At 55.8% G+C, this 81529-nt stretch carries 79 protein-coding genes, 1 pseudogene and 1 riboswitch (1 of these 81 only partly in view); of the genes and pseudogenes, 27 read left to right on the plus strand and 53 right to left on the minus strand.

The window, feature by feature from the left end:
• The 4 genes from BR83_RS0101600 to BR83_RS0101615 all read right to left on the minus strand — a co-directional run.
• On the minus strand, positions 1–229 hold the 5' portion of the coding sequence (locus BR83_RS0101600; protein ID WP_027355609.1) for a 4Fe-4S dicluster domain-containing protein. 275 nt of this gene lie to the left of the window's left edge; the window shows 229 of its 504 coding nt (coding positions 1–229); it begins with the start codon at positions 227–229; the stop codon falls past the left edge of the window.
• Positions 230–266: 37 nt separating this feature from the next.
• The gene (locus BR83_RS0101605; RefSeq protein WP_027355610.1) at positions 267–2351 is read right to left on the minus strand and encodes a molybdopterin-dependent oxidoreductase; all 2085 of its coding nucleotides are present in this window, start codon (positions 2349–2351) and stop codon (positions 267–269) included.
• Positions 2352–2429: 78 nt separating this feature from the next.
• Positions 2430–2975 (minus strand): hypothetical protein, encoded by a 546-nt coding sequence (locus tag BR83_RS0101610; protein WP_027355611.1) that lies wholly within the window; start codon positions 2973–2975, stop codon positions 2430–2432.
• Between the two features lie 75 nt (positions 2976–3050).
• Positions 3051–4247, minus strand: a complete 1197-nt coding sequence (locus BR83_RS0101615; RefSeq protein WP_027355612.1) for a sulfite exporter TauE/SafE family protein — start codon at positions 4245–4247, stop codon at positions 3051–3053.
• 527 nt (positions 4248–4774) lie between these two features.
• Between BR83_RS0101615 and BR83_RS0101620 the strand changes: the two genes are divergently transcribed.
• On the plus strand, positions 4775–5443 hold the full coding sequence (locus BR83_RS0101620) for a Crp/Fnr family transcriptional regulator (RefSeq protein WP_027355613.1): 669 nt from the start codon (positions 4775–4777) through the stop codon (positions 5441–5443).
• Positions 5444–5684: 241 nt separating this feature from the next.
• On the plus strand, positions 5685–6206 hold the full coding sequence (locus BR83_RS0101630) for a 4Fe-4S dicluster domain-containing protein (protein WP_027355614.1): 522 nt from the start codon (positions 5685–5687) through the stop codon (positions 6204–6206).
• An 8-nt stretch (positions 6207–6214) separates the two neighbouring features.
• On the opposite strand, the gene BR83_RS0101635 is transcribed toward BR83_RS0101630, so the two are convergent.
• Positions 6215–6736, minus strand: a complete 522-nt coding sequence (locus BR83_RS0101635) for a nitroreductase family protein (RefSeq protein ID WP_027355615.1) — start codon at positions 6734–6736, stop codon at positions 6215–6217.
• 99 nt (positions 6737–6835) lie between these two features.
• Complete coding sequence (locus tag BR83_RS0101640; protein WP_027355616.1) at positions 6836–7270, minus strand: universal stress protein; 435 nt, start codon at positions 7268–7270, stop codon at positions 6836–6838.
• Positions 7271–7443: 173 nt separating this feature from the next.
• Positions 7444–7533, plus strand: a riboswitch (cyclic di-GMP riboswitch).
• 152 nt (positions 7534–7685) lie between these two features.
• Between BR83_RS0101640 and BR83_RS0101645 the strand changes: the two genes are divergently transcribed.
• The 5 genes from BR83_RS0101645 (at position 7686) to BR83_RS0101665 (ending at position 12933) form a co-directional block, all read left to right on the plus strand.
• Positions 7686–9083, plus strand: a complete 1398-nt coding sequence (locus BR83_RS0101645; RefSeq protein ID WP_027355617.1) for an ArsB/NhaD family transporter — start codon at positions 7686–7688, stop codon at positions 9081–9083.
• A 57-nt stretch (positions 9084–9140) separates the two neighbouring features.
• A complete protein-coding gene (deoC, locus tag BR83_RS0101650) occupies positions 9141–9815 on the plus strand; it encodes a deoxyribose-phosphate aldolase (protein ID WP_027355618.1) in 675 nt (224 codons plus the stop codon).
• Between the two features lie 110 nt (positions 9816–9925).
• Positions 9926–11134: a glycosyltransferase gene (locus BR83_RS0101655; RefSeq protein ID WP_027355619.1), complete on the plus strand. Its 1209-nt coding sequence runs from the start codon at positions 9926–9928 to the stop codon at positions 11132–11134.
• A gap of 117 nt (positions 11135–11251) precedes the next feature.
• Positions 11252–11545 (plus strand): ACT domain-containing protein, encoded by a 294-nt coding sequence (locus tag BR83_RS0101660; RefSeq protein ID WP_027355620.1) that lies wholly within the window; start codon positions 11252–11254, stop codon positions 11543–11545.
• Positions 11546–11574: 29 nt separating this feature from the next.
• Positions 11575–12933 carry a PFL family protein gene (locus tag BR83_RS0101665; protein WP_027355621.1) on the plus strand — a complete coding sequence of 453 codons (1359 nt, stop codon included), beginning with the start codon at positions 11575–11577 and terminating at the stop codon, positions 12931–12933.
• Positions 12934–12997: 64 nt separating this feature from the next.
• Here the strand turns inward: BR83_RS0101665 and ccsB are convergent, their stop codons facing one another.
• From ccsB to BR83_RS17370, 10 genes and pseudogenes are all read right to left on the minus strand, one after another.
• Positions 12998–15586, minus strand: a complete 2589-nt coding sequence (gene ccsB / locus BR83_RS17485) for a c-type cytochrome biogenesis protein CcsB (protein WP_278244187.1) — start codon at positions 15584–15586, stop codon at positions 12998–13000.
• Complete coding sequence (locus BR83_RS17815) at positions 15534–15830, minus strand: ATP-binding protein (RefSeq protein WP_084327028.1); 297 nt, start codon at positions 15828–15830, stop codon at positions 15534–15536. Before BR83_RS17815 ends, ccsB begins: the two co-directional genes overlap by 53 nt.
• Positions 15782–16051: pseudogene (locus BR83_RS17820) on the minus strand (HAMP domain-containing protein); the annotation flags it as partial. The pseudogene BR83_RS17820 and the gene BR83_RS17815, both read right to left, overlap by 49 nt.
• Positions 15942–16538 carry a Tll0287-like domain-containing protein gene (locus BR83_RS17500; protein WP_027355623.1) on the minus strand — a complete coding sequence of 199 codons (597 nt, stop codon included), beginning with the start codon at positions 16536–16538 and terminating at the stop codon, positions 15942–15944. The pseudogene BR83_RS17820 and the gene BR83_RS17500, both read right to left, overlap by 110 nt.
• Positions 16539–16554: 16 nt before the next feature.
• On the minus strand, positions 16555–17121 hold the full coding sequence (locus BR83_RS0101690; protein WP_027355624.1) for a CBS domain-containing protein: 567 nt from the start codon (positions 17119–17121) through the stop codon (positions 16555–16557).
• Between the two features lie 37 nt (positions 17122–17158).
• Positions 17159–17737, minus strand: coding sequence for an HPP family protein (locus BR83_RS0101695; RefSeq protein WP_051617723.1), 579 nt, complete (start codon positions 17735–17737; stop codon positions 17159–17161).
• A gap of 182 nt (positions 17738–17919) precedes the next feature.
• Positions 17920–18474 carry an HAD-IC family P-type ATPase gene (locus tag BR83_RS0101700; RefSeq protein ID WP_027355626.1) on the minus strand — a complete coding sequence of 185 codons (555 nt, stop codon included), beginning with the start codon at positions 18472–18474 and terminating at the stop codon, positions 17920–17922.
• Complete coding sequence (locus BR83_RS17070) at positions 18471–18653, minus strand: hypothetical protein (protein WP_157832943.1); 183 nt, start codon at positions 18651–18653, stop codon at positions 18471–18473. Before BR83_RS17070 ends, BR83_RS0101700 begins: the two co-directional genes overlap by 4 nt.
• Positions 18631–19086 carry an efflux RND transporter periplasmic adaptor subunit gene (locus BR83_RS17365; RefSeq protein WP_027355627.1) on the minus strand — a complete coding sequence of 152 codons (456 nt, stop codon included), beginning with the start codon at positions 19084–19086 and terminating at the stop codon, positions 18631–18633. The genes BR83_RS17070 and BR83_RS17365 overlap by 23 nt, the downstream gene beginning before the upstream one ends.
• A 41-nt stretch (positions 19087–19127) precedes the next feature.
• Complete coding sequence (locus tag BR83_RS17370; RefSeq protein ID WP_027355628.1) at positions 19128–19388, minus strand: hypothetical protein; 261 nt, start codon at positions 19386–19388, stop codon at positions 19128–19130.
• Positions 19389–19648: 260 nt separating this feature from the next.
• Between BR83_RS17370 and BR83_RS14755 the strand changes: the two genes are divergently transcribed.
• Positions 19649–21799 carry a cell division FtsA domain-containing protein gene (locus tag BR83_RS14755; protein ID WP_051617724.1) on the plus strand — a complete coding sequence of 717 codons (2151 nt, stop codon included), beginning with the start codon at positions 19649–19651 and terminating at the stop codon, positions 21797–21799.
• Here the strand turns inward: BR83_RS14755 and BR83_RS14760 are convergent.
• From BR83_RS14760 to thrC, 10 genes are all read right to left on the minus strand, one after another.
• On the minus strand, positions 21767–22633 hold the full coding sequence (locus BR83_RS14760; protein WP_051617725.1) for a methyl-accepting chemotaxis protein: 867 nt from the start codon (positions 22631–22633) through the stop codon (positions 21767–21769). The two genes, BR83_RS14755 and BR83_RS14760, sit on opposite strands and share 33 nt — an antisense overlap.
• 15 nt (positions 22634–22648) lie before the next feature.
• Positions 22649–22972, minus strand: coding sequence for a hypothetical protein (locus BR83_RS16290; RefSeq protein WP_051617726.1), 324 nt, complete (start codon positions 22970–22972; stop codon positions 22649–22651).
• 169 nt (positions 22973–23141) lie between these two features.
• A complete protein-coding gene (locus BR83_RS0101730; protein WP_027355629.1) occupies positions 23142–23594 on the minus strand; it encodes a hypothetical protein in 453 nt (150 codons plus the stop codon).
• Between the two features lie 3 nt (positions 23595–23597).
• Positions 23598–24320, minus strand: a complete 723-nt coding sequence (locus BR83_RS0101735; protein WP_027355630.1) for an NAD(P)/FAD-dependent oxidoreductase — start codon at positions 24318–24320, stop codon at positions 23598–23600.
• 262 nt (positions 24321–24582) lie between these two features.
• On the minus strand, positions 24583–25086 hold the full coding sequence (locus BR83_RS0101745; protein ID WP_027355631.1) for a 4Fe-4S dicluster domain-containing protein: 504 nt from the start codon (positions 25084–25086) through the stop codon (positions 24583–24585).
• A gap of 12 nt (positions 25087–25098) precedes the next feature.
• Complete coding sequence (cooS, locus tag BR83_RS0101750; protein ID WP_027355632.1) at positions 25099–26961, minus strand: anaerobic carbon-monoxide dehydrogenase catalytic subunit; 1863 nt, start codon at positions 26959–26961, stop codon at positions 25099–25101.
• Positions 26962–27015: 54 nt separating this feature from the next.
• A complete protein-coding gene (locus BR83_RS14765; protein ID WP_242655795.1) occupies positions 27016–28275 on the minus strand; it encodes an NAD(P)/FAD-dependent oxidoreductase in 1260 nt (419 codons plus the stop codon).
• A gap of 88 nt (positions 28276–28363) precedes the next feature.
• Positions 28364–29593 carry a M24 family metallopeptidase gene (locus BR83_RS0101760; RefSeq protein WP_456072963.1) on the minus strand — a complete coding sequence of 410 codons (1230 nt, stop codon included), beginning with the start codon at positions 29591–29593 and terminating at the stop codon, positions 28364–28366.
• A 46-nt stretch (positions 29594–29639) separates the two neighbouring features.
• Positions 29640–30878, minus strand: coding sequence for an HD-GYP domain-containing protein (locus BR83_RS0101765; RefSeq protein ID WP_027355634.1), 1239 nt, complete (start codon positions 30876–30878; stop codon positions 29640–29642).
• A 151-nt stretch (positions 30879–31029) separates the two neighbouring features.
• Positions 31030–32529, minus strand: a complete 1500-nt coding sequence (thrC, locus tag BR83_RS0101770; protein WP_027355635.1) for a threonine synthase — start codon at positions 32527–32529, stop codon at positions 31030–31032.
• 202 nt (positions 32530–32731) lie between these two features.
• Between thrC and glgP the strand changes: the two genes are divergently transcribed.
• Together glgP and BR83_RS0101780 are read left to right on the plus strand one after the other, a co-directional pair.
• Positions 32732–35341: an alpha-glucan family phosphorylase gene (gene glgP / locus BR83_RS0101775; RefSeq protein WP_027355636.1), complete on the plus strand. Its 2610-nt coding sequence runs from the start codon at positions 32732–32734 to the stop codon at positions 35339–35341.
• Positions 35342–35429: 88 nt separating this feature from the next.
• Positions 35430–36464, plus strand: a complete 1035-nt coding sequence (locus BR83_RS0101780) for an alpha-hydroxy-acid oxidizing protein (protein WP_027355637.1) — start codon at positions 35430–35432, stop codon at positions 36462–36464.
• A gap of 135 nt (positions 36465–36599) precedes the next feature.
• Here the strand turns inward: BR83_RS0101780 and BR83_RS0101785 are convergent, their stop codons facing one another.
• Entirely contained in the window at positions 36600–37094 is a 495-nt protein-coding gene (locus tag BR83_RS0101785) for an HIT family protein (RefSeq protein WP_027355638.1), read from the minus strand.
• A gap of 176 nt (positions 37095–37270) precedes the next feature.
• On the opposite strand from BR83_RS0101785, the gene BR83_RS0101790 reads away from it, so the two are divergent.
• The 10 genes from BR83_RS0101790 to BR83_RS14780 all read left to right on the plus strand — a co-directional run bounded on the left by BR83_RS0101790 (position 37271) and on the right by BR83_RS14780 (position 48965).
• Complete coding sequence (locus tag BR83_RS0101790; protein WP_027355639.1) at positions 37271–39538, plus strand: CRISPR-associated endonuclease Cas3''; 2268 nt, start codon at positions 37271–37273, stop codon at positions 39536–39538.
• Positions 39539–39553: 15 nt separating this feature from the next.
• On the plus strand, positions 39554–40441 hold the full coding sequence (locus BR83_RS0101795) for an SDR family oxidoreductase (RefSeq protein WP_027355640.1): 888 nt from the start codon (positions 39554–39556) through the stop codon (positions 40439–40441).
• 247 nt (positions 40442–40688) lie between these two features.
• A complete protein-coding gene (locus BR83_RS14770; RefSeq protein WP_157832944.1) occupies positions 40689–41870 on the plus strand; it encodes a tetratricopeptide repeat protein in 1182 nt (393 codons plus the stop codon).
• A 93-nt stretch (positions 41871–41963) separates the two neighbouring features.
• Complete coding sequence (locus BR83_RS14775; protein ID WP_242839601.1) at positions 41964–44051, plus strand: protease complex subunit PrcB family protein; 2088 nt, start codon at positions 41964–41966, stop codon at positions 44049–44051.
• Positions 44052–44270: 219 nt separating this feature from the next.
• Positions 44271–44750 carry an RNA polymerase sigma factor gene (locus BR83_RS0101805; protein WP_027355641.1) on the plus strand — a complete coding sequence of 160 codons (480 nt, stop codon included), beginning with the start codon at positions 44271–44273 and terminating at the stop codon, positions 44748–44750.
• A 2-nt stretch (positions 44751–44752) separates the two neighbouring features.
• Positions 44753–45757 (plus strand): anti sigma factor C-terminal domain-containing protein, encoded by a 1005-nt coding sequence (locus BR83_RS0101810; protein WP_051617729.1) that lies wholly within the window; start codon positions 44753–44755, stop codon positions 45755–45757.
• 179 nt (positions 45758–45936) lie between these two features.
• A complete protein-coding gene (locus tag BR83_RS0101815) occupies positions 45937–46413 on the plus strand; it encodes a hypothetical protein (protein WP_027355643.1) in 477 nt (158 codons plus the stop codon).
• 8 nt (positions 46414–46421) lie between these two features.
• Positions 46422–47051 (plus strand): accessory gene regulator ArgB-like protein, encoded by a 630-nt coding sequence (locus tag BR83_RS0101820; RefSeq protein WP_027355644.1) that lies wholly within the window; start codon positions 46422–46424, stop codon positions 47049–47051.
• 21 nt (positions 47052–47072) lie between these two features.
• The gene (locus BR83_RS16570) at positions 47073–47204 is read left to right on the plus strand and encodes a cyclic lactone autoinducer peptide (protein ID WP_084327033.1); all 132 of its coding nucleotides are present in this window, start codon (positions 47073–47075) and stop codon (positions 47202–47204) included.
• Between the two features lie 66 nt (positions 47205–47270).
• On the plus strand, positions 47271–48965 hold the full coding sequence (locus BR83_RS14780) for a bifunctional diguanylate cyclase/phosphohydrolase (RefSeq protein ID WP_051617730.1): 1695 nt from the start codon (positions 47271–47273) through the stop codon (positions 48963–48965).
• Here the strand turns inward: BR83_RS14780 and BR83_RS0101835 are convergent.
• The 14 genes from BR83_RS0101835 to atoS form a co-directional block, all read right to left on the minus strand.
• Positions 48962–50521, minus strand: coding sequence for a bifunctional ADP-dependent NAD(P)H-hydrate dehydratase/NAD(P)H-hydrate epimerase (locus tag BR83_RS0101835; RefSeq protein WP_027355645.1), 1560 nt, complete (start codon positions 50519–50521; stop codon positions 48962–48964). The genes BR83_RS14780 and BR83_RS0101835 overlap by 4 nt on opposite strands.
• A 23-nt stretch (positions 50522–50544) precedes the next feature.
• Positions 50545–50946: a holo-ACP synthase gene (gene acpS, locus BR83_RS0101840; RefSeq protein ID WP_034634205.1), complete on the minus strand. Its 402-nt coding sequence runs from the start codon at positions 50944–50946 to the stop codon at positions 50545–50547.
• Positions 50947–51033: 87 nt separating this feature from the next.
• A complete protein-coding gene (locus BR83_RS0101850) occupies positions 51034–51399 on the minus strand; it encodes a hypothetical protein (RefSeq protein ID WP_027355647.1) in 366 nt (121 codons plus the stop codon).
• A gap of 149 nt (positions 51400–51548) precedes the next feature.
• A complete protein-coding gene (locus tag BR83_RS0101860) occupies positions 51549–52334 on the minus strand; it encodes a LytR/AlgR family response regulator transcription factor (protein WP_027355648.1) in 786 nt (261 codons plus the stop codon).
• Positions 52306–53637: a histidine kinase gene (locus BR83_RS0101865; RefSeq protein WP_027355649.1), complete on the minus strand. Its 1332-nt coding sequence runs from the start codon at positions 53635–53637 to the stop codon at positions 52306–52308. Before BR83_RS0101865 ends, BR83_RS0101860 begins: the two co-directional genes overlap by 29 nt.
• A 304-nt stretch (positions 53638–53941) precedes the next feature.
• Positions 53942–55897 carry an acetate--CoA ligase gene (gene acs, locus BR83_RS0101875; protein ID WP_027355650.1) on the minus strand — a complete coding sequence of 652 codons (1956 nt, stop codon included), beginning with the start codon at positions 55895–55897 and terminating at the stop codon, positions 53942–53944.
• A 451-nt stretch (positions 55898–56348) separates the two neighbouring features.
• Positions 56349–56846: a CBS domain-containing protein gene (locus tag BR83_RS0101880; protein ID WP_027355651.1), complete on the minus strand. Its 498-nt coding sequence runs from the start codon at positions 56844–56846 to the stop codon at positions 56349–56351.
• 24 nt (positions 56847–56870) lie between these two features.
• Positions 56871–57545, minus strand: a complete 675-nt coding sequence (locus tag BR83_RS0101885) for a hypothetical protein (RefSeq protein WP_027355652.1) — start codon at positions 57543–57545, stop codon at positions 56871–56873.
• An 89-nt stretch (positions 57546–57634) separates the two neighbouring features.
• On the minus strand, positions 57635–57880 hold the full coding sequence (locus tag BR83_RS0101890; RefSeq protein ID WP_027355653.1) for a hypothetical protein: 246 nt from the start codon (positions 57878–57880) through the stop codon (positions 57635–57637).
• A gap of 41 nt (positions 57881–57921) precedes the next feature.
• A complete protein-coding gene (locus BR83_RS0101895; protein WP_084327034.1) occupies positions 57922–59091 on the minus strand; it encodes a sulfite exporter TauE/SafE family protein in 1170 nt (389 codons plus the stop codon).
• A 1-nt stretch (position 59092) separates the two neighbouring features.
• Entirely contained in the window at positions 59093–59329 is a 237-nt protein-coding gene (locus tag BR83_RS14785) for a hypothetical protein (protein ID WP_051617731.1), read from the minus strand.
• Positions 59330–59704: 375 nt separating this feature from the next.
• Positions 59705–60214, minus strand: coding sequence for a CBS domain-containing protein (locus BR83_RS0101910; protein WP_027355656.1), 510 nt, complete (start codon positions 60212–60214; stop codon positions 59705–59707).
• A 33-nt stretch (positions 60215–60247) separates the two neighbouring features.
• Positions 60248–61609, minus strand: a complete 1362-nt coding sequence (locus BR83_RS0101915) for a sigma-54-dependent transcriptional regulator (protein WP_027355657.1) — start codon at positions 61607–61609, stop codon at positions 60248–60250.
• 30 nt (positions 61610–61639) lie between these two features.
• Positions 61640–63439, minus strand: a complete 1800-nt coding sequence (atoS, locus tag BR83_RS0101920; protein WP_027355658.1) for a two-component system sensor histidine kinase AtoS — start codon at positions 63437–63439, stop codon at positions 61640–61642.
• 150 nt (positions 63440–63589) lie between these two features.
• Between atoS and treZ the strand changes: the two genes are divergently transcribed.
• Genes treZ through treY form a run of 3 tightly spaced genes read left to right on the plus strand, consistent with a single transcriptional unit; the run spans position 63590 to position 70706 of the window.
• The gene (gene treZ, locus BR83_RS0101925) at positions 63590–65440 is read left to right on the plus strand and encodes a malto-oligosyltrehalose trehalohydrolase (protein ID WP_027355659.1); all 1851 of its coding nucleotides are present in this window, start codon (positions 63590–63592) and stop codon (positions 65438–65440) included.
• A 53-nt stretch (positions 65441–65493) separates the two neighbouring features.
• On the plus strand, positions 65494–67926 hold the full coding sequence (locus BR83_RS0101930; protein ID WP_027355660.1) for a DUF3536 domain-containing protein: 2433 nt from the start codon (positions 65494–65496) through the stop codon (positions 67924–67926).
• 14 nt (positions 67927–67940) lie between these two features.
• Positions 67941–70706, plus strand: coding sequence for a malto-oligosyltrehalose synthase (treY, locus tag BR83_RS0101935; RefSeq protein ID WP_027355661.1), 2766 nt, complete (start codon positions 67941–67943; stop codon positions 70704–70706).
• A 55-nt stretch (positions 70707–70761) separates the two neighbouring features.
• On the opposite strand, the gene BR83_RS0101940 is transcribed toward treY, so the two are convergent.
• The 6 genes from BR83_RS0101940 to truD all read right to left on the minus strand — a co-directional run bounded on the left by BR83_RS0101940 (position 70762) and on the right by truD (position 77131).
• The gene (locus BR83_RS0101940) at positions 70762–71988 is read right to left on the minus strand and encodes a phenylacetate--CoA ligase family protein (protein WP_407637320.1); all 1227 of its coding nucleotides are present in this window, start codon (positions 71986–71988) and stop codon (positions 70762–70764) included.
• A 60-nt stretch (positions 71989–72048) separates the two neighbouring features.
• The gene (locus tag BR83_RS0101945) at positions 72049–72639 is read right to left on the minus strand and encodes an indolepyruvate oxidoreductase subunit beta (protein ID WP_027355663.1); all 591 of its coding nucleotides are present in this window, start codon (positions 72637–72639) and stop codon (positions 72049–72051) included.
• Complete coding sequence (iorA, locus tag BR83_RS0101950) at positions 72636–74450, minus strand: indolepyruvate ferredoxin oxidoreductase subunit alpha (RefSeq protein ID WP_027355664.1); 1815 nt, start codon at positions 74448–74450, stop codon at positions 72636–72638. The genes BR83_RS0101945 and iorA overlap by 4 nt, the downstream gene beginning before the upstream one ends.
• Positions 74451–74675: 225 nt before the next feature.
• The gene (locus tag BR83_RS0101955) at positions 74676–74993 is read right to left on the minus strand and encodes a cupin domain-containing protein (protein WP_027355665.1); all 318 of its coding nucleotides are present in this window, start codon (positions 74991–74993) and stop codon (positions 74676–74678) included.
• A gap of 146 nt (positions 74994–75139) precedes the next feature.
• Positions 75140–75889, minus strand: coding sequence for a pseudouridine synthase (locus BR83_RS0101960; RefSeq protein WP_027355666.1), 750 nt, complete (start codon positions 75887–75889; stop codon positions 75140–75142).
• A gap of 81 nt (positions 75890–75970) precedes the next feature.
• Positions 75971–77131 carry a tRNA pseudouridine(13) synthase TruD gene (gene truD, locus BR83_RS0101965; RefSeq protein ID WP_027355667.1) on the minus strand — a complete coding sequence of 387 codons (1161 nt, stop codon included), beginning with the start codon at positions 77129–77131 and terminating at the stop codon, positions 75971–75973.
• Positions 77132–77343: 212 nt separating this feature from the next.
• Between truD and BR83_RS17715 the strand changes: the two genes are divergently transcribed.
• On the plus strand, positions 77344–77472 hold the full coding sequence (locus BR83_RS17715; RefSeq protein WP_278244188.1) for a hypothetical protein: 129 nt from the start codon (positions 77344–77346) through the stop codon (positions 77470–77472).
• Between the two features lie 27 nt (positions 77473–77499).
• Entirely contained in the window at positions 77500–77946 is a 447-nt protein-coding gene (locus tag BR83_RS16295) for a YkvA family protein (protein ID WP_027355668.1), read from the plus strand.
• An 18-nt stretch (positions 77947–77964) separates the two neighbouring features.
• Here BR83_RS16295 and BR83_RS16895 read toward each other — a convergent pair whose 3' ends face one another.
• From BR83_RS16895 to BR83_RS0101995, 4 genes are all read right to left on the minus strand, one after another.
• Positions 77965–78075: a sporulation protein gene (locus BR83_RS16895; protein WP_242839602.1), complete on the minus strand. Its 111-nt coding sequence runs from the start codon at positions 78073–78075 to the stop codon at positions 77965–77967.
• A gap of 91 nt (positions 78076–78166) precedes the next feature.
• On the minus strand, positions 78167–78601 hold the full coding sequence (locus tag BR83_RS0101985; RefSeq protein ID WP_051617732.1) for a type II toxin-antitoxin system VapC family toxin: 435 nt from the start codon (positions 78599–78601) through the stop codon (positions 78167–78169).
• Positions 78594–78842: an AbrB/MazE/SpoVT family DNA-binding domain-containing protein gene (locus BR83_RS0101990; RefSeq protein WP_013823890.1), complete on the minus strand. Its 249-nt coding sequence runs from the start codon at positions 78840–78842 to the stop codon at positions 78594–78596. The genes BR83_RS0101985 and BR83_RS0101990 overlap by 8 nt, the downstream gene beginning before the upstream one ends.
• A 192-nt stretch (positions 78843–79034) precedes the next feature.
• Positions 79035–79790, minus strand: coding sequence for a sporulation protein (locus BR83_RS0101995; protein WP_027355671.1), 756 nt, complete (start codon positions 79788–79790; stop codon positions 79035–79037).
• A gap of 84 nt (positions 79791–79874) precedes the next feature.
• Between BR83_RS0101995 and BR83_RS17075 the strand changes: the two genes are divergently transcribed.
• Positions 79875–80087 carry a hypothetical protein gene (locus BR83_RS17075; protein WP_157832945.1) on the plus strand — a complete coding sequence of 71 codons (213 nt, stop codon included), beginning with the start codon at positions 79875–79877 and terminating at the stop codon, positions 80085–80087.
• Between the two features lie 128 nt (positions 80088–80215).
• Here the strand turns inward: BR83_RS17075 and BR83_RS0102005 are convergent, their stop codons facing one another.
• Both BR83_RS0102005 and BR83_RS0102010 read right to left on the minus strand, forming a co-directional pair.
• Entirely contained in the window at positions 80216–80671 is a 456-nt protein-coding gene (locus tag BR83_RS0102005; RefSeq protein WP_027355672.1) for a type II toxin-antitoxin system VapC family toxin, read from the minus strand.
• On the minus strand, positions 80664–80966 hold the full coding sequence (locus BR83_RS0102010) for a type II toxin-antitoxin system Phd/YefM family antitoxin (RefSeq protein ID WP_027355673.1): 303 nt from the start codon (positions 80964–80966) through the stop codon (positions 80664–80666). Before BR83_RS0102010 ends, BR83_RS0102005 begins: the two co-directional genes overlap by 8 nt.
• A gap of 175 nt (positions 80967–81141) precedes the next feature.
• On the opposite strand from BR83_RS0102010, the gene tnpA reads away from it, so the two are divergent.
• Positions 81142–81468 (plus strand): IS66 family insertion sequence element accessory protein TnpA, encoded by a 327-nt coding sequence (gene tnpA / locus BR83_RS0102015; protein ID WP_027355674.1) that lies wholly within the window; start codon positions 81142–81144, stop codon positions 81466–81468.
• The last annotated feature ends 61 nt before the right edge of the window (positions 81469–81529 follow it).

Below are 81529 nucleotides of genomic sequence, written 5' to 3' on the forward strand. Positions count from 1 at the left end.
GTACTGCCCCGGTGGGACAGGCCGGTACGCACCAGGGCTCCTCACAGTGAAAACAGGGCATGAAAATGCTGGTTGCCTGGGGCCGGCTGCCTGCCTGGACAGGGCCTACCACCACTATCTGGTTCGGCCTGGGTCCCGGATCCAAACCTTTATTAACCTTGCACTGCACTTCACAGCTGCGGCAGGAAATACATTTTTTCTCGTCCTGGTAAAGGTAATACCTGCTCATCGGTTGACCTCCTAAGCAAATCATTTACCCAAACAAATCATTTAATTGGCCTGACGGTAACGTATACACCCTGTAAAGCCGGGCTGCCGCCCACCATATCGGTGATGTTTTCCTGCAGCAGAGCATCCATGGCCCCTTTACCGTAGCACCTGGACTGCACAGGTACCTTATGGCCAAAACCGTGCAGCATAAAGACCGCTTCGGGATGGATGAGGTCCGTGACAAAGGCGCGGATAGTGTCCCGGCCCCGGGAAGAGATAACTTCTACCATCTGGCCGTTTTTAATGCCCAGTTTTGCCGCCTGGCGCGTATTGATCCAGAGGACATTTTCGGGGACCAGTTCATTTAAAAGCGGGTTATTCTGCGTCGACACGTGGGTGTGGGCTGCAGTTCTGCCGATCATCAGGCGGAAATATCCTTCCGGGGGCGCCGGTACGGGCTCATATGCCGGGAAGGATGGGAAACCGTTTTTCTCCAGCAGGCTGGACACAAATTCAATTTTCCCCGACGGAGTCTTCAGCTTAATCCCGTCCTTACGGTCCCAGTAAATGGCCTCATCGCTGAGGGAAACATAACCCTTTTCGTCAAAGTCGCTGATGCTGATACCGGTCCCCTGCAACTGGTAAGCCCACAGTTCTTCCAGAGTATGATAGGGGAAATACTGCCCGATGCCCAGGCGGTCTGCCAGGGATTTCATAATTTCCCAGCCCGGCTTGGTATCATAGCGCGGGGATACAGCGGGCCTGCGCATGTAGAGGGCCGGTTTCAAACCATTGGCCTCCTGGATGGAGTCTCCCCTTTCCAGATAGGTGGATTCGGGTAGAACCACATCGGAATACCAGGCTATTTCGCTGAACTGAATATCTATGGTCACCAACAGGTCGAGATTTTCCAGGGCTCGCCTGGTGTATTCGTAGTCCGGAATGGAAAGCAGCGGGTTGAAGCGCCAGACAAGTAGCGCCTTAACCGGATATGGATCTTCTTCCAGAATAGCCTTGGGCAGCATCTGGACCACGCCGTGGGCCGGATCGGGCAGTGGCAGCCTGGATGTGCCCACACCATCGCATCTTTCCTCGGTTACTTTGGGCAGTTCCTGATCTGTTAACTTGTTAAGCGGCTTCCTGCCTGCATCCCTGGCGCCCTTCTTGAAAAAGATTCCTCCCGGGGCTTCTATGCTGCCCATAAGGGCGTTTAACATGATAATAGATCTTCTAAAATATATCTCGTTAAGGTAATGAGAACACCGGTAGCCATAATGGAAGATCACCGACGGCTTGGCCTCGCTGACCTCCCTGGCCAGAGAAACTATTTCGTAAGCAGGAATGCCGGTTTCTTTTTCCGCCCATTCAGGAGTATAGGGTTCCACGAATTGCTGCAGTTCCTTCAACCCGAGCACCCAGCGGTTTACAAATTCCTTGTCGTACAGCCCTTCCTTTAATATGACGTGCATCAAAGCGTAGTTCAGGGCCAGATCCGTTCCGGGCCGGATCATCAGGTATTTATGGGCTTTGGTAGCCGTTACGGTAACCCGCGGGTCGATGTAAGTCAGCCTGGTCCCCTTTTCCAGGGCCTGCATCAACTGCTTGACTGCCTTGAGTTCCAGTGATTCAAAAATATTACGGCCGTAAAGAACTATATGTTTGGTCTTGCCCCAGTCTACCCCCACCTGGCCGTCGGTATAACCGGTCAGGGTCCGGAAAGCGGTATTCAGGGAGCCCTTACAGCAGGAATCATGGGTGAAGTAGTTGGGGGACCCCAGAGCCTTTAAAAATGTTTTGCTGATATGGGAGTTAAGCTGTGCTCTTTCAGCCAGGGCAATGGCTCGCCCGCCGTATTTTTCTTTCACCTCAGCCAGTTTTGCCGCCACATAATCCAGCGCTTCCTCCCAGGAAGCTTCCCGCCACTGGCCGGAACCCCTGGGGCCGGTGCGGATCAGGGGCCTTTTCAATCTTTCATCATCGTTTAAAAGCCTTACTCCCGCTGCCCCCTTGGGGCAGATGCTCCCTTCAATACCGGCAACGTGGGGGTTACCTTCAATCAACTTAACATCATCATTTTCTACCATTACCTTGATGGGACACCTTACCGTGCACATAAAACAGATGCTGTAGATACTTTCCATAAGGGAAGCCTCCACTTTAAAAGTTTGATGTAAAAATATTTGATGTAAAAATATTGTGAGTTTATGGTTTGCCTTTTTCTAAGAAATTTTAGGGGCAGAACTTTTCTCATATTCCATCAGCATCCGGTGTATGCCCCGGAAGTAGGGTAGCCGGTTTTTTACCCGACCGAAAAACATGCGGGCCAGGATGTAGCAAATTATAAAAGTAAAAACGTAATTTACAGCCAGACCGGTAAAGGGGATGGGAAACTCTATGCCGGTAAAACGAAGCTGCATCCAGGCCAGGGCAAAGAAAGCCGGCCACAGGGCGGCTGCCGACAGGCCAACCATGTTAAAAAAGACCCGGCCGAAGGTATCGTTGGCTTCCTTATTACAGGCATCGTAACTTTTCTTATCCCCCAGCTTTAAGGCCAGCATGGACAGCTGTTGCAGGTTGGCCAGCTGGATATTCAGCCGGTCCAGGTGGTTTTTGTTCACCAGGAAGACAAGGGATATGGTAAATTCACCAACGACCACCGCCAGGAGCGCCAGCAGGAAGGTGCCCAGAAAATAATCAAAAACCGGATGGCCGCTGATTTTATAAAATATTATCAATACCTTATCCACCAGTTCCCAAAGGCCCATAATCAAGCCCCCGTTTATAACAGTTAGTGGCTCCAGGTTCCCCGGGAGTAACCCGGGGAACCTGGGATATGCATATTAAGGTACCCATGATTGACCGAAGAAGCCTCTGCTGAAGTACCGAAGTCCCACGTACAGCGCCAGCACCACAAACAATCTCTTCAGCCAGATATCCGGGATATACTTCTGGGTACGCGGGCCGATCATGGAACCGATAAATACGCCGATCAATTCCACGCCGATCATACCCCAGTCCATGGCGGCACCGGCAACGGTGATGTAGGTGGTGATACTGGTCAGCATGCTCACCAGCACGGCCATAGCCGAAGTCCCGGCCACCACGAACATGGGCAGGCCCACAATACTGGTCAGGTAGGGTACATATAAGAAACCGCCGCCCACGCCCAGGAAGGCTGAAATAGCCGCAATTACTACGCCGCCCACAAAAGCCCAGATGGGATTGAACTTAAATTCCACACCGAAGAAGGTGAACCTGGTTTCAGTAAGTCCCCACTGGGTAACTTTGATCCCCTGGGAAGCTTCGTCCTTCTTTTCCTTAATACTTTGCTCAAAAGCTTTGGCCGCTTCTTTGGCTGCCTTCTTGCTGGCCTGCCCCCGGGGGGTCGTCTCATACAACAGGACACCGCCCACCACGAAGACAAACAGCCCGAACCAGCCCTGATACTGGCTAAAGCTGACCTTGCCGCCGGTCAGGGCAGGGATGGCCACGGCGCCCACAATGGAACCTACCCCCAGGGCCAGACCCAGGGGCCAGGCCAGACGCTTGGCCCTCAGGTAGTTAATGGTGCTCAGCAGGGATGACAAACCAACCAGAAACTGGTTGGAGGTGCGGATGCTGTCTGTTAGTAGCTTGTTAACCTGGGGCGCGGTGTTCTTAAAGGTCTTGATATAGTCACCCAAACCGTAAACGGTCATATGACCTACCCCGGCCATGATGCCGCCAAAGGCGCCCACAGTGGAGAAGATCCAGCCCACCCAGATGGCCCACAGGATGGCCACCAGGTAATTAATCTGGGGCGCTCCGGGGATGCCGAAAGCCCCCCTGGGTGCATTGGGGTCAATCTCCCCTTTGCCCGTACCCACCGGGGCATTGGCTATGGCTTCCCCCAGTTTTCCCTTCAAGCCAAGGTCGCTTCCCACCAGCTGTGGCTGGGAACCCTGTTGTGCTCCCACTCCGCTGGCACCTAAAACCAGAATTGCCAGCATCAGCAGCAGGGTAACCAGGGCAATTTTATTGACAATTCCCTTTTTCATTTAATCCTCCCCCAAAATCAAGAGATGAATTTAAAATACCCTTAATAAGTTCATCATACATCCTTACTGGTGGTAAAAAAGCAAATCAACCGGTTTATAAAATACAGCCCCAAAATGTTCAGCCTAACTTGATGCCCACCTCCTCATTATAAATTCAAACAACTCACCTCCTCAAACAACCGTGCTGGGATTATACATAATTAAATATAATCGACATAATAAAAAGCCAATGTCGGATAGATGACATAATTAAAGTCATCCTGCAGACACCCCCGGTGTCATTCTATTGACATATTGCGATAATATTTTCATATTGTTTTGTATCGCCCAATTCTATCCTGCTCTGGCTGCTATTTACCAGCATAATTAAACCCATTCTTACATCAACCATTGACAGGGATAAATAAATAGAAATATAATAAATGATAAACGTATTAACTTTTCTTATAAATAGTTGTTAAAAAAACCAAGAATTTTCTAGAAAGTTTTAAGTGGAGAAAAACCCTTTTTACAGGGGGGACAGGGATATGCCACTGCAACACGTGGAAATTGCGGCCTTAAATGAGGTGGAAAAGGCGATTATACGCCAGGCGGGATTTACGGTGCATTACCCCAAGGGACACGTTATTTTTGCCGCCGGCGATCCTGCCGATAGAGTTTACCTGGTGGAAAGCGGATGGGTAAAAATCTATCGCTTGAACGCCGATGGTCGCCGTGTTACCGTGGGCAGCATACGCAGCCCGGGAGAATTGATGGGCCTGGCCGAAGCGCTATGGGGAGGAGAACGCACCTGCTTTGCCGGGGCCATCAGTAACGTCAGCCTGGTGGTTTTACGCAAGAATAAATTTGAAGAACTGATGGGGGCCCACCCTTTCCTGGCCATAAAAGTGGCCAAGTTGCTGGGTGTTCGCATGCGGGAAGCAGAACAGATTATTCATGAAATGGTCTGCTGGCAGGCTCCCGGACGCCTGGCCCTGACCCTCTTAAAAATGGGTGAGCGCTGCGGCGTGGAAACCAAAAACGGCATCAAGCTGGGTGTTCAGCTTACCCACGAGGAGCTGGCCAATATGGTGGGCACTTCCAGGCAGACAGTAACCACCCTTTTGAATACCTTCAAACAGGAAAAAAGCATCGTCTATGAAGGAAGGACCATCAGCATTGTCAATCCAGACAAGCTGGCCCGATGGATAATGTAAAATAATGATTGTCAAGAATTTAAAAACCCCGGCTGGGGGTTTATTTTTTTTGCCTTTTCAGCCATATCCATCAAAACTTTGAAATTTATTTTTTAATTAAATTAAATAATGCTTCCAAGAAGGTTTTCTAATACAACATATCGAACTATAGTTAAATTAAGATATGGGCTGCAGCCGGTATGCAGCGTTTACCACTACCCCGGTCAACAGGAACAGGCAAAAAAAAGAAAGGAGCATAATGATGAGCAATTACTCCCTCTTCCAGGACGAAAAAAAATGCATTTCCTGCCGCAGTTGCGAGGTGCAGTGCAAGATTAATAAGGGGCTCGCCACAGGACCCAGGCCTGGAAAAATTATTACGGCGGGTCCTGCCACCAGAAACGGCCGGATCATGGCAAAGTATGTTTTCACAACCTGCCGCCATTGTGAAGACCCTTTCTGCGTCCAGGCCTGCCCGGTGGGGGCCGTTCAGAAACGCCCCAGCGACGGTATCGTATTTATCGACCAGGAACTATGTGTGGGCTGCCAGAGTTGCATCATGGCCTGCCCCTGGGGCGCCCCCCAATGGGACGAAGAAAAAGGGGTGGTTGTAAAATGTGATTACTGCAAGGATCGCCTTGACGCCGGTCTCGAACCGGCCTGCGTTACCGCCTGTCCCACCGGCAGCCTCATTTTTATTTCCACGGAAAATATACCGTCCATCAAAAGAGAGCAGATCATCCGCAGGAGGATGAATGGCAGGGCGGTTAATGCCATCTGGTAATATATCTACTAAATATAACTAACAATATCTTCTAGTTCCCTTCTCTTTGGCCGGCGGGCCGGATCATCGGCCGGGTAACCCACGGGGATAATGGCCACCGGTCTGAACTGCGGGGGAATCTCCAGGCATTCCCTCACCTGGTCCTCGTTAAAAGCTCCCACCCAGCAGGTTCCCAGGCCCAGGGCGCTAGCGGTAAGCAGGATATTCTGGATGGCGGCAGCCGTGTCCTGAATACAGTAAAGCTTACGCCCCCGTTCACCGTAAACCCGGGCCGAACGTTCCGGCTCGGCACAAACCACGATCACCACGGGAACCTGGGTAATGAAGCGCTGGTTTAAAGCTGCCCGGGCCAGAGCTTCTTTCTTTTCCTGCCGGGTAACCACGTAAAAAAACCAGGGTTGCAGGTTACCCGCCGACGGGGCCCAGCGGGCCGCCTCCAGGAGCTGATCCAGCAATGCCTCCGGCAACGGATCCGGCCGGTAATGGCGGACGGAGTAACGACCCCTCACCAGGGAAAGTATCGTGGACATGAATTCCCCTCCTCAAGGGATGGCGATAAAGTTTTAATTATAATTATATACGTGTGCGCGTAAATCCACACACTTACCGGATGAATCTATACCCTGCTCTTACCTGACCACCATTACCGGGCAGGGGGCCAGATGCAGCACCTTGTGGCTTACGCTGCCCAGAAACAGCGACTTGAGATCACCAAAGCCACGGCTGCCAATGATAATGAGATCAAAACACCCTTCCGCAGCCAGGCGGCAGATAGCCTCGGCTGCATCTCCCCGCTCCACTGCTTTGTTTACGGTCAGGCCTTCTGCCTGAAATATTTCTTCTACGGCGGCAAAGACCTTTTCCGCCCGGGCCTCTATTTCCTGATCCAGTTCTTTTTGCTGCAACCACGTGCACGACCCCGGCTCGGGAAAAATTTTATAACAGGAAGGCCCCACATATAATGCTGTTACCGAAACTCCGGGATTAAGTTTGCTCAAACGCAAAGCCGTCCTGGCTGCACGCAGTGAATTCTCCGAACCATCCACGGCCAGAAGTATTTTCATACTGGCCTTAACCTCCCCAAGCAATCCTTATTTGCACGATCTTCTACATTCCCGGAGAAAAACCTGCATTTATAAAAAATATAATTAAAACCAATTATACCTCTATTGTCTAAACGAGGGATTTGTACTATAATTAACTATGCCTAATAGTCAAATTAAATAAATTCTGGTACTTTCGGGTTGGGCAAACCGGGTGAAAGCCCGGGACGCTAAAGCCATGGGTCTAAGGTCCTTTCCAGGACTATGATCGCCAGGCTGCAACGGTACCGACTGCCGGGGGGGGTAGTCACTTGACTACCCCCCTTTAACTTTGCCTGAAATTAGTCACATCCTTGTGCTCAACGGAGGTGGTTTCCTTAAACGTAGTAAGACCGGACGATTGTCGAAACAATATGAAAGAAAGGAGATGGGAAATTTGACCCCTCAAACGCAGGTTATTTTAGCTACGTCCGTCTTTTTACTTACCTATGCTATAATTATTTCGGAAAAGATTCACCGTACCGTGGCTGCTTTTTGCGGTGCGGCGATAGTCATACTGGCCGGCATTATTACCCCGGAACTGGCCGTCCATTACATCGACTGGAATACCATCGGCCTTTTAACGGGCATGATGATTATCGTGGGCGTTACCCGTGAAACGGGGATCTTTGAGTACCTGGCCATCAAGGCGGCCAAAATGGCCCGGGGGGAGCCCCTGCGCATTCTGGCCGCCCTTGCCCTGGTCACGGCCGTACTTTCTGCCCTGCTGGACAATGTGACCACGGTACTCCTCATCGTGCCCGTTACATTTGCCATCGCCCACAAACTAAAGGTAAGTCCCCTGCCCTTCTTAATTTCTGAAATTATTGCTTCCAACATTGGGGGAACGGCAACCCTGATCGGAGACCCGCCCAACATCATGATTGGCAGCGCCGTAGGGCTCGGCTTTATGGATTTTGTGATTAACCTTACCCCGGTGGTGGTTGTAATTTATGTTACAACCATTTTCATCCTGCGCCTCATTTACCGCCGGGACCTGGTTACAAACCCTGAGAATCAAAAAAGTATCCTGGAGCTTAATGAATGGGACGAAATTAAAGACGCCGCGTTGCTGAAACCCTGCCTCTGGGTTTTGGGTTTAACCATTGCCGGGTTTGCCCTGCACCAGTTCCTGCACCTGGAGAGCTCGGTGATCGCCATGGCCGGGGCGGCCCTGTTGCTGGTAATCACCCGTTCCGACCCGGAACATGCCCTGCACGCCGTAGAATGGCCGGTTATCTTCTTCTTTATCGGCCTGTTTGCCCTGGTGGGAGCGCTGGAAGAAGTAGGGGTCATTGAAACCATCGCCCATTTTGCCCTGGAGGTTACCGGGGGAGAACTCCTGCCGGCGGGCCTTTTGATTGTCTGGCTTTCGGCCCTGGCCTCGGCCTTTGTGGACAACATCCCCTTTGTGGCGACCATGATTCCTTTAATTCAGGACATGGGCCGCCTGGGAGGTATCGAAAACCTCAATTTCCTGTGGTGGTCCCTTTCCCTGGGAGCCTGCCTGGGTGGCAACGGTACCATCATCGGTGCTTCGGCCAACGTGGTAGTGGTGGGCATGGCTGAAAAGAGGGGTACGCCCATCAGCTTCCTGGGTTTCTTTAAAGTAGCTTTTCCCCTCATGATCCTTTCCATTGTCATTGCCACAGCATACCTGGTGGCCTGGCTGCAATTTAATACCACCCTGGTGCTGGTAAGCACGCTGGCAATAGGGCTGGCCTTGAGCCTGCTGTTAAACCTGCTGCAAAGGCAGCTTAAAATAGAAACCACGGTAACAACAGGCAACCAGTAATTCCCCGACACCCGTTCACTTAGATAACAGTAATTTCACAAGGGGGGGGGTTGGCGGTTGACCAGAAACCAGCTGGCCGCCATGATTGATCATACCCTGCTTAAACCCACAGCCACCACCCGGGACATCCGGCAACTTTGTATTGAGGCGATGGCTGAAGGTTTCGCCGCCGTATGTGTTAATCCCGTCCATGTAGAATGTGCCGCAAAAATGCTTGCCGGTTCCGGCGTGGCGGTATGCACGGTGATTGGCTTTCCCCTGGGGGCAACCACGCCATCCGTAAAAAAGAAAGAGGCTGAAGAGGCCATAAATAACGGGGCCAGGGAAGTGGACATGGTCATAAATATCGGCGCTTTGAAGGAAGGAAACCACGACCTGGTCGTGGCCGATATCCGGGGAGTGGTGGAGGCAGTGACCGCCCTTTTGCCCGGTGGGCTGGTCAAGGTAATCATTGAAACGGGATATCTAGACCGTGAAGAAAAAATTACCGCCTGCCGGCTGGCGTGGCAGGCAGGCGCCCATTTTGTGAAGACCAGCACCGGTTTTGGTCCCGCCGGAGCTACCGTGGACGACGTCGAGCTCCTGCGGAAAAACCTCCCACCGGAAATGGGCGTGAAAGCATCGGGGGGCATTCGTACCACCGGACAGGCCCTGGCTCTGATTGCAGCCGGGGCCGCCAGGCTGGGTACAAGCGCCGGCCCGGCCCTGCTGGCCGGCCTGCAGAACGATTAAGAGCACCCGGAGTCAATTTAACACCGTGAAAAGGAGAAAAATATACACCGGATGAATATACTAAGGGTTCAGGAAGGACTTCAAATGAGATGCGGGGGAATTAGGTAAATATGACCAGGATAATGGATTATCAGGTTGTTGCCGGTGAGCAACTTATCGAAGAAATCTATGAACTGGCCCGGCGGCTCGCAGGTTGCAGGGTTCAGCACATCAATTCTACCCTTACCGGCGGCGGGGTGGCCGAAATTTTGAAACGCCTCGTACCCATGATGCAGGAGGCAGGCCTGGAGGTACGCTGGGACGTCATTAAGGGAGATGAAGATTTTTTCCGGGTAACCAAAACCTTCCATAATGCTTTTCACGGGGTACCTGTTGACGTAACTCCTCCCATGCTGGATGTCTACCGCCGGATATCACGGGAAAATTACGACCTGGTAGATCCCCGGGCGGACTTTATCATTCTCCATGACCAGCAGCCCCTGGGGCTGGCTGAAATCCGTCCCGGCCATCCCGGCCGCTGGTTGTGGTACTGCCACATTGACCCGGTGGACGTAAGCAGGGAAGTGTGGGATTTTTTAAGCCCCTGGGCCAGGCTTTGCGACGCCTCCATTTACCACATCCCTGCCTATGCCAGGAACCTGGGCCACCGCCAGTACATTATGCCCCCGGCCATCGACCCCCTGGCGGAAAAAAACCGGGAGGTAACTCCTTCTGAGATTGCCGCAGTAATAGAGCGGCTGAATATACCTCTGGATTTACCCCTGGTGGTGCAAATTTCCCGGTTTGACCGCCTCAAAGACCCGCTGGGAGTTGTGCAGACCTTCCGTCTTATCCGTCAGGAAGTACCCTGCCGCCTGGTGCTGGCAGGGGGCGGGGCCACCGATGATCCTGAAGGCATCCAGGTTCTCCAGGAATTGCGGGAAGAAGCTGCCCACGACCCGGATATCATAATTCTGGAGCTTCCTCCCACCAGCGATCTGGAGATCAATGTCCTGCAGCGGGTTGCGGCGGTGGTGGTCCAGAAATCGGTACGGGAGGGCTTCGGTTTGACCGTAACCGAAGCCATGTGGAAATCACGCCCTGTCGTGGCTTCCCCCGTTGGCGGTATTACGGTGCAGATAATAAACGGGCTAACCGGGCTGGCCGCAGCCAGCACCGAAGAAATGGCCCGGGCAGTGGTTAGAATCCTGCGCGATCCCTCCCTGGCAGAAAAGCTGGGGCAAAATGCCAGGGAACATGTGAAGAAGAATTTCATCCTGCCCATCTATTTCAAACGGTGGCTGGAAATGCTCGTGACCGAAAAGGGTTATCCGGTATGATGCCGGCCTCCCGGGCCTTTTCTCTTTGGTAAAGAAAAGGTACAATAGCTGGCCAATGGTAAAAACTTTTAAAGCCAAACAGTCATCTGACGAGCCCACAGAAAGGAAGTAGTCCATATGTACGTACAGGAGCCAAAGAAAAACCGGATTATCGTCACCGTCCTGGGGCCCGACCGGGTGGGCATTATCGCCGGGGTGGCCCAGGTGCTGGCCGAAAACAATATCAATATCCTGGACATCAGCCAGACCATCCTGCAGGAATTCCTGGCCATGATCATGATTGCCGATATGGAAAAAAGTTATATTGACCTGGCCACTTTAAAAGAGCGCCTGGCGGCAAAAGGTTCCGAACTGGGAGTGCAAATCGACGCCCAGCATGAGGACGCCTTCCGCTTTATGCACAGGATTTAGTGAATAAGAAACGAAGGAGAAATAATGCCATGCTTACCCTGGCAGAAATTATGGAAACTATCAAGATGGTCCAGGAAGAAAACCTGGACATTCGCACCATTACCATGGGCATCAGCCTGAGAAACTGCGCGGACCCGGATCCCAGGACGGCATGCCGTAAAATCTATAATAAGATCACCCGCCTGGCCAGCAGGCTGGTTGCGGTAGGAGAAGAAATCAGCCGGGAATACGGCATTCCCATCGTGCATAAACGGATCTCCGTCACCCCCATTTCCCTGATTGCCGAATGCAGCCATCAAGAAGATTACGTGGAATACGCCCTTACCCTGGATGCCGCCGCGGCCGCCGTAGGGGTAAACTTTATCGGCGGCTTTTCAGCCCTGGTACACAAAGGCTTTACCGGCGGCGACCGGGTACTGATCAACTCCATCCCCGCCGCCCTGGCCGGCACCGAAAGGGTCTGCGCCTCGGTAAATGTAGCTACCACCAGGGCGGGTATAAATATGGATGCCGTTTACCTGATGGGCCGGGTGATTAAAGAAACCGCCGCGCGGACAGCGGAACAGGGTGGTTTGGGCTGCGCCAAACTGGTGGTTTTCAGCAACGTCCCCGAGGACAATCCCTTTATGGCCGGAGCTTTTCATGGAATCGGGGAGCCCGAATGCACCATCAACGTAGGGGTATCCGGACCGGGAGTGGTTAAAAACGCCGTCGCCCGGGTGGGCAACGCGGATTTCGGAACACTGGCGGAAACGGTGAAAAAGACGGCCTTTAAAATTACCCGCATGGGGGAACTGGTTGGCCGGCTGGCAGCAGAACGGCTGGGTGTACCTTTTGGCATTGTAGACCTGTCCCTGGCCCCCACCCCGGCAGTGGGAGACAGCGTGGCGGAAATCCTGGAAGCCATGGGCCTGGAACGCTGCGGCACCCACGGCACCACCGCCGCCCTGGCCCTGTTAAACGATGCCGTTAAAAAAGGAGGGGCTATGGCCTCCTCTTACGTGGGCGGATTGTCGGGAGCCTTTATCCCGGTCAGCGAAGACGCGGGGATGATCCGGGCCGTGGAGGAGGGTGCCCTTTCCCTGGACAAGCTGGAGGCCATGACCTGCGTTTGTTCGGTAGGCCTGGACATGATTGCCGTTCCCGGGGATACCAGTGCGGAAACCATCGCCGCCATTATTGCCGACGAGGTGGCCATTGGTGTGATCAACAATAAAACCACCGCGGTCCGCATCATTCCGGCCCCGGGGAAAAAGGTGGGGGATAAAGTTACCTTTGGCGGGCTTTTGGGAGAAGCGCCGGTAATGGCGGTGCACCCCTATTCCGCGGACAACTTTGTGCGCCGGGGAGGCCGCATCCCTGCCCCCATCCAGAGCCTGACCAATTAAGTCGCAAAACCCCGAACCGGGATGCTGCATAAAGAAATAAGCTCCCCCGTAATGGGGGAGCTGCTTATTTCGTCCCGTCAAAGGTAAATTCCAGGTTTTGTTCCGGCCTGTAGGGAACCTCCTTGGTACCCCGCTTAGCGTACCTTGATAACTCCAGGTCAAATTTATCCGGCACTTCCACCCCCGCTTTCACCAGGGCTTCCCGGGCTTTCATCAGGGCCTGGTCGGCGTAGTAAAGACCGTCGCCCAGGACGCGCAGGGCTTCTTCCGGGTTATGGAAGCCCATGCTGTTTTCGGCGCCTATAAAGGTCACCCGGTAGTAGGCCTTTTCATAAAACCGCTTGGCCTGGTCCAGGAGCTGCCGGTCCACACCGGAAGTTTTATTGGCCAGTTCTATGGCCTTGGCCGCCTGGGCGGCAGCATTGCCGGCCCGGGTATACAAGTTGTTTACCCTGTCCTGAATCAATATTACCTGCTCCCGCAGCCACTGCGGATCCTGGTTATGGCACTGGGTGCAGGCCCTCATATTATCCTTCAGCGGGCTCTGCACGTGGTGGGAAGAAATCTTGCTGTTGCCTACCCGCTCGTAGGGCATGTGACAATCGGCGCAGGCCACCCCTGCCCGCCAGTGCACGCTGCCGTTGGAATAAAGTTCAAACTCGGGGTGGCGGATGTGCCCCAGCTTGATGCCGGTGGGGTTATTCTTCCATTCCAAATTGGCCGGGTCGGATTTAATAACACTTTCAATATCTTCAATGGTGATCTTGCCCCATTCAGACTCCTGCCAGGGTAGGAAGAGGCCCGTGGATTTCATGTTCTTATCTTTGGGAATGACATAGGTGTTGTGGCACTGGGCGCAAACCAGGGTGCGCTTTTCCTGCCTGGTCAAGCTCGCCGGATCTTTCCCCAGGGCCTTTAATGCATCATCCATAAACCAGCGGCTTAACTTCAAATCCATACTGGCCGGGTCATGGCAATCGATGCAGGACAACCCCAGCTCCGCATGATTTTCCGGGATCATGGCGTGCACCCGGTCATAAGGCTCCTGGAAGTAAGCCAGGCCCATTTGCTCCTTCAATTGCGGCGCATAGGGGGACTTGCAGGAAAGGCATACCCCCCCTGCCTTGCGCCGGGACGGATCCACATCCAGCTGGTCCTTGAGCATGTAGACGTGGCCCCGGGGTTCGTTAAATTCCACCCCCATGCCCCAGCCGTCCAGCAATACCAGCTGGAACGGATATTCACTTAATTTATCCCTGGGCTCCGAGCCCTTATAAAAACCGGCCACCGCCAGGTAGGCTGCCGGCCGGCCCCGCCAGCCCAGAACAAACCGGGCGTGAAGGTAGGCGGCGTATACCAGCCAGGTTATCAGGGACCAGGTTTCCTTGGGGTCCCAGCTCCAGTAAGCACCCCAGGCATACTGGGCCCAGATGGCTCCGGTGATAATCAACAATGTTTGGAAAGGCAACCCGACAACCACTGCCCGGTATATCAGCCGGTCCAGGAACTCCCGATCCGGCAGGTGCCGGCGCAGGCCGGCAAGCAGGGGAGAATCCCCGCTGGCAATGAGGTAAAGCACCGCCCCGGCAAAGGAGAGGGCAAAAGCACTGTAGGCTACAATGGCTGTCAGAACATGATAGGTCAGCCATTTGCTGCGCAGGGCCGGCATCAGGTCGCCGGTCTCCCGGGGCAGCAGGGATATCAGGGCAATCACCAGGAAGCCTATCAGGGCCGCAAACACCCCCAGCCCTCTAACTCTTATTTTCAATTGCAGCAGCAGGTAACCCAGCATGATCCCCCAGGCAAAGCACAACCCGTACTCGTAAAGGTTGGCCAGGGGCAGCCTGCCGGTAACGGCAATCCGGGCACCCAGGGCAGCGGTATTGCTCAACAAGCCCAGCCAGGCCAAAGCCGTAGCCCAGCGGGCAGCGGCGGGCCTGTCCGTCCAGAAGTCGGCCAGATAAAGAACTGCTGCCCCCAGGTAGGCTCCGAAGGTAACTTTAAAGGCTAGCATTTCCCGGCCATTGTTTATGATGGTCACCCTGCTCACCCAGTTGTCAATGGCCCCGCTAGCATCGTAAAGGGTGGTAAAGTCATCCAGCCTGATGGTAAAGCGGTCCACTCCGGTAGACTGGTGGGAACCCGTGACCACTTCCGCCTGCTCGCCCACGGGAAGGACCACTCGGGTTTCCGACCGGGCCACTCCCCCCCAGGCAAAGCCGGCCACCACTAACACCAGGGAGATGTGCAGCCCGAAGCTGAACCAGGGGCCCGCACTTCCCCGGCTGGCGTAGAGCCAGGTGGTGGCACCTTCATGAAATTTGCGTATGGAAAAACGGCGCCGGCGGAAAAAATCCGCCAGAAGATCTTCTACCGGTTTATCCCCGGCCCGCAGGGTGAAGCGGTGAACCAGGGGTAACTGTTCCAGGTTGCTTTTTTTGATCTGTTGCGGGGAAGGAAAAGTAGTTGATTTTAACATGTGCAGCCGGTTGAATGAACAGGCAAGAAGATTCACGCATAAAAGGGCGAAAAGCAGGCGAAACAGAAAGGAGAAGTTACTCCCGACGCAAAACCGGAAAGTGATGGTTTGTCGTCCGGCCTTAAGTGCTAACCGGATCCGAAACAAAACCCTTGCCGGCAGGGATAACCCCACCCTGCGGTATCCGGGTTAAGGGAAGGTAAATGGTAAAGGTACTGCCCTCTCCCGGCTTGCTGGCGGCACTGATGTATCCTCCGTGCAGTTCCACCAGTTCCCTGGCCAGGGACAGTCCCAGGCCGGAACCACCGTATTTATGTGTCCTGGAATTGGCGGCCTGGTAAATATGGACGTAAGGGGTGTACGCATTTCGTGGCTCATCCCGGCCAGGAAGCGGGATTTCATTTCGCTGGCCCGGGATAGCTCCTGGTTGGCTTTCTCCAGCTCCTGCCGCTGCCGCTCAAGGAGTTCATTGGCCTCCTGCAGCTGGGCCGTACGCTCGCGGACCTTTTGCTCCAGACCGGCACACAGATCATGCAACTGCCGGGCCATCCATTGAAACCGGGCGGCCAGCTGGCCGATCTCCGTACCGTTCCCCAGGCTGGGTAACGTAACATCGAGTTCCCCTTCCCCCAGGCGCACGGCCGTGGCACTGCAGGCAGGATTCCTCCACCCGCAGGGGTACCATATACCGGAAAACCCTTTCCCCATTAAGCTCATCAAAGCCGTAATACTCTGTTAATAAGGGATTTTCAGCCAGCACTCTCAGCCCTTTTACTTCAAAAGCATCGGGAGCATTCCCGGGACTGCGGGGATTAAGGCGTGTTTGCTTGATCTGGTAACCGGTGGACCGGTTGAATATCTCCCCCACACCCCGCCCCACCGCCGCCGGGTTAAGGCCCTTGAATTCAAAATGGCCCCGGGAATCGTAATTGATGCGGTCCTGGTTGCGGGCGATAAATTCCCGGGTGGCCAGAAGCTGGCCGGTAATCACCTGCGACTTTTCCTTTAACTCCTGCAGGATCTGATTTTTCTGCTCGTAATAATCCAGCCCAAGGTTTATGCCGGTAATTAAAAGCAGGATTGCGGTGATCCGGATCATAAACTTCCGGCTCAAACTACCCCGCATAATCATCCCACCCGCATCATTTCAGGAAATGCAGGATGTCCTTGCGGGCAACGATGCCCACCACCCTGTTGTCCCCATCCACCACGGGAATTCTCCCGTAACCGTATTTGATCATTAAACGTACAGCCTTCTGAATGGGGTCGTCCGGGTGAACGGTGACCACCCTCTCAATCATAATTTCCCCGATAGTACGCCCGGACTTCGGTAATTTTTTGCGCCTGAGCAGGTGCAGGAGAGAACCACCGGCGGGAACCGCGGAAAACTGGAAAATAAGATCCGACTCGGTAACGATCCCCACCAGTCCGCCCTCCCGGTCAACCACCGGGAGGCAGTGAATATTCTTTTCCAGCAGAATACGGGCCGCCTCTTCAATGGTTGTGTCCGGAAAACACGTGGTCACCGGCACGGTCATTATTTCCCCAATCCACTGTTTGCCCTCAAAAGTGCTCTGGCGTTTTTCCGCCTGCTCCAGGGTCAGGCCGATGAGGGCCAGCAAATCTTCCGGGGTAATATCCATCACCTTCCCCGTTTGCCGCAGGGCGGCTTCCACATCCTCCAGGATAACCACCGGCCTGTTGCTCATTTTTGCCACCCCTCTCATTTTGGTTAATCAATCATATTTAAAACCAGTATTTCGGGTATTTTCTTTCCGGCAGCAGGTTGTTGGTGATTAGCCCCACCAGCACCAGGATAACGGCGCCCAGGGCTATAGGCGTAAGTATGTACAGGGGTGAAGCTCCCGCCAGCACTGCTCCCAGAGCAGTGGCACCTCCCGGCGGGTGAGCGGTTCTGGTAATGAGCATGAGCAACACGGCCAGGGAGGCGGCCAGCGCCGCGGACCACCAGGTCAGGCCGCAGAGGGCGTAAACCGTTACGCCGCATATGGCCGAAATAATATGCCCGCCAATGACATTCCGGGGCTGGGCCAGAGGGGCATCGGGCAAACCATAGATCAGCAGGGCCGACGCCCCGAAGGAGGGCACAATCAGGGGCATATGGTAAACCAGGGACAGGGCGGCCACCACCCCGATACCGGAAAAGGCACCAAACCAGGAAACGAGAAGCTCTTTCCATGAAGGGACGGACTGGGGAACGGTACGCCTGCCGCCGCGCATTTTGCGCAAATAAACAACTATATACGGCAGCTCCACATCCCGTTTTTCCATGCCGGGTGAAGGGTACGAACTTATACTCACCATAACCAGCTCCCAGGTTTAAAGTAATGATTACATTTCTAGTTTACCACACCTCTTAACCGGAACAATGATCTACGTCACTGTTAAATAATGACGGGCCCAACATACCACATCCCAATACTGAAAACCAGATCCCCCCGAAACGGGGTGGTAAGGCAACGCAATGGCTCCTTTTCTTAGGGTCTTCACCCGCTCCGGTAACCCATGAGTCGCATGGCATTCAGGATGACCAGCAATACGCTGGCTTCGTGAATCAACATGCCGGAGGCCAGCACCACTTTTTTGCCCAGGACGCCCAGCAACAGGACACCCACCACCAGAATGACAAAGGTGACGTTCTGCTGGATATTTTTCAGGGTCTGCTGGCTGAGGCCGATGGCATAGGGCAGTTTATCCAGGCGGTCGGACATGAGGACAATATCCGCCGTCTCCATGGCCACATCGGTACCCGCCGCACCCATAGCTATGCCCACGTCGGCAGCCGCCAGGGCCGGGACGTCATTGATCCCGTCCCCCACCATGGCCACCACCAGGCCCTCCTGCTTCAAACGGCGGATAGTTTCCACTTTCCCTTCCGGCAAAACCTCCGCCCGGTATTCGTCGATCCCCAGTTCCCGGGCTACGGCCCGGGCCACCCGCTGGTTGTCACCGGTAAACATGACTACCCTGCGTACCCCGGCAGCTTTTAACCGGGCCACCAGGCCCCTTGCTTCTTCCCTGATCTCGTCGGCAATGCTCACCGCCCCCCGAATTTCCAGGCCGATGCGGCCACCCGGTGGCCGGCCAGGAGAGCAGCCAGCACCATCAACCCGCCGGACACCGCCGGCCAGCCCAGGCGGCCGGCCAGATGCCCCAGCAGGATAAGCAGCCCGGAACCCAGAGTGATTAAAAGCTGGTCATGGGCCCGCAACGTCTTCAAACGCTCGAGACGAAACAGGCCACCACCGGGAGCAGCGGTGGCGGCCCTTTCCCCCTGCGTCGCTTTGGCCGACTACAAAGGAAACCTCCACGCTCATCCCCGGCCTGACTCCGGGAGAAGAAACCGGCACCTCCACGATGGTGCTGCGGGTGAGGGGGTCTTCTGCCGGGTAAATCCGGGAAACCTGCGAGGTGGTTTCCCGCCCCCCGGGATAGCACAGCGTTGCTTTTTGCCCTGCTGCTCCGGCGGCCAGCAACTCCAGCCCGCGTTTGTAATTGGCCGCGGCCTTTTCCAGATTGGTCCGGCTGACGGAAAGGGCGCCCTCGGCCTGTTCCAGAACCGCTCTGGCCTGGTCCACCGACGCTGCCGCCTGGTTTAAGCGTTCTTTTAATTCTTCATCGTTTAAAACTACCAGAACCTGGCCCCTGGTCACCCTGTCTCCTTCTTTAACCGTAAGCGTTCGAATTTCCGCCATTACTTTGGAAGCCAGGTCGCCCGGTGGGCGGATTCAATGGTCCCCGTATAGCTCAGACTCTCCGTGATGGTACCGGTGATAACCGGCACCGTCTCCACCGGCACGCCCGCCGCCTGTGCCGGTGGCGGCAGCTGGCGCAGGGCCATAATCTTTGTGCCTGCCACCAGGCCAAGGGCTGCCAGGATAACAACCAGCAGAACCGCTTTGACCTGTCTTTTAACGGTGGAAAAGATCTTTAGAAAGTTCAGCGGAAGATTCACGGCTTAAGCCCCCTTAACTCACGCTTAACGTGTACAGCGATTACCCATCATCATCCCTGGATCGCCTCAGCTTTTTAGCAACAAAAGGTAAGCAAGTAATCACCGCCATTATGCACCTTTTCCTGACCGGCAGCAGTGAACAAGATCACAGCCAGCCCGGACAGTTCCTGAACAACAGGCTGCCGGGGCAGGAACCTTCCCCGACGGGGTAGAAGTAATAAGAGCAGTTCTATTTCCAGTGAAACGGGAAGGTATGCAGCATGGGTATGAAAGCTACTCCCGATAACACCATTTTTGCCCTGGACATCGGTACCCGCACGGTAATCGGGCTGGTGGCCATCCCCGAGGACGGCCGGCTCAGGCTGGTGGCGCAACGGCTGGTGGAGCACCAGCGGCGAACCATGCTGGACGGCCAGATCCACGATATCCCCGGAGTCGCCCGGGCAGTAAAAACAGTGAAGGAAGAGCTGGAAGGGGAACTGGGTTTTCCCCTGCGCCAGGTGGCCATTGCCGCCGCGGGGCGCTCCCTGATCACCCGCTCCTGCCACATTGAGCAGGAAACCGGCGGTCGGGAAATCGGCTGGCCGGAAGTAAACGCCCTGGAGCTGGCAGCCATCCAGCAGGCTCACCGGGAGCTGGAGGCAGACCCGAACCTGCACGCCGGGGAGTTCGCCTGCGTGGGCTACAGTATCCTTTCCTACTACCTGGATGGTTACCCCATCTCCAGCCTGATCGGTCACCGGGGCAAAACCATTGGTGCCGATGTGCTGGCCACCTTCCTGCCTGACTCGGTGGTCAACAGCCTCTATGCCGTACTCCAGCGGGTGGAACTGGAGCCCCTGAGCCTTACTCTGGAACCCATTGCCGCCATCGAAGCGGCTATTCCCGAAAACTACCGCCTGTTAAACCTGGCCCTGGTGGATATTGGAGCCGGAACCTCCGACATCGCCATCACCAGGGACGGCGCTATCGCCGCCTACGGCATGGTCCCCGTAGCCGGAGACGAAATCACCGAAGAAATTGTCCAGAGCTGCCTGGTGGACTTTGATACCGCCGAACGCATGAAAAGGGAACTGGTCCGGGGCAGTGATATCCACTATACAGACATTGTGGGCCTGGAAAGCACCATTTCCTGCCAGGAGCTGCTGGACCGAATTGACCCGGCCCTGGAACGGCTGGCCCGGGAAATCAGCGCCCAGATCCTGGCCCAGAACGGGGGGCGACCGCCGCGCTCGGTCTTTTGCGTGGGCGGCGGCAGCCAGGTTCCCGGCCTGACGGAAAAGATTGCCCGGGAGCTGGAGCTGGATAAAAAAAGGGTGGTCCTGCGGGACCGGCGCAGCATAGGTCAGGTGCTGGCAGTGGAGGGGGAGGACCGGATCCCCGGGCCGGAGGGGGTGACGGTGGCGGGCATTGCTCTGGTTGCTTTACGCAAACTGGGTCATGATTTCATCCACATCATAGTGAACGGGGTGGAGCACCGGCTCTTCAACGCCCGGGAATTTACCGTGGGAAATGTGCTGGCCCTCACCGGTTTCAATCCCCGCCTGCTCATCGGGCACAACGGAAAAAACCTGGCCTTTACCTTGAACGGCAGGCGCCAGGTCATTTTCGGCGGGCTCTCCCGGCCGGCCAGGATACTGGTAAATGATCGCGAAGCCAACATGCAGACCCGGGTGTCCCACGGGGACCGGATTGTGGTTCATCCGGCCGTAAACGGCGCGGACGCCCGGGCCACAGCGGGCGACCTCCTGCCACCCGGGGAAACCATCACCGTATACGTCAGCGACAGGCCGGTAAAAATGGCCGCCTGCTGCCTTATCAACGGACAGGCCGCCGAACCATCCCGGGAAATCCCCCCGGACAGTGAGGTGGAAATCTGCGCCGCAAAACCCCTCGGGGAGTGGCTGGCGGAGGAACTGGGCGTCCCCGCGGCGGAGCTGGGGAGATATGAGGTGCTGGTAAACGGCCGGGCTGTTTCCCCCGATTACCGGCTGCACGACGGGGACAGGGTGGACTGCCGTCACCGGGAGGAGGACCGCCGCCGGCCGCCGGCTGACCCGGCAACGTTTAAGCCGGGGCCAGGGGCCCCGGCTGCTGGAGAATCCCGGAATAACCAGGACGCCGCAGAGACATTAGCCACGGATCCGGAAACAACGGGGGAAATATCCGGCCCGGCACCCGCCCGCGGCATCACCGTGATGGTAAACGGCAGAGCCGTCACCCTCACGGGGCGTTCCAGCTATATTTTCATCGATATCTTCAACTACATAGACCTGGATCTCGGGGGGCTCAAACCGCCCGTCTCCCTGACCCTCAACGGAAAAGAAGCATCTTTCACCGACGAACTGCACGATGGGGATATCATTGAAATCGGCACTTCAAACCGTAAAGCGGGCAGCCATGGCCTTTAACTTCTCGGCCATGCCGGAAAGGGTGGCGATGCTGCTGGCGGTTTCCTGCAGCAGGGCGCTTTGCTCTTCGGTGGAGGCGGCGATATTTTGTACCGCCTCCGACACCTGCCGGGAAGCCGTCGCTACATCGGCCACCTGGGAATCCACTTCCTGCACCGCACTTAAAATTTCCTTAAAGGCGGTGCCGGCCTCCTCAACCACCGCCAGGCCCCGGTCCGCCTCCCGGGCCGATCCTTCCATCAGGGCAGTAACCTCGCTGATCTCTTCCCGGATGGCGGACACCAGGTTGCCTATTTCCTCGGCTGAAGAGGCCGATCTCTCTGCCAGCTTGCGCACCTCTTCGGCCACCACGGCAAAGCCCCGGCCGTGCTCCCCGGCCCGGGCAGCTTCAATGGCCGCGTTCAGGGCCAGCAGGTTGGTCTGGTCGGCAATGTTCCGGATGATGTCCAGTATTTCTCCAATCTGCTCGGACATGCGGGCGAAACGCTCCACCCGCTCCACCGCCTGGCGGGTAATGTCGTGCATGGCCTGGATCTGGCGGCTGACCTCATCCATTTTCCGGCCGCCGTCTGCGGCCAGGGAAGCAGCCCGGCGGGCCGTTCGGGCCACCGTCTCCGCCCGCCCGGCCACTTCCTCCACGCTGGCGGAAATCTGAACCGCCGCGCTGGCCGTTTCCGTGGCCCCCTGGGAGATCTGCTCCGTGGCGCCGGAAAGCTGCTCGGCCAGTTCCGACGCCTGCCGGGCCTCTTCCGCCAGTTCCCCGATCAGCCCGGCCAGGTTCTTCCGCATCTGCTCAAAAGAGTTGATTAATTGCCCGATTTCGTCTTTTTTCACTATGCCACCCCGCCTTTAAGATTCCCGGCTGCAGAACGGGTTACCCTCATCTCTCAGGTCACCGCCGGCCACCCGCCCGGCCATAACAGCCAGATTCTTCAGAGGCATGGCCAGCACCATGCGGGTAATGAGGAAATTAATCTCGCCCAGAAGCAATCCGGCCAGTATGCAGGCCCCCCAGAACGACGGCCGGAAGACCATTTCGGAGGACAATCCCAGGGCCACCACGAAGAAGGGAAATACCGCCCCGGTAAGCACTCCCATTATCATCATGGAAAAAAAGAGGACGCGGGACAGGTTACCCCCGGCAGCCAGCCGGCATAGCACTTTTCCTAACATAGAAAGCACCTCTAATAAATGTCATCGTTAATTTCCTGCATTTTCTTTATAGCTTCCCTGTTTTTTCAATCATCCCGGCAATTCCTTTAGCCGAATCTGCCGACTGCCGGGCCAGCTTTTGCACCGCTGGTTACCATATCTTTTCCTCACTTTACCTTAAATCAGTTTCTCAACTGCCTGCTTTCTGCAGCTCCCGGGCCAGCAGGGAGGCCAGCCGGGGGTGCTGCTCCTTGACCCGGGCCAGGTAAAGGAAAGTACTGCCCGGATAATCAATGGTTTCCTGCAGCAAAGCGCTTTCCAGGGCCGTACGCACCAGGGCGACCACGCAATCGGGGGAATGGTTGTCGCGACACTGCCGGCACTGGCGGCAGGTCTCGGCAATGGCCCCGGCCACCTGTTCCGGGTAGTAGGGCTTAAAATCCTGAGCGGGAAGAAGCCTGGAGGCTCCGGGAATATCCAGGAGCTTCTTCTGTGCAGCAAAGCTTAATACTTTGCGGGCAAACCCCACCAGGCACTGGGACGGATTGCAACCGGGGGAATTATACAGGTCACAGCCCTGGCAGATACGGTCAAGCTGTGTTTCCAAAGCCGCCAGGTTTATTTCTTCCACCTTAACCGCCATCTTTTAATTGCCACCTCCCCCACCCTGCAAAAACCTGGCAAATTCAGACGCCTCCTCTTCCGGTGCCGCCAGCAGCTCCGCGGGAGGCTGGAACTGGTTTTCTCCAACCCGGGCCAGGGTTTGACAGAGGCGCTCATGGGGCTGGGCCAGGTTACGGTAGCGTTCCAGCACAAAATCCAGCAATTGCATTACCTGCCCGGCCGTGACTTTGCGGGCAAGGGGAACACCGTGGACCGGCTTGACCGTACTTCCCCGCCCGCCGATGAAAACGTCAAACCGGTTCTGACCCGAAGCCCGGGCCCCAAAATCGGCACACTGGGGTTCCGTACAGCCCCGGGGGCACCCCGCCACGGCAATTTTAAAATCCTTGGGCACTTCCTGCCCCACGCATTTCTCCTGAATCGCAATCCCCAGACCAAGGGCATCGGCAATGGCCCGCGGGCAAAGATCCTGGTTTCCCGGGCAGGCTTTCACCGGCCGCACCACCTTGCCGAAGGGGGCCACCTTCAAACCCAGCGGCTCCAGGGCGGCCACCAGCTTCTCCACATTTTCCTCCGGCAGCAGAACCACCACCGTCTGGCGGGCGGTCATCTTCAGCCGGAACACATTATTTTCCCGGGCTGCCTGGCCCAGGCCAGCCCATTGTTCCGGAGTCATCACGCCGCAAGCGGCCATGATGTCCACCGCGATCAAACCGTTTCTCTGCTTGAAATACCCTTCACCCATTGGGGGAACACAACCTCCTTTTTATCAATTGATTGGATGGAATACTGCTGTCATACCCGCCACAACCTGCTCCTTTTTGTCCAGCGGGTACCTGATTAATGATATTTGCCAGAGCCAGGAATATTCCTTCTTAGAAATAATATTTTTTCTTATTACTAATAAGGTGGCCCCACCCTGATTGATATTTAAACTTTAAAGCCGGGCCGGTGCTAAACCGGGCCCGGCTTTAAAGGCGACAGAGCCCCGCTCCACATACTGGGAGCTATAGATTGCTCAAAGCGCGGTTCAGGACATCCAGACGCCGCTTATCACTGTATTCGTCCACCTCGTCGTAGACCAGAGCCCCGGTGGGGCAGGCCCGGACACAGGCCGGCACCCCTTTTTCGTCCCGGCACTCCCGGTCGCACTTCAGGGCCAGAGTGCCGTCGGCGTCACTGCGGATGACGCCGTAGGGGCAGACCATGACGCACATCCAGCAGGCGGTGCACTGCTGGTCGCCGCCTACATTGGTCACGGTACCGTCCTCCTGCCGGTGCATGGCCCCGGCAATGCAGGCGTCGATGCAGGGGGCGTCCTGGCAGTGGCGGCAGTTCAGGGGGGCTTTGTGCCCACCCGCCTGGTGGATGAAAATGCGGGCGCGGGGCCTTTCACCGTTCAACACGGCGCCCAGGAGGCTGCCGGCACCGGAGTGGGCCACGGCACAGGCCAGCTGGCAGGAGCGGCAGCCCAGGCAGCGGTCGTAACGGATTAAAACTTCTTTCGGCATCCTGCCCACCCCCTAAATGCCCATAGCGGCCCGTTTATCATCAATATGCGCGATGACTAACTCAGCTGCCTTGAAGGGGTCTGTTTCCACCGCAAAATAGCCGCCTACCAGATCTTTCGCCTGCCTGGTGAGCAGATCCACCACCACGTTGCTCCCCAAAACGGGAGGTACCGTGCCCAGAACGGTGAAAATCCCGGAAGCAACCACATAGGCGCCGATGCTTACCGCCTTTTCCGACATCCACTCGGGCGCCGCCCCGGCCACCGGCAGGTCGGCAATGTCCACGCCAAGTTCTCTGGCCAGCGCTGCAGCAACTGTCAGAATCCGGCTGATGTCCACACAGGAACCCATGTGCAAAACAGGAGGCAGGCCGAGCGCCCGGCAAACTTCCGCCAGGCCCGCGCCGGCCAGTTCCGCCGCCTCCGGCAGGAGCAGCCCTGCCTTGGCGCTGGCAATGGCTGCGCAACCCGTTTCCACCACCAGCACATCCCGGGCAATCAGGGCCTTTGCCAGGTTCACGTGGCTGTGGTCCTGGGTAACTTTCGGGTTATTGCAGCCCACCAGAGCGGCAATTCCCCTGATCTTTTTGTTTTTCACCGCCTCGATGAGGGGGTCGAGGGTGCCGCCCAGGGCGTTCAAAAGGGCCTCCACACTGAAACCGGCCACGTATTCAGCGGTCTCCTCAGGAATATAGACACGGTTTTGGTCCCGGTTGGGATAATTTTCAATGGCCTGAAGGATAATCTTCCGGGCGGTTTCCAGGGCGTTGTGTTCATCTAATGGTATATGAAGGGCGCCCGGGAACTTTGCCTTGGGCGAGGTGGAAATAAACTTCGTATGGTAGCAGGCAGCCAGCTGGCCGAGGGCGGGCATGATGCACTGCACGTCCACCACCACCGCCTCCAGGGCACCGGTAATTATTGCCAGCTCCTGCTGAAGGAAATTGCCGGCCACAGGAACACCGTGGCGCATGAGAATTTCGTTGCCGGTACAACACATCCCCACCAGGTTGATGCCGCTGGCTCCTTTAGCCCGGGCCGCGGAAATTAGATCCAGATCTTTTGCCGCCGCCACCAGCATCTCCGACAGTACGGGCTCGTGGCCGTGTACGAGAATATTCACTGCCTCTTTACTAAGGACGCCCAGGTTGCTCCTGCCCCTCACCGGGCGGGGAGTGCCGAATAAAACGTCGGAAAACTCCGTGGCCAGCAATGAGCCGCCCCAGCCGTCGGAAAGGCTGCAGCGCAGGCCGTGCAAAATTAGGTTGGCCGGGTCGTTGTCCACGCCAAAATGGGTGCGGTGCATGGCTTCCACCACTTCCCGGTCAATCCCGCGGGGGGTGATGCCCAGTTTTTCCCATATCTCCTTCCGCTTCACGGGAACCCGGTTTATGCCCTGCAGGTAGCCTTTCCTGGTACCGAACTCCTCCAGCGCCGCTTCTGCCAGTTTTTTAGCTATGACCTGAACCGTCTCACCTTCGGTGGACAGGCCAAACTCCCGGGCCAGGGCCATGAGTTTACTCTCATCCTTAATGGTATAGTCCCTGATCTCCCCGGCGGCAACACCTCGAAGGGTTTCGACAATGTCCCGGCCGTGGTCCGAGTGAGCAGCCGCTCCGGCGGCAATCATCCTCAACAGGTTTCGCGCCACAATAATGTCGCCGGTGGCTCCACAAACTCCCTTCTGCGGGCCATCACCAAAGGGATCGATGCGGCACGGGCCCATATTGCAGTTCCGGCAGCAAAGCCCCAGTTCCCCAAAACCGCACTGGGGCTGCTGGGCCAGGTAACGGTCCCAGGCGGTTTCCAGGCCTTCATCACGGGCAACTTTAAGCATCTGCAGGGAAGCCGGATCGATGGAACGGGTATCCTTCATGGCATACCTCTCCTTTCGCAAAATTCGAAAATTTCCCGGATAAATTGATGGCCCTTACTCATACGAATTGTGAGCACCTTTATCCCTTTTAAAAAGCAAATCCAGAGCTACGCTCCCCACCCGGCCCTCCAGCAACTGCCGGCGGTAAGCCCAGGCCGGGCGGCCCGATTTCACCAGCGCCGTGTAGACCCCTGCGCCATCCACCCTTCCGGCCAGGATGAAGCCCGCCAGGCGCCCCCCGCTAAAGACCAGCCGCCGGTAGGTACGGCTCAGGGGATCATAATGGGCCAGCACCTCCTCGCCTTCCAGGTTCCCCACCGAGACCACGTCCACCCCCCCAAAGCGGGCGCTGTTCAGCCTGGTGAGAGGAGCCGGATAGGGACGGGCCATGCCCAGCATATTGGCCGCCGCGTAACGCCCCTGCTCAAAAGCCAGCGTCCACAGGGCCGAATTGACCTTTTGCCCGGTTAACCGGTCGGTTACCTGGATACAATCCCCCGCCGCATAAATATCCTCCAGGGAAGTGCGCATGTTGCCATCTACCACAATACCCTGCCCCACCTTACCGCCGGCCTTCTCCACCAGGCCGCTGTTGGGGCGCACACCCTTGGCCACTACGGCCAGCCCCGCGGGCAGTTCCCGGCCGTCTTCCAGTTCCACCCCCGTCAGGCGGCCTTTTGGCCCGGCAGCAAAGGCCTTTACCCGGGCGTTATAGATAAAATCGATACCCGCATTGATCAATTCCCGCTCCACCATGGCCGCCGCCCTTTCATCCAGTTGCCGGATGAGCAACCGCGGGCTGGTGACCACCACGGTGACCCGCCCCAGGCCTGCCTGCCTCAAGGCCAGAGCCGCCTTCAACCCCACCAGCCCGCCGCCCACCACCACCGCCCCGGAAACCCGTGGGACCAGGGCGGACAGCCGCCGGGCATCACGCAGGGTGCGCAGGGTACACACCCCTTCCAGTTCAGTCCCCGGCACGGCCGGGAGCACCGGGCTGGCCCCGGTGGCCACCAGCAGGCGGTCATAGGCCAACTCCCGGCCATCCTGCAAAACCAGTCTTTTTTCCCGGGGCCGTACCTCCACTGCCGCTACCCCGGCTAGCAGTTCCACCTCCAGCCGCCGGTAAAACTCCGCCGGCCGCAAGTTGATGGAATTTTCTGTACGTTTCCCCGCCACCAAATCCGGCAGCAGGCAGCGGGAATAGGCCCCCGCAGGCTCATCGCTTACCACCGTAATGCGGTGCCGGTAACCGCCCAGGCGGCGCAGGGTCTCCACGGCTGCCACTCCCGCCGCGCTGTTGCCGATAATCACAAAGCGCAATTAACCACCCCCTTATCCAGGATAAAATTACCATTTACCGCGAGGCTTTAGCATACCCCGCTCTCAACCTGACCTCAACCTAAACAATTACCACTTCATCCGGGAACCTGGTTAATCTCTCCAGCTCCCGCTCCCGGACCACAAAGGTATTCTCAATACCCACCGCCCCCCGGCCCGGAAAGATAAATTTGGGCTCTATAGCCAGCACCATACCCGCCTGCAGCTTATCCTTCGCCCCCCGGGCCAGCACGGGCAACTCGTTCAATTCCAGACCGATGCCGTGGCCCACAAAACGCACCTGCTCACCGCAGCCCATGAAGTGTTCCGCCAGGCCGGCAGCGGTGGCCATTTCCAGGGCCAGGTCGTATAGCTCCCCGCATGTTACTCCCGGCCGGGCCGCCGCCACCAGGGCATTCTGAATGTTTATCGCCGTCTCATGGGCTCTGAGCAGGTCTTCGGGCAGGTACCCCAGGGCAAAAACCCGGGTCATGTCCACCTGGTAGCCGCTGGCCACCCCTACGTAATCCACCATCACCGGTTCGCCGGGAGCAAGGCGGTGCCTGCCCACACCAAAGGGGAAGGCCGGTGTGAAGCCGGGCCCGCCCAGGGGGCTGTCAAAATAACTGGGCACCCCGCCGCTGGGCCCCGCCAGGAGACAGCCCCAGAAGAACTCCTGGTTGAATCCCCGCACCCGGATCAGGCCCATATGGCCGGCGCAACGGGCTGCCGCCTCCAGGCGGGCGGCCAGCTCAAGCTCGTCCATTCCCTCCCGGAGCATTTCCGGAATCCGGGCAAAGACACCGTCCATCATGGCCGCAGACTCTTTTAAAAGGCCGATCTCGTATGCCGACTTTACAGCCCGCAGTTCCCTGATCTGGAACGAGCAATCGACAATCCGGCCGGGGAAAATTTTTTCGTAACGGCGAAACAGGTTGACCGGCAGCACGTCCAGTTCCATGCCCAGCACCTCAGGTACCGCCAGGCCACGGGCGGCCAGAAGCCCGGGGATTTCTTCCGGCCTGCGCAGGGGCACCACTTCCGCCGGGATTAAAGCAGGATCAACGCGCTGGATGCTCCGGCGGATCATGAAAAGGGCACGACCCCGGGCCGGGATATAAAGGTGGGCATTCTGGGTGGTACCGCAAAAATAAACCAGATCCGCTCCCTGCAGGAGCAGGGCGCCATCCATGCCCTGTGCACGCAAAACCTCCTGAAAACGCTTTACCCTGGTTTCCAGCTCCGCCAGGGGAGGATAAGACATAATTTCCACCTTCCTTTTCAAGAGAAAAATCTCCGGCCGGTTATCCATTTTCCTGAAAAACACCTGAGAATTACCGCGTTTATCACGCCCATCTTTATCCCAGGGCACAGTGGTCCCCGGCAGTGACCAGGTCACCCCATATTTCTTCCAGCTCCCGCCGGCTGTTAATAAGCACCCCCGCCACATCCCCGTCCAGCATACCCTGCCCGGCCTGCCGGGCAATAATACGCTCTATCTCCGGCCAGGCCATGCCGGACCGGTACGGGCGGTCCTCCTTCAGAGCCGTAAAGATATCACTTACCGCCATAATCCTGGCCCCCGGGCACAACTGGGAACCGGACAGCCGGAAAGGATATCCCTGGCCATTTATTTTTTCGTGGTGGAAGGCCGCCCAGCGGGCCACCGGCAGCTGGTTATCGAAGGGCTTGAGCAGCCAGTAAGTATAGTAAGTATGCTGCTTGACGCGGTTAAATTCCTTTTCGGTTAAGCGCCCGGGTTTCTCCAGAATATCCTCCGGGACGGTCAACTTGCCCAGGTCATGCAGCAGGCCCGCCACCTCCATCAACAGGCAATCCTCGTCGGACATCCCCATGCGCCAGGCCAGGTAGCGGGCCACCGCAGCCACCCCCCGGGAATGGCGGTGGGTGAAAGGGCTCTTGGCGTCGATGACCCGGGCAAAAAGCCGGGCTATGGAAATGAGATCGGCAAGGTCAATGGTGGAAGCGTGCTCCCCCACCAGTTCCAGCAGGTTTTCGGTCAGGCAGGGAGCGGTAATATCCAGCCAGAAGCTTTCCGCCCTGGCCAGCTGCATAAAAATATCCACCAGGTCGGGATCAAAAACTTTTCCCGAAAGCAATTGAATCTGCCTGATAATGGTTTCTCTTTGATCCAGGATGTATTCCCGGTCGTTCAGCAAGACATCCAGCCGGTCGGCCAGGTGAATGATCCGGGCCGCCAGGGGGATGCCGGCCTTTATATTCCCGGAAGGATTTCCCCCCTGCCAGCGGTCGTGGTGGGAAAGGATAATTTCAGCGGCAGGTGATAAAACAGCTACATCGGAAACAAACCGGTAACCCCGGTGGCAGTGATCCCAGGGTTGCTGCACGTCGAAAACTTCCAGGGCATCCTTTTCGGGCCAGGTAACCGCCCCGGCATCGTGAATGATGGCCGCTTTAAAAAGGTCAAAACGTTCATCCCCGGACATTCCCGCCGCTTCACCCAGACGCAGGGCTATCAGGGCCACCCGCTGGTGATGGCGCAGCAAGCCCCGGCGGGTAAAATCCAGGGCCAGGGACAGGTTGACGAGCAGGCGGGCCAGGTCTATGACGGGCATACCCGGTTCCTCCCCACTGGTTGATTAATACACCCGCTGCAACCCCGGGGAACGGCTCGACCGCCGGCCGGCCGGATTGCCAGCGCCGGCGAAGACCTGCTCCTGTTGGAGCGCCGGTTTGCAGCAGACAAAACTTGCCGGCAACTTGCGTTTACCGGGTTAAAAGTTCCTGCACCACCCGTTTCATCTCCCCCGGCGCCACAATGAGGGTGTGGCGCACCGGTTTTTTATCCAGGTCCTTCAGCCCCCCGGGTACGGGCATCCCGGTAACCCGGGACAGGATTTCCAGCAGTTCAAATTCCCCTTTCCCCCGTACCGCCTCTTCCCCCAGGATGGCCGCAGCCACGCTTTGATTGAACTTGAAGGGACTGGCCGTGGAGACAAGCACCGTCTTACGGGTATCCCCGGTGGCCTCTAAATAACGTTCGTAAACATACATACCCACAGCGGTATGGGTGTCCATCAGGTAACCATATTTCCGGTAAATCCGGCGGATGGTCTCCATGGTTGCCGGGTCACCGGCAAAGTCGGACCAGAAGACGGACTGGATCTTTTCCAGGGTTTCCCCATCCACCCGGTAGCTCCCTTTTTCCTGCAGCTCCTCCATCCACCCCCGCACCCGCACGGCATCACCACCGGTAACATCATAAAGAAGGCGTTCCAGATTGCTGGAGATGAGAATATCCATGGACGGGGAGATGGTCCGGTAAAATTCCCTGGTGCGGTCGTAGATGCCCGTACGGATAAAGTCCGTCAGCACATTGTTGCGGTTGGACGCGCAAATAAGACGCCCCACCGGTAACCCCATCCTCCGGGCATAATAGGCGGCCAGGATGTTGCCGAAGTTGCCCGTGGGCACCACAAAATTCACGGTTTCACCGGGCCTGATCTCTCCCCGGGCCAGCAAATCCGCATAGGCGGAAAAATAATAAACTACCTGGGGCACCAGCCGCCCCCAGTTTATGGAATTTGCGGAAGAGAAGCGGTAACCCTGGCGGTCGATGGCCTCAATTACGACTGGATCGGTAAATATTGCCTTCACCCCGCTCTGGGTCTGGTCGAAATTGCCATCCACCGCCACCACATGGACATTGCCGCCCTCCTGGGTGACCATTTGCAGGCGCTGCACCTCACTGACACCCCGGGCCGGGAAAAAGACAATGATGCGGGTGCCGGGCACATCCCGGAACCCCTCCAGGGCGGCCTTGCCCGTATCACCGGAAGTGGCCACCAGGATGGCTATTTCCCGGTCTTCTCCCACCTTCCCTGCCGCCCGGGGCAAAAGCCGGGGTAACAATTGCAGGGCCATATCTTTAAAGGCGCAGGTGGGGCCGTGCCACAGTTCCAGCACGTAAAGGGGTCCATCCAGTTTTTCCAGCGGGGCAACTTCCGGTACGTCAAATTTGGCCGCACCATACGCACCCTCAACACAATCCCCGATCTCGCCGGGGGTAAAGTCCGTCAGGAACATCTGCAGAATCCGAACCGCCCGCTGCTGGTAAGAAATGCCGGCCATCAGAGCCAGCTCACCGGGGTTTACAAAGACTTCCTCTGCGGGCACAAACAATCCCCCGTCGGGAGCGATGCCCAGCCTGATGGCTCCGGCGGCTGTAACCGGTTCACTATTCCCTCTGGTACTCCGGTATAGCATGATCGCAACTCCTCGGCTATAAATTAATACCCCTAATTATTAGCTATAGCTGCTCCAAAATCCTGCCCCTTAACGGGAGCATAAAAGGATGATTACTTAAAATTTGCCAGGGAAAAGGAAAATTTCTACCCGTGAGGAATACAATACCTGTATCTCAGCGGGCGAAACCGGCTGGGACCAAAATTTTCAGGAGGCTAAAAATATGTATTTTATCCGTACCGTTACGGTGGCCCCCAGGTTGCCGGAAAAAATCTCCCGCCTGGATGAGCTGGCCCGCAACCTCTGGTTCAGCTGGAATCCCCGGGCCCAGGAACTCTTCCGGCGCATCAACAGTTCCCTCTGGGAGGAAGTAAAACACAACCCCGTCTGTTTCCTGCTCAACGTCAGCCAGGAACAGCTGGAAAAAGTAGCCAAAAGCGAATCTTACCTCCTGCTCTACAGCCAGGTAATGGAAGAACTGGACCGATATTTATCTGCTCCAACCTGGTTCAGTCACCATTACCCCGGTCATGAGCATCACGTCATCGCCTACTTTTCCGCGGAGTTTGGTATTCACGAATCCCACCCCACCTATTCCGGGGGGCTGGGATTGCTGGCCGGTGACCACTGCAAGTCGGCCAGCGACCTGGGCCTGCCTTTCGTGGGAGTTGGCCTGCTCTATAAAAGCGGCTATTTCACCCAGCGCATCAACCGGGAAGGCTGGCAGGAAGCCCATTACCCCCGCTTGAATTTTTACCAGATGCCCATCACCCCCGTTACCAACCCCGACGGCAGCCCGCTTTATGTTCCCGTAGAACTACCCGGCCGGACCGTCTACCTGAAAATATGGCAGGTACGGGTGGGGCGGGTACACGTTTACCTCCTGGATGCCGATGTGACCGCCAATAACATGGCCGACAGGGCCTTAACCGGCCAGCTCTATGGCGGCGACCGGGAAACGCGCATATGCCAGGAGATCCTGCTGGGCATCGGGGGCGTTCGGGTACTGCGGGCCCTGGGCATCCACCCCCTGGCCTGGCACATCAACGAAGGCCACGCTGCCTTCCTGCTCGTGGAAAGGATCCGGGAGCTGGTCCAGGCGGGAGTGCCGCTTAAGGCCGCTGTGGAAGCGGTCCGTGCGGGCACCCTTTTCACCACCCATACTCCCGTTCCGGCCGGACATGATGTGTTCAGCGCCGAAATGATCGATAAGTATTTCAGTCACCTGTATAATCAGCTGGGTATGACCCGGGAAGATTTCCTGGCCCTCGGATGGGATGAAGAGCAAAAGGTATTCAACATGACCCTCCTGGCCCTGCGCCTTTCCAGCTACTGCAACGGGGTCAGCCGGCTGCACGGCCAGGTGACCAGGCGCATGTTCCGCCGCTTTTACCCCGGCATACCCATGGAGGAGATACCCATTTCCTCCATCACCAACGGCGTGCACATCAACAGCTGGCTTGCCCCGGAGCTGCAGGAACTGTTTGACCGCTACCTGGAAGACGGCTGGCGGCAGAACTGCTGCCACCGGCAGACCTGGGAACGGGTTACGGCTATCCCGGCCGAAGAACTGTGGGAGGTACACTGCCGGCTGAAAGCAAAAATGATCCGCATCGCCCGGGATAATTTGCGCGGCCAGCGCCTGCGCAACCAGGAACCGGCCTTGAGGGTCCGGGAAATAGAGCAATATCTGGACCCCGGAATATTGACCATCGGCTTTGCCCGCCGGTTTGCCACCTATAAGAGGGCCAATCTGCTCCTGCGGGACAAGGAGCGCCTGGCCCGGCTGGTAACCCACCCGCAGCATCCCGTGCAGTTTATCTTTGCGGGCAAGGCCCACCCGGCAGACCGCCTGGGACAGGAACTGATCAAGCAAATTTACGAGCTGGCCAACCAGGAACCCTTTAAAGGACGGGTGGTCCTCCTGGAAGACTACGATATAGCCCTGGCCCGGTCTTTACTGCAGGGCGTGGATGTGTGGCTGAACACTCCCCGCCGGCCCCTGGAAGCCAGCGGTACCAGCGGCCAGAAAGCAGCCTTAAACGGGGTGATCCACTGCAGTGTTCTTGACGGCTGGTGGCCCGAGGCCTACGATGGGGAAAACGGCTTTGCCGTGGGAGAAGCAAGAGAATACCACGATGACGAAACCCAGGACCGGGACGATGCCCACTCCCTCTTTGCCCTCCTTGAAGAAACCATCATTCCCATGTATTACGACCGGGACCAGAAGGGAATTCCCCGGGCCTGGATCGAGCTGATGAAACGGTCCCTGCAAACCATCCCGCCCTTTTTTAACACCGAGCGGATGGTGAAAGAATACTGCCAGCAGTACTATGTACCGGCCATGGAGCGAAACCTGCACCTCAGCCGCAACGGCTGCGAAAAAGCACGGCATTTAGCCGCTTTTAAAGAAAGGCTCAGGGAAAACTGGTCCCTGGTGCATATCGAATCCGTAAAGGCCGGGGAAACCCGGGCTCTGGGCGTGGGCGAACCGCTGCCCGTTGAGGCCGTGGTACGGCTGGGCCCCCTTACCCCGGAAGAAGTCATGGTGGAGATAGTATACGGCAGGGTGGATGATAAATGCCCCGAAAGCTTTGAACATATGCCAGGAGCCTTCTGCCTGATTGATTCCCATTCCAACGGGCAGTTGAGCAACATAAACAGGACACCCATGACCGTGGCGGAGCAAACATCCACAGGGGCATACCTTTACCGGGGCAACCTCATCCTGCCCCAGGGCACCATAGGTTTTACTGTCAGGGTCCGCCCGGCCAGCGACGGCTTTGCCCATATTTTCGAGCTACCCCTGGTTGCCTGGGCCCCGCAATTTTAACCCGCAATTTTAAAAAGCAGGAAAAAGAAAAAGAAGGGTGAATTAAACAATATGGTCTGATCACTTGAAGACAGGAGGTATTGCTGTTATGAACTGGAACGAACTGCGGGAAGCAGCCCGGGAAAAATTGAAGGGGTACTGCCGGGTATGCCCTAACTGCGACGGCCGGGCCTGTGCCGGGGAAGTTCCCGGGATGGGCGGAACCGGCACCGGGGCATCCTTTAAGGCAAACATAGAGGCCCTGGCCCGTTACCGCCTGAACCTGCGCACGCTCCACGGGGCCAAAAATCCCGATACCACCCTGACCCTGTTCGGCAAAGAACTTTCCACGCCCATTATTGCCGCACCCATGACCGGCGTCAGCTATAACATGGGAGGCGCCCTCACCGAGCGGCAGTTTATCGGTATGATCATGAGCGGTGCCCGCCAGGCCGGCACCCTGGGCATGTCGGGGGACGGCGGCGATCCGGAATATTATAACGCGGGCCTGGAAGCCATCGCTGCCGAAGGGGGACACGGTATCCCGGTAATTAAGCCCCGGGAGCAGCAGGCCATCATCGAGCGCATCCGCCGGGCGGAAGAAGCCGGTGCCCCGGCAGTGGGAGTGGACGTGGACGGCGCGGGTCTGGTAACCATGGCCCTGTTCGGACAACCGGTAGGACCCAAAACGGCCGATGAACTCAGGGAACTGGTCAGCGCCACCCGCCTTCCCTTCATCGTTAAGGGCATTATGACCGTGGACGAAGCCGAACTGGCGGCCGATGCAGGGGCGGCGGCCATCGTGGTCTCAAACCACGGCGGGCGCATTCTGGACCATACTCCCGGAGCGGCCGAGGTGCTGCCGGCCATCGCCCGGGCAGTAAAAGGCCGGGTGACCATTCTGGCCGACGGCGGCGTCCGTTCGGGAGCAGACGTTTTGAAGCTGCTGGCCCTGGGAGCCGATGCGGTGCTGGTGGGCCGGCCCCTGGTAATCGGAGCTTTCGGCGGCGGTACCGAGGGAGTTAAATTTGTCCTGGAAAAACTAACCGGGGAACTGAAACAGGCCATGATCCTCACCGGATGTGCCTCATTAAGCGATATCGATGAAAGGGTGCTCCGTCCCTACCCGGGAATGGAATATTAATATGCTCCGGAAAGCGTCGTACCCGAAGACGCGGATAAATTGAACATGGAAAAGAAAGTGCGCTGGTTCCCCCCTGCTGCCGTACCGCACCAGGCCTTCCCCCGGAACCAGCGCACTGCCTTTTAAGTGCGGTTCTTACCTCAGATCTTTTTTCCCGGCCAGGGCTTCTTTAAGCTTGCGGTAGGTGGTGTCCAGGGCTTCGGAAATAACCCGCACGTCCCCCAGAACAGGCATGAAGTTGGTATCCCCGGCCCAGCGGGGCACCACGTGAATATGGAAATGGCCCGGCACACCGGCACCGGCAATACTGCCCAGGTTGACCCCGATGTTGAAACCGTCGGGGTTAAAGGCCGCCCTCAAGAGGGAAACCGCCCGCTGGGTCATCTGGCCCAGCTCCAGCAATTCCCCATCCGTAAGTTCTGTCAATTCACCCACATGCCTTTTAGGAGCAATCAACAGATGCCCGTTGGTATAAGGATACAGGTTAAGCAGCACAAAGGTCTCCCGCCCCCGCAGGAGCACGTAATTGGCCTCATCTTCCGTAGAATGCAACTTCTCACAAAAAATACAGCCATCTCCTTTTTGCTTGCCAACGTAGACCGTTCGCCACGGTGCCCAGATCCGTTCCAAGCCCTGATTCCTCCCCTTCTCCTCCGGAGTGAGATTTGTTTTCTTCTTCCGCATGCCCGAACTTAGTTTTTCGGTTTTTCGTTCCTCAATTCCTTCCTGGATTGCACATTACCCTTGTTTTCATTTATCCCCTGGAGTAATATGTAATAAAAATTTTGATCTTAAGGTGTTCGACCATGCCTTTTCCCCTCCTGGCCAAAAAACGCGCGGGCATGGAAGTATATCAAACCCTCGCCGGCCACACGGAAGACGCCCTGATTGTTCTGTCCCGTTACCTGCGGGAACACCGCCCGGCGGTGCAGAGGTTGGTGGACGAGCAGGACCTGCCATTTACCCATTTTTGCCAGATCCTTTTTTGCGCCCTGTTTCTGCATGATATCGGCAAGGCCACCCGGGAATTTCAAGAACGGCTGATGAAAGAAGAACTCAGCCGGGAGCTTTCCCATACCTTCTTCAGCCTGCCCCTGGTGGAAACGGATCTGCCGCCGGAATACAATCTCCTGGTCAGGATCCTGGTACTTACCCACCACACCCAGCCTTTCAACCACCTTTATTCCAGCTTTGAACTGCTTCCCCGGGTAAACTACCTGACCGAACAGATAAAAGACTACCTGCAAAACTACCGGGACCTGTATAACCGTTACTTCAAGGATATCTTTCCCCTTTCCGCCCGGCCGGTTTTCCGACCCCCCGCCTGGATTACCGGAGCCGGTTTAAGGGAAAAACTGCAGGAGGAAGTGGCCCGGCTGCAGCAGGGGGTTGAACTGTGGGAAAACGCCGCGCGAACCAAAGCCGTGTATTGCTTTGCCATTACCCTTTTAAAATACTGCGACAGCCAGTCCAGCCGGGCATTTCACCGGGCCCGCCTGGCCGGCGGCACGGTTTGCGGATCAATATTAAGGAGCGGGGTTAATACACAGGACAGGAATTCAGGACCCCATCACCCCGGGCCGGCTAACGACCGCCCGGCCCTTAACCGGCCGCCTCTTGTAGCGGCGGTTAAAACAGCCGGTGCTGCATCAGGCGACGGGTTTTTGCTGCTCCTGGCACCCCCCGGCTCCGGGAGGGTGACGCTGGCCCTAACCCGGGCCGCGTCCCTGGGGCGGGAAAGATGCCGGGAAAAACTGGTCTGGGTCTGCCCGGGACAGATCGCCTCCGGCTTCACCCGCCGCCGGCTGGCCCGTTTCTTTGGCGCGGAACAGGTGGCCCTGGTTCACGCCGCGAGTTATTACGGGAACGACCCCCACTCCTGGGGGCTGCCCCCGGAAACCAGCCGTTTCAACGGTACGGCCAGCAATTCCAGGGAAAGCATTTTTGCCTGCCCGGTAACGGTGGCCACCCTGGATCACCTGGTTTTTTCCCTGGTCCATGGATTACGGCAGGCCGATTACATCCTGGGCAACCTGATGCAGGCGGTGGTAGTTATCGACGGGCTGCCCGAGCCGGCAAGCCCGGCCTTTCCTTACGCCCTGGACGCCCTGGCCCTGCTGCGGAAAATGAAGGTCCCCCATCTAATTCTTGATACGGTAATGGCCCCGGCATTAAAAAAATACCTGGAGGGTGCGGGTTATGTGGTGGATGATCACGTTTCCGGGCACAACGGGCCTCTCTTTGAGCTGATCCGCTGCCGGGACAAACAGCCGGAGCTGATCCGGGAATACTACCGCCTGGGCTTCAGACAGGTGGTCCATGCCCCGTCTGCCCGAAAGGCAAGGCAAATCGCCCGCCAGCTCAAATCGGTCCTGCCCGGGTGCCCGGTTTTCCTTTATCATTCCCTGTTCACCCACGAAGACCGGGAAAGGCTGGAAAGAGAAATAATGTCCCTGGGGGAAAAACCCGGCCCCTGGTTGTTAATAACCGGTGGAGATATTGATCCCGCCGGGCCTCCTCCATGCGATGTCGTGCATACGGGGAGTGCCGGCCCCACCATTCTGCTGCGGCACAGTTATCCCCTCTGGCGCACGGATACCGACCCGACACGCCCGGAGAACAGGAACAGCGGCAGCCCTGGACCCGGGGTGCTGGTGCTCCACTCTTCCCCGGCACCTGCGCAACCCCTGCCCGTTACCCCGGGCTTCCTGGAAACCATCCTGGAAGAGGAATATGTGCAAAATAAACACCTGCCCACCAACCTGGAAGAAATATTCCGCGCCTGTACCCTGTTCGGCCATTCACCCCGGGAGGTACGTTTCGACCCATCCCCCCTGGTAAGCCTGTGGCCGCCCCGGGAACGGTTAATCGACGTCATCCCGGCTGAATTGTGGCGGGAAGAGCTTTTTGCCCAACCGGTTGCCCCGGGGGGACTAAAGGTTAAGGTGCCTGCCGAATGGTTCTTCCACCATCCCCGCTTATTTTCCACCCTGGACACACCCCGGGAAAAGATCATTCTCTGTCACCTTGCTTACAGCCGGGAACGCGGGCTGGAGGAGCCGGAAAATCGATAATGGAGGTGGAAACACATGATTCTGGTTACCGGAGCTACCGGTCTGGTGGGCCGGCACATTGTCCCGGCACTGGTGCAGGCGGGTTACCGGGTGCGCTGCCTGGTGCGGGACAGGGAAAAAGCCCGCTCCCTGCTGGGTAACGAGGTTGAGTTCTCTACCGGGGATGTTACCGACCCCTCTTCCCTGGATGAGGCCTGCCGCGGCGCCGGGGCAGTGGTCCATCTGGTGGCGGTAATCCGGGAAAAGGGGCCGGTTACCTTTGAGAGCGTCAATGTCCGGGGCACGCGCAACATGGTTGCCGCCGCCGAAAAGGCCGGCTGCCGGCGTTTCGTCCACATGAGCGCCCTGGGTGTGGGCCCGGACCCGGCCTACCGCTACGCCTATTCCAAGTGGCTGGGTGAAGAAGCTGTGCGCCGGAGCAGCCTGGAATGGACCATCTTCCGTCCTTCCGTTCTCTACGGCCGGGGTTTCGGCTTTTTCGACCGCATGGACCAGTCCTTAAGGATGAGCCCTCCCCCCTTTGCCCCGGTTCCCGCCGCTTCCACCCGCTTTCAGCCCCTGGCCGCCGATGACCTGGCCCGCTGCGTCGTCCTCGCCCTGAACAACCCGGCTTCCACAGGACAAACTTACGAAATCGGGGGGCCGGAGCACCTGACCTACGGCCAGATGCTGGATATCTGGCTGGCCAGCCGGGGCCGGCGGCGGATCAAACTGCCCGTCCCTCTGGCCCTGATGCGCCTTGTGGTCCCGGTTATGGAACGCCTGCTGCCCGATCCGCCGGTAACTTCCGTGGAATTAAAGCAAATGGAGCTGGACAATATTACCGACCCGGAGGCTGTAGAAAAATATTTCGGTTTTAAACCCAGGACCCTGGCGCAGGGGCTGGCGGAGCTGCAATCTTAAAGTGAAACAATTTGCAGGGAGAAGAGCTAAGACAGCAATTAAAAATTTTGATACCATTGCCAGACCAAAATCGGGGCGTTATTTACACTAATTTTTTCTCTTAAACGGTATTTTATATGATAACGCCATCTGGTCCCCGCCGGGGGATTATACCAGGGGCTTTTTTCTTTTGGGGAACTTATTGCAGGCTCAATCAGTCCAGATATACAGGGGATGACAAAACACTAAACATAAAGGGATGGTGACCATGCGCAAGAAAATTGTGCCCCTTTTTATTGCGGGATGTCTATTCCTCAGTGCCTGCACCCACTTCCCTACCCCCGCGGCATTGATCAAGCCCCCGGGAGCGGGCGCCGGCACTGCCGCTGAAAAGAAGGCGGAAAATCAAAATGACCTGCTTAAGATTGTGCAGACCTTTTTACCCACCGGCGCGCACCTTTTAGCCCCGGAACCGGCGGGAACCGTGGACCAGAGCACCCGGAAACTGGTGGAAACCGGAGACTTAAACCATGACGGTCGGCCGGAAATTATTGCCGGTTACCGTACGAGCCAGGGCAGTGCGGGGGTGCTGGTGCTGGAAGAAAAAAGTGGCGGGTGGGCAAAGTTATGGCAGGAAGAAGGCGGATATAGTTTGGAACGGCTGCAGCTGGCCGACATTACCGGTGACGGCCGGGATGAATTGCTCATCGGCTGGGCCATTGGCGCCTCGGCGGGCAACGGCCTGGACATTCTGGCCTGGCAGGATGGGAACCTGAAAAAAATTGCCGGCACGGGTTACCACCGCCTGGAAGTGAAGGATCTGGCCGGTGCAAAACGTAAGGACGGCCGGCAGGAACTGGCCGTCTGGGTCAAGGACACCGGTGATGCCATGGCCGTAGATGTGCTGCGCTGGGATGGGAAAAACTTAATCCCCGCTGAAGATGTATACCCCGCCTATTTCCCGGTGGTGGTTGATTACTACCGGGAGAAGGTGCGGGAACACCCGCAGGCCAGCTTTTACTGGTACTACCTGGCGGACGCCCTGGTCAAGGTGGGAGAATACCGGCAGGCCCTGGAAGCAGCCGAAAAGGGAATAGCAGCAAATAAGGAAAATCCCCCTTCCATGTACGGCTTCCAACTGGTTAAAGCACGGGCTTTAGCCGGCCTGGGAAGCTACAAGGAGGCTGCTTTCACCTACCGGGAAATCGTCACCGCGGGTGAAAAAAACCTCCCCCGCCCGCAAGCAAACACCGGAAAGGACTACGAAACGCCGGGTTTTATAGGCGCCCATCTCTCCCCCCGCATGGTGGCCGTGGCCTGTTATGAAGCGGGTGAGGTCTACGCCAGGCTGGGACAGAAACAAAGGGCTGCCGATTATTTCCAGAAGGCCCTGCTCTACCTGCCCGGCTGGGATAAGCCCCGGCAGGCCCTGAAAGACTTAAACAATTAAGAATTCAATAGCCTGATGCTTTCTTAATCCGGAACCATTAAATGAAAATGATATTTAATTAACCAAAAAATATCAAGATGGGAGATGACCGGAGTGGACGTTAAGAAAACCTGTAAATACATTGCCGCCTGCCTGCTCCTGGGAGCGGCGCTGGTAACCGGTGCGGCCGGCTGCGGGCAGGAAGCGGGAACCCGGAAAACCCCTTCGCAACAGGCGCAGGAAAAGGAACGGGATGCCGCCGCCCGTTCCCGGCAGCTTTTCAACCTGTATAAAATGGACGGGGAAAAGGCGCTGGCTGCCGTCGACGAAGTTTATCATAGCCTTGCCTCGGAAAAGGAAAAAGCAGGCTTTATACAGGAAGCCGGCAACGCCGCCCGCTGGTCGTTAAAAGGCACCGCCAGGGATGCAGTCGTTCAGTGGCTGTGGAAAACGGCCGCAACGGACTCCCTGCCCTCCATCCGCCAGCAGTGCCTTTACACCCTCTATCAACTGGGGGTAAAGGAGGCCCTGAATAAATTCGTGGAAGATACGGACAAAAACGGAATGGCTGCTTGGCCAGTTGGAAACGACGATGCGGGTTTTAGCCGGCTGGACTGGCAGTTCCTGAAAGAGGCAGTCGAAAAGTACCCGCAAAGCTACCTGGCGCGGGGTATTAAGGCCTACGAAGAAGTACGGGGCGAACCTTACTTTGAGCTGGCGCGCCGGGAAAAATATCAAAAGGACTGGGGAGTGTATTCTTACGGCGATGAACAATACGATCCAGAGCGGGAGATCCCCGGGTGGGAAAAATTTTTGCAGGAATTCTCCCGCCACCCGGCCGCTGACGACGCCGCCTACCGCCTGGCCCGCTGTTACGAAATAGAGGGGCGCTGGGCCGAGGCCCTGAACATGTTACAAAAAGCCCGCACCTTGCCCGACGGGGATATGCGTTACCACGCTTCCGGCCGTCTGGTCTATGTCCTGGATGTGCGAATGACTTATGAGCAGTTAAGGGAACTGCCTTTGCAGGACCTGGATCCGGCTTTACGCCTGATGACCTCCTATTCCCTGGGCGTCAAGCAAATCCGGCGGGACGACTACCGGCAGGCAGCCGGTGCACTGGAAGAAATGCTAAGAAAATATAAAGAGGAGGGGAAACCGGCCAGCCAGGAACTCTTACCATATACAACCGCCGCCTCCCCATACGATTTCTGGGGCGCCGTGGAGAAGCAACTGGCCAGGGTGAAAGAGCTGGCCGGTCGCAAAGAACAGTGGGAAAAAACCCGGGATCCCGCCCGCCTGTACGACCTGGCGGCGGCCATCTACCACGACCAGCTCCTCTACTACAACCACCTCTGGGCGGGGGAGCGACAGTGGTACAACTGGCTCGGTTATATCAACGCCACCGCCTCAGGCCGGGCGCCGGCGGAAATGGCGGCCTTTGCCCGGGAAATGATCAACTACAACCACAGCCTGCCGTTTTTCCGGCAGGTTTACAGCCACCCCGCCTCCGGGCCGGAACTGAAGGCAAAGGCGCTTTACTCCCTGGGTTTATGTTACATCGGCCTGGACCAGTGGGGCCAGGATGCCTGGTTTGCCTTTACCCCCTCGGAAGTGAGACAAAAAATAATCTCCATCTACCGGCAGTTCCTTAATGAATATCCGGATAACTCCATGGCCGACGAGGCCCTGCTGGTCCTGGGCGCCTACACCGGGGACGCCGCTTATCTGGAAAGGATCATTCGCGAGTATCCCCGGGGCGACGTGGCTGACAAGGCGCAAAAACTCCTGGAGAAAATGAAATCACCTTTTTACGTAAACACACGCCCTTACGGGTCGGCCATGCCCTATAAGGTACTGGTTGACGGAGATGCCGGGAATCCATGGGGCGCTCAGGATGCCATCACCATCCCCGGAGAAGTTAAAAAGTGGGCGATGGAGAACAGCCGGCGGCCTTTCACGGGCTCGCTGACTTCCGGGCAGTGGCGCTACATTTTCATTGCGGCCGGAGAAAAACCTACCGCCGGCTACAGGGTGGAGATTACCGGCATCCACGATGATGGCCGGGGTAAAATAACGGTGCATTACCGGGTTGCCGGCCCGCCACCCGGTAGCGTGGTAGCCCAGGTAATCACCCACCCCTGCGTGCTGGCCCGCATTCCGGCAGGCGACGCGGCGCTGGAGTTTCGGGAGGAGAGTTGATGAGCACGCAACGCCCGACCGGCACAATATAAGGCACCTTTGGACCCCGACGGAGAAAACCAGGACCCCCCCTGTGATATAGCAGGGGGTGCGTTTTTTTGTAACCTTTCCTGGTTGTCCACCGTCTTTATAGGCGAAAAAGAATTCTTTTTCACTAAAACCCCGTGCCGGATGCCATCGGGCCGGCCGGCAAAACAATTCCTGAAGGAGAGGGGCCCCTTGTGGCAGGAATTGTACCGCTTAATTTTCCGCTACTACAGCGGCCTGGGACTTTCCCGGGAAGATGTCGAGGATCTGACCCAGGAGACGCTGGTGGCAGCCTACCTCCACCTGGACGGGGTGCGGCCGGGAAAACTAAAAGCCTGGCTTTTAACCGTCGCCCGCCACAAGTACATTGACTGGCTGCGCCGCTCCCCCAAAGGGGTGGTGCTGGTCAATTTTCCTGCGGCAGAGCTTGCGGACGGAACACGGGGACCGGAGGAAGACGCGCTCGCCGGGGAGACCCGGGAGGCGGTGGCGGCTGCGCTGAACCGCTTGAGCCCCCCGGAACGTACCCTGCTGGCGCTGAAGTACAACCTGGGCCTGAGCACGCAGGAAATAGCCTCCGTCCTGAAAATAAAGCCCGGAACCGTCAAGGTAAGGCTTTTCCGGGCCAGGCAAAAGTTCAAAGAGGAATTCATCAAGCTCTGGGAGGGCTGATCATGACCGAAAAAAATTTTAACATGAGCGAAAAAGAAAGTGAAACTTCAGGAGCACCGGCCGGGAATACGGAAGAACAATCTTTATGGGATGAGCGGCGCTTTTTGCGCCGGGTGCGGTGGCACAGTGCCCTGCGCACGATACTGATTGCCCTGGGAGTGATGGGAGTAAGTTTCGCGCTCCTGTTCATATGGACCAGGCACCTCCTGAACGTACAGGGAAACCGCATCGACAGTTATTACCCCGACCTGGTCCGGTACAGCACACCCAATACCATCGCCATCCGCGGCTCCTGGCAGGATGTGGGCTGGCTGGGGCAGCAAAGGGAATACTACCTGGTCCGGATGGTGGGCAACCGCCCCGTTTACGTAGGCACCACCAGGGTGGAATACCAGGTTTGGGGCGGGGAAATGTTCTGGGAGCCCGACCACACCGTACTGCAGGTGGGCGGCCGGGAATACCTGCTGCCCGGCGCAGTCCCGCGGCTTAGGTTTTTCCATCCGGCGGTAACCCACGACCAGCTTCCCCGCCAGTTTGACCGCCTGAAAGACATACCCGCCGGTAAAACGGTAGAAATGGCCCTGTCCTTTAACCGCCTGCTGACCAGGAAGGAGATGTTCGCCCTGCTTCCCAGGGGGGTGGAGCCGCTCTGGGGCGCCATTTCCGCCTACAGCAGTGAGGAAATTGAGAAGGCGGGCAGGAAAAACCCCTCTGCGGCATACAGCCTGGCCCACCGGCTGGTGGGCCTGCCCCTGGGTGGGTTCCCGGACGGGGAAGGCGCGGAGTTCAGGTTTACTGAAGAAAAATTTCCGGCCGAATTGCAGCGTCTAAGCAAGATTCCCAGCTATTCTTCCCAGCTGCTCGGGCGTACGGCCGATTATCTGCAGAAAAATGGTATCCGCTACTACGGCCTGGTGGTTTGCGGCAAACCGGCCGATCTTTTAAAATTACAAAATAACCCCATGGTTTCTGCAGCCGTTCTGGGAGCGGTCGCAGACATGGAGTAACCCGAAAACACCGGGGGTAAGCCGGCTTCATTCCAAGGCTTACCCCTCAAAACTTTGTAACTTTATGTCGAAGTAATAATGAGGAATATTTTGTTTCTTTATGCATCAGGAGGAAGGATTTTCTTCTTTTATGGAGAAGAAAGTACGAAACTGGCTAATCCTACCCGGAGAATACAATTATGTTTGGTGAAACATTAACCGAAGCCCTGCTGGCCCTGCCCGTTCAGGACCTGCCGGAAAGCATTGTCATGACCATGGCCGTTTTCGCCCTCCTGGGCCTGCCGCTGGAGTGGAGAAAAATTGCGGCGGTGGCCCTTCTGCAAACGGTCACCAACCTGGTGCGCCTGCTGCCCATCGCCTTTGGCATGCATACGGTCATTCTGGCCATTTCCCTGGCCATATACACCAGGTTGTTTACGGGTAAAAATTTTAGCAAGATTATTTTTGCCGTTATAGTTTGTTTTATTGTTATAACTATAGTTGAATTAATTAGCGTTCGACCCTTAATGAATTTTACCAATTTTTCCTATGAACAAGTAATTAAAAATCCTCTCTTAAGAGGGCTGTTCAGCCTGCCCTATGAGCTGGCCCTCTTAACGCTGGCCCTGGTGAAAAATTACTTCAACCGGCGGAAATATGAACAAGTGTCCAGGTGATGACCTATATGGTTCGTTACAGCCTTTCCCGGGAACTGGCCGGTTACCTGCGCAAAACCCTGGCGCTGACCGAAGAGCAGGAAGAGATTGCGGCCTATAGTCTCCTGATCCTCTTTCAAACCGTCATCTCCCTGCTGGGCATATCGCTGGTGGCCTGGCTGGCGGGATGCCTGCCAGCCGCCCTGGCAACACTTTTTACCAGCGCCTTTCTGCGTTCTTTTTCCGGCGGCGCCCATTGTACATCGCCCGCACGGTGTACTATTTTAAGTATCCTGACTGTCCCCTTGTTGGGAACGCTGGCAACCAATCTTGCACCCTTTTTCTCACGCCCTTTACTGGCCCTGGTGGTTCTGGCCGGCGGGGTACTGGCTTTTGCGGTTGTCTGGCGGCTGGCGCCGGTGGATTCCCCGGCCAAGCCCATTACCTCATCACGGGAACGGCAACGTTTTCGCTGGCTCTCATCGGCAGCAGTGTTAGGTATTGTTACGCTTCAACTCGCTCTTCTAGTACTCTCCAGCCCCAACATGGCAATCCTTATCCTGGCTGCCGAAATGGGTATGCTGTGGCAGGTTTTTTCCCTGACCCGTACCGGTCACCGTTTTGTAGCCAGGATAGACAAACTGTTAGAATCCATCTGAGTGGGGAGGTGATCCTGGCAAATGAAGAAGCTGTATTTCAGTGCTCTGTCTGCCCTTTTCAGTGTCCTGGCCTTTGTTGCCACGGTCAGTATAAAACCGGCATGCTTCACATGGTTCTACCAACCAGAAATACCTCGCGCCTTAAAAAAGTAACATTTTGTGTATTTAGGAGAGGCTTTTATACCTCTCCTAATACCTTTTGTACAACGGGGAAATGTTATGGTTACATGGAAGGATAAAAGGCAAAGAAATATTACAGAGCATATTACCTGTACCCATATCGTATGCATCCTGTTAGCATTATTGGTATTACCGGCTTTATATAATTTTACACCGTGGGAAGCTTACCGTAATTTTTTTTACTTCTCAGTAGTCCTTTCGGCAACAATCGCTTTAATTATCACTTTATATTTAATCAAAAAATTAACCCTCAAAAGTGAGCCTTACCTGCCTTATGTAGGTGAACTATTTATAATTTCCATCCTACTACCCCTCACCCTTTCCCTGGCCGTAGCCTTTCCGGCAACTAAATTCCTTCTCCTTATACCGGTAATTATCGCCGCTACCACCTGGGGTAAAAAAGTTGGGGTGGCAGTAGCCGCCTTTTCCAGCTGCGTGGTGCTTATCAACGATTTACTTCCCATCCTGCATCCTTTTTCACCCCGGGCTTTCCAGATAGATATGGTCAATGCCGGCGTAATCGTCCTGGCGGGGTGGTTTATCGGCGGGCTTACGGATATTGAAACCGAAACCAGGAACAGCCTGATCCACCTGGCCAATACCGACGGCCTGACCGGGCTTTACAACCACCGGTACTTCCAGGAAGAACTGCGCCGTCACCTGGCAGAAGCAGCAGAAAAGAACAGGCCTTTAAGCCTGATCATGATGGACATAGACTACTTTAAATTTTATAATGATGTCTTCGGCCATCAGAAAGGTGACCGGGTACTGGCCACCATCGGCAACATACTGGCCCGCCTGGTGAAGGAACCTTCTTTTGCAGCCCGTTACGGTGGCGAAGAATTCGTGGTGGTCATGCCCGGGGCGGACCGGGAGGCAGCCCGGGAACTGGACGAGCAGATCAAGCGGGAGGTGGCCGGCTTTCCCTTTGAAGGCGCCGAAAACCTGCCGGCAGGCAGGATGACCATCTCCTCGGGCATAGCCTGCTATCCCGGGGACGGTACCACCGCGCGGGAACTGGTCCGGGTGGCGGATGACGCCCTTTACCGGGCCAAATACGGCCGGAAAACCCACCTGTACTTCTCCGTGGTGGACGAACTGCGCGCCTTTAGCCACTCGGAAAAAGAGCTCTTTAATTCATTAAAAACCCTTCTTACCATTATCAACGCCAGGGACCGTTATACCTTTGGGCATTCCGAGCGGGTGGCCGGTTACGCCGTTGCCCTGGCGGAGAGGATGGGGCTCCCCCCGGAACATGTCAGCCTGCTCCAGTGCGGCGCGTACCTGCACGATATAGGCAAGGTTGAGATACCGCCGGAAATACTGAACAAGCCCGGCAAACTGGATCAAAATGAATGGGAGATGATTAAAAACCATCCTGAATGGGGTGGCAACATTGTGCAGCCCCTTACCCTGCTCTCGGCCATTGTCCCGCTGATCCGCCACCATCACGAAAATTACGACGGTACCGGCTACCCCGACGGCCTGGCCGGGGAAGAGATACCTCTCCTGGCACGGATCCTGCGCATTGCCGACAGCTTTGATGCCATGACCACGGACCGCCCCTACAAACCGGCCAGAACTCCCCGGGAGGCATGCCTGGTTTTAAAACAGGAGGCCGGGAAAATGTTCGACCCTCATCTGGTTGATATTTTTATAAGCTTAATCTCTGAGCAGGAAGAAATTAAGAAAGAGCCTTCCCGGCCTCGCACCGCCGGCAGAAGTGCCGGCTAGGCACAGGTACACTCCACCCTGGCCATGGCTTCAGGCAGCAGTTCCAGAATATCACCTGCCAGGAAGCCACGCATGCCCTTTTCCCGGGCAGCCATGTCGCCGGCCAGGCCGTGCAGGTATGCCCCTGCAGCCGCGGCCCGCGGCGCATCCATCCCCTGCGCCAGGAGCCCGGCAATCACACCTGTGAGTACATCACCGCTGCCTCCAGTGGCCAGGCCCGGATTACCGGTGGGATTGATATAGGTTGTGCCGCCGGGGCAGGCAATCAGCGTGGCAGCTCCCTTCAGCAGGGTTACCACTCCCCAATTCCCCGCTGCTTCTTCCGCCACTTTCAGGCGCCGCGAACTGATCTCACCGGGAGGACATCCCAACAGGCGGGCCATTTCTCCCTCGTGAGGTGTAATTATTGCAGGCGCAGAAATACGGCTCAAGATCTGAACATCACCGGCCAGAGCGTTCAAGCCGTCGGCGTCAATAACGCAGGGCACCCTTACCGCCGGTAACAGCTCCCGGATCAGGGCCACTGTTTCCAGGTGCCGGGAGAGACCGGGTCCAATGGCCAGCACGTCGGCTTTTTCCACCAGATCCAGGATTTCGTTCCGGGCGCTGCGGGCCAGCGTCCCTTCCCCGGTACCCGGCAGCCCGACGGTCATTATTTCCGTTAGCTTTACCGCCACCACATCCTGCAGTTCCGCAGGTACGGCCAGGGTCACCAGCCCCGCCCCGGCCCGGGCGGCACCCAGGGCTGCCAGACAGGCAGCGCCGGTCATGCCCCGGGAACCGGCCACCACCAGCACCCGGCCGCAGGACCCTTTATGGGCCCACGCAGGTCGTGGAGGTAACCAGTCCCGCACCATTTTTTCGGTAACCAGGTAGCGGCCGGGAGCACCGTTTTCCAGCAAAAATGAGGGTATGGAAATATCGGCCACATGCAGTTCCCCAACGTGACTGCGCCCGGGTTCCTGCACCAGCCCCAGCTTGGGCAGGGCAAAGGTCACGGTATGGGTGGCCCGCACACAGGGACCGTGAACCTGCCCGGTATCGGCTTCTACGCCTGAAGGTATGTCCACGGCCACTACCGGCTTACCGCTGGCATTGATGGCATCGATCACCCCCGCGGCCGGTTCCCGGGCCGCCCCCTTAAACCCGGTACCAAAGATGGCATCCACCACCGCGTGGGCACCTACCAGAAACAGGCGCACCGCACTTAAATCTTCTCCCCTAACCACGGGATACACCGGCTGACCCATCTTCTGCCAGATAGCTAAATTTACTGCTGCATCACCGGTGATTTCCTCCGGCCGGGCCAGGAGCAAAACCTTTACCTCCGCCCCGGCATTAAACAGGTGACGGGCCACCACCAGCCCGTCCCCGCCGTTATTACCCTTGCCGGCAAAAACGGCCACCCTCTTGCCCGCCACATCCCCCAGCAACTGCCGGACGACCTGTACTACCGCCAGCCCGGCATTTTCCATCAGCACCAGTCCGGGTATGCCGTATTCTTCCATCGCCGCGCGGTCCAGATCGCGCATCTGCCCCCCGGTAACCACCCGCATGGGAAACACCCCTTTCCAGTCAGTTAATCACCAAGGGCCACGACCAGAGCAATTGCATACGCATCATCGTGGGAAAGGGTGAGCAGGAACGTTTTAATCCCCTGCTCCCGGGCCAGCAGGGCGGCCCGGCCGTGAAGCTTTACGCCGGGAACACCCTGCTTACTGCTTACTACTTCCACATTCCGCCAGCTGCAGCCCCCGGTTAAACCCGTACCCAGGGCCTTTAATACCGCTTCCTTGGCGGCAAACCGCGCCGCATAACAGGGGTAGGGATCCCGGCGGGCCATGCAATACTGGCGCTCCCCGCCGGTATAGACCCTGGATAAAAAACGTTCTCCGAATTTCCCTACTGCCTGCCTGATCCTCTCCACGGAAACCATGTCCGAACCAATGCTGCAGATGTTGTGCCGCGTGTTAATTTCCATTTTCCCTTCCGCCTTTAAAAATATGGTCCGGATATATCCGGATCTTTGAAGATTCTAGTTCTCCTTCCAGGGGCAAAAACCCTGCTTTTATAGCCCTTCACTGCTGTTACTGTTATCGCTGAATGTTCCCCGGAGTTTAAAGTTAACCCACTCGGGAAAGGGAATCCCCGACCGGGCGAAAAACTCACTCTCCCTGGCCCGCTCATCGTCTTTTTCTTTAAGGAATTCTCTAACCGCCCGGCGGGTAATGGCGTAAAGCTCCTCGTCCACCAGACCCTGCTCCATCAGCAGTACGCGCAGGGCCAGATTTTCCTCTTCCAGAACCTTAACCCGGCTGAAAATTTCTATAAACATAAGCCGGATTATATCTTCATCCAGGGGACGCTGCACATCACCCAGCAGGTTCCAGATCTTTTGATCGCTTAACATATCCCATACTGCCTGCACACGCATCACCATCCATACCAGGTTTCACCAGCAGTCTTCAGCATAGTTTTTACAAAAGAGCCCTCCTTTATACACCCGCCGGTTTATACGCCCAAAAAAAAGCATGGCCCGTGCAAAGGCCATGCAGTTATTCAGCAACCTTTTTTTTAGCACATCTAAAAGCCCAGAATCTTGCGCAACTTTTTGGCCTGGGCCCGGCTTACCGGAACCTCGCTATTTTCCTTGTCATCCACCACCAGGTTATAGGTGCCGTTAAAGAAAGGCACTATTTCCTTGACCTTATGGAGGTTAACAATATAGCAGCGATGGGTGCGGAAAAAGATGTTGGGGTTCAGGCGGGCTTCCAGCTCTTTCAAAGTATAACGGGTGAAAAATTTATCGGCATAGGTTTTAATGTAGATGTAATCCTGCTCCGTAAAGGCATAGACAATATCCGATTCCGCAACCAGCACCGTCTTGCCCTGTTTTTCCGCCGGGATCCGGTCAATTTTAAACTGACCGGCCCCGTTACCACCCCGGGCTGCCGGGGCGGTAAAGCCATTCTCCACAGCTCCAGCATCCATCTGGTTGATTTCCTGATATTTTTTCCATACTTTATCCACGGCCTTTTTCAGCCGGGCCTGGTCTACAGGCTTCAAAAGGTAATCCACGGCATTAACTTCAAAAGCCTTGACGGCATATTCATCATAAGCGGTAACGAAAATTACCTGGGGCTGCCTGGGCAACTCCTGAATAGCCGCCCCCAGTTCCAGGCCGTTCATGCCGGGCATGGATATGTCCAGGAAAAGAACCTGATATTCCAGTGCCTTGATTAACGCCAGGGCTTCCTGGGCATTGGTGGCCTCTCCCACGATCTCTATGTTATCAAAGCTGCTCAGGGCATAACGCAGTTCCTGCCGGGCCGGATATTCATCATCTACTATTAATGCTTTTAGCTTCAACAGAGTTCCCCTCCCCGTGTCCCAACTTGCATAATAAAGGCACCCGCACATAAACCGATGTTCCGGCATTGGGAGCACTGATAATGTGCAGGCCGTAATCTTTACCGAAAAGGCTTTTCAAGCGTTCATGGACATTACTGAGACCCACACCATTGCCCGATCCAACACCGGGCTGCAGCACCTCGGACAGCCTTTCCGGAGGTATACCCACTCCGTCATCCTTAATCACAATCAGCATATCCTCATCCAGCCGCTGGGCCGTAATCTGCACCGTACCCTGCCCCGGCTTGGGAAGAATCCCGTGCTTAATGGCATTCTCCACCAGGGGCTGGATGGTCAGAACCGGCACCTGATAGTCCAGCAGCTCCCGGTCTATATTCCTGACCACCCGCAATTTTTCACGAAAACGAGCCTTCTCCAGTATAAGGTAGGTGTTCAGGTATTCTATTTCTTCCCTTAGAGTATTGAAATGACCGTGGCGCTTCAAAGCATGGCGGAAGAAAGAAGCCAGGCGAATAAGAAGACGACGCGCCGTTTCCGGGTTGGTCCGGCTGAACATGATGATGGTGTTCAGGGTATTGAATAAAAAATGGGGGTTGATCTGGGCCTGAAGGGCATCCAGCTCCGCCTTGGTTACCAGCTGAGCCTGCCTGTCCAGTTCCGCCAGTTCCATCTGCATGCCCAGCAACTGGGCCAACCCTTCAGCCAGCTTAACCAGGTTCTGGGGAATTTCTCCCGGCTGCGTGCGGTAAAGCTTAATGGTTCCCACAATTTCGTCCCTGCACTTGAGGGGGGAAATTACCGCTGACTCCAGGGGGCAACCGGGTACAGGACACTGCAGGTCGCGGCCGCTGCGGACCACCTTGAGTTCACCCGTAACCAGAACCTCCCGGGTGGCATCAGTCATGATTGAACCCCCGGGCTTGTGGTGATCTGCCCCGGCACCGATATAGGCCAGGACTTTCTCCCGGTCAGTAATGGCCACAGCCGCCACGTCGCTGATTTTCTGAATGATTTCCACGGTCTTGGCTGCCGTCTCTTCATTCAACCCCCGTCGCAGGTAAGGCAGCGTTTCACTGGCAATTTGAAGGGTGAAATCCAGGGGGTGCTGCTCGCTTTTAAGATTGATTATCTTTTGTTTCTGGATATAGTCACTGACCAAAAAGGCAGCCACGGCATTGACACAGACCATGGCCAGCACCAGCTTCCAGGCCAGCGGATCCCACAGGAGTACAAAACCGGTGGCTAGAAAATTAATTGGCAACCAGCGGGCTATTACTCCCAGAGCCAGTTTTCTCTGCACCCAGACGCGCCTCCCCTCCCCCAAATGTTCTTATAATTCATAACATTTTAAAGATAAAAAATTTATTAACCTGCTAACTTTATTATATAAAATCCAGCGCAAAAAGTCTATTCCTCCACCAGGCAAAAAACCGGCCGTCCGGCCGGAAAAAAACGGGTGTGGATTATATCTGCCCTCTGCTTCCGTATAAATTAAATGGGCCCGCCGGATGGCGGGCGGAGGTAATGCCCAGTATTTTTAATCATAACCGCCCCCGCAGGCGGAAGCGCTGGCATAACCGCCACCCGGCAGGCCCAAATTACCATCACATCTCCTTAGATTCGTACTGCTCCTTGATTAGAGCCACAACTGCAGGATCGGCCAGCGTGGTGGTATCTCCCAGTACCCGCCCTTCGGCGATATCCCGCAGCAGGCGCCGCATGATTTTACCGCTGCGGGTCTTGGGCAGTTCAGCGGTGAAGAAAATATCCTCCGGCCGGGCAATGGCACCGATTTTCTTGACCACGTGGGCCTTCAATTCATTGGCCAGTTCAGGGGTACCCTGAATGCCCTCCTTCAGGGTGACAAAGGCGCTGACAGCCTGGCCTTTTACCTCGTGGGCTTTACCGATAACGGCCGCCTCGGCTACCGCCGGGTGATCCACCAGGGCACTCTCAATTTCCATGGTTCCCAGGCGGTGCCCGCTGACGTTAATCACGTCATCCACCCGGCCCATGATCCAGAAGTAGCCGTCTTCATCCCACCTGGCCCCGTCACCGGTGAAATATACATTTTCAAACCGGCTCCAGTACTGGGCCACGTAACGATCGGGGTCGCCGTAAATGGTACGCAGCATGGCCGGCCACGGGGACTTGAGAATCAGGTAACCACCGCTGCCCAGGGGCACTTCCTTGCCCGTGTTATCAACCACGGCCGCTTCCACACCGGGGAACGGTACGGTAGCGGAACCGGGCTTCAGGGTGGTAACTCCCGGCAGGGGAGAAATTAAGATCATTCCGGTTTCCGTCTGCCACCAGGTATCCACAATGGGGCAGCGCTCGTTGCCGATGTACTTGTAGTACCACATCCAGGCCTCGGGGTTAATGGGCTCTCCCACCGTGCCCAGCAGGCGCAGGCTGGAGAGATCGCGCCTGGCCGGCCACTCGGTGCCCCACCTCATAAAGGCCCGGATGGCCGTGGGAGCGGTATATAAGATGTTGACACGATATTTTTCCACAATGGCCCAGAAGCGGTCCCTTTCCGGCCAGTCGGGGCTGCCCTCGTACATCACCGTGGTGCACCCGTTGGCCAGGGGGCCGTAAACAATATAGGAGTGCCCGGTCACCCAGCCGATATCGGCGGTACACCAGTAAATGTCATCATCCTTGATATCGAAGATCATGCGGTGGGTGGCAGCAACCCCTACCAGGTAACCGCCGGTGGTATGGACCACGCCTTTGGGCTTGCCCGTGGTCCCGCTGGTGTAAAGAATATAGAGCATATCCTCGGCGTCCATATGCTCCGGCTCGCAGCCGATGGGTGCCCTGGCCATCATCTCATGCCACCAGTAATCGCGGCCTTCAACGAAATTAACGTCCTGGCCGGTGCGTTTAACCATGAGCACCTTTTCCACAGAGGGACACTGGGCCAGCGCATCGTCGCAGTTCTTTTTCAGGGGTACAATGCCGCCCCGCCGCCACCCGCCGTCGGCGGTAATGACCAGCTTGGCCTGGCAGTCGTTAATGCGGTCCCGCAGGGATTCGGCACTGAAGCCGCCAAAAACGACGCTGTGGGGGGCACCAATGCGGGCGCAAGCCAGCATGGCAATGGCCAGCTCGGGAATCATGGGCAGGTAAATGGTCACCCGGTCTCCCCGCTTTACGCCCAGCTCTTTCAGCACATTGGCGCATTTGGTTACCTCACGGTACAGATCCTGGTAGGTCAGGACGCGGTCGTCCCCGGGCTCCCCTTCCCAGATGATGGCCGCCTTGGTCCTGCGCCAGGTGTTCAGGTGGCGATCGATGCAGTTATATGAAACATTTAATTTGCCATTTACAAACCATTTGAAGAAGGGAGCATTGCTGGTATCCAGCACCTTATCCCACTTCTGGAACCAGTCAATATTCTCGGCCTGTTTGGCCCAGAAGCCCTCCCGGTCTGCCTTCGCCTCTTCATATATCGAAGCATCTTTTACTAACGCCTTGTCGACAAAATATGCCGGCGGCGGAAACGTCCTTTCTTCTTTTAATAACGCTTCCAGAACTCTTTCTTCGCTGGCCATTTTTTACCGGACCTCCTTTTTATTTTTCTGGAAAATAAAATTTTGTTTGTTTCGTGGGAAATAAATCCCAGCATCACCCCCGTCTAAAGCCAGCACAGCCTTACCTTTTCTAGAGAATTTTACATCAGAAAAGATAAAATTTTAAGAATTTTAAGTTCAATTGCCCAATTTTAGCTCCTTTTCGTTTCTTAATCGAAACCAGTTGCCGGAAGACAAGCCGGGCTACCCTCGCAAACCATTGGCGGGCAAAAATAAACACTCTGCCCCATGACTTTGGAACAGAGCAAAAAGGTATTTTTATATGCCTGTTTTACACACCAGTGAACAGTCATTCACCGCGTTCTTCCACCCGTTCGGCAGGCTTTTTTGCCTGCTGCCACAGCAACCGGGTCTTCCGTTAAATTATCCGGTATTAATATCGCCATATAAAATTGGCCCGGCAGTTAACATTTCAGCTCATATCCTCGAGAATTTCACCTATAAGCCAGAAGAGATCAATAGTTCTCACCACACCGCACAAATTGTCGCCGTCCATTACCGGTACGGAATTAATCTTTTTATTTAACATAACCAGGGCAGCCTCCCAAAGCGCTGCATCTTCATTAACAAAAGCCATCCCCACCGGGCGCATAACCTCCCTGACCTTAATGAATTGCTCGCTCCAGCGCGGGGGCAGGAAAAAAAGACCTGCCGGGTCACTTTTTAACAGGTCTTCCAGGAGAGCCTGGTAATGCAGGGCCCGCAGCAGCCCCCGCAAAGTAAGGATGCCCGTGGTACGCCCCCGGTTGTTATAAACCAGCGCCGATTGAAAACCCATCCACGTGCCGTCTTTCCCGCGAAAATACTCCTGCAACAACCTGAAAGCAGAAGCCACATCCGCATCTTCGTGCAGCGAAGGCAGTTCCTCCGCTGGAACCATAATTTCCCGCACCTTCAGCCGCAGGGGCACAGGATCATACCACCTCCCGGGGGTTCAACCGGTCTTGGCCTCACCTATCTTTTCAATATATTCACGGGTCACGAGGATGAAATCTGCCATCAGGCGGGCTATTTCCTCACAGTCGCGAACCGACAGGCGTTCGTTTAAGGGAAAGCATATTTTAAAGCGGTATTTACCGGTTTCCTCAACACGGGTGGACTCCCGTTCCAGGCGAAAACCCAGACGATTTTCCATTTCAACCTGATAATGGAGCAGCGGTAAAAAAAGGCTGTGCTTGTGACCATCCAGCACCAGTTCACCCTTGATAATTTTCTGCCCGGAATAGGGACCCTTGCGGGGCTGGGTGCGGCACAGGCGGTAAAAAACATCCCGGCGGTCGGGAAGAACCAGGCACAGAGCTGAACCCCTGGCCTGCCCCCAACGGGCAGCGGACAAACATTTAATAACTATGCCTCTCTTAAAAAGGTTTTTCTCTACTCTCCGGCAGATTTCCTCCAGAAGCATCCTCCAATCTTTACCCGCATTAAAAGGCATGACCGGGACATTGGCAGCTTCTTCCCCTTGCTCATTCCGTTGCTCTTTGCCCCGCACCTGCAGCCATTTTTCAAACATCTCCAGAACTCCCCGCTGGTCCTCCTCCAGCTTCCACTGCTGGAGAAATTCCCGTTTATACCTGTTAAAGGACAGGATGAACTCGCTATCGTTCACAGTTTTCCCCCCTTTTTCCCCGCTAACACAGGAAGGGGAGCGACACCCTCCCCTCCGGCCATGTATATTGCACCGGTTAAGCTGCCTGCTCAACCCATTTTCAGCCCCAGCCATAAACATGCCGCCAGGACAAACGCAAGCACTACCACCAGAAACAAGCCGCCATTTTCCTCTGTCTGTATTTCCGCTCTGGACAACTCAATCCGGGTGAACACCTGCTCCAGGTATTCCAGGAGAGAAGGATCATCGTCCGGCAGCGGCCTGCCCCGATGGGCCACCAGCGCTTCCCCCCGGGAACAGCTTTTATGCAGTAAGTTTGCTCCACCATTACTCATGGCCCGTTCCTCCCCTCAAACAGGGGTAATGGTAATCGGCTTTAGCTCTTCTGCAGGTTTACTGCCATACCGGCTTCTTCTGCCTGCAGTTCTTTCTTTCTCTTCCACATATTGCCGAGAACGATTACCCCACCCAGAGCCAGGGCAAAACACATGATAATGAAACTTGCTTTATCCAGCAGGTTAACAGTGCCCTGATTGAGCTCGATCAACCCCAGTTCGTGTAAATAAGTGGGTATGGCAATCCCCCTGCTGATGGAAACAATCAGCATTATGGTGGCCATCACCAGCTTAATCATGTACTCCCTGACATAGGTGGTGCCCACAGCACCAACCTGCACCCCTATCAGAGAGCCGGCCAGCAGAAGCAGGACCATTCTAATATCGACAAAACCGCTTACTGCCCAGGTTATGGTACCGGTCAGCCCCATCAGGAAGGCCACCACCAGCTCCGTAGCGCTGGCCATGATGGGTGATACACCAAGAATATAAATCATACCCGGAACGCCTATAAAACCCCCCACCGCAATGGTTGCCGCCAGTAAACCGGTGGCAAGCCCCAGCGGTGCAATAACCCAGAAGGAAACCCGTATACGGGCAGCGTTAAAACTGATCATGGGAGGAATGTTAATTCTTTTCATTTTTTCTGCCAGACCGGAAACGGTATCCTTAGTGCTGGCCCTTACCGCTCTCCGGGCATCGTAAAGCATATACAGTCCTACCAGGGTTAAAATCAGAACAAAGGCCACACTAACATATAAATTTGAACCCGCCGACCCCCACCGGGCAAAAATGAACTTCTGCACATAAATTCCCAGCTGCACACCTATAACCGCGGAAATGGCCATGAACACGCCCAGTTTTAAGTCCAGCTGGCCATATTTATAGCGCTTGTAAGCCCCTACCATGGATTTGGGAAACTTGTGGCACATATTGCTGGCCACCGCAATGGCCGCCGGTGCGCCCAGGCTCATCATGCCGGGAGTCAGAACAAACGCCCCTCCCGAACCGATAAAACCGCTGATCAGGCCTCCGAGAAAACCAAGGATAATCAGATATATAGCCCCCAGCGCATCGAGGCGGACAAACTGCTTAACCACATCGCCAGGGCCCAGCGCTTCCCCGGCTGCTTCAGCCAGAGAAGGGATGGAAATTAAAAACAGGGTACCCAGGGCCACCAGGCTCCACAAAACTGCCTTTCTGCCCCGCATTCTAATGCACCCCTTTCTTTAAGGGTTGAATGCCCAGCGCTTCCAGAAGATAGCTGGCAAAGGCCCCGTGAATAAAGGAAAATATCATAGCTGTAAGAATAACCGCTATAGCAAAAATGCCTCCCCGGGCGAAATTGCGGGTAACAACATCCTGGTTAATAAATAAGGCGAGATAAGCTGCCAGGGAGATTATTCCCCATAATATTGCCCGTCCGGTTGGTTTTTTTTGCGTGCCCATACATTCTCCCCCTTGCCGGTAATATTATCCAACAGCAATCATCCACGGCTTTCAATCAGACCGGCCAGTTCCCCCCTTTACCGGTTGTTGTTTTTGTGCTCAAAGGTGCAAATGCTGTGCCGTTGTTCACAAAAAAAAAGGCCGTTTTTAAAGGCCTTCCGGGTTCTGACATTACTTTCCTTGTGTCCAGTTTATGGTCAGCAGAACATTTTCTCAACACAGGATTTTTAAAGATGACCTGATATCTTTCATTTCAGTTTATTTCGGCCACCGGTTTTACCACCTGTCTTTTGCTTCTCTGTTGAAATTTTCATCAACCCTGACGGAAAAAGTGTAATTGAGCATTTTCACAATGTTCGAGAACAGGCATAAATTTTACCTGTTCTTTTCTTCTGCTTCCCGATAATAATCGCTCAACACTTTGAAGACATCAACAACACGTACCACACCCAGCAGGTTGCCGCGCTCCAGAACAGGCAGGGAGTTAACGTTATATTTTAAAAAAGTACGGATAACCTCTAAAAGCTCATCACTGGCCTGCACTGTGGCCAGCAAGACGGGCCTCATGATATCCCGCACTTTCATCCGGGAGCCTTCCTTTAACTTTCGCAGGAAGTACCAGCTCCAGGACTCGGACTTAAACAGGGGGTTGCGGATTAAATCGTAAAGCCCTACCGCAGTTAATATCCCGCGGAGAGTTAAAATACCTTCCAGTTTACCATCATTATTCAGAACAATCAGAATACGGTGGCCATGCCAGGGCCTGCCTTCCCGGTGAAAAGATTGCCTTAAGGCCTGGATACCCTCGTGCAGGGTGGCATCTGCCGTAATAGTGGGAATCTGCTCGATGGGGATCATAACGTCCCGTGCCCTCAATGCAAGCATGATCGTACTCCTTTACATTAATTTACATTCCGCTCAATCAATAATGCCCAGCTCTTTCATTTTCAGGTACAGAGAACTGCGGTTCATTTTCAGCGCCTGTGCGGCCGCTGAACGGTTCCAGTTGTGTTCTTCCAGGGCCTGCAGGATGATTTCCCGCTCCACTTCAGCAACCATTTCTTTAAAGGAATCCCCGCTCAACCCTTTCAACCAGTGCAGGCGGCGGGAACTTTTGCGGATGGAGTGGGGCAGATCCTCAACCGTCAGCAGAGGCCCGTTGGACATCAAAACAGCCCGCTCGCAAACATTTTTCAGCTCCCTCACATTGCCCGGCCACTCGTATTCCAGGAGCAGCTTCATGGCCTGTTCGGTAAAACCGCTGATCTGCTTTTTGTATTCAGAGCTGTACTGTTTTATCATATGTTCGACCAGCAGGGGAATATCTTCCCTGCGCTCCCGCAGCGGCGGCAGGTAGATATCCACCACGTTCAAACGGTAAAACAAGTCCTCCCTGAACGTTCCTTCGGCAATGCATTTTTCCAGATCCTTATTGGTGGCAGCAATAATCCGCACGTCCACTTTTATGGTTTCGGTACCCCCCAGGCGCTCAAATTCCCGCTCCTGGATGACCCGGAGCAGTTTGGCCTGGAGGTTCAGGGACATTTCCCCGATTTCATCCAGAAAAATGGTTCCATGCTGGGCCAGCTCAAATTTACCGGGTTTCGATGTCACCGCGCCGGTAAAGGCACCTTTTTCATAACCGAAGAGTTCGCTTTCCAGAAGGCTATCCGGAATAGAAGCACAGTTGATTTTTACAAAAGGCTTATCCCGCCGCACGCTGTTAAAGTGTATGGCCCTGGCCACCAGTTCCTTGCCCGTTCCGCTCTCGCCCCGGATGAGCACAGTGGCATTGGAATTGGCCACCCGCCCGATAATCTTGTAAACCTTTTGCATTGCCGGCGACAATCCGATCATGATTTCCGAAGGCTCATCCGTCACCTTACCCGGATCGGCCGGGGCTTTACGCATCAACTTTTTTATCTCCACGGCTTTTTTGACCGTTTCCAGAAGATCATTAATCTGAAGGGGTTTTAAAAGGTAATCAAAGGCACCCATCTTCATGGCCTCAATGGTACTTTGCGTAGAACCGTAAGCCGTAATTAAAATGATGGGAGTATCCTGACCTTTCACCCGTACCAGTTCCAGGGCCTTAATCCCATCTATTTCCGGCATGCGTATATCCATAATAACCGCAGCGGGATCGAGCATGGTTATCTTTTCCAATCCCTCCCGGCCATCCCGGGCCGTCTCCACACGATAACCATGGTCAGTCAGGATGTCCTTTAATGTTTGCCGCACACTTTCCTCATCATCCACAACCAGAATGAGATCTTCCATCGCGCTTCACCTCTTGCCAGGGTTACCCGGCTACGTTCTGAGATAAATGGTAAACTTCGTTCCCCGGCCCACCTCGCTCTCCACTTCTATCTGCCCGCCATGGGCCTGCACGATCTCGTAGGCAATGGCCAGCCCCAGGCCGGTGCCTTTAGGCCTGGTGGAGTAAAACGGCGTAAAAAGATGGGCCAGGTTTTCTTTCGGAATACCGCATCCGGTATCAGCAATGGTCAGGGCCACCCGTTGCCTGCCGGGAAGGTAAGCGGTGGATATGGATATGGTACCACCTTCGGGCATGGCCTGGATGGCGTTAAAAATTATGTTAACCACTGCCCTCTCCATCTGCTCGGCGTCCATCCAGACCGGCGGCAGGTCCGCTTCCAGGTCCAGCAGCAGGTTATATTTCCCCTGATACATTTCCTGAAAAAATTCGGTTAACTCCCGGATTAAAACATTCAGATCGCGCTGAAACAGCCGCGCCTCCGCAGGTTTGGCAAAGTACAGCAGTTGCTCAACAATGTAATCCAGGCGGGTAATCTCACGCTGGATTGTTGCCAGGGCCTGGGCGCTGGGTTGTTTATTTTGCATCCAGTGCTGGATATAGCAGCTGATAGAAGTCAGCGGGTTGCGAATTTCGTGGGCCACACCGGTAACCAGTTTCCCCAGGGCTGCCAGGCGTTCCTGTCGCCGCACTTTTTCCTCCAGCTGCATGCGTTCAGTCAAATCCCGGCAGTTGATTACAGCTCCCAGAAGTTCTCCGGAAGCAGTTTTCAAAGGTAAAATACTCAAAAGCAATTGACGGGAAGTTTTATCGCCATTGCTCCAGTTCAGCATCAAATCGCGAAAAGCCTTTTCTTCTTTTAAGGTCCGCTCCAGGTAAGACAGCAGGGGGGCGTTCCCGGAGAAAAGCTCACCCATCATACGACCCTTAAATCCTTCCGGCAGGGCGAACAGTTCCCGCGCCAGGTTATTGGCCAGGATCACTTCTCCCCCGGCGTTAACCACCACGATGGCTTCATCGATTACCGCCAGCATGGTTTCGGTATACAGGTTTAACTCCGCAATACGGCGGGCAAAGCCATTAATTCCCTCTACAATTTCACCGAGTTCGCCGTGAGCCTCAGGCATGGTCCGGGAAAGATCTTCTTCCAGGGTTTTCAGGCCCTGCCTGATGAATCGCACCTGCATCACCAGGTCACGGAAAATGTATATGGCTCCTCCAAAACCTGTAAGTACCACAGCGGCTATCGCCGAGTAGGCAATCATCTCGATATGGCGCCGCTTGCCGTAATAACCCACTTCGGAAAGATATTCGGCCGAACGAATTACACCCTCCACTTTACCATTACGGGTGAAGGGACGGTAAATCTCAATAACCCCGCCTTCTTCAGGACCCAGGTTTTGTACCAGGCTTTTCCTCTGGGACATGGTTTCCTCAAAGGCCTTTTTACGGCGCAGGGAAAAATTTTCATCGAAACGCCCGGTACCGTCGTAAAAAACGTGCAGGGGTTCATAGTACAGCCCGATGTGAACCTCCGGGTATTCTCGTTTAACATTATTAATTTTTTCATTGACATAATTGCCTATAGCCACTATTTTTTCTTCCCTGGTTCTGCCCGCCAGACCCTGTTCAGCCAAATAATTATCCAGGCTGCCGGCCAGGTTCTGATCCAGCAGGTAAGCCGCCTGGTTAAGCTTGGCCTTCTGGTGTTCCAGAAGGGAAAGCTCGCTGTTTTTGATGATGTGCATCATATAAAGGGTAAGAAGAACGGGGAGTATCAGCAGCAGGGTAACCAGAAACAATATGCGGTTGCCGTAAAAGAACTTGTGCAACGCATCCCCACTCCATGCGCCAATGATTTATTACTATTGTAATACCGGATAAGACCCTTTTAAAAGGGAAAAACTTTTGGCACATAAAAAATCAAGCAGTCACGTACTGCCGAACTGCAAAATCGCTAATAATAGGAACGGTGAAAACTTATGCATCAGCACATAACTTCCCTGCCCCCGGGAGCCACCTGCCTGGGAAAAAGCCGCTGCCATTTTAAAGTATGGGCACCCAGGGTAAAGAACCTGGCCGTACATATCCTGGGACCCCGTGAGCGGGTTATTCCCTTAACCGAAGAAAAACACGGTTATTTTGGCGGCACCGTAGAGGGGGTGGAACCGGGAAACCTCTATTACTACCTCCTGGACGGGGAAAAGGAAAGACCCGACCCGGCCTCGCGCCACCAGCCGGAAGGAGTGCACGGACCTTCCCAGGTGGTGGACCTTTACTCTTTTAACTGGAACGATCACTGCTGGTCCGGCCCCAACCGGGAAAGCCTGGTTTTTTATGAGCTACACCCGGGAACATTCACCCGCGAGGGGACTTTCGAGGCCATCATCCCCTACCTGGAAGAGTTAAAGGAACTGGGAATCACCGCCATCCAGCTCATGCCCGTAGCCCAGTTTCCGGGCAGCCGCAACTGGGGCTACGACGGTGTCTACCCCTATGCCGTGCAAAATTCCTACGGCGGGCCCGGCGGCCTGCAGCGACTGGTGGACGCCTGTCATCAAAAGGGAATGGCTCTTTTCCTGGACGTGGTCTACAACCACCTGGGACCGGAGGGCAATTACCTGGGCGACTACGCGCCCTATTTCACGGAGCGTTACCGCACCCCCTGGGGACCGGCAATTAATTTCGACGGGCCGGGCAGCGATGAGGTACGCCGCTATTTTATTGAAAACGCCCTTTACTGGATCCGGGATTACCATATAGACGGCCTGCGCCTGGACGCGGTGCACGCCATCCTGGACATGTCGGCCACCCACTTTCTGGAGGAGCTGGCAGAAGAAGTGCACCGGGAAGCCGGGCGCCTGGGCCGCCGCGTCTACGTGGTGGCGGAAAGCGATCTCAACGATGCCCGCATCATCCGGCCCCGGGCCATTGGAGGCTACGGGCTGGACGCCCAGTGGTGCGATGATTTTCACCACGCCCTGCACACCCTGCTGACGGGTGAAAGGCTGGGGTACTACCGGGACTTTGGAGAGCTCGATCATCTTGCCAAAGCCTTTCGCCAGGGTTACGTATATACGGGCCAGTACTCGGAATACCGGCAGCGCAGGCACGGCAATACCACGGACCTCTGCAGGCCCTGCCAGTTTGTGGTTTTCTCTCAAAATCACGACCAGGTAGGGAACCGGGCGGGGGGCGAAAGGCTCAGCAACCTGGCCACCTTCGAGGACCTCAAGCTGGCGGCAGCAGCAGTCATCCTCTCCCCCTACTTACCCCTCCTGTTTATGGGGGAGGAATACGGTGAAACGGCTCCTTTCCTCTACTTCACCAGCCATACGGACCCGGCCCTGGTCGAAGCAGTGCGCAAGGGGCGGCGGGAGGAATTTTCCGCCTTTGCCTGGCAGGAAATAGCAGACCCCCAGGATGAGCAGACTTTCCTGCGCTCCCGGCTGAACAGGGCTCTTCGCCATGAAGGCCACCACCGGGTCCTCTACGAATTTTACCGGGAACTGCTGCGCCTGCGCCGGGAAGTGCAGGCCCTGGGGAACCTGGAAAGGAGAAATATGGAGGTGCACTCCTACCCCGGAGAGCAGGTTCTGGTGGTCCAGCGATGGGAAAGGGAGAGCCGGGCCAGTCTTATTCTCTCCTTTAATGATCTCCCGGTTCACCTGAATCTGCCCCTGGCACAGGGGCACTGGCAAAAAATTCTGGATGCCGCGGAGGAGCGCTGGCTCGGCAGCGGCAGCACCGTCCCGCCCGTCCTGTTTTCCCCGGGAAGGGTGGAACTCACCCTCCCGCCAAAAGCATGCCTTTTACTGGAGCTGGAAAGGTGAGTCCATACCCGGGCCTATGCCGGGGAAGGAAAATCGATACTGGAGGGATACCAGTGGAACGCTATATCTGCATTCACGGGCACTTTTACCAGCCACCCCGGGAAAATCCCTGGCTGGAGGACGTGGAACTTCAGGATTCCGCCTACCCCTACCACGACTGGAACGAGAGAATTACCGCTGAATGCTACGAACCCAACACTGCCTCGCGCATACTGGACGCCGACGGTTGGATCAGAAAAATCGTCAACAACTACAGCAGGATCAGCTTCAATTTCGGCCCCACCCTGCTTTCCTGGATGGAGAAACACGAGCCGGAAGTCCTCCGGGCTATCGTTGAAGCCGACCGCCTCAGCCGGGAAAGATTTTCCGGACACGGTTCCGCCCTGGCCCAGGCCTATAACCACATGATCATGCCCCTGGCCAACCGGCGGGACAAATACACCCAGGTCATCTGGGGCATTAAGGATTTCGAATACCGCTTTGGGCGCCACCCGGAAGGCATGTGGCTGCCGGAAACAGCGGTGGATCTGGAAACGCTGGAAATTATGGCCGAACAGGGTGTCCGCTTTACCATCCTGGCACCCTACCAGGCCCGGAGATTCCGCAGGATCGGCACCGATACCTGGCAGGATGTGGGGCCGGGGGGTATCGATCCCACCGTCCCCTACCTCATCAACCTGCCCGCATCGGGCCGCACCATCAGCGTCTTCTTTTATAACGCCGATATTTCCCGGGCGGTAGCCTTTGAAGGCCTGCTCTTAAACGGGGAGAATTTCGCCAGGAGGTTGATCAGCGCCTTCAATACGGGCCGCCCCGAAACCCAGCTGGTCCACATTGCTACCGACGGGGAAACCTACGGCCACCACCACCCGCATGGAGATATGGCCCTGGCCTACGCTCTTAATTACATAGAAACCAATAAGGCAGCCCGCATAACCAACTACGGGGAGTTCCTGGAAAAACACCCGCCCACTTTGGAGGTGGAGATTAATGAAAATACCGCCTGGAGCTGTGCCCACGGGGTGGAACGATGGCGCAACAACTGCGGGTGCAATTCCGGCCAGCACCCGGGATGGAGCCAGGCGTGGCGGGCCCCCCTGCGCAACGCCCTAAACTGGCTGCGCAACACCATCGCCCCCATGTACGAGGAGGAAGCACGCCGCTTTTTAAAGGATCCCTGGGCCGCCCGTAACGACTATATTGAGGTAATCCTGGACCGTTCAACCGAGAGCCTGAACCGCTTCCTGAATAAACACGCCGCCCGCCCGCTGGAAGAAAACGAACAGGTACGGGTCCTCAAACTCCTGGAAATGCAGCGCCACGCCATGCTCATGTTCACCAGCTGCGGCTGGTTTTTTGACGAAATTTCCGGTATCGAAACGGTACAGGTGCTGCAGTATGCCTGCAGGGTGATCCAGCTGGCCCAGGAATTATTCGGGAAATCCCTGGAGCAACCTTTCCTGGAAATACTCTCCCAGGCCAAGAGCAACATACCCGAACATAAGGATGGCGCACACGTCTATGAAAAGTTCGCCAAACCGGCCATGGTGGACCTGGTCAAAGTGGGAGCCCACTACGCCATTTCCTCGCTGTTCGAATCCTATGACGAACATTCCCGCATATACTCCTATACCGTGTTGCGGGAGGACAGCATCAACCGCCTGGCCGGGGCGGCCAAGCTGACCCTGGGCAAAGCTCGCGTCACCTCGGAAATTACCCGGGAAGGGGTAACTATTGTTTATGGCGTGGTCAACTTTGGCTACCCCAGCATTAACGGCGGGGGGCGGGGATACCAGGACGAGGAAAGTTACCGCAAGATGGTGGAAGAAGTGGCCGGGGCCTTTGACCGGGTTGATTTCCCGGAAGTCGTCCGCCTTTTAGACCAGTATTTCGATGGCAGCACTTTCTCTTTAAAACATCTCTTCCGGGACAAGCAGCGGGAGATCCTGGATGTCATTCTGGACTCCACCCTGGAAGAGGTGGCCGGCGACTACCGGCGCATATACGAGCGCCACGCTCCTTTAATGCGGCTTTTGCAGGAACTGAACATTCCCCAGCCCAATGTCCTGCGGGCGGCCGCCGAATTTGTTATCAATACCAGCCTGCGCCAGGCCTTTTCGGAAAAATTCCTGGACCTGGAGCGTATTAAAGCCCTGCTGGAAGAAGCCAGGATGACCAGCATTAATCTAGATGGGGCCTCCCTGAGCTATGCCCTTAAGAAAACCCTGAATAAACTGGGAGAGGAACTGCGCAGGCATCCCACCGACCTCTCCCTGCTCGAGCACCTGGCCACAACCTGCAACCTGGTCCGTTCCCTGCCCTTCGAGGTGGATATGTGGAAAGTGCAGAACAATTATTACTGCCTGCTGCAAACCATCTACCAGGACCTGCGCCAGAAAGCCGACCAGGGGGATGAAGAAGCCAGAACCTGGGTGGAACGCTTCGGCTCCCTGGGAGATTGCCTGGGCATTAAAAGGAACAGGTGAGGGAGGAAATTGCCATGACCCCCGTGCGGATCCCAGTTTCCACCTACCGCCTGCAGTTCAACAGGGAGTTCGATTTCACCAGGGCCCGGGAACTGGTCCCCTACCTGCATGCCCTGGGTATTACGGATATATACGCCTCTCCCCTGCTGGGCGCCCGGCGGGGCAGTCCCCACGGTTATGACGTGACCGACCCCACCCGCATCAATCCGGAACTGGGGGGGGAGGAAGGAATGCGTACCCTGGTCGCTTCCCTGCACGAACGGGGGATGGGCCTGCTCCTGGATGTGGTGCCAAACCATATGGCCGCCAGCCCGGAAAACCCCTGGTGGTTTGATCTCCTCCGCTGGGGGCCTGATTCTCCCTATGCCGCATATTTTGACCTGGACTGGCAACCGGCGAGAACTTCCCTGGCCGGCAAGGTGCTCCTGCCCATCCTGGGCTCTCCATATGGTGATGTTCTGGAGAAAGGGGAACTCTCCCTTACCCTGACCGGGATGGGCTTCGGCGTGGCCTACCACCAGCAGTGGCTCCCTTTAAAGCCCGCCTCCCACGGGGAGATCCTGGAATATGCAGGGGTGACAGGTGAACTGCAGAGACTTGCCGGCGTCTTTTTGCGCTCCCCCGGCCGGGAGGAATTTTTACGGGCGGTAGAAGAATTGTGGCGGCTGTATACCCAGAAACCTCCTGCCAGGGACCTGCTGAACGAGGCCCTGCTCCTGATCAACAACCAGAAGGAGAAGCTGGACGAAATCCTCAGCGGGCAGTACTACCGCCTCGCCTTCTGGAAGGCGGGCAGGGAAGAGGTTAATTACCGGCGTTTCTTTGATGTGGCTGAGCTGGTCTCCCTGCGGATGGAGGAGGAAAGGGTTTTTGAAGCCACCCACTCCCTGGTACTGGAACTGGCCTGCCAGGGAGCGGTAACGGGCTTCCGCATCGACCACATAGACGGCCTGCGCGACCCGCAGGCTTACCTTGAGCGCCTGCAGGCACGTCTCCAGCCTGCCGGCAGCACCGGCGGTTCGCCGGCCAGAAACAATTTTTTCGTGGTGGTGGAAAAGATCCTCACCGGAAACGAAGAATTACCCCCGCAGTGGCCGGTTTACGGAACCACGGGGTATGATTTTTTAAACCTTTTAAATGCCCTCTACACCAACGGGGATGGCCTGGACATTCTGGAGGCGGTTTACCGCCGGGCAGAACGGGAGGTTCCCGCCTTTGAAGAAGTGGTTTATACCTGCAAAAAAAAGGTGCTGCGGGAGCTCTTTGCCGGGGAAGTGCGGGCGCTGGTGCACCAGCTGGATCCCCTGGCAGCCGCCGACCCCCGGGGCCGGGATCTCTCCCTGAAGGAACTGGAAAAAGCCCTGGTAGCCCTTACCGCCTGCCTCCCGGTTTACCGGACCTACATCCGGGAAGAGGCAGTATCAGACATGGACAGGGACTTTATCCTCCAGGCGGTGGAGCAGGCCGGCAGGTTAAACCCGGAACTAAAAAGGGCCATTGATTTCCTGCGGCGGGTGCTGCTGCTCGAAGTTAAGGACCGTGCTGCCGCCCTGAAATTTTCCATGCGCTGGCAGCAGTTCACCGGCCCCGCCATGGCCAAAGGGTTCGAAGATACGGCTTTATATATTTACAACCGCCTGATATCGCTGAACGAGGTGGGCGGGAATCCCGGCACCCGGGGCCTGGAGGTGGCAGAATTTCACCGGAGCAATCTAAAAAGATACCGGTGCCAGCCCCACACCCTCAACGCCACCTCCACCCACGATACCAAGCGCAGCGAGGATGTGCGGGCACGGCTGCACGTCCTGTCAGAAATTCCCCACCTGTTTGCCGGGCGCCTGGAACGCTGGCAGGAAATGAACCGGAACAAAAAACCCCTTATCGAGGGCCACCCGGTCCCCGAAGCAAATATGGAACTGTTCATCTACCAGACCCTGCTGGGGGCCTGGCCCCTGGAGGAAGGAGAGCTGGACAGCTTCAACCAGCGGCTGCGGGATTACCTGCTTAAAGCCGCCCGGGAAGCCAAGACCAGAACAAGCTGGTTGAATCCGGATACGGCCTACGAAGAAGCCCTGCTGAAATTTGTGGAAACCATCCTGGAAGATGATAAAAACAACCGGTTCCGGCAGGATTTCCTGGAGTTCCAGAAAATAACTGCTTTTTACGGCGCCATTTACTCCCTGGCCCAGGTGCTGCTGAAGATAGCCTCACCGGGCATCCCGGACTTTTACCAGGGGACGGAGCTCTGGAACTTCAGCCTGGTGGACCCGGACAACCGCCGCCCGGTGGATTTTTCCCGCCGGATGGGCCTCCTGACCGGGCTTAAGGAAAAGGAAAATTTCGCCGGGCCGCTCGCCCTGGCAAAAGAACTTTTATCCACCTGGCCGGACGGCCGCGTGAAGCTCTATCTCACTTACAAAGCCCTGCACTTCCGCCGGGCGAGGCGGGAACTTTTCCAGGCCGGTGAATACATTCCCCTCCAGGCCGCAGGCCCGCTGCAGCGGCACCTGTGCGCTTTCGCCCGCCGGGCGGGGGAAAGCTGGGCCCTGGTGGTTGTACCCCGCCTGGTGGCCTGCCTGAACGGCCGGGAACCGCAACTCCAGTTTCCCCTGGGGGAGAAGATATGGGGGGAAACTGCCCTGCTCCTGCCCGCCCGGGCCCCGCACCGGTGGATTAACATTTTTACCGGCGAAGAGGTAAACTCGTCCGTAAAGGGCTCCCTCTCCCTGGCGGAAGTATTCCGCCACTTCCCGGCAGCACTGCTGGAAAACGCCGGCTAGAGCTGGCCGGAAAAATTTTCAGGCCGGTTTGCAGACCGGCCTGTTCAATTCCATTCTATAATTCCCGGTAATCAAAAACCCTCTTGCTTTTTTTCTCACTCCGGGGCAGGGTGCCAGGGGCAACCGCTTCCACGTCGGCGGTAACGCCAATCCGGGATTTCATGTTGCGCTTGAACTCCCCGGCCACTTCCCGGGGATCTCTTCCTTCTTCCACCTCTATTTTGATCAGCATATGATCCTTACCTTCGTTCCTGGTAAGTATGATCTGGTACTCACTGCCGGCCCCCTCTGTAATTTTAAGGACATGGTCGACCTGGCCGGGGTAGATATTTACGCCCTTAATCTTGATCATATCGTCAGTCCGGCCGAGAACCCGGTCGATCATGGGGTACGCGCTCCCGCAGGGACACCTGTAGGGCAGCAGCCGGGTGATATCATGGGTGCGGTACCTCAGCAGGGGCATACCTTCCTTGGTGAGGGTGGTGATGACCAGCTCTCCCTCTTCTCCCGGAGGAAGCTGCCTGCCCGAAACGGGATCAATAACTTCAAAAAGGAGATGGTCGGACCAGTAGTGAAGGCCGCTGTGGTAGGGGCAGTCAATGGCAATCCCCGGCCCGTAAACCTCGGTGAGCCCGTATATATCATAGGTTTCTATATTGAAGATTTCTTCAATGCGGCGGCGCATCTTGTCGCCCCAGCGCTCCGAGCCAAAGATGCCCAAACGGAGTTTGATTCGATCCAGCACCCCCCTCTTTTTGGCCTCTTCCGCCAGCAGGAGGCCGTAAGAAGAGGTGCCGATTAAAACGGTCGTCTTCAGGTCGATCATCATTTCCATCTGTTTTTCCGTATTCCCGGGACCGGTGGGTATGGCCATGGCGCCCAGCCGTTCCACGCCGGCCTGGAAGCCGATACCCGCCGTCCACAGCCCGTAGCCGGGGGTAATCTGCACCCTGTCCCGGCTGCTCACCCCTGTCATGGCCAGGGAGCGGGCCATCATTTCGGCCCAGGCATCCACATCTCTTCTGGTATAAGGTACAATAACCGGCTTGCCCGTGGTACCGGAAGAAGAGTGGATGCGCACAACTTCTTTTTCGGGAACGGCCATCAACCCCAGGGGATAGGCATCGCGCAGCTCGTGCTTGTCGGTAAAAGGTACCCGGTCCAGATCGTTTATTGTTCTAATGGAAGCGGGATCCACCCCCGCTTCATCCAGCTTCTTCCGGTAAAAGGGAGAGTTGCGGTACACCCGCTGAACCATTTCCCGCAGCGCCGTCCCCTGCATCTCATACAGGGCCTCGAAATCAAACCGGCCCCCGCCCAGTTCGGCAGCTTTTAAAGCCATTTAATACACCCCCATGGCCCGGCGGCCTATTTCAAAAGCCTTCCGGTTAATATCCCTGTACCGGTTGGGCACGGTTTCCAGCACCGCTTCCAGCAGCCCCTCCGGGGTGAAAGGAAGGCCGGGAAAAGTCGACAGCGCCCCCAGCATTACCACATTGGCGCACCTGATATTTCCCGCCTCCCTGGCCAGGGCGGAAGCTTTCAGAAAACACACCCCCGGCAGTTCTTCCTCCAGATATCTCCTTATATCCTGAACCGGGTAGCGGGATAAACCCGCCGAAACGGAAGTGGGCATAATTACCTCGTCATTGACAATGGCCCTGCCCCCGGCGGCAAGTTTTTTCAAAGCCCGGGCCGCCTCCGCCAGTTCAAATCCCAGCAGGACATCGGCCCTGCCGTCCGGAATCAGGGCGCCCGCCAGCCTATCCCCCACCCGGACATGGCTCACCACGCAGCCTTCCCGCTGGGCCATGCCTATAGTTTCAGAAGTTCTGACCTGCCACCCGGCTTCCATGGCAGCTCTGGCGATCACCCGGGAAGCCAGAACCGTTCCCTGGCCGCCCACTCCGGCAATGACCAGGTCAAATTTCACAGCTGCTCCTCCTCCTCGATGGCACCTGCCGGGCAAACCTGGGCACAGACGCCGCATCCGGTACATTTTTCAGAAATACTTATCCTATCTTCATCATCCCTGTTCAGAGCCGGGCAGCCAAAGCTTTCCACGCAGGTCAGGCATCCCACGCAGGTTTCCGCATCCACCCGGTAGCGACCGCCCGGCCCGGTCAGAGCCACGCACTCCCTGCGGGCGATGACCACAGAGGGACCTTCATGTTCCACCGCTTCCCTGGCGGCCTGCATGACTTCCCCCAGGTTATAAGCATCCACCTGGAGGATGTGCTCCACACCGCATCCCCTGACCAGCCCGGCAATATCTATTTTTCTGGCCGGGTCGCCGGAAGCTCTTTTACCAATTCCCGGATGGGGCTGGTGACCCGTCATGGCGGTGGTACTGTTATCAAGGATCACCAGGGTGATGTCGGCATTGTTGTAAACCGCGTTGATCAGGCCCGTCACCCCGGCATGAAAAAAGGTGGAGTCGCCCAGAAAAGCCACGTGCTTGCGCCCCCGTTCCACACGGGAAAGGCCGGAAGCTATGGTAACGCTCGCCCCCATGCACAGGCAGGTATCAAGGGCGTTCAGGGGTGGAACAACCCCCAGGGTGTAACACCCGATGTCCCCGGTAAAGACCGGGTCGTAATCCTTCAAGGCTTCCCGGAAGCCATAGAAAACCGGCCGGTGGGGGCACCCCGCACAAAGGACCGGGGGCCTTAAGGGCAGCTCGGGAACGGGGTGGACGGCACCCGCGGCCCGCTTTTCTTCCTCCAGGCCGAAAAATTTCCGCAGGGCGGCAGCCACCCTGTCCGTATCCAGCTCCCCTTCCCGCGGTACCAGCCCGTCATTTTTGCCCGCCACGGCCAGCGGTAATTTATGGCGCCAGGCCAGGTGGATTATCTGGTCCTCCACCACCGGTTCCTGCTCTTCAACCACCAGCACCCGCTCCATCCGGGACAGAAAATCCAGCACCAGATCTCCGGGCAGCGGGTAGGGGGTCCCTATTTTCAGGAGGGATGCCTCCAGGCCCAGCATTTCCAGGACCTCCAGCACGTAATTGTAGCTCACACCGGAAGCGACAATGCCGGTTTTCCCCTTAATTTCGGCCCGGTTAAAGGGCACACTGTTAAACAAAAGGGCCATCTCCTCCTGTTTCCGGTTGAGCCAGATATGTTTTTTATAAGCCAGGGCAGGGAGGATCACCCACCCCGGATTTTTTTCAAAGCGGCACTGGTTTCTGGCAGCAGGCAGGGGACCCAGGATAACATCCTGGCAAACGTGACAGGTTCTGGTGGTGGGTCTGAGGATCACCGGCAGCCCCAGCCGCTCGGAAATTTCAAAAGCCGCCACCGTCATATCCTTCGCTTCTTGAGGGGTGGAAGGGTCCAGGACGGGCAGACCGGCGAAATGGGCGAACTTTCTGGTATCCTGCTCGTTCTGGGAACTGTGGGGCCCCGGGTCGTCCGCCACCACCAGAACCAGCCCGCCCTTCACACCGATATAGGCCAGGGTCATCAGGGGGTCCGCCGCCACATTCAGTCCGACCTGCTTCATGGTCACCATGGCCCGGGCTCCGGCGTAGGCTGCCCCGGCCGCCACTTCCAGGGCTGCTTTCTCGTTAACCGACCATTCGACATAAAAGCCATAGTCCCGGGAAAAGCGGGCCAGGGTTTCCAGGACTTCCGAAGAAGGGGTGCCGGGATAACCCGCCACCACCTGCACCCCCGCTTCCACCGCCCCCCTGGCGATGGCCTCGTTACCCATCAGGAGCATTTTTCCAGGAACTGCCATTAAATGTGCCTCCCCAGTGGCCAAACTGGATGTCGCAAGATAAAAATAAAAAACCAACACCCGATGAGTGTTGGTTTGCTCAACCCCATCCACTCATCTCGGCTCACCTCATCTCAACTCTTTTCCATTGGCTGTCTCCAAACAGGTACGCATCCGAAATATGCCTGGCAAAATGCTATCACGCCGGAAGAAAATATGTCAAGAAGATTTTCAGGCCATCTTTTTTTACGCGGTTGGAAGCTTCCATACCAGCACGTGAAATTCCTGATCCGGTGCCGCCTTTAATCCGTGGGGAATACCCTTTGTGCTGTAGACGAGTTCACCCTCTTCCACCGGCGATTCATCTTCCCCAATTGTGATTACCCCCCTGCCCCGGGTCACCTGAAAGACCACATTTTGCGGCGTTACATGGGCTTCTACCACTTCGCCCGGCTTCAGCAGCAGGTTCATGATGACAAGACCGTCTCGTTCCAGCACCTTCCTGGCACTTACCCCCCGGGGGTTAGTGGATACCGGTAATTCCGAAATTTTAATTACTTCCATTAAAAAAACCTCCCTTACAGCACCCGGATTAAAAATTGACCGGAGTTATTTTAACTACCCGGCTGCCATTTTAAACAATGGTACTGCACTCATTTTCAGGGAAGATATTAAATGGCTCACGCCGCAGTTGTGATATTGATCACCATTTATTTACCGGATGATCTGCGGACCCATTCCCGAAGCATTTTTATTTCCTCTTCCGTCAATTCACGATATTCCCCGGGCTGCAGGCGCTCATCCAGCACCAGGGGTCCCATGGCAATACGTTTCAAATAAACCACTTTCTTGCCCACGGCTTCAAACATGCGCTTCACCTGGTGGTATTTCCCCTCGTAGATGGTCAACTCCACCCTGGATTCCGGCCCGGAACTGAGAATTTTTAATTCGGCGGGCATGGTCCGGTAGCCGTCGTCCAGGATCACTCCCCGGCGGAAGGCCTCCACATCGGCTTCCGTCACCACCCCGCTGATAATGACATAATAGACTTTGGGCACGTGTTTTCTGGGTGAAAGTAACTGGTGGGCCAGTTTACCATCGTTGGTAAGCAAAAGCAGGCCCTCGGCATCTTTGTCCAGCCGGCCCACCGGAAACGGGTGAAAGAAACGATACTCGGGTGGAAGCAGGTCCACCACCACCTCGGCAAATTTATCTTCGGTGGCCGAAAGAAAGCCCTGCGGCTTGTTGAGCATTAAAAAAATATGCTGCCTGTACACCACCGGCTCCCCGTCCACCTCGATCTGATCCCGGCCGGGCAAAACATGGAACCCGGGGTTACCCACCGGCTCCCCGTTAACCGTGACCCATCCCTCTTTAACCAGCTTCTTAACCTCATTACGGGTACCAAACCCCATATGGGCCAGCACTTTGTCCAGGCGCTGGCCACCTTTCCCCGCCATTTTCCTCACCTCACCGCGTATTCTGCCAGTGGCATCTCAAAAGCATAACCTCCCGGCCCATCCCCGGAGTATTCCTGCTCCTCAGGGCATGGTCAACCTTTTGATGAGCATCGTCCCGTAGCTCCCGCGCGGCAGCCTGAAGAACAGGCGGATTTTCTGCCTGCCGGGGTAAAGATCATCGGGTTCCGCAGGCTCCAGGCGCAAATCGCCGGGAAAAACTATGGCCTGCCTGGGGGTGGACTTGAAAAACGCCTGCCGCACCTTGCGGAGGTTAAAACTGCTGCGCTTGATGCCCCTTTCTTCCAGGATGGCCGCAAAGAGTTGCCCGGTACGGGCATCGGGAAACTCCATGCGGCTGGCGGCCAGCGGAAGGTTAAGGGATTTTAAATAAGCCAGTTCTTTTCTTTCCAGGCGCCGGTAAAAAAGATAGGGTCCGGCCACTCCCGGAACGGCCGCGAGATTCAGGTTCATTTCCTGCAAGATCCTTCTCAAAAGCTCGTTAAACAGAAAGCTCTGGTAAGCCGAAAAGAGAAGCGAAAGCTCTTCCCGGGGAATCATCTGCAGCGCCTCAACAAAGGCCTTAGGTTTCTCCGCCAGCAGGGAGAACATTTTCATCTCCATGGTGGTTTTGGCACGGGAAAGGCAGGCCGGCCAGTCACCCCAGTGTTCGCGGAAAAAGCGTTTCCGTTCCCTGGCCTCCTTTTTTTCTTCCGGGTAGATACCGGTAAGGTATACCTGCAGGCTGCCGTTATAATGCTTTTTCAGCAGCCTCTCGGCCATGAAACCCATCTGGCGGTCCATGCTGCCGAAACGCTGGTCGTCATAGTAATTGGGATAGCCGAAGCCCCTGACTTCATCCACCCGGCGGGTAATGCGGGAAACCTCTTCCCCGTCAAGGGCGCGGATGGTAATGGCAAACTCGTTTCCCTCCAGCAGATCGGGCCCCATGGGCCTGTCCATATAGCCAATGCTCTGGAAGAAAAAGTTCTTCTCGCCGGTGGTTAAATTGGCGGGATGCTTCACCGTAACGTACTGAAAGGTATGGGCGTGCCTGTCCTTCAATCCCCCGTAAGCAAAAAGGCGGTAGGGAAGGCCGTGTGCCTTTGCCAGCCGGATCAAAAGATCGATGGTGTTCCATCCTTTCTTTTCCAGGAGATAGAGCCGGTAAGGCCCCCTTTCCCGGAGAGGAAGACGGGCCAGCTCCCTGACCACGAAATCCTCCGGGATCACCTTCAGCTTCATCGTCCCCGAACTCTCCTTGTCTTCCTCTTAGCCCTTCTTTATGTCTCTTTAATTTACCACAACCGGAGAGCTTTGTAAAATAACTGTCCGGCAGGTGCCGGGTCCGGAGGAGCTCCAGCCTGGAAAAGATGTGCGTATGCCCTTACCCATCATGCACATACTATGAAAGGTATATCAACCCGTTTTAAATTCTAAATGTGGAGAGATTGAACATGGCCAGAGATAGAGAAGGGCTTACTACGCGGGACCTGGTGCTGCTCGCCCTGAAAGAAAAAATAATCCGGCATGCGCCGGAAGAACAAGGTTTTCACCATGGACACGGAGAAAAAGTCTTTTCATGAATTAAGTTAGCGGGGGTCTGCCGCGCTATGGGTGAAGTCAGGAAGAGAGAAATCTTTGAAGTGCTCAAGAGGATGCCCGCCTACTTCAAGCTTATTTACGGGCTGTACAGGGATAAGGATGTTCCCCCCAGGGCCAAGCTGTTCTTAGCCCTGGCCCTGACCTATAATATTTCCCCGGTGGACCTGATCCCCGATATCATCCCGCTGGCCGGACAGTTTGACAACGTCCATTTCACCTTAAAATTATTACGGCGTTCCCTGAAGGCTTGCCCCGAAGAGGTATTGAAAAGACACCTGGAGAATACCAACCTCTGCCTGGATTATCTGGAAAGAGATATCCTGATCTCGGGGCAGTTGATGAAAGGCTTTGGCCGGGCCGCTTTAAACGTATCCCGCAGGACCGCCGGCTATATTTTGGCCATACCGTTTAAAATGGGAAAAGCCATCTTCAGGCTGGGGAAGATGATAAAGTAACCCCACCGGGCCGGGAAATTACCGGATGGCCCCGTTAAGGAACCCGCCCAGGGGGACCGCAGTTTCCGCCACCTCCAGGTCCACCCTGGCAGAACCAATGCCAATACTGGCCAGAAGTTTGGTAAGCATGATCCACCCCCGATAGAATTTGGAAAGCTGAGGTAATGAATTCGCCGGGCAATGGGGAAGTCCTTTTCAGCCCAATTTTTATCCGAACTGGTTATTGAGAATTCGGGATATTTTTAGCCGGAAGCATCAATTGATCAATTTCCAGATCAACTCTGCTGAATTCCGGATCCCGGTGCACCAGCGTTGCAGCTTTTTTCCTTGCCAGGCCAGCAATAAAAGCATCGGCCACGCTTAACCCGCCCTTTGCTTTTATTTGTGCGGCCAACCAGAGCAGCTCCTCGTCAGGCCAGACTTCTTCCAGTGGCAATTCCCTTAACTGGAGAACCAGTTTTGTTGCCTCATCCAGATTCTCCCTGGACATGACCAGATAAGCAATCTCAAAAATACTCATGAACGAAATATAAACAATTGCCTTGCCTGAGGAAGCTTGTATAAATACCTCTTCGATCAGGTCAGCTCCTGCTTCATCCTGGTAATAGGTCAACAGGGCACTGGTGTCCAGCACGTATTTTTTGATGTCACTCATTTACTTTCCGTTCCTTTTCCCGGTACTTCATCAGTAAACCGAGCAAATCCTTTCCCTTTCCAGCACCCCGGAAAAGTTTACCCGGTTCAGCTGGCAAAGGAATTATCTTTATCTCCCCGCCCTGGTCGATCCAGGCTATGCGCGTCCCTTCCCGAATATTATAGCGTTCCCTAATCCCGGCCGGAATAACGGTCTGGTAACGGTGACTGACAGTGGTTTTAATGATATTTCTTGTGCTCAAACAACACACCTCCCTTTTCTCACAGTATACAAGACGCATATTCCTATTACAAGACAGAATGCATCCAAAACCTAAAAGTAAACCTACATCTTATGTTGTAGATAGCTCCCTAAGGAAATTTTTTGTTCCGCAAATTAAACGGGAAATTAAAGGTGGTATCCAATGTGGAAATGGGGACAAAGTCATTTTCTACTAAATAATCTTCCGGTATTCCCTTTCAATAATACTCCTGAGCATTCCAGCCAGCCCGGACACACTGTCTATTTCACTGTAGGGGATGGTAAAACGGACAAATCTTTCGTCCAGGTCCAGCTCGTCCAGAAGAGACCCGAAGAGGCCCCGGGCCTTTTTGTCGATCTGCATGACCACCACCAGTTCCCTCTCCCCGGCCACGGGATAAACCTCGATTTCATCCAGTTCCCGGACAAAATAAGTGGTCGGACGGTACTCAAACTCCTGGAAGCGGCCGTTGTAATCGCCGGAGCCGCGCTTTTCCCGGAAACCCAGGGCTTTCAGGGCTTCAAAGAACATTTTGAATTCCCTGTTGGGCACTATTTGAATGGGGTCATGGTCAACCGGGTCAATGGCCTGGGGTATGTCCAGCCCCGTCTGGAGGAAGTACCTGGTCCGGCCCCTGGAAATGGGCAGGCCGAAGGGGATCTGGAAACTCACCGGGTAGATCTTTTCCTCCCCCGGCCGGACCACCATTTTCTCCCCCACCGTGACCGTGCCGATGATCCGGCGAATGTTCCTGGTTTGATCCCCGGCCTTATAGGCTGAGGATAGGATAAGGTTGATGTAGATTTTGTCTACCCGCTGCTCCACGTTCCCGCCCTGGATCCTGATGGCCCCGTTAAGGAACCCGCCCAGGGGAACCGCAGTTTCCGCCACCTCCAGGTCCACCCTGGCAGAACCAATGCCAATGCTGGCCAGAAGTTTGGTAAGCATAATACACCTCCGATAGAATTTGGAAAGCTGAGGTAATGAATTCGCCGGGCAATGGGGAAGTCCTTTTCAGGAAGAAACACTGATATGCTTTTAATAGACCACGACCATGCTCGGGTGCGCACAAAAATAATCCGGCTGCCTGGCCGGATCATGTTGAGCATTGCCAGAGGATTTCATATTTGTGCGGCCAGCCAGAGCAACTCCCCGTCAGGCCAGACTTCTTCCAGTGGCAATTCCCTTGGCTGGATAACCAGTTTTGTTGCCTCATCCAGATTCTCCCTGGATATGACCAGATAAGCAATCTCAAGAATACTCATGAACGAAATATAAATATTGCCTTACCTGAGAAAGCCTGTCCAAATACCTCTTCGATCAGGTCAGCTCCTGGTTTATCCTGGTAACAGGTCATGGGGATTAAATACCGGTTAATTTAATTCCTTTAAAAATCTCACATATTTCCTTCGCCCGTTCAGGAGATTGACCAGCTTTTCATCCGCCGTCCAGAATTCACATGTTTCCCCGGTTCTCCTTTCCACCACCTCAGCAACCGCCAGAAAAGCTGCATCGTAAAGCGTAGGCATATCGAAGTGGCGACTAATTTTCCAGGCCAGATCCATTATCGAGTCATCATTAAAGTACTCTATCCCGGGAAATTGCCGGAACTCCAACCACAGATCGTCCGCTTCCTGAACAGCCAATTCCCCCCTTCTACGCTTCTTTCTCAGAACAGTTCCTATTTCGGCCCAGGCGAATGCGGGCAGCACAATGAGCTGCCCCTGGTCAATGATCCTTTGCAATAATAACGTAGCTTTATCGCTATCCTCCTCCTGAATGAATAATTTGATCAAAACCGAGGTATCCAGGCAGATATAGTTACTCATGGCGGTTCAACCCCTCCCGAAGTTCACGGATCAGTTGAACCGAATCACCCCTTACACCCCCCTTCTTTGCCATCTTAACCCTTAACTGAAGTATCCTGTCCAGGCTTTCTTTTCTGGTTTGAGTCAACAGGTCCATCTCATTCAACTTACGCGTCTTCTCGAATGTTTCAGCATCCACCAGGTAAGCAACCGGCTTTGACCTCTGGAGGATAACCGCCGGTTCTTTTGTGCGAATTACTTCCATCAGAATCTCGCGGATGTTCCTCCGGATATCTGTCACATTCACTATATGCATTGCTATCACTCCCAAATGTGCTTTTGATTATAGTATAACCGGTTGGGAGAGTGATCGCAACACAACCCGGCCCGGAACTTCCGTAAGCGTCAAACACAACCCACCTTGGCACAATACCCAAGTTTAAGGGATAATCTTCCTCAAAAAATAAGCTCGATGAGGAGGATTTTTTCTTATGACCAAAGCCGAACGGGAAGCGCTATGGGAAACCCGAATAGCCGAATACAAGATGAGTGGGCAAAGCGTCAGAGAATGGTGCGCCGCCCATGAAGGCGTCAGCCCCAGGCAGTTATGGTACTGGCTGCGAAAGTTTAATGACCGGAACGGAGTTACCCCAGGAAAATCAAACCGGTGGCTGCCGGTGGAAATAAGCAACCAGTCATTTATAGAAGAGGACCATACTTTACTGGTCAAAATAGGACCGGCCAACATCGAGGTAAAACCCGGCTTTGAACCAGCCTTGCTTTCTCAGGTAGTTAAGGTGCTGGTAGCGTTATGCTAAATGAATTTAGTATCAACCGGGTTTACCTCGCCTGCGGTGCCACCGATTTGCGCAAGTCCAT

It is taken from the genome of Desulfofundulus thermocisternus DSM 10259 (genome assembly GCF_000686645.1).
GTDB lineage: Bacteria > Bacillota > Desulfotomaculia > Desulfotomaculales > Desulfovirgulaceae > Desulfofundulus > Desulfofundulus australicus.

Coding starts and splice junctions, on each gene's coding strand:
- BR83_RS0101605 (WP_027355610.1), bottom strand. CDS start 2,351: ATGGAAAGTATCTACAGCATCTGTTTTATGTGCACGGTAAGGTGTCCC.
- BR83_RS0101610 (WP_027355611.1), bottom strand. CDS start 2,975: ATGGGCCTTTGGGAACTGGTGGATAAGGTATTGATAATATTTTATAAA.
- BR83_RS0101615 (WP_027355612.1), bottom strand. CDS start 4,247: ATGAAAAAGGGAATTGTCAATAAAATTGCCCTGGTTACCCTGCTGCTG.
- BR83_RS0101620 (WP_027355613.1), top strand. CDS start 4,775: ATGCCACTGCAACACGTGGAAATTGCGGCCTTAAATGAGGTGGAAAAG.
- BR83_RS0101630 (WP_027355614.1), top strand. CDS start 5,685: ATGAGCAATTACTCCCTCTTCCAGGACGAAAAAAAATGCATTTCCTGC.
- BR83_RS0101635 (WP_027355615.1), bottom strand. CDS start 6,736: ATGTCCACGATACTTTCCCTGGTGAGGGGTCGTTACTCCGTCCGCCAT.
- BR83_RS0101640 (WP_027355616.1), bottom strand. CDS start 7,270: ATGAAAATACTTCTGGCCGTGGATGGTTCGGAGAATTCACTGCGTGCA.
- BR83_RS0101655 (WP_027355619.1), top strand. CDS start 9,926: ATGACCAGGATAATGGATTATCAGGTTGTTGCCGGTGAGCAACTTATC.
- BR83_RS0101660 (WP_027355620.1), top strand. CDS start 11,252: ATGTACGTACAGGAGCCAAAGAAAAACCGGATTATCGTCACCGTCCTG.
- BR83_RS0101665 (WP_027355621.1), top strand. CDS start 11,575: ATGCTTACCCTGGCAGAAATTATGGAAACTATCAAGATGGTCCAGGAA.
- BR83_RS17500 (WP_027355623.1), bottom strand. CDS start 16,538: ATGCGGGGTAGTTTGAGCCGGAAGTTTATGATCCGGATCACCGCAATC.
- BR83_RS0101690 (WP_027355624.1), bottom strand. CDS start 17,121: ATGAGCAACAGGCCGGTGGTTATCCTGGAGGATGTGGAAGCCGCCCTG.
- BR83_RS0101695 (WP_051617723.1), bottom strand. CDS start 17,737: ATGGTGAGTATAAGTTCGTACCCTTCACCCGGCATGGAAAAACGGGAT.
- BR83_RS14755 (WP_051617724.1), top strand. CDS start 19,649: ATGGGTATGAAAGCTACTCCCGATAACACCATTTTTGCCCTGGACATC.
- BR83_RS16290 (WP_051617726.1), bottom strand. CDS start 22,972: ATGTTAGGAAAAGTGCTATGCCGGCTGGCTGCCGGGGGTAACCTGTCC.
- BR83_RS0101730 (WP_027355629.1), bottom strand. CDS start 23,594: ATGGCGGTTAAGGTGGAAGAAATAAACCTGGCGGCTTTGGAAACACAG.
- BR83_RS0101735 (WP_027355630.1), bottom strand. CDS start 24,320: ATGGGTGAAGGGTATTTCAAGCAGAGAAACGGTTTGATCGCGGTGGAC.
- BR83_RS0101745 (WP_027355631.1), bottom strand. CDS start 25,086: ATGCCGAAAGAAGTTTTAATCCGTTACGACCGCTGCCTGGGCTGCCGC.
- cooS (WP_027355632.1), bottom strand. CDS start 26,961: ATGAAGGATACCCGTTCCATCGATCCGGCTTCCCTGCAGATGCTTAAA.
- BR83_RS0101760 (WP_456072963.1), bottom strand. CDS start 29,593: ATGGATAACCGGCCGGAGATTTTTCTCTTGAAAAGGAAGGTGGAAATT.
- BR83_RS0101765 (WP_027355634.1), bottom strand. CDS start 30,878: ATGCCCGTCATAGACCTGGCCCGCCTGCTCGTCAACCTGTCCCTGGCC.
- thrC (WP_027355635.1), bottom strand. CDS start 32,529: ATGCTATACCGGAGTACCAGAGGGAATAGTGAACCGGTTACAGCCGCC.
- glgP (WP_027355636.1), top strand. CDS start 32,732: ATGTATTTTATCCGTACCGTTACGGTGGCCCCCAGGTTGCCGGAAAAA.
- BR83_RS0101780 (WP_027355637.1), top strand. CDS start 35,430: ATGAACTGGAACGAACTGCGGGAAGCAGCCCGGGAAAAATTGAAGGGG.
- BR83_RS0101790 (WP_027355639.1), top strand. CDS start 37,271: ATGCCTTTTCCCCTCCTGGCCAAAAAACGCGCGGGCATGGAAGTATAT.
- BR83_RS0101795 (WP_027355640.1), top strand. CDS start 39,554: ATGATTCTGGTTACCGGAGCTACCGGTCTGGTGGGCCGGCACATTGTC.
- BR83_RS14770 (WP_157832944.1), top strand. CDS start 40,689: ATGCGCAAGAAAATTGTGCCCCTTTTTATTGCGGGATGTCTATTCCTC.
- BR83_RS0101810 (WP_051617729.1), top strand. CDS start 44,753: ATGACCGAAAAAAATTTTAACATGAGCGAAAAAGAAAGTGAAACTTCA.
- BR83_RS0101815 (WP_027355643.1), top strand. CDS start 45,937: ATGTTTGGTGAAACATTAACCGAAGCCCTGCTGGCCCTGCCCGTTCAG.
- BR83_RS0101820 (WP_027355644.1), top strand. CDS start 46,422: ATGGTTCGTTACAGCCTTTCCCGGGAACTGGCCGGTTACCTGCGCAAA.
- BR83_RS16570 (WP_084327033.1), top strand. CDS start 47,073: ATGAAGAAGCTGTATTTCAGTGCTCTGTCTGCCCTTTTCAGTGTCCTG.
- BR83_RS14780 (WP_051617730.1), top strand. CDS start 47,271: ATGGTTACATGGAAGGATAAAAGGCAAAGAAATATTACAGAGCATATT.
- BR83_RS0101835 (WP_027355645.1), bottom strand. CDS start 50,521: ATGCGGGTGGTTACCGGGGGGCAGATGCGCGATCTGGACCGCGCGGCG.
- acpS (WP_034634205.1), bottom strand. CDS start 50,946: ATGGAAATTAACACGCGGCACAACATCTGCAGCATTGGTTCGGACATG.
- BR83_RS0101850 (WP_027355647.1), bottom strand. CDS start 51,399: ATGCGTGTGCAGGCAGTATGGGATATGTTAAGCGATCAAAAGATCTGG.
- acs (WP_027355650.1), bottom strand. CDS start 55,897: ATGGCCAGCGAAGAAAGAGTTCTGGAAGCGTTATTAAAAGAAGAAAGG.
- BR83_RS0101890 (WP_027355653.1), bottom strand. CDS start 57,880: ATGAGTAATGGTGGAGCAAACTTACTGCATAAAAGCTGTTCCCGGGGG.
- BR83_RS0101895 (WP_084327034.1), bottom strand. CDS start 59,091: ATGCGGGGCAGAAAGGCAGTTTTGTGGAGCCTGGTGGCCCTGGGTACC.
- BR83_RS14785 (WP_051617731.1), bottom strand. CDS start 59,329: ATGGGCACGCAAAAAAAACCAACCGGACGGGCAATATTATGGGGAATA.
- BR83_RS0101910 (WP_027355656.1), bottom strand. CDS start 60,214: ATGCTTGCATTGAGGGCACGGGACGTTATGATCCCCATCGAGCAGATT.
- BR83_RS0101915 (WP_027355657.1), bottom strand. CDS start 61,609: ATGGAAGATCTCATTCTGGTTGTGGATGATGAGGAAAGTGTGCGGCAA.
- treZ (WP_027355659.1), top strand. CDS start 63,590: ATGCATCAGCACATAACTTCCCTGCCCCCGGGAGCCACCTGCCTGGGA.
- treY (WP_027355661.1), top strand. CDS start 67,941: ATGACCCCCGTGCGGATCCCAGTTTCCACCTACCGCCTGCAGTTCAAC.
- BR83_RS0101940 (WP_407637320.1), bottom strand. CDS start 71,988: ATGCAGGGGACGGCGCTGCGGGAAATGGTTCAGCGGGTGTACCGCAAC.
- iorA (WP_027355664.1), bottom strand. CDS start 74,450: ATGGCAGTTCCTGGAAAAATGCTCCTGATGGGTAACGAGGCCATCGCC.
- BR83_RS0101955 (WP_027355665.1), bottom strand. CDS start 74,993: ATGGAAGTAATTAAAATTTCGGAATTACCGGTATCCACTAACCCCCGG.
- BR83_RS0101960 (WP_027355666.1), bottom strand. CDS start 75,889: ATGGCGGGGAAAGGTGGCCAGCGCCTGGACAAAGTGCTGGCCCATATG.
- truD (WP_027355667.1), bottom strand. CDS start 77,131: ATGAAGCTGAAGGTGATCCCGGAGGATTTCGTGGTCAGGGAGCTGGCC.
- BR83_RS17715 (WP_278244188.1), top strand. CDS start 77,344: ATGGCCAGAGATAGAGAAGGGCTTACTACGCGGGACCTGGTGCTGCTC.
- BR83_RS16295 (WP_027355668.1), top strand. CDS start 77,500: ATGGGTGAAGTCAGGAAGAGAGAAATCTTTGAAGTGCTCAAGAGGATG.
- BR83_RS16895 (WP_242839602.1), bottom strand. CDS start 78,075: ATGCTTACCAAACTTCTGGCCAGTATTGGCATTGGTTCTGCCAGGGTG.
- BR83_RS0101985 (WP_051617732.1), bottom strand. CDS start 78,601: ATGAGTGACATCAAAAAATACGTGCTGGACACCAGTGCCCTGTTGACC.
- BR83_RS0101995 (WP_027355671.1), bottom strand. CDS start 79,790: ATGCTTACCAAACTTCTGGCCAGCATTGGCATTGGTTCTGCCAGGGTG.
- BR83_RS17075 (WP_157832945.1), top strand. CDS start 79,875: ATGCTTTTAATAGACCACGACCATGCTCGGGTGCGCACAAAAATAATC.
- BR83_RS0102005 (WP_027355672.1), bottom strand. CDS start 80,671: ATGAGTAACTATATCTGCCTGGATACCTCGGTTTTGATCAAATTATTC.
- BR83_RS0102010 (WP_027355673.1), bottom strand. CDS start 80,966: ATGCATATAGTGAATGTGACAGATATCCGGAGGAACATCCGCGAGATT.
- tnpA (WP_027355674.1), top strand. CDS start 81,142: ATGACCAAAGCCGAACGGGAAGCGCTATGGGAAACCCGAATAGCCGAA.